Consider the following 115,343-nt stretch of genomic DNA (forward strand, 5'->3'; position numbering starts at 1 on the left):
GAATATGCTTTAATGCTATAGTTACTGGTGAATCTGCTTCAAATGGTAACTTACCAGTCACCATTTCATATAAAACAACACCAAATGAGTATAAGTCAGTTCTTACATCTATAAAACTTCCTCTTGCTTGCTCTGGCGAGAAATAATGTGCTGATCCCATTATTGTAGTAGTATTAGTTAGTGTTGCTGAAGATGCTGATTTTGCTATACCAAAATCAGTAACCTTTATTACACCTTCTTCTGTAACAAGTACATTTTGTGGTTTTACATCTCTATGAATAATATTGTTCTTATGTGCACATTCTAATGCTTTAGCAATCTGAGTACCTATTGTTATGGCTGTCTCATAATTTAACTTTCCAAATTGCTTTATTACATCTTTTAAGGTTTTTCCCTTTACATACTCCATAACAATATAATTTAGATCATCTTGAGTTCCAACATCTAATACATTCACTATATTATTATCTGATAAGGCAGCAATTGCCGTTGCCTCTCTTTTAAACTTAGTAACTATCTCTTCATTATCTGATAATTCTTTTTTTAGAATTTTAACGGCTACATATCTATTAAGCTTATTACATCTAGCTTTATAGACTATTGACATTCCGCCTTCGCCTATCTTCTCTTGTATTTCGTATCTATTACCTAATACTTCTCCTATCATCCTACATCTCTCCTCCAAACAACAATACTGTTACATTATCTCTGCCACCCTTATATTTTGCAAGATTTACAAGTCTAAGACATGCATCAACAAGATTTTTTTCTTCATTTATTACTGATACAATCTCCTCATTTGTCACTTCATTAGTCAGACCATCAGAACATAACATATACATATCGTACTCAGATTTATCTAAGCTAAATATATCTACTATAACCTCTTGCGCTGTTCCAACAGCCCTAGTAATTATATTCTTCTTTGGATGATTGGCTGCCTCTTGTTCTGAAATTGTACCTAAATCAACTAATTCTTGTACTAAAGAATGATCCTTTGTTATTTTTATAATTGAATCTCCTTTAATACCAAAGCAAGAACTATCTCCAACATTAGCTACCTTTACCTTGTCTTTGATTTTTAGACAAGCAGCAACTGTTGTCCCCATTCCATTTAGATTGTCATTTTGAATTGAGTGTTTATATATATCTTCATTAACTTTTTCAATCGCTTTTTTTAATATCTGATCTTCATTTTCTAAATAAAAATTATTCGAGATGTATTCCACCACGCCTTCAGCTGCCATTTTACTAGCCACTTCTCCTGCATTATGTCCACCCATTCCATCTGCTACAACATAAATACTAAAATCCTCTGTCTCTAGATAATGTATAAAATCTTCATTAAGACTTCTAACCATACCTATGTCACTTATTGAACCAACCATCTACTCTCTCCCCCTTTGTTTTGGGCGTTATCTACTCAGTTTTAGATAACTTTATGTAACTTCTTCTAAGCTGTCCACAGGCAGCATTTATATCGCTTCCCATTTCTCTTCTTACCGTTACTTCTATCCCTGAATTCTTCAATATCTTTTCAAAGGTTTCAATAGTCTTTTCGGATGACCTCTTAAAGGAATTCTCTTTCACTTCATTTACTGGTATTAAATTTACGTGACATAGTAATCCTTTTAGTAATTTGCCTAGTGCTTTTGCATCTTCGGCAGAGTCATTAACATCCTTTACTAATGAATATTCAAAGGTAATTCTTCTTTTTGTTTTCTCTATATAATAGTCACAAGAATCTAGGATTTCCTTTATAGTATATTTATTTGCTATTGGCATTATTTCTCTTCTTTTTTCATCACTGAAGGCATGAAGTGAAATTGCAAGAGTTATGCTTAATTCCCTATCTGCTAAATCATAAATATTTGGAACTATGCCACATGTTGATAATGTTATATGTCTTTGACCAATATTCAATCCATAATCAGCGTTAATCACTTCTAAGAACTTCAGAACATTCTCATAATTATCTAGCGGTTCTCCACTTCCCATTAAAACAACATTAGAAATTCTCTCACCAATAAGTTTTTGTGCAACTAGAACTTGTGATAATATTTCACCAGCTGTAAGATTTCTTACTCTCCCATCAATAGTTGATGCACAGAACTTGCATCCCATTCTACAACCTACTTGGGTAGAGATACATATAGAATTACCGTGTTTATATTTCATAATAACAGTCTCTATTAGATTGCCATCTCTAAAGGCTACCAATAGCTTCTTAGTACCATCTATTTTAGATTCATACTCCTCTTCTACCTCTGGTATTCCTATATAAAAATTCTCTTTTAATTTATCCTTTAGATTTTGAGGGATATTTTTCATCCTATCAAAATCCCATACTTCTTTATAAATCCAAGAAATAACTTGCTTAGCTCTAAAGCTACTTTCGTCATTCTCCTTCATCCATGATGATAATTCATCTAGTGTATAATCTAATAAGTTATTCATTTTCACTCCTAATTCTTCTTAAGTTTAGCAACGAAGAATCCATCCATATACTCATTAGGTAAAATTGTTAACATTCCTGAATTGTCATATTTAAGATTATCGCCTTTTCCTACAAATACTTTTTCAAGCTTTGCATCTTTATATTTACTTAAGAACCATTCTATATTTTCTTCATTCTCTTCCTTATTTAAAGTACATGTTGAGTAAATCATTACTCCATCCTTCTTTAAATATTCCCAAGCGTTCTTCATTATTTCTCTTTGTACTCCCACGATTTCTTTTAAATCGCTTCTCTTTTTATTCCATTTAATTTCAGGTTTCTTCCTTATTATTCCAATACCTGAACAAGGTACATCTAATAATATTCTATCTGCTGAAGAAACTAAGTCTACGTTCAATTTAGTAGCATCCATTTCAGCAAGTTTAATATTGGTAATACCTAATCTATCACTGTTTTCTTTTACAAGCTCAAGCTTTTGAGGATGTAAATCAAAGGCTAATATCTCTCCAGTATTTTCTAATAATTCTCCAATATGAGTTGTTTTGCCTCCCGGAGCACTACATAAATCTAATACCTTTTGCCCTTCTTCAAGGTCTAATAATGGTGCTACAAGCATAGCACTTTCATCTTGCACAGTTATTTTCCCTTCAATAAATGCCTGGTTTTTTTCTATTCCTCTTCCACCTAGTATAGATATTGCCTCTGGACATACATATCCATCTTCAACCTTGTATCCAGCTTCTTCAAGTTCCTCAAATACATCTTCATAATTACCTTTTAAGTTATTAACTCTAACTGTAACTTTAGGTGTATTATTTAAACCTGATAAGATCCTTAAAGCTTCTTTTTCACCATATTGCTTTATAAACATTCTGACCATCCATGGTTCGAATGATAATTCATATGCAATTTCATCTATCTTATTTCTAAAATCTATTTCAATAGAACCTTCTTTTTTAAGATAGTTTCTTAAAATTCCATTTACTAGTTTAGAATCTTTTTCTGAAATTTCTTTTGCAAGCTCTACTGCTTCATTACAAGCTGCATATGAAGGTACCTTGTCTAAGAATCTCATTTGATATATCGCCACTCTTAGTATTGTTAAAATCTTCTTATCCATCATTGACATATCTCTCACAAATGATGATATTATCATGTCTAATGTTTTAAGTCTTCTTAAGGTACCGTAAACTAATTCTGTAGCTAATGATTTATCTTTATCTGAAAGCTCAGAATTATTTAATTCATTAGAAAGAATTATATTTGAATACGCTCCTTCATTAATTATTCTATCAAGTACATCTACTGCAATGTTTCTACTATTCATATTCTACCTCTTTAATCATTTCTTCTGCTTATAGCTAGTAATCTTATTAATTGTGAAATTGCCATTAAAGCTGCTGCTACATATGTCATAGCTGCTGCATCAAGGACTTTACCTGCTCCTTTTACTTCATCTCCATAAAGAATCCCTCTACTCTCAAGTATTGCTAACGCTCTATTTGATGCATTAAACTCAACTGGCAATGTTATAAGTTGGAAAATAACTGCTGCCGAAAATAAAATTATTCCAATTGTTACTAATGGTTTAAATGAAAATACTATACCCATGAAAAATAATATCCACGATATATTAGAACTCACATTTACTACAGGAACAATTTGATTTCTTACAACTAGTGGCTTATAGGCTTGTTGGTGTTGTATTGCATGCCCAACTTCATGAGCTGCTATACCTGCTGAAGCAATTGTTGCTCCAGAGTACACATCAGGTGATAATCTTAAAACTCTGCTTCTAGGATCATAATGATCTCCAAGCTTTGTATTTACCATTTCAATTGATACATCATAAAGACCTGCTTCATTTAGCATCATTCTTGCTACCTGTTCACCAGTGTATCCATTCATAGTTCTAACTCTACTGTATTTATTATAAGCTGAGCTTACTTTTGACTGAGCCCAAAAACTTATAATTACAGCTGGAATTAGGAATAAGAATGTTGGATCAAAATAATATGATGGATAAAACATAGTAATCACTCCTATCCTAATATTTCATTTTCCTCAATCTTGTGTCCATTAATATATTGCTCTACTGTTAGTGGCTTCCCATTTGGGAACTGTATTTTTTTAATCAGTAATACTTCATCACTACATGAAACTCTAATTCCCTCTTTGCTTACGCCTATTATTTTGCCTGGTTCCTTATTTGATTTCTCTTTAAGGACCTTAGATTCATATATTTTCATTTGTTGCCCTATATAATTAGTATAAGCAATAGGCCATGGATTTAAACCTCTTATAAGGTTATGAATACTGCTAGCAGTATCATCCCAATTAATTAGAGCTATCTTTTTATCTAACATCTTTGCATAGCAAGTCTCATCACTTTGCCTCTTAGGCTCTATCTCACCTTTAGATACTCCCTCAATTGTATCTACTAACAAATTAGCTCCTCTATCTTTTAGAATATCATATAATTCACCTGAAGTCATTTCTTCTGGTATCTCTACTTCATCCTTAAGTAGCATATCCCCTGTATCTAAGCCAACATCCATTAACATTGTGGTATTTCCTGATTTCTTTTCCCCGTTTATTACAGCCCATTGTATTGGTGCTGCACCTCTATACATAGGCAATAATGAGCCATGAAGATTTATACATCCATACTTTGGAATATCTAGGACTTCTTTCGTTAATATTTGCCCAAATGCTACCACAATAATAAAGTCAGGTTTCATTTCCTTTAAAGCCTCTATCATTTCCTTATCATCTTTTAATTTTAAAGGTTGATAAACTGGTATATTATGCTCCATAGCAATTTCCTTAACAGGAGAGTAGATAACTTTCTTACCACGGCCCTTTGGTCTATCGGGTTGCGTAAAAACAGCTTGCACATTATATTTTTCTATTATCTTCTTTAATGATGGAACTGCAAAATCAGGGGTTCCCATAAAGACTATATTCATCAGTATTCCTCCTATTTACTTCTTAAGATGGTCTATAAATAAAACACCTTCTAAATGGTCATTTTCATGACATATCGCTCTAGCTAAAAGTTCTTCCCCTTCAAGAATAAACTCTTCACCTTTTTCATTCATTGCTCTAACCTTGACATAATTAGGTCTTTCAACTTCCTCTGTTTCACCTGGTACACTTAGGCAACCTTCATCACCTATTTGCGAACCTCTAACTTCTAGTATTTCTGGATTTATAAATACTCTTGGACCTTCTCCATCATATACATCTATAACGAATATTCTCTTTAATATACCAACTTGTGGAGCAGCTAAGCCAACACCATCTGCATCATACATAGTATCTATCATATCATCTATCAATGTTAGTAGCCTATCGTCTATTCTATCGACCTTCCTACATTTCTTTCTTAAAATATCATCGCCGTTAACTCTTATATTTCTAATTGCCATAACGTCATCCTCCTATGTCATATTATTAGGGTTAATATCAATACTTACCCTTATTTCATTATATACACTCTTATTTAATTCATAAAGTATATCTTTAATTTTTTTCCTTAAATCTTCTTTAATTTTTCCTTTAATTAGAATTTGCCATCTATAATTCTCCTTAATTTTTGTAATAATGCAAGGTACTGGTCCTAATATTTCAAGATTTTCATTCTCTAATAGTTTTCTTAACTCTACAGAAAGTGTATTCATGAAGAATTTTAGTTTATTTTCATCCTTGCTTAATCCATTAATTAAAAGAATTGTACTAAAGGGTGGATAATTCATTGATTTTCTAACTTTTATTTCCTCATTATATAATTCATCGTAATTATTCTCTAATGCATATTTTATAGTAGGGCTATGAGGTGTATATGTCTGTAAAACTACTTTTCCTTTTTTTTCTCCTCTTCCTGCCCTACCTGACACTTGTGTTATAATCTGATAGGTCCGTTCACTAGACCTAAAATCTGGTATATTCAAAGATATGTCTGCTGCTAGAATTCCTACTAAGGTAACATTTTTAAAATCTAATCCTTTAGAAACCATTTGAGTTCCTATTAATATATCTCCCTCACCATTTTTAAAAGAATTATATATCTTTTCATGGGAATCCTTATTTCTTGTAGTATCAACATCCATTCTTAATACTCTTGCTTTAGGAAAATACTTTTTAACCTCTTGCTCAACTCTTTCAGTACCAGCCCCAAAATATTTAACATATTTACTTCCACACTTTGGACATAATTTTTGTTCCTTTTGAGCTCTTCCACAATAATGGCAAACTAAATACCCATTTTTATGATAAGTTAAAGAGATATCACACTCTTTACATTTGAATACATATCCACAACTTCTACAGGATACAAAGGTGGAAAAACCTCTTCGATTTAAAAAAAGTATACTTTGCTCTCCTTTTTTTAAATTTGCTTCTAGTTCATCTGAAAGCCTTCTACTTAGTAGTGAGAGATTCCTAGCTTTTAACTCTTCTCTCATATCTACAATCTCCATATCAGGTAAAGGTCTATTACTAACTCTATTCTTAATCTCTACCAATTCTAAATCACCATTTAATGCTTCATAATAGGTTTCTACTGAAGGGGTAGCTGATCCAAAAACATATTTGCATCCTTTAATTTCACTTAAAAATTTTGCAACTTCCTTAGTCTGGTACTTTGGATTTTGTTCAGATTTGTAAGTATTTTCATGCTCTTCATCTACAATTATTAATCCTAAGTCTTTAAGTGGTAAAAATATAGCACTTCTAGCTCCAACTACAAGCCTAGCTTCTCCCCTTTTTATTCTAAACCACTCATCAAATCTTTCACCTTGTGATAACTTGCTATGAAAGAGAGCGACATTACTTCCAAAACGTCCTTTGAATCTCTCTATCATTTGAGGAGTTAATGCTATTTCTGGTACTAACATTATTGCTGATTTTCCACTATTAAGGGCTTCCCTTACTAAATTCATATATACTTCAGTCTTACCTGAACCAGTAACACCTTTAAGTAGAAATCCTTTGTTATCTGAGTAATTTATTTCATTAAATGCATTTATTTGTTCTTCGTTTAATATATTGATTCCTTCATCCTCATAAATTCTAGTATTATACCTATATACAACTTTATCCTCTACTGATAAAAAACCTTCCTCTATAAGCTTATTTATGCTATATGTAGAAAATGAATATACCTTTGTTAATTCACTCTTAGTAAACTTGCCATTATTTTCTTTTATAAAGTCCATTAATTTAATATAATTGTCTTTATCACTTAACTTACCAGTAAGATCCTTAAGGAATATTATCACCATCTTCTTCTTACTTCTAAGTCCACTCATAAGTCCAACTGGAATTATTGTTCTTATAGCATCTATATATTTACATAAATATTTATCTCTAAGAAAAGTAATTAACTTTAAATCATCCCTTGTTAAAATTGGCTCCTCATCAAGTATTTCTGATATTGATTTTATTCGCTTTATATCATCTATTCCTTCACACTTTAGTCCAAGTACAAATCCCTCAACTGGCTTATTCCTGCTTCCAAATGGTACCTTAACTCTATGCCCTACTTCTATAATCTCACTTTGTTCTTCTTTAACTTTATAAGTGAAGGGTCTATCAATTTCTATTGCATCACTATTTATAACTACCTCTGCATACAAGTCTAGCACAATCCTTCACCCTTTCTAAAAAAATACATCTATATGAGAAAAAGCGCATTTTAGCGCTTTCCCCCTATAATGTCAAATAAATTTCTTGCTACTTCTTTCTTACTCATCTTCTCTAAAGAAATTTCTTCTCCAGACTTAGTTACTATTGTTACTCTATTGTCATTTGATGCAAATCCTATATCTTTAGAACTTATATCATTAGCAACTATATAGTCTAAATTCTTTCTTTTAAGTTTACCTTTTGCATTTTCTAGGATATTCTGACTTTCTGCCGCAAATCCAACTAGAATTTGATTTTCCTTTTTTTGACCCAAAGTCATAAGTATATCACTATCCCTAGTTAGTTTAATTTCTAATTCTCCATCTCCCTTTTTTATCTTTTGGGAGCTATACTCTTTAGCCTTATAATCAGCCACTGCTGCAGCCTTTATTACTATATCTGAATTATCGTAATGATCTAGCACAGCCCTATACATTTCTTCATTAGTAATAATATCAATTACTTCCACTCCATAAGGCTTCTTTTCATTAGTTGGTCCGGATACTAATACTACTTCAGCTCCTCTATCACGAGCTTCTCTAGCTATTTCATACCCCATTTTTCCCGTTGAATTATTTGTAAGAAATCTCACTGGATCTATTTCTGCTCTTGTAGGCCCTGCTGTTACTAATACTTTCTTACCAATTAAATCTTTCCTATCGTAAAGCTCTGACATAACTTTTTCTACAATTTTTTCTGGTGTCTCAAGTTTTCCTTTTCCCTCATCACCACAAGCTAATCTTCCACTAGCTGGTTCAATAAACTGATATCCTAGGTCCTTAAGTTTTTCAATATTTCTTTGAACAATTGGATTTGTATACATATTAGTATTCATAGCAGGCGCAAAAATAACCTTAGCTCTTGTAGCCATAATTGTTGTAGATAGCATATCGTCAGCTATACCATTTGCTACCTTGCCAATGATATTTGCTGTAGCAGGTGCCACTAAAAACACATCAGCTCTCTTTGCCAAACTTATATGTTGTATTTCCCAAGCTTTCGGCTCTTCAAACATATCTGTTGTAACAATATTTTGACTTATTGATTGAAAGGTTATAGGTGCTACAAATTCTGTAGCCGATTTAGTCATTATAACCCTAACATCAACCTCATTCTTCCTCAAAGAACTTACAACGTCTAATGCTTTATAAACAGATATACCACCTGTTACACCTAATACAACACATTTCTTATTATCCATGTCTATTTGTTTATTTCCTTTACTCTTTCATAAGTCACTAGACCTTCATTTACTTCATTTATAGCTACTGTTAATGGCTTCTTTGTATCTACATATACTAATCCTTCTGACCCGTCTATAATTTGTCTTGCTCTCTTTGATGTCACTATAACTAGTGAATATCTATCCTCAACCTTTTGTAATAAATCTACTACTGATGGATTAATCATATTGTTATTCATTAATTAAGCCCTCCTTAAAATCTAAAATTGTATGTCTTATTCTGTCTACTCTGCATTTTTCAGCAGCCAATATATTTTCTATTTTTCTAACTGCTTCTGATACTGTATCATTTACAACACCATAATTATATTTTGAAATATAGTTTATCTCTTGATATGCAGAATTAAATCTTCTCATTAGTGATTCTGGTGTTTCACTTCCTCTATTTATAATTCTTTGCTTTAGCTCTTCCATTGATGGTGGAAGAATAAATATGAAAACACCCTCTTCACAATTCTCTTTTACTTTTAATGCACCTTGAATGTCTATTTCTAAAATTACATTTTTTCCACACTCAAGCATTTCTTCAACACTTGATTTTGGAGTCCCATAATAGTTTCCATATACTTCGGCCCATTCAAGAAAATCATCTTCCTCTACTTTTTTTATGAATTCTTCCTTAGTTAAAAAGTAATAGTTAACACCATGAACTTCACCTTTTCTTGGTTCTCTAGTAGTTGCTGAGACTGAAAGAAATAGGTCGTCATGCTTTTCTAAAAGTTCTTTACATATAGTACCTTTACCAGCACCAGATGGTCCAGATATAACTATTAAAACTCCTCTATTTGCCATTAATCTTCTACCTCATCCTCTACATCTTCTTTAGTAGATAATCTATGTGCAACAGTTTCTGGCTGAACAGCTGAAAGAATAACATGATCTGAGTCTGTGATTATTACTGCTCTTGTTCTTCTTCCATAAGTAGCATCAATAAGCATACCTCTATCTCTAGCTTCTTGAATTATTCTCTTTATCGGCGCTGATTCTGGACTTACTATTGCAACTAGTCTGTTAGCTGAAACTATATTACCAAAACCAATGTTTATTAACTTAATTCCCATAATCTCTCCTCCTACTTATTCAATATTCTGAACTTGTTCTCTTATTTTTTCTATTAAGTTCTTTATGTTAATGACAGTATTTGTCATATCCATATCATTTGCCTTTGATCCAATGGTATTTGTTTCACGATTCATCTCTTGAACTATAAAATCAAGCTTTCTTCCAATTGGTTCATCTAGATTTAATGTCTTTCTCATTTGACTTACATGACTATAAAGTCTTGTAATCTCTTCATCTACTGAAGCCTTATCTGCAAAAACAGCAACTTCAACAGCTACTCTTTCTTCATCAAATGAAACTCCTTTAGCTAGCTCAGCTATCCTATCTTCCAATTTTTTCTTATATTGTTTTGGTACATCAATAGCTAATTGTTCAATTTCTTTAACATTTGCTTCAATTTCACTTAACTTTATAAGTATGTCTTCTTTAAGTTTTTCACCTTCACTTATCCTCATATCAACCATCATATCTAAAGCTGATTCAAAAAGCGGTTTAATTTCTAACAATATTTCTTCTAAATTTTCTTCTTCAGCTTCAAGAGTTAATACCTCTGGGAATTTAGCTATTCTACATGCCGTTATATCATCTGTAACTCCTAAGTTATCAACTAACTCTTTTAGACATTTATAATAACTTGCTGCTAACTTCATATTAAGCTTTGGTACAGTATTTTCATTATCATAACTTTTATAATTAATGAAAACATCCACTTTACCTCTGTTTAATCTCTTATTGATTATTTTTCTTACTTCCTCTTCTAAGGCTATCATAAACTTTGGCATTCTAATATTTATATCTAAATACCTATTATTTACGCTTTTCATCTCTATGGAAAATAAATGTCCTTTATCTTCTCCGCTTTGGGATCTACCAAAGCTTGTCATGCTCCTAACCATCCATACCTCACTTCCCTCTCCCTTACTTATAAAACCTATAATAGACTATCTAAAAAACTCAGTCAATAGTTTGTTAACAAAATGTTAACATTTAATATTTGTTAATTTTAGTTTCTATATAAAAATAAAGGACTACATCAATTTTTTATTGATATAGTCCTTTATTATTTCGAATATTTACTGACTAAATAAAGAATAATTTAAATACAAATATTATAGATAACACTATCATTACAATTGAAATCTTCTTTTTTTCTCCCTTTGCAAAGAAAATATTATATAGTAAGTTGATAGCAACATAAGCTAAAACTCCTATAGTTAATCCATCACCTATACTGTATGCCATTGGCATCATAGCAATAGTTAAGAATGCTGGTACTCCTTCTGTAACATCATCAAAGTCAATATTCTTAACTGCACCCAGCATTAAGTATCCAACATATATAAGTGCTGGTGCTGTGGCACATGAAGGAATAGCTATAAATATTGGTGAGAAGAACATGGCTATTATAAATAATATACCAGTTGTAACTGAAGTCCATCCAGTTCTACCACCAGCTGCAACACCAGTTGAACTTTCAACATATGTTGTTACCGTTGATACACCAAGGCAAGATCCTAAAGTTGTACCAACTGCGTCTACCATTAAAGCTTTACCAACATTAGGTACGTTACCTTCCTTGTCAAGCATTCCTGATCTAGAACAAACTCCAACTAATGTTCCTATTGTATCAAAGAAGTCAACAAATAAGAATGTAAATACTATCGTTATAAATTTCCACATAGTATCTGGATTAAACATATATTCAAAATCAATTTTACCTGCTATTGGTGCGATACTTTCAAATTTAAATATGCCATCTGGTAAGTAAATTCCTAAAGTTGCTGCATATTCAGGATCAAAAGCAGCATATGCCCATGCAATTAAAGTTGAGGCTAATATACCAAATAAAATTGCTCCTTTAACTCCCTTTTTATCAAGAACAGCTATAATTAATAACCCTACTAAAGCAATTAATACAGTTGGTGAAGTGAAATCACCTAAAGCTACTGTCGTATCTGGATTTTGTACTGCTATCTTAGCACCTAAAACTCCAATAAATGCTATAAATAATCCAATACCAGCTGTAACTGCATATTTCATATTCATTGGAATAGCTTTTACTACGGCTTCACGTACTTTAAATAAAGATAAAAGAATAAATATAATACCTTCAACGAAAACTGCTGATAATGCTACTTCCCATGAAATACCTTGTCCAATAACAACTGAAAATGCAAAATATGCATTTAAACCCATACCAGATGCTAATGCAAATGGTAAGTTAGCGAAAACACCCATTAAAATTGTAGTAATACCAGCTGCTAAACAAGTTGCTGTAACTAAAGCACCTGCTGGCATTCCTGTAGCACTTAAAATATTAGGATTAACCGCTACTATGTACGCCATAGTTAAAAATGTAGTGATACCTGCTATGATTTCCTTCTTAAAATCTACCTTTTCATTTGAAAGGATATCTAGAAATCTTCCTTTTTGTTTTCCTTCTTGCATCTTTTGTCCCCCTTAATAATTAAATGAAGGTCTTTGTGAGTTATTACTTAAGCAATAACTCACAAAGACCTTCTAAAAGTTAATAATATACAATCAGTCTTACCCATAGTCAGATATTTACGGTATCTGGTAGAAACTGCGACCCTTATTGCCACTATTATATGAGTTATTGGCTACGAATATTATTATATATAAATTATGAATTTATGTCAATAGATACGTATGAAATATTGATTTATTTTATGAATATTCGATAATATTATTCATTAACTATTCATTATTATACATCCCATCTTCAATAAATTCTCTTATAAATTTCATATCATTAGAATAACTAATAGCAACCATTAATTTTATCCTTGCTTTCTGTCCCTGCATTGTATCTCCAAATATCACACCCATATTTCTTATATCCTTACCACCACCAATATATCCATAAGAGTCAAATACTCTTCCTTCAAAACACCTTGATACAATAATAACAGGAATATTCTTATCTACTGCTCTCTTCACTCCTTCCACCATTAATGGCGGAATATTTCCTCTTCCTAGTGCTTCAATAACTATTCCTCTATATTCCTTTGATATTGCAAAATCCACAAAATCAGAATTCATACCTGCAGCACATTTTATTAAAGCTACATCACCTTTTAATTCATCTATTTCTAAATGCTTTCTTTTAGGACATTTTCTATAAAATATAACCTTGTTATTATCTACTATGCCGATAGGTCCAAAATTAGGTGTTCTAAATGCATTAAGAGCCATTGAGTTTCCCTTTGTAACTTCTCTAGCACTATTTAATTCACCATTAAAACATACAAGAACCCCTCTCCCTTTTGCTTCATCTGATATTGCAGTACATATTGATGTGGCAAGATTAAAAGGCCCATCATAACCAAGCTCAGAACTACTTCTCATTGCTCCAGTAATTACTATAGGCTTTTCAGTATTTAGTGTTAAATCTAACATGTATGCAGTCTCCTCTAACGTATCTGTACCATGTGTAATTACTACACCATCAATGTCATCTCTATTTATTATTTTTTTAACCAATAAAGAAAGTTCAAACATTATTTCTGGTGTCATATGTGGTGAAGGTAAGCTTGAAAAATTATAACTTACTATTTCTGCATACCCTTCTATGCCTGTAACCATTGACATTATCTCCTCACCAGTTAATGACGGCACAGCTGCCTTTATTCTTTCATCTACTTTCATTGATATTGTTCCACCATTAAATATTACCGCTACTTTTTTCATTTGTTTTCCTCCATATAAATTTATTCTATATTCTTCGTACTTTTTCTATAAATATCCTATAAAGAAAAAACTCTTGGTATATACCAAAAGTCTATATATTTATATATTAAAGTTTTTGGCAGGTCGGCGTATCCTGCATCTCTTTTACTGATTTACAGCGTATGAGGAGCCTTTGCTCACCTCAAAAACCATCAACACTCTATATTATAATTCCCTAGCCTTAATCTTTCAATAAATAATAATTATTTCCTATTAATTTTCTCTTCGTAAATTATCAATCTACCATTAAATAACCTGCTATTAATTTTACTTTTTGTTATTGGATATAGAGTAGCAACATAAATATACTCTTCCTCTAAATCAACTTCCAATCCTAAAAGTAACATATTATCAATTTTTTTCACAAACTCTATAGCTCCCAGCTTTCCTCTCCTTCTATCTATTCCAATATAATCTGGATATTCAATTATGTCTTCTATAACTTTTAATAAATTTTCTTTTACCTTTTTTGTGAGTTGTTTGCCATGGTGCTTCTTAATATGATTAATCACACCTGGTGAGGCATATACATAACCATCAAATTCAAATCCCAACCGTTCTGCTACAGAAGTATTTATTTGCCCAACTTTTCTATAAGCTTTGTAATAACCCTTCATACCGCCATCACCATGCCTTTTATTCCATTATATTACGCCACTTTAAATACTACTACTACTATATTATATTCAATTATATAATTTATAGATAATATTTCTCAGGAAATATTTTACATTGCATTCTCTCTTTTTAATAATTATTTACTATTTACCATTATAAATATAGTGATAGAATATACTTATAAAACTTTTATGATTGGGGATAGAAAAATGGATAATAACAAAGAAATAAATTGGGAAGAACTTGGATTTGATTACATCAAAACTGACTATCGTTACATATCTACATGGAAAGATGGACATTGGGATGAAGGAATCCTATCAGAAGATAATATGCTTAAAATTAGCGAAGCCTCTACATCACTGCATTATGGTCAACAATGTTTTGAAGGCTTGAAGGCTTATAGGACCAAAGATGGTAGTATTCAATTATTTAGAGTTGATAAAAACGCTTCAAGGATGAATGATTCCTGTAGAAAACTCTTAATGCCTGAAATACCAGAAGATAAATTTATTAATGCTTGCATGCAAGTTGTAAAAGCAAATGAAAGATTTGTACCACCCTATGGTACTGGAGGAACTCTATACATAAGACCATTTATGATAGGTGTAGGTAATAATATTGGAGTCAAACCTGCTCCTGAATATATATTCTGTGTTTTTTGCGTTCCAGTAGGACCATACTTTAAAGGTGGATTAACTCCTGTTAACTTTATGATTTCTGATTTTGATCGTGCTGCACCTTTTGGAACAGGCCAACAAAAAGTCGGTGGAAATTATGCTGCTTCTATGCAACCTCATCTAATAGCCTCCGAAAAGGGATTTGCTGATTGTATTTATTTAGATCCTGCAACACACACTAAAATTGAAGAAGTAGGTGCTGCTAACTTCTTTGGTATCACTCATGATAATAAATTTTTGACTCCTATTTCGCCATCAATTCTTCCAAGTATAACGAAGTACTCTCTTTTAGAGCTTGCTAAAGATTACTTAAATCTTGAAGTTGTTGAAGGTGATGTCTTCATAGATAAACTTGATATATTTAAAGAAGCCGGAGCTTGCGGTACAGCTGCTGTAATAACTCCAATTGGTGGTATAGAATACAAAAATAAATTACATGTTTTCTATAGCGAAACTGAAGTTGGCCCACTAACTAAAAAGTTATATGATACTTTAGTTGGTATCCAATTTGGGGATATTAAAGGTCCAGATGGTTGGATTAGCAAAGTAAAGTAATTTAAAAAGACTCATAGAATTTCTATGAGTCCTTTTAAGTTTTCTATAAGATAATACAAATCAAACCGCCATTACCTTCATTAATTATTTTTTGAAGGGTTCTCTGAATCTTAACCTGCACATCTTCTGGCATTTTATATAATTTATTTTGAAGTCCTTCCTTTACCAATACCTCAAGTGACTTACCAAACATATTACTTTGCCATAAACTTGTAGGATCAGTCTCAAACTGTTCAAGTAGTGCTTTTACTAATTCTTCTGATTCTTTCTCTGATCCCATAATAGGACTAATTTCAGTCTTTATATCTGCCTTAATTAAATGTAATGAAGGAGCACTAGCCTTTAACTTAACTCCAAACTTATTGCCTTGTTTAACTATTTCAGGCTCTTCAAATTTCATTTCTGTAAGTTGAGGTGCTACAAGACCATAACCAGTCTCTTTTACCTCTTCTAGTGCATCTTTTACTTTATCATATTCCTTCCTTGCATAATTCAATTCTTTAATCAAGGATAATAAATCACTCTCTGATGCTACATCTAAATCGCAAATTTCACTTAAAACCTTATAGAATACTCCATCCTCAGGTTTCATTAATATTCTACCTGTACCTATTCCTAGGTCCATTTCGACTAAAAGAGAAGTTCCTAAGTACTCATTATTCTTCATATTATCTATGGAGATTTTAATATCTTTTACTTTTGATATGTCCTTGCTCATATCCTTAATTATGTTGAAGAAGTCCCTTTTAAGCCAATGATTAGGCTCAAGTTTTTCTAGCCATTCCGGCATATCTATATTTATTTCTTTTACTGGAAATTCTTTAAGTACATGTCTAAATATATCCTCAATATCATCCTCGTTCATATTATATACATCTAGAATTTGAACTGTAACCCTATACTTTTCTTCCATCTCCTTCTTCAATGCCTTTGTTTCAGGAGCATTTGGTTTTGAACTATTAAGTACAACAATAAAAGGTTTATCTATAGACTGAAGCTCATTAATAACTCTTTCCTCAGCCTCTACATACTCATCCCTATCAATTCCTGTAATAGTTCCATCAGTAGCTATTACTAAACCAATTGTTGAATGGTCTGTAATTACCTTCCTTGTTCCTATTTCTGCTGCATCTTCAAATGGTATCTCATAATCATACCAAGGAGTATGAACCATTTTTGCTTCTTCGCCATCAAGATATCCTAATGCGCCTTTCACGATATATCCAACACAGTCTACCATACGGACTTTAAACTTTATTTCATCATCAAGACTTATCTCAACAGCTTCATTCGGTACAAACTTAGGTTCAGTTGTATGAATACTTTTACCTGATCCACTTTGAGGCAGCTCATCCTTAGCTCTTTCTTTTTTATAATTATTATCAATCTTTGGTATAACCATTAAGTCCATAAACTTCTTTATAAATGTTGACTTACCTGTTCTTACAGGGCCTACCACTCCGACGTATATGTCCCCTTGGGTTCTTTCAGCTATATCTCTGTATATATTGAAGCTGTCCAAGTTATGACCTCCTAAATTATTTTTAACAGTATATATATATTCACTACTCATTAAAGATATACTACTTTTTTTACTACTCTTTAATTTCTATACTGTTCTCTATATATAGTATGTTTTACATCTGAAAAAATGTATATTATAAAATAAATCTAATATTTTCCTTTTCTGTAGCAAATATATATTCTATATGATAGAATTATAATAAGATATCATTTACATCGATTAATTTTATAAAGAGGGATGATTATGGAGAAGAAGGATATTATCAAATCACTTATTAGATTTTTTACTATTGCAAGTAGTCCTTGCTTAGTTTTCGACACACACAATAATGAAGGCATGCAAAAGCTATCATTAAAAGTATTAATGAAAGAAGTACAAGCACCTTTAAATATTAGCTTTATTTCACCTTCAGATGAATTCTTTAATGAAATTTTCCCTAATTTAAAAGACAATGTAAAAACTGGTGTTAAATATACACTAGGTACACATAAGATATCTTTTTATAAATTGGAGAAAACAATCCTTAAGAAACCACCTGAAGGAAGTGAAGTCCTTTTCTTCTATCCTTGCGACGATATGAAAGAAAAGGATATTATTAAAATGACAGATAATTGTAAAACTCTTAAAAAAGTTATTTTTATTGGAAAAAGTATTCCTGCTCCTTATAAAGGCTTACGAAAGTATAACCCTATATTCATTTCACTTAAGCCATCTGATGAAACTGCTTATTATGAATCTATGAAGCAAAAATTATTTGACATAAAATAAAAAAACACGGAATACCGTGTTTTTTAACTTTACCATACTTCACTTTTTTTATCTCTCTCCATAAGTTCAGTAACAGCTTTCTTCGGATCCTTACCAAGAAAAAGCACTTTGTACAAAACATCTGTAATGGGCATAGATACACCTATCTTCTCTTTTAGTTCATAAAAGGCTTTGCAAGCTTTTACTCCCTCAACAACCATTCCTATTTCACTAATAGCTTCCTCTGTGGTTCTCCCTTTTCCAATTAAAATTCCAGCTCTTCTATTTCTAGAATGCATAGATGTACAAGTAACAATTAAATCACCCATACCAGTTAAACCATAAAAGGTTTCTGCTTTACCGCCAAGAGCTATTCCAACTCTTGATATTTCCTTCATACCTCTAGTCATAATTGCTGCTTTTGTGTTATCACCATACCCAATACCATCAGCAACTCCTGCAGCTAAGGCAATTATATTCTTAACTGCTCCACCAATTTCAACTCCAACAATATCATCATTAGTATATACTCTTAAACTAGATGTCATAAATAAATCTTGAACCTTCTTAGCACAATTCATATCTTTAGAAGTTACTACTAAAGTTGTTGGTAATTCTACTGCTACTTCTTCTGCATGACTAGGACCTGAAATAACAACCACAGGATTAGATAACTCTTCTTCTATTACAACTGACAATCGTTCGTCAGTACCTTCTTCAATTCCTTTTGCAATAGATATTATAATTGTATCCTTACCTATTTTTTCTTTTATCTTTTTTGCCATATCCCTTATTATATGAGATGGAACAGCTATAACCACATATTCTACTGAGTCTACAGCATCATCGATGCTCAAACAAGCCTTAATATTATCTGGAATAACCAAGTCCTTGATATACTTACTATTTCTTCTATTATTATTAATGTCATTTACAACATTCTTATCTCTGTTATATATAGTAATATCATTTCCCTTCTTAGCTAAAAGCACAGCCAAGGCTGTACCAAAGCTACCTCCTCCAATAAAGGCTATTTTACTCATTACTTATCCTTCCTCTCCCTATATTCTATCTCAATACCAGTACCCTTAAAATCAAAACTATCTCTTAGTTGATTTTCTAAATATCTCTCATAAGAGAAATGTCTTGCCTGTTGATCATTTACGAAGAATACGAACTTAGGTGGCTTAGTAGCAACCTGTGTCGCATAATATATCTTTAATCTCTTTAGTGCAATAACAGGTGGTTCTTTCATTAATATAGCTTTACTTATTACATCATTTAATATTCCTGTTGATACTCTCTTATTGTAATTATCATAGCATTTTTTCGCTACTTCTAATACCTTATGAACTCTTTGACCAGTTAATGCTGATATAAATAAATACTCTGCATATGATAAGAATTTTAGATTTTGCTGAAGATCCTTTTTAAAGTTCTCCATTGTCTTACCATCTTTATCAATAAGATCCCATTTGTTAACAATAACCATAATAGCTTTTCTCATCTCATGAGCATGACCTATTATTTTTTCATCTTGCTCTGTTATACCTTCAGTAGCATCTATCATTAAAATACATACATCTGCTCTTTCAATAGCAGCAAGTGTTCTAATAACACTATATCTTTCTATCTCTTCTTTAACTTTACTCTTTCTTCTAAGACCAGCTGTATCAATAAGGGTAAATCTTCCTAAATCAGTTTCTAAATGACTATCTATAGCATCCCTTGTAGTACCTGGTACGTTTGAAACTATAACTCTCTCTTCCCCTAATAACTTATTTATTAAAGAAGACTTTCCTACATTCGGCTTACCTAACATTGCTATCTTTATGTTATCCTCATCCTCATCCTCAGCATCCATTCTGTCAAAATGCTCTACTACTCTATCTAACATATCACCAAGGGCTAACCCTTGAGTTGCTGATATTGTAATTGGATCTCCTATACCTAAGTTGTAGAATTCCCATGCATTATCTTCTTCTTTTAAAGAATCAACCTTATTTACTACTAATACAACAGGTTTCTTACTCTTTCTTAACATATTTGCAACTTCTTCATCTGCTGGTGTTACCCCTTCTTTACCATCAACGATAAATACTATAACATCAGCTGTTTCTATTGCTATATTTGCTTGTCTTCTCATCTGTTTTACTATAATATCATCTCTTTCAGGCTCTATTCCTCCTGTATCTATCATAGTAAAATTATAGTTTAACCATTCTGCTTCTGCATATACTCTATCTCTAGTTACCCCCGGAGTATCTTGTACTATGGATATTCTTTTTCCTGCTAATCTATTAAACAATGTTGATTTACCTACATTAGGTCTCCCAACCATTGCAACTATTGGTTTTCCCATTATTATTCTTCCTCCCTGTTATAAGTATTTATTAATGATATTAAATCTTCCCCTGTATAATCACACACTATCACTTTTACATCTAATTCTCTTTCAATATCTTCGATTGTCAAGTCATCTAACATTATACTTTCTTGTGGTGCTAGTTCATAGCCTCTTCTAAACATATTATCAGCCATTATAAGGTATGGTGTTCTTATCTTTCCCTTTAATTGTTCGATAATATCAGTACCTGTTAGTAATCCATTAACAGTTATTGTTTCACCAAAGAAATTATTTATTATTTTAAATACATCTATTTGTATATTAGGATTCTTATTAACTATATTATCCGCTGCCCTTTTAATTTCATTAAAAGCTAAAGTACCAGTAACCATAGTATAGCTACCCTTAGACTTTAAATCTAGATTCATTAACTCTCTCTCAATTGTATTTCTAAAGCATCTAGTAACACCTACACCGTCTTCTATTTGTTGGAACTCTGCATAGAACTCTTCAGAAGGAATTTCTTCTTCCGCAACAATATAGAATTCATCTGATAATCTTACAAATGGTTCATTAACTTCTTTGTAAAATTTCACTTGTAGTTCATTTATCATATCTATTGTCTTTTTAGAACTTTCTTTATCAAAAATATTTAACTTTTCTAATCCCTCTCTAAACTTAGTTATACCAATTGGAACTATAGCAACATTATTTACATAAGGGTATAATGGATATAAATCATTTATTGTTTTTATAAGCTCTTCTCCATCATTTATACCCGGTATACAAACAATTTGCGCATGCATTTTAATCCCTGCATTGGCAAGCTTAGTCATCCTTTCTAAAATGTTCCCAGAAAATCTATTCTTAAGCATTTTCACTCTAAGTTCTGGATTAGTTGTGTGTACTGAAATATTTATAGGACTTATTTTATATCTAATTATCCTATCAATATCTTCATCCTTCATATTAGTTAATGTTACAAAATTGCCTTGCAAAAATGATAACCTTGAATCATCATCTTTAAAATACAAGGTATTTCTCATTCCCTTTGGTAGTTGATCTATAAAGCAAAATACGCACTTATTACTGCAACTCTTAGCTTTATCCATAATACCGCCACCAAATTCGATACCTAACTCTTCTCCATAGTCTTTTTCTATTTCTATATCCCATAATTCGCCATTCACTTTTTCAATTTGAACCACGATTTCTTCATCTGCTGCAAGGAATCTATAATCTATTATATCATCAATTATATTATCGTTTATTGAAATTAACACATCGTTAACTTCTATTCCTACCTCTTCTGCGATGCTACCGGGAAGCACTTCTTTTATTACATTTTTCATACTTTCACTTCCTATTCCGCAAGTTTTCTATCATATGCTATATTACATTAATAATAAATCTAAGTCAATTATATTGGCATATTAATGGAAGATTTAACGAAATATCTACTAAACACTCCAACTAAATTGATAATATTTACATAAAGAAGGCAAAATAGCCTTTAACTACTTTGCCTTTTAAAAATTATTTTTCTTTAAACTGATTTAGCTTTTCAACTAAATTTTCATTTAATTCAACTATTTCAACTGATAATTCATCTACTGAATTTGTTACTGCTAATTGTTCTTCAGTATATGATGTGATTTCCTCAGTAGAAGCAGAAGTTTCCTCTATACCTGCTGCTAAACTTTGCATGGAGTTAGATATATTTGTTTTCTTTTCAACCATAGTATTATTTAATTCACTTGCGTTTCTTACTAATTCATTCAAGGATATAACTCCTTCAAATATATCAACAAAGGATTTTTCTGTTTCCTTAACATTGTCATCTTGACTAGTTATTACCCCTGTTACAGTCTCAATACTATCTACTGTATCTTTAATCTTATTTTGCATTCCTGAAATTATTCTCTGTATATTTGAAGTAGCATTTTGTGATTGTTCTGCTAGTTTTCTAATTTCATCTGCAACAACTGCAAAGCCTCTACCATTTTCACCTACTCTTGCCGCTTCAATAGCTGCATTTAATGCAAGTAAATTGGTTTGTTCTGATATCTCATTTATTAATGTAATTATATTTTCTATTTCTTTAGAACTTTGACTTACGTTGTTAACACTATTATTAATCTCTTGTGTAGCCTCCATAGTATTTTTAGATCCTACTACAAGGTTATTTACTGTACTTAAGCCAAGTTTTGATAACTCCTCTAATTTACCACATGAGGATTTCATTGATAATAACGAACTTGATACATTCTCAATTGCGTTTGATAAATCTTCTGTCTCATGCACAACTAAATCTGTATCTCTTGCTTGTTCATTTGATACTGCCGCTATCTGCTGCATTGTTGATGAAATTTGATTAGAGGAATTCTTTAATTCTTCAAAAGATTTATTAAGCTCCTCATTTTTTTCTGTTAATGATTCCATTGCACCCTTTGTATCAGATATTATTTCTGAGAAATCATCTAACATTTTATTGTAGGATTTTGCTATTTGTGAAAGTTCATCTGAACTTTCATCAACTTCAACCTTACTCATTAAGTCTCCACTTCCTGCACCTTCCATTGCCTTTATTAATCTTCTAAGCCTTTCTACTATTCTATTAATTACTATGCATACAGCTATAACACTAATAACAAGTATTATCACAGCAATTATTATTTGTATTATTGTTATTTTTTGACTTACATTTTTATGTTCATTTTCATTAATAAGACTTATCATCTTCCAATCAGTTCTTGGGACATCGTCAGCCTTATAATAATATGTACTACCATTAATCTTTATTTTTCCTTCTAAAGGTCCTTTAGTCTTTGAAATTGATATAACCTCATTATTATCATACTTTGAGTGAACCCTACTCATATCAGCTTTATCTGATAATACTGTACCATCACTAGTTAATAATAATGAATATCCAGTTTTACTAAACTCTCTTTCCGAAAAATATGTTGATATATCACTAAAGTTAATGTTCATTCCAATAACACCAACTGGAGTATCACCATTTTTTACAGTTTTATAAATAGATAATGCTATATTACCTGATAGCTTGTCCTCATATGGTCCAACCCATAAGGTATCAACTTTTAGAGCCTTTTCATACACATCATCAGGTATTACGCCTGATAATCCCTTACTTGAATAATCAATTGCTGGAGTACTTAAATTAATATCTCCAGATCTAAATACTGTACTCATTATTACATCAGTAGCACCTTTTAAGCCATCAAGTATCCTGCTACTACTAGTAAACTCATTTTCCTGCACTCCGGCTTGGAATATTCCTGTTTTACTCATGGTATCCATCCTATACTCTATTCCCCAGAAATATTCATCTAATGAAGTTAGAGCTGCATTAAATCCATTATTAAGATCAGTTTTTATTACTGTATTGCCAAAATCATCAATGTTCTTTATTCCTACAAAACTAATAGCAAGTTGGCCTATGATTATTAATGGTATCAATAAACATAGAACTTTCGTTCGTAAAGATTTCATACTATTTGTCACTATAGATTTTCTTTCTTTTACATTTTTCATCTTAAAGTCACTCCTCTATTCTGATTGCCAATTTAACACAATAAAAATGTAATAATTGTATTTTTGTTAACTTTATTTTAACATATTTTTTTCAATTTTTTAATTTAATCTTTGTTTTTAATTCAAATTTTTTAACTTTATTGAATTTCGTATTTTTGAGTATAAAAAAACAACCTCATATTTTATGAAAAGTTGTCTTCTTAAACATTTTATTCATTTAAATCTACATAGGTTCCCTTTTGCGAAAATATAGTCCACTCACATATATTAGTAACATGATCTCCAATTCTCTCTAAGTATTTACTAACAAAAAGTAATTGTGCACTTTTATTGGTTTTACTCTCATCTAATTTAATAGTTTTAAGAATATTGTTAAATATTGTTTTATATAATTCATCTATTTCATCATCCATCTTACAAATTTCATAGGCCTTATCTATATCCCTATTAACATATGCATCAATAGATAAATCTATCATTTTCCTAACCTTTTCCTCCATGTCCCAAAGAGGGAGAGATTCATCTGAAAAAGTTCCTGAGTTACCATTAATTTTTTTTGTTATCTTACATATATCTACTGCATGATCAGCCATTCTTTCTAAATCTGTAACAATTTTTGACCCTGTAAAAACATTTCGTAGATCCTTTGCCAAAGGCTGCTCTGTTGCTATAAACTTAATGCATTCTTCTTCAATCACCTTTTGTAAATTATCTACCTTATCGTCATCCCTAATTATATCATCAGCAGCTTTAATATCATGATTCTTCAAAGCCAGCATACTCCCATAAATTTGTTTCTCTACTAAACTTGCCATTAGTAACAACTGACGATTAATTTCTTTAATTCTTAGTTTTTGTGATGTTCTTGTCATTATACCACCTCACCTAAATTTTTACCCAAATCTTCCTGTTATATAATCCTCTGTTCTTTTATCACGAGGTTTATAGAAAATATCCTCTGTCTTTCCAAATTCAATAACTTCACCATTTAAAAAGAAAGCTGTTTTATCTGCAATTCTCCCGGCCTGCTGCATATTATGAGTTACAATAATAACAGTATATTTCTTTTTCAATTCATCCATCAACTCTTCTACCTTACTCGTAGAAATTGGATCTAAAGCCGAAGTTGGTTCATCCATTAATATTACCTCAGGAGAAACAGCTAAAGTTCTTGCAATACATAATCTTTGTTGTTGTCCACCTGATAATCCTAAAGCACTCTTTTTAAGCCTATCTTTAGTTTCATCCCACAAAGCAGCACCTTTTAAACTTCTCTCTACTATTTCATCTAATCTCTTTTTATCTTTAATTCCATGAATCTTAGGACCATATGCGATATTATCATATATAGACATTGGGAATGGGTTGGCCTTTTGGAATACCATCCCAACCCTTTTTCTTAAGGCTATTTCGTCATAATCTGCATATATATTTTTACCTTCGAATAAAACATCACCTGTTACTTTAACAGATTCTATCAGATCATTCATTCTATTAATTGTCCGTAAAAAAGTTGACTTACCACAACCTGATGGTCCAATTAATGCTGTAACCTCATTTTCATTTATGCTTAAATTTATATTCTTCAAAGCATGATTTACCCCATAATATAAGTTTAAATCTTTTGTTTCTATAATAGCCATATAATATACCTCCTACTTACCACTATAAGACTTCAATAATCTGTTTCCTAATAATCTTGCTACTAAATTAAATAATAAAACTGCAATTATAAGTACTGCTGCCGTTCCGTTTGCTATTGCCGCTGCGTCTGGAACAATCCCCTCAGAGTTCAACTTCCATATGTGAACTGCTAATGTTTCTGCTGGTCTAAATAGTGAAAAAGCTGACTGATTTCCAGTAATACTAATATTATTAAAGTTTAAACTTCCTGAGCTTAATCCAGCTGTATAAAGGAATGCTGCTGCTTCTCCAAAAATCCTTCCAGATGCCAATATAATTCCAGTTAGGATCTCACCCATTGCTGTTGGCAAAGTTAATTTAGCTATAGTTTGCCACTTACTGGCTCCTAGCCCCAGCGAAGCTTCCTTAACTCTTTTACTAGCTATTTTTATAGCATTTTCTGATATTCTTGTCATTGAGGGTATATTTAGTATACTAACAGATAATGCACCTGCTAATATTGAATATCCCCAACCTGCCATATTTACAAATACAAGCAATCCAAACATTCCGATTACTATAGAAGGTAATGATGACATAGTCTCAAGGGAAAGTCTTATGAATCTTAATAAAGGACCCTCTTTAGCATACTCTGCTAAGTAAATTCCTGCACCAATTCCAATGGGTACAGTAATAACTAATGACACTATAAGCATATAAAAGGAGTTAAATAATTGTGGTCCTATACCGCCGCCAGCTGATGTTACCTTAGGTGTTCCAAATAGAAAGCTCGGCTTTAACATTACTATTCCCTGATATAGAATATATGCTATGAAAGCTCCCAAAAGGAATACCACAAAGAAACTCATTATGTAAATTATTGTAGTTGCAATTTTATCAGCTCTTTTTGCATTCACTAAATTTCACTCCTTTTTTCTATCCTTCTAATTAATAATATGAATAGGAAGGAAATTATCAATAATATAAGTGCCATACTCCATAAAGCATCATTCCATGGAGTTCCTCCAACTGTATTTGCCATGTCCATTGTAAGAATACTTGTTAAGGTTGCAGTGGATGATAAAAATCCATCAGGTATCTTAACAGCATTCCCTATAACCATTTGCACTGCCAATGCTTCTCCAAAAGCTCTTGCAATTCCTAACACCACTCCTGTTAATATTCCACTTTTAGCTCCTGGTATAATAACATTTTTTATAGTTTGCCACCTAGTTGCTCCTAGCCCATATGATGCTTCGATGTGTTCTCTTGGAATACTTTTGATAGCATCTATTGATAATGTAGCTATAGTTGGAAGTATCATAAGGGACAGAACAAGAATTCCTGCTAAAAGTGAGAATCCCATCCCCCCTACATTATTTTTAATAAAAGGAACTAATACAGATACCCCAACCCAACCATATACAACAGATGGTATTCCAACTAATATTTCTAAGGCCGGTTTTATTAACTTGTTCCCTAATCCCTTTGATATTACATTTACAAACACTCCTAGTGCTATAGCAACAGGTGCACTTAAGACTACTGCACCCATTGATATAAATGTTGATCCTAATATGAAAGCCAAAGCTCCAAAGGAGGCTGGTGTTTCACTTGGTTTCCAGTTGTTGGTGAATAAAAATTCAACTAGATTGAAATTACCCTTTACAAAGGTTTGTATTCCCTTCTGAGCAATGAATAGGATGATAGATACAGTGACTACTATAATTAGTAATCCACATAAATTCGCAAATGCCTTCCCTATATATTCATTTAATAACCTCTCTTTAAAACTTCTTTTTTCCATATTAATTCATCATTCCTTAACTTTATTTATTTTACTTTCATATCACTTCCAGATATAAAACCAAGTTTTTCTACTGTTTCTTTGTTATCATCACTCATTATATAATCAATAAACATCTTTGATAGTCCAGTTGCATCACCTTTAGTGTACATATGACCCCATGACCAGAATGGATATTTACCAGTAGTTACATTTTCTTTTTCAGGAGAAATACCGTCTATAGAAATTGTACTTAGCTTTTCCTTTGCTTCATCTGAACTCATATACGAAAGAGCAATGTAGCTTATAGCGCCATCATTTTGCTTCATAGCTGTTAATACAGCGCCATTTGAATCTTGTGTTGCACCTAATGAATCATTCTCTAAAGATTTATCTCCATCTAACAATGTTTTTACAAAAGTAGCTCTTGTTCCTGAAGATGCTGGTCTATGAATTAAGAATATCTCCTTATCAGGTCCGCCAACTTCTTTCCAATTTTTTATCTTTCCTGAGAATATGTCTTTGATTTGTTGCTTAGTTAAGTTACTAACTCCAAGTTTTTTATCAACTACTACTCCAAATCCTTGTGCTACAACTTGATGATCAACTAATTCCTTAGCTTTATCCTCATCTAGTTTTTCATTAGCAAATATATCTGAATTACCTATATTAACTCCACCTTCTAATACTTGAGTAAGACCTGTACCAGATCCTCCTGCTTGAGCATTTATCTCGTAGCCTGAATTCTTAGCTTTAAATCCTTCTATTGATGTTTCCATTAAAGGTAGTAATGCTGACGATCCACTTATAGATATTGATTTTTCTGTTGTTGAATCATCATTATTCCCTCCACATCCTACTAATGCTCCCCCAATCACAGTAACTAGTAAAGCACTAACTATAAATTTTAAATTTCTTTTTTTCATAATTAAATCTCCCCTCCAAAATAATTTGTTTACTAGGATTTATCTTATACTTATATATTAGTTTCTATAAGTTAACCTATTATTATACCTTTGTTAATTAATATTAGGTAAATGTTAAATACATTTAACATTTCTTTGAGAATATTCTATTTCCTCATACTAATTTGCATAAAAAAAATAAGAAGTACATACTCTGTTGTACTTCTTATTCCTTCTATTATATATGTTTAATTTTTACAGAAAAGACCGTGCCTTCTCCAAGCTTACTTTTAACATCTATTTCACCATTAAATGTCTTAACAATATGCTTAACAATTGCTAACCCTAATCCAGTTCCACCGCTTTTTCTTGCTTTATCTACCCTATAGAATCTTTCAAATATTCTAGGAATATCTTCCTTTGGTATTCCTATACCATTATCTTCTATCTTTAAATAATAATATTCACCTTCAATATAGCTTACTATTCTAACATAGGAACCTGGATTTGAATACTTGACCCCATTTTCCACTAAATTTAATACTAATTGTAAAAACCTATCTTTATCCCCGTACAATAAGTCATCATTTCTCTGATCAAGTATCAATGAAATATTCTTAGATTCAGCAAATCTTTTCACCATACTCATTACATCATCTATAACTGCATTTGGTAAAAACTCATCTTCATCACCTAATATATCACTTTCTATTTTTGATAAAACTAATATATCATTAATTAATCTACTAAGCCTCTCAGATTCTTTATTAATTATATCTAGGAACTTTTTCCTTGTCTCTTCATCTTCAACATACTTTAATGTTTCTGCAAAACCTTTTATTGATGTTAGTGGTGTTTTAAGTTCATGAGATACATTAGCAACAAACTGACTCCTCATATTTTCTAATCTTTTTATATCAGATATATCTTGAACTGCTATAACCTTACCTATCCTTTCAAGACCATCAATTATAGAAGCTTTCTTTATTCTAAGCTCTCTCTCAACTGGATGCAGCAATTTAATCTCTTTTTCAACATCATCTTCTTCATTTAAAAAATTATTTATATCATAATCCTTAATATAGTCTGAAATATTCTCACCAGTTATATCTCTTCTAATACCAAATATTCTTTTTGCATATGGATTTATTGTAATAACCTTGTCTTCTCCATTAACTGCAATAACGCCACTTTCCATACTTCTTAAAATAGATTCCAATCTATTCTGTTTGTCTAACACTTCCCTTATCTTTCCTTGAAGCTGATCTGCCATATTATTAAAAGTACGTCCTAATGAACCAATCTCATCATTAGTTGATGTTTTAACTCTAATGTGTAAATCTCCCTTCGATATCCTAGTAGTTACATTTTCTAAATCCTTTAAAGGTTCAATTATTGTCCTAACCAGCTTTAATGATAGAGATATTGAAAAAATAATTACTACAAACATAATTCCTATGCAATACTTTATATTGTCTACATTAAAAAACTTAATTGTCTCAAAGGGTATTGATGATCTTAAAATATTTCCATCATCAAGTTTAATAGCATAATAAACTAATTTCTCATTTGTTGTCTTACTTATTCTAGTTGAATAACCTTCACCATTTTTTATGGCGTCTTGGATTTCAGGTCTCCCTAAATGATTGTCTAAATCATCTCCTATACTATCATAAATAACATGTCCATCACTTGCTATTACTGTACACCTTACATTAACATTATTTATTTTATAGTTCTTAATTACCTTTTCGTTATTATAATCTAATTGAAGTATATAATTGTTAAAATTTTTTAGGGAATCCTTAATTTTGTTCATCTCTTGAATATTTGATAGGGCCACAAAAAATGAAGTTACTATGGTTAATGCAAAAATCACAGTAATTATTACTGATGTTAAAATTTTTTTCTTCATTTTATTTCCCTGGGTTAAATCTATACCCGACCCCTCTTATAGTTTCAATAAACTTAGGATTCTTGTCATCCTCTTCTATCTTCTTTCTCAGATACCTTATATGAACATCTACTGTTCTTGTTTCTCCAATGTATTCATAGCCCCATACCTTATCTAATAAGGTTTCTCTTTGAAGTATTTTACCTTTATTCCTTATAAGGATCTCAAGAAGCTCAAATTCTTTTAACGTAATATCAATTTTCTCGCCATTAATAATTACTTCATGCCTCTCAAAGTCCACTTTCAGTATACCACTTTCATAGCTTTCTCCCTCAGTCTCATCATTACCTGAGCTTCTTCTAAGTACAGCCTTAACTCGTGCTAAAAGCTCTCTTATAGAGAAAGGCTTTGTCATATAATCATCTGCTCCTAATTCTAATCCAAGTACCTTATCTAATTCTTCTCCCTTTGCAGTAAGCATAATTATTGCAGCTTTTGAAGTATCCTTGTTTCTTTTAATTTCTTTACAAACATCAAAACCATCCATGCCAGGTAACATTAAATCTAATAATACCAAATCTGGCTTTATTTCTTTTGCTACTTTCAAAGCATCAAGTCCATTATTAGCTGTAAATATTCTATATCCTACATTTCCTAAGTTAAATTTTAGCAACTCAATAATATGTTCTTCATCATCAACTATTAATACTTTTTCATCAGCCATTGCCACTCCCCCTACTTTAGGATTACAAATGAAAATAATCTTCCATATGATCCTTCTGATTTTCTATATGAATGTAACTTAATATCTTCAGAACAATATGTGCATAATGACAGTGAATTAATATTATCATCTTTAATTCCTACCTCTTTAAGATTATCAATTATGCATTCTTCCATACTCAAGTTCCTTCCATTAAATAGTATGTTTTCATCTATATTTTTCTCATTAATAAATTTACTTTTCAACTCTTCTGAAACCTCATAGCAACACTGCCTTATATGACCTCCAATATAAGCTTTGATATCAGATGATTGACTTCCATAAACATTTTGCATCTTTTCAATAGTCTTTTTAGTTATGGAATTAAAAGTACCTTTCCATCCACTATGAATTGCAGCAGCTACACCCTTAGCTTCATCTACTAAAATCACTGGAACACAATCAGCTGTAAATACACCAATTGCAATATTTTTAATATTAGTAATTAAAGAATCTCCTTCTTCTTCTATGAATTCTTCCCTATTATCTCCTTTAAAGATCAGTACTCTATCTGAGTGAACTTGCCTTAAATATATAATATCCTCTACATTAAACTCTTCTTTAATACTCTCAATAGTTCTAATACCATCCTCTGTATGCCTATTAAAATTCCTTCCTTTTTCTGCAGTCGAGAAAACTAATTTTTCATTTTCCCCATCAATTACAAGGTAATCTTTATATTTACTTAATGAACCAACATTTAGTTTATTCATAGTACCTCCTTAGAATCTATCTAGATTTATTTTAACATTATATAATATTATTATCTATTTTCATACAATTAATTAACCAAAGTTTAACTTACATTTATAAAAAAAAGAATCAGAAATCAAAGACTTCTAACTCTAAATACTCCCTAAAATATTAACTTTGATGTGTCATTAAGTTCTTAATTTCCTTCATAAAAGTATTGATATCTTTAAATTGTCTATAGACTGAGGCAAACCTAACATAAGAGACTTCATCTACATCTTTTAATCTATCCATTATCATCTCGCCTATATATTCACTCTGTACCTCTGTCAACATCCTGTTTGAAATTGTTTTTTCTATATCGTCAGCTATATCTTCGATTTGCCTTCTAGAAATAGGTCTTTTTTGGCAAGCAATAATTAATCCATTAATTATTTTTTCTTTATTAAATGTCTCTCTTGTGGAGTCTCTTTTAACAACTAAAATCGGAATATCTTCAATCTTTTCATAAGTTGTATACCTTTTGCTGCATCTTAAGCATTCTCTTCTTCTTCTTATTGTTGTATTATCATCTGTAGATCTTGAATCTACAACTTTACTTTCTTCATAGGAACAAAAAGGACATCTCACAATACCATCCACCTTTCGTCTTTCGCTCTGTATTTTCTTATAAGCTTATTATACATACTTATATATGTTTTATCTAGTGCTATCCATAAATATTATCACTACTTGTCCCCTCAAAATCAACTAGTAATACATCCATCCCCACTTTAATAATATTTTCCCAAGGCACTTCAATATCCTCTGTTTTAGAAAACCACCCTTTAGCTTCTCCAGGAATAATTATAGATAAAATCTTATGCTCTTCGCAATCTATTTTAATATCCTTTATAAATCCTATCTTGGTACCAGAATTAACCTCTATAACTTCCATTGTTCTCATAGCATTTATTGAATGTAAATTTTCTTCCATAATCCTCACTCCTTTTCTTCTTACTAATTATATGCATTATGTAGCTAAATATAACTTCTATAAAGTAATTAATAGACGTTAGGAAACCCTAACGTCTATTTTATACATGCTTTCGCATATGCTTTAATGCAGTTTTTTCCAATCTCGAAACCTGAGCTTGTGATATACCTATCTCCTCTGCAACTTCCATCTGCGTTCTCCCATTAAAGAATCTAAGATTAAGTATAAGCTTTTCCCTATCACTTAGTTTTTTCATAGCTTCTTTTATTGAAATGTTTTCAAGCCAACTTTCATCTGTATTTTTGCTATCACTAACTTGATCCATAACAAAAATTGCATCTCCACCATCATGATATATGGGCTCATATAATGATACTGGATCCTGTATTGCATCTAATGCAAACACTACATCTTCTCTTGGTATGTTTAACTCTTTAGATATTTGTGAAATTGTTGGCTCCTTATTATTTTCTTTAACTAATCTATCACGAACAACTAAAGCTTTATATGCAATATCTCTTAATGACCTACTTACCCTAATAGAATTATTATCCCGTAAGTATCTTCTAATTTCTCCTATTATCATTGGTACTGCATATGTAGAGAATTTCACATTTTGACCTAAATCAAAATTATCTATTGCCTTCATAAGCCCAATACAGCCTACTTGAAATAAATCATCAACATTTTCTCCTCTATTATTAAACCTCTGTATAACACTTAAAACCAATCTTAAATTTCCTTTAATAAAAGTTTCCCTAGCAGTATCATCCCCTTCTTGCATCTGAATAAGTAATGCCCTCTTCTCCTTTTCCTTTAATACGGGGAGTTTTGAAGTATTTACTCCACATATTTCAACTTTATTAATGATCACTATCATCAACCCCTTCGGAAGTAATTACGACTGCATTAAACATTATCTCCGCTAGAGGAAACTTTTATACTAAAGACAAACTATATCATTCTACTTATTTCTTTTTTTAGTCTATTAATTATCTTTTTCTCAAGTCTTGAAATATATGATTGTGATATCCCAAGCATGTCGGCTACTTCTTTCTGGGTTTTCTCCCTTGTTCCATTAAGCCCAAATCTAAGCTTTACAATTTCTTTTTCTCTTTCATTTAAATTCTTAAGTGCCATAAATAAAAGTTGCTTATCTACTTCATCTTCTATAAGATTGTATACTGTATCGTTTTCTGTCCCTAATATATCTGATAATAGTAGTTCATTTCCATCCCAATCTATATTTAGTGGTTCATAAAAGGAAATTTCAGCTTTTATTTTACTATTTCTTCTAAGATACATTAAGATTTCATTTTCTATACACCTTGAAGCGTATGTAGCAAGCTTAATCTTCTTCTCTGGATTAAATGTATTTACAGCTTTTATTAACCCTATGGTGCCTACAGAAATTAAATCTTCTATATTCACGCCAGTATTCTCAAACTTTCTTGCAATATATACTACTAATCTTAAATTTCTTTCAATTAATATACTTCTTATTTTTTCATCACCATTTAGTAAATTTCCAACCAATGCTTCTTCTTCCTCTTTTGTTAATGGTGGTGGTAATGCATCATTACCCCCTACATAGTGAAGTTTCCTAGTTAAAAACTTAAACCTCTGTACTATTCTGTTTAAAATAAGATCTAATTTAATCATAATATCCTCCTCTATATAACTCCTCTTGATAACAAAGCATTATATTCTTTATCCCTACTTAACACCTCACTACATGGGCAAATTATAGCATCTACTTCCTGCCACTCTTCACCTTCTCTTCGGATACGAACCATGTCACATTTAAAACCTTTTAATTTACCTGAATATCCTATAGCGCTATATGGTATATAGTAAGTTTCATCTTCTTTGTAATCAGTAACAAAATTTTCTTCCACAAGAATACAGGGGATATTAGTTATCGGTTCTCTTAATTCATTTCCTGTATCTAAAAAACCTCTAATAATATACTTTATATTATCTATTGATACTTCTATATCATAGATAAAATTTGTAATCAATGCCCTTTCTCTAAAGTAACTTATAACTCTTTCACATATTACGTATAAAATCATTATTGCTATTACTAAATACTTTAATGAATATTTAATAATAGTCACCCCACCACTAAATGTATAGGAATTTTGCCATAGAGAGAATCCAAAACATAATCCGCTTAAAGTTAAGGAGCTTAATATATATACGCCTGTACCCTTTAATAGCATATGAATTTTATAACTCCTTAAAGATATAAATATCATAAAAAAGGCTACAGTTAGCTGAAAAGGTAGTAATGTAAATGCTCTTAAATTTGGAAAAACCATTACCACTGTATATAAGGCCCCAACTAATGCCGATATAATTCTTTTCCTCGTGCATACTTTAACCCTCATTACTTGAAATGTTATTGAAAGTAAAAATATATCTACTATAAAATTCTCTATTATAAGTATATCCAAATATATTTCCATACTAATTACTCCCCTCCCTTCATATCAATTATAATCCTAGACAAGACTAAAATTTTGTCACTTTAACTTACTAATAGAACTTTTTTTAAAGTTCATTTTTTACATTAATGAACAAAATAATCTAATATTAAAGTAAATATAACCTCTAAAGATTTTAATAAAAAAAGCTTAGTCAATTTCTTGACTAAGCTCATATTAACTACTTATATATTTATTTTTTAGTTCTTCTTAAAAATACTGGAATATCTAAATCATCTTCATCAGTATATCTTCTTGATGTTACTTCCTCTTTTTCAGCTTCAACTGTTACAGCTGCTTCCTTTACAGTTTGAGTTACAGCTGGTTGTTGCTTAACTTCAACTTTCTTTTCTTCAACAGAAGAAATACTATGTTCTGCTTCAAATCCTGTAGCTATTACAGTTATTCTGATCTCATCATTTAAAGTCTCATCAATTACTGCTCCAAAGATTATATTAGCATCTGGATCTGCTGATTCTCTTACTACATCAGCTGCTTCATATACTTCTAAAGCTCCTAAGTCTGCACCACCTGTAAAGTTTAATATAACTCCAGTAGCTCCTTCAATTGATGTTTCTAACAGTGGCGATGCTATCGCTTGTCTAACTGCATCAGACGCTCTGCTATCACCTTTTCCATATCCAACTCCCATGTGAGCTAATCCTTTATCAAGCATAACAGCCTTTATATCAGCAAAGTCGGCATTAACTACACCAGGAATTGTAATAAGATCTGATATAGCCTGAACCCCTTGTCTTAACACATCATCAGCTAACTTAAATGAATCAAGAAGGGTCGTCTTCTTATCAGCCATTCTTAATAATCTTTCATTTGGAATTATTACTAAAGTATCAACTTTCTCTTTTAGGCTTGCAATACCCATTTCGGCATGTCTCATTCTTCTCTTTCCTTCAAATGGGAAAGGTTTAGTAACAACACCTACTGTTAGTATATCAAGTGATTTAGCTACTTCAGCAACCACTGGTGCAGCACCTGTTCCAGTACCTCCACCCATTCCTGCCGTAATGAATACCATATTAGCACCCTTAATAGCAGCAGTTATCTCTTCCCTGCTTTCTTCTGCAGCTTTTTGACCTATTTCAGGATTTGCTCCTGCACCAAGACCTTTAGTAAGTTTTTCACCAATTTGTATTTTTTGATTTGCATGTGAAAGCATTAATGCTTGCTTATCTGTATTTATAGCAATAAACTCAACATTCTTTAAACCTTCAACTATCATTCTATTAACGGCATTACTTCCTCCGCCACCACAACCTATAACTTTTATATTAGTTAATTCTTGCATATCTACTTCAAAATCTAACAAAATAATTCCTCCCTTTAGAAAATATCCTCTAGAAAACTTCTAAACTTTCCAAGTATTCCTTCTCGTTCTTTTTTCTCGTTTAATATTTCTCTAACTACTTCGTTTTCAATCTTTTTTTCTATTTCAACTTCTGTTGAATCTTCATATACTAATTTTAACCTATCATATACTTCCTTAACAATAGCTAAAGAAGTTACATTGGCCGGATTTTGCATCCCTAAGTAATCTTTTGTAACTACTGTAGTTTTTTTATGGATCTGCTCCCTCGCTACACTGCTTACATTTTCAAAGTATGCTATACCATCGCCATATATAATTATACTACAAATTCCATCAAAAAAGGAAGTGTTTTTTAACTCAATATTTACATATTTTAATAGTTCCTCTATCCTTGCCTTTGCAACTTCATAAAATAAAGTTCTTGATACCTTTGTTGTTCCAACGTCAATTATATCTTCATCTGCATTTTCATTAAACAAAGTCTCATAGTTACTACTATATATAGTTTTTAGCTTTTCTGCTTCCCCCATTGAAAATTTACCACATATTGATAAATCTTTAGTTATATTATTACCGCCAATTGGTAGTGAGTATATGTACTTAATTATACCATTCCTAAATATAGCAATGTCTGAAGTTCCTCCACCAATATCAACAAGAGCTTTTATCCCCATTGCACTTTTTCCATTAAGAAATATTTCCTTACCAGTTATTATGTTAACTATAAATCCTTTAAGATTATATCCACATCCACTTATGACCTCTCTAAATTTATCTAATTCCTTTGTCGGACCCAGTATTACTGTTAAATTTAAAGTTAATGTATTTCCCTTCCAGCCAATAATACTTTCATTAATCACCTTTTCATCCAAGGAATAAAAATTTATTAGTATATCAACAATTTCTTCCCCATCAGCTATAGTAACATTCCTACGTCCTCTTTCAATAGCTCTTCTAATATCTTTTGCTCTTACTTTACCTTCAGTCAGATTAATATTTGCTGATATTTCTGTAATCCGTAGATTCCTTGAAGATATTCCAGCATATATATCTGTAATTTTCTCATTAGTACTTGTCTCAAGCTTTGTGATTACAGATTTAAGTGATTCCATACACTTAATCTTATCTTTTACCAATCCTTTTTCCATTCCTTTTTCCGTAGCATAAGCAGTTCCAAGAATATCTATATCCTCATCACCACATCTACCTAAGGAAGCAGAAATCTTTTTGCTACCAAAGTCAATTGATGCCACTAAAACTTCTTCCATTTATTCTGTCTTCCCTCCTCTGCAGTAAACTATATTATTCTTATTCAACACAATCATAGAATTTCCTTTTTTAATTTTAATTTTAAAGTAAATTTCTCTAATGTATATTGTACCAACAATATATTTTTTTGGAATTAATAAAAGAGGGAAGTACTTACTTCCCTCACAAATTTTTATACAGATTAATAATAATCTTATAACATCATTATTCTCTTAATTGTTTCTCTATCCACTGCATAAGTTAATGCTGTTTCTTTCGTAATAATACCTCTTTTAAATAAATCTGATAAGGCCATATCCATAGTCTTCATTCCATATTTGGTTCCTGTTTGGATTGATGATTCAATTTGATGTGTCTTACCTTCTCTAACTAAGTTCTGAATACCTGGTGTAATAGTCATTATTTCAAGCGCTGCAACTCTACCGCTTCCATCAGCAGTTTGTACTAATTGCTGTGATATAATCCCTTGTAGTACTGCTGCCAGCTGTATTCTTATTTGCTGTTGTTGATGTGGTGGAAATACATCTATAATTCTGTCTATTGTTTTTGCTGCTCCAATGGTATGCAATGTTGAAAATACTAAATGACCTGTTTCTGCTGCTGTAATAGCTATAGAAATAGTTTCAAGATCTCTCATTTCCCCTACAAGAATAACATCTGGATCTTCTCTAAGTATTGCTCTTAATGCGTTCTGATAGCTTTTACTATCTTTTCCGATTTCTCTTTGATTTATAATACACTTATTATGTTTGTGTAAATATTCTATCGGATCCTCTAATGTTATAATATGAGCTTGTCTTGTTGAATTAATTTCATTAATCATAGCTGCAAGTGTTGTAGATTTACCACTACCTGTAGGACCAGTTACTAATACTAAACCTCTTTGCTTTTGAATTAAATCTTTTAATATTCTAGGATGTTTCAATTCATCTAAGGTCGGTACTTTTAAAGTAATAACTCTAAGTGCTATTGCGTCACTATTTCTTTGTTTAAATACATTAACTCTGAATCTACCCGTTCCTAGCACAGAATAAGATGTATCTAACTCCCCAACCTGTGCATATCTTTCAAATTTTTCCCCTAATATTTCTTTTGCAAATCCCTCAATATCTTGTGGGAATAATTTATCTGGACCCAAAGGAATCAATCTTCCATTAACTCTTACTGTAGGTGGAATTCCAACTGTCAAGTGTAAATCTGATGCTTGTAATTCTAAAGTTTTTATCAATAAGTCATTTAATACATACATTACTTTACCTCCATCTTAACTATACATAAAAACATTTATTTATTCATTAAGATATATTCTATAGAAAAAGCTAAATCCCTCTATTATTTAGAAGAATTTAGCAATTTTTTCTTAATTTTTTGAGAATAATGATTTTTGTAATTTCTTTAGTGCTTTTTTCTCTATTCTAGATACATATGAACGCGATATACATAATGATGATGCAATTTCTCTTTGAGTTCTACATCTTCCATCTTCCAAACCATATCTCATGATTAGTATATCACATTCCCTTTTACTTAGGATTTCATACATTTTATTATATAGTGCTCTTATTTGAAGGTTACTTTCAACCTTATCAATAACAGAATCTTTTTCACTACTTAATACATCTATTAAACATATTTCATTTCCTTCTTTATCTACCCCTATAGGATCCTGTAGATAAACCTCACTTTTTTGCTTTTTATTATTTCTAAAAAGCATAAGTATTTCATTTTCTATACACCTTGAGGCGTATGTTGCTAATCTAGTTCCTTTTCCTGAATCGAAGGAATCTATAGCTTTGATTAAACCTACTGTTCCTATAGATATTAATTCATCTACATCCTTATTCGGAAATGAATATTTTTTAACTATATGTGCAACCAACCGAAGATTCCTTTCTATAAGTACACTTTTTGCTCCTTTATCTCCATCTTTTAACTTCTTTAAATATAACTCTTCTTCCTTTTCATCTAAAGGCATAGGAAAGGTATTATTGCCTGTAATATATCCTGTTAAAAATAGGGAGTTAGATATAAGTTCTAAGAAATTTGTTAATAAAAACACCTTACTCCTCCTTGTCGTGCTTATTAATATAATATTCACTACAAGAGGATATATTGCCTATTTATTTTAATATTTAATTGTCACTTTTAATATCTAAATTACCCTCAATATTAATACTAATATATTATTTGATCTTCCCTAAATATTCTATTTTGAAATTAAATATTTTATAACCTCTGCAAAAATAGGTGCTGCTGTATTTCCTCCACCTAAATCCTCTCCATTTACTCCTTTTCCTTCTATATCAGGTACAAATACAGTCATTGTATACATCTTTCCATTTAATTTGAAGTAACCTGAAAACCATCCATGAGTATTACCTACACCGCTAGTAGCTGACCCTGTCTTTCCACCTAACTCTACCCCCGCTACATTTGCCTTAATACCAGTACCTTCTTTAACAACTTTTTGCATTGATTGCTTTAGTAGTTTAGATGTTGTTTGACTATATATTTTATTACCCTCCGTGTTGAAACTCTTTATTATATTATCATCTTTATCTAATATATCCTCAACAATATATGGCTTTACATACTTCCCATCATTTATTATTGCATTAGTTGCCCCAAGAATTTGTATTGGAGAAACCGTTAAGCACTGTCCTATTGATATGTTATTCATCCCATCACTTTCTTTAGGTTTAATACCCATACTCTCATTCCTGCCATCACCTTGAATATTTAGTACCCTATTAAAAAGACCTGTTTTTTCTGCATAATCCATTACCTCATTATATCCTACTTCATTTCCAATCTTTGCAAATATATCGTTGCAAGACTTTTCCAAAGCTTTTTCAACAGTTAATCTACCATGAATCTGATCCTTGCATATATTGCCAGTACATGTAAATGAATCCCCAAGAGTAATAACCCCTTTATCAAGTGCTGTAGCTAATGTAATTAGCTTGAATACTGATCCTGGTTCATATCCACTTCCTTCAATAGCAAGATTAATATTTGCAGCACTTTCATCCTTTTGAACCATTGCTCTTATCTTTCCTGTATCAGACTCCATAATCGTTACTCCAATATTACTCAAGTTCTTGAATTCATCTTTAGCTAATACCAACCTAATCTTTTCCTCTATATCCTTATTTATAGTTAATTTAATATTTTTATTTTCTTTTGAAACCTCAGTTTCACTCTTACCGTAGACTGCTTTACTATCAAGGTAAAAATTTTTTCTTGGAATATCATTGTCTTTTAGAAACTCATTTAAATCAGCCTCTAAAGAGTTCCCAATTTTTTCATCTTCCTTTTTTATATTAGATAAAAATGTACTTACTGACCATGCTTTTTTTCTATCTACTTCATCATAAGCATAAGTATATATTCCTTTAACATTGTTTAATTTATTAATTTTATTATAAGTTTCCTCTGATACATCGTAGTAAACTTTCCCTTCTGACTTCATAATATCAGTATAGTTAAAGTCTGGATTTTCTCCTTTCATAATAAAATCAAGTGCCATAATGTTCTCTAAAGTCTCTTCGTAATTATTTAAACTAAATGGCTTTTTATCAATTACAAGATAATACTTTTTATTATATTTCATCAAATCTTTACCTTCAGTATCCAATATCATATATCTTGAATCACTTATTTTTTCTGATTGATGGTTTTGATATTGGCTTGTCACATTTTCTGTTGGATAAACTTGAAGAAAGAATAGTCTTACCGATAGCAGCATAAATATCACAATAAATACTACTAATACACTACTTACTCTTTTATTATTTTTCTCAATAAAAATAATAAACACCTCCCTCTGTCTTAGATTCTCGACAGAGAAAAGGCGTTTTATTCAAATTATTTTAATATATCTTTCATCTTAGATACTAATATATCTATTGCAACTTTATTATGTCCACCTTCTGGAATAATAATATCCGCAAATCTTTTTGTTGGTTCAGTAAACTGGAAGTGCATAGGTCTTACAACCGATAAATATTGTTCTATAACAGATTGTACTGTCCTTCCTCTCTCTTCCATATCTCTTAACAATCTTCTAATAATTCTAACATCAGCATCAGTATCAACATATACTTTAATATCAAGTAAATCTCTTATTCTCTCATCTTCAAGAACTAAAATACCTTCAACAATAATTATTTCTTTTGGTTCAACTTTGACTGTCTCTTTAGCTCTATTATGAACTGTAAAATCATATATTGGCTTTTCAATAGAATTTCCCTTAACCAATTCCTTTAAATGTTCTACTAATAATGTATTGTCAAAAGCTTTAGGATGATCATAATTAGTTTTAATTCTTTCTTCCATTGTAAGGTAACTTTGATCCTTATAATAGGCATCTTGTTGCATCATTGCAATTTGATTTCCTCCAAAGGTCTCATATATTTCCTTAGCGATTGTACTCTTTCCTGATCCTGTTCCACCTGTTATCCCAATAAGTATTGGTTTTATCATTTGTATTCCTCCTCGTTACCTCTAAAGTGTTAAAACTTTATTACCTTTAATTAACATATCATTTTCTTTTAAAGGAGTATCGACTTTTGCACTAAACATCATCATTGCTCTATTTGCTACATTCGTTTCTACACCCTTATCTAAATCAAACATATTATCTAATTGTACCTTGAAGTTTGGAGTATGTGCTCTTAGTACTTCAACCTCATCTCCTTGGAATACTCTGTTCTTTTGAAGAATTGTTGCAGTTTTAGTTTTTTCATCATAGGATTTTACTACCCCTACGATGTCATAATCTCTAATATAAGAAGATTCATCATAATTTTGCTCTCCAGTTTTACCATAGTAAAATCCTGTATGGTAGTTTCTATGACTAATTCTTGTTAATGTATGCATCCACTCTTCTTTAAACTCATAACCTTCTGGATTCGCCATATATGAGTCAATAGCTTCTCTATATGCTTTTACTACTGAAGCAACGTAGAACTCACTTTTCATTCTTCCCTCTATTTTAAATGAATAAATTCCACTCTTCATTAAATCTGGTATATGTTTTATCATGCATAAATCTTTTGAATTCATTATATAAGTACCATTATCATCTTCTATTACTGGATAATATTCATTCGGTCTTGTCTCTTCTACTAAAAAGTACTTATATCTACAAGCATTTGAACAAATTCCTTTGTTAGCATCTCTACCTAACATATAGTTAGATATTAAACATCTACCTGAATATGCTACACACATAGATCCATGTATAAATGCTTCTAACTCACAATCTGCAGGTAAATTTGATCTTATTGTTTTTATTTCATTAAAAGTAAGTTCCCTTGCTAGTACTATTCTTTGGCAACCTTGCTCATACCAGAATTTTGCAGCTTTCCAATTAGTTATATTGGCTTGAGTACTTAAATGAATTTCTAGATCAGGTGCTACTTCCTTTGCTGTCACAACTATTGAAGGATCTGCAACTATTATTGCATCTATCCCTAAATTATTAAGACCAATAATATAATCCTCTACTCCCGTTAAGTCATGATTCCTTGGAAAAACATTCATTGTTACATATAACTTTGCTCCTCTATCATGACAATACTTCACACCTTCCGCAATTTCCTCATTGGTGAAATTATCTGAAAATGCTCTAAGGTTAAGTCTACCTCCACCTATATAAACAGCGTCAGCACCAAAGTCTACAGCTATCTTTAGCTTTTCTAGACTACCTGCTGGTGCTAAAATTTCTGGTTTCATCATATTAATTACCTCCTCTTAGTCACTGCAATTCCATCCCCCATAGGTATTACAGAAGTTATTAAATTTTCATCATTTGATACCAATTCCAAATAAGTTTTCATTCTTTTTACAATAGTAATCTTTCTTCTTTTAACTAATTCTTTTGAGGCTACCATTCCCCTAAAAAGTACATTATCTGCTACAATAACCCCATCATCTTTTAATAACCTTAAACAATGTGGTAAAAAATGGTTGTAATGTCCTTTCCCAGCATCCATAAAAATTAAATCAAAGGGTTCTTCTAGTTTTTCTAATATTTCAAGACAGTCCCCTTCCTCAATTTTAATTTTATCCGCAAGGTTAAATTTCTCTAAATTTATTTTTGCAAGCTCTATCATTCTACTATCTCTTTCAATTGTTATTATATCAGGATTTGTACCTGCTGCTTCATACATTAAAATTGATGAAAATCCAATTGCTGTTCCAAGTTCCAATATTCTCAAAGGTCTCTTCATACTAACCATAAATTCAAGGAATTTACCTGCTTCTTTTTGCACTATTGGAACTCCGTTTTCCCTTGCAAATTCTTCAATTTCTTTAAGAGTACCTTCTCTTTCTGGTATTAATCCCCTAATGTACTCCTCCATATAGTCATATGTTATACCACTCATGTTATCCTCCTAAAGGTTTAAAGCCCCTGTTCTTTTTTTACTTTCTCATGTTCTTCTCCTGTAACTGAGAAATGATGTTTGCCACCTTGATTATTTAATAAAACAAAATATAAATAATCTGTTTTCTCAGGATTTACTGCTGCAATAATAGATTCCTTGCCAGAATTTGCAATAGGCCCCACTGGTAAACCTGAATTCTTGTAGGTATTGTAAGGAGAATCAATCTCAAGATGTCTATTTCTTAAATCTACAATATGCTCTCCCCATGCATAATTAATTGTTGAGCAAAACTCTAATTTCATTCCTTTTTCTAATCTATTTTCTATAACTGAAGAAACAGTTCTTCTCTCTTCATCAAGCTGTGCTTCTTCTTCAATCAATGAAGCTATAGTAATGATTCTCTCAATATCATCTTCCTTAATCTCTTTTCCAGTTTCTTTAGATATCTCTTCAATAATTTTATTAAACTCCTCATTCATAGTTTTTATAACTTGTTTAGGTTCAACATCTTTATTGAAATAATATGTGTCTGGATATAAATAGCCTTCTAGATTGTATTTCTTCATAGAATTATTCTTAACATAACTAGGAATTTCATACTCTTTTATAGCACTTATAAATTCCTCTTTAGAAAATAATCCATTTTCCTCAAGTACTTCTGCAATTTCATCAATATTAAAGCCTTCAGGTATTGTTACAGCTACTTGATTTTTCGTCAAATCCTCTGTTTGAAGTGTCTTTATTAACTCATTTAAAGTTATGTCTCCATTAATATCATATGTACCTGGAATTATTGTAGTATCCCTCTTTTGTAATTTAAGGTTAACTTTAATTAGAGTTTTACTTCGTAATATGCCTTCACTTTCTAATCTATCTAAAAGACTATTGAAAGCTTCGCCATCCTCAACTTCAATTGATATATTCTCACCATTTACTTTCAAAGGCTTGTTTATACTAAAATAATAGCTTAATAATAACCCTCCACATGCAAAGATTAGAATAATCGTTATAGCTAAAACTAATCTCTTTATTTTGAATTTCCTCATAAAATCCCCCTATATAGAAAAGTAAATAGCCTAGTATAGGCTATTTACTTTTATTATAATACTTTTTTCGGGTTTTAAAAAGACTACTTTTTATTTCTGCTTATAAGTCTTCTTCTCTCATTGCTATCAAGTACAGTTTTTCTCATTCTTATACTTAATGGAGTTACTTCTACTAGTTCATCATTGTTAATAAATTCTAGAGAATTTTCTAAAGACATAACAACTGGTGGCACTAGTTTAACTGCATCATCAGCTCCTGATGATCTTGTATTTGTAAGTTTCTTACCTTTACATACATTTATATCTATGTCTTCGGCTCTACCACAAACACCAACTACCATTCCTTGATATACTGGAACTCCTGCTCCTATAAATAATTGACCCTTGTCTTGTGCATTAAATAATCCATAAGCAATAGCCTCACCTGATTCAAATGATACTATTGAACCTCTACTTCTTGTTGGAATCTCACCCTTATATGGACCATAGCTATCAAATACGTGATTCATTATCCCGTTACCTTTTGTATCAGTCATGAATTCATTTCTAAATCCAATTAATCCTCTAGCTGGTACTATGAACTCAAGTCTTGAATAACCATTAACTGCTGAAGTCATGTTTACCATTTCTGCTTTTCTTGGTCCAAGCTTCTCCATAACAGGTCCCATAAATTCTTCTGGAACATCGATTGTTAAGTATTCCATCGGTTCAAGCTTCTTTCCATTTTCTTCTTTAAATATAACATTTGCCTTTGATACTTGGAATTCATATCCTTCTCTTCTCATTGTTTCAATAAGAATTGATAAATGTAATTCTCCCCTACCTGAAACCTCAAAGCAATCTGGAGTAATTTCTTTTACTCTTAAGCTTACGTTAGTTTCTAACTCCTGCATTAATCTATCTCTTAAATGTCTTGAAGTTATAAATTCTCCTTCTTGACCTGCAAGAGGTGAATCATTAACCATAAAGTTCATACTTAATGTTGGTTCATCTATGTGAACAAATGGTAATGCTTCTGGATTTTCTGAATCTGCAATAGTTTCACCAATATTGGCATCAGTCACACCACTTATTGCTACTATATCACCGAAAAATGCCTCTTCTGTTTCTACTCTCTTTAACCCATCATATGTGAATAAATTTGTTACTTTGTAATTCTTTGTAGACCCATCAATACTTACTAGAGCTACTGATTGATTCTTTCTTACTTTTCCTCTATGAATCTTACCAATTGCAATCTTACCAACAAAAGCATTAGTATCTAATGTTGAAACTAGCATTTGGAATGGAGCATCTAAATAACCTTCTGGTTCTTGTACATGCTTTATTATTGTTTCAAATAGAGGTTGCATATCATCATTTGTATCATCTACATTATATCTTGCAAAACCATTTCTAGCTGAAGCGTAAATAATAGGGAAGTCTAATTGTTCATCTTCTGCACCTAACTCAACGAATAAGTCAAATACTTCATCAATTACATCTTCTGGTCTTGCATCAGGTTTATCAATTTTGTTTATAACAACAATTGGTTTTAGCCCTAGTTCTAAAGCCTTCTTTAAAACGAATTTAGTTTGTGGCATTGGTCCCTCATATGAATCAACTACTAGTAAAACTGAGTCAACCATCTTAAGTACACGTTCTACTTCTCCACCGAAATCAGCATGTCCTGGAGTATCTATTATATTAATTTTTACTCCGTTATGCATTACAGCAGTATTCTTTGAAAGAATTGTAATTCCTCTTTCCTTTTCTAAGTCATTTGAGTCCATTACTCTTTCTTGAACTTTTTCATTTGATCTAAAAATATTACTTTGTCTTAATAATGCGTCTACCATTGTAGTTTTACCATGATCAACGTGGGCTATTATTGCAATATTTCTGATATCTTCTCTTTTATTTAATTCCATGCTATTCCTCCAGCTTTCTTTGGTTTCCTTTATGTAAACCTATAAATGTTTTTTTCAAAAAGAAAATTGGATACATTTGTACCCAATTTCTGTGCCATTTTTTATTTTAATATTTTAATAAGAAAAAGTCAATACCTTATATTTCCATTATTATTGGTAATATCATCGGTTTTCTCTTTGTCTTTTCATATAAGAATTCTCTTAATTCATCTCTCATATTTGATTTCAATGTTGCCCAGTCAGTAATATTTTTTTCTTCACAATCTCTAAGCACTGATTTTACCATTTCTCTAGCCTCATCCATTAATCCCTCAGATTCTCTTACATAAACGAATCCTCTTGATATAATATCTGGACCTGCTATTACTGAACCACTTTCTCTTTCTATTGTTACTACAACAGTTAAAATCCCATCTTGAGAAAGATGTTTTCTATCTCTTAATACTATATGACCAACATCTCCTACTCCTAGACCATCTACAAATACCTGTCCTGATGGAACTATACCACTCTTCTTAATATAATTCCTAGTGACCTCAATTACATCCCCATTTTCAGCAAGAACATAGTTCCTTTCAGGTAATCCTAGATTACACGCTAATTCTGCATGTTGTTTTAAATGTCTATACTCTCCATGAACAGGAATAAAGAATCTTGGTTTTACTAACATCTGCATAAGTTTTAATTCTTCTTGACAAGCATGCCCTGATACATGTACTTCTGCAAGAGATTCGTATATAACCTCTGCACCTTTTTTAAATAATTGATTAACAACCCTTGAAACAGTTTTTTCATTCCCAGGAATTGGTGATGCTGAAATGATTACAGTATCACCTTCAACTATATTTATTTTACGATGTTCAGATGCTGCCATTCTTGCTAATGCTGACATTGGTTCACCTTGACTGCCAGTTGTAATTAGTACGATTTGACTTTCTTGGAACTTTGAAATCTGATCAATTGAAATTAATGTTTCATCTTTAGTTTCTAAATAACCTAGTTCCATTGCTACTTGAAGAATATTTTCCATACTTCTTCCTGAAACAGCCACTTTTCTTCCATGGGCCTCTGCTGCATCAATTATTTGTTGGATTCTATGAATATTTGATGCAAATGTTGCAACTATAATTCTTCCAGATGCCTTTGCAAATAATCTCATGAAACTATCTCCAACAACTCTTTCAGACATTGTATATCCAGGTCTCTCCACATTAGTAGAGTCAGCAAGCATTACCAAAACACCCTTTTTCCCTAATTCTGCAAGCCTTGCAAAATCAGTTAATTCTCCATCAATAGGAGTATAATCAATTTTAAAATCTCCTGTATGAAGTACTACTCCTAAAGGTGTATGGATAGCAATGGCTACTGAATCTGCTATTGAATGATTAGTCTTTATAAATTCAACAGAAACTGTATTTAACTTTATAATATCCCTTGGTTTAACCCTTACCAAAGTTGTTGATCCTAGTAATCCGTGTTCTCTAAGTTTGGTCTCAACTATTCCTAATGTTAACTTAGTACCATATACAGGAACGTTTAATTGCCTTAATACATAGGGTAAGGCTCCTATATGGTCCTCATGTCCGTGAGTTAAAAATATACCTCTAACTTTTTCTTGGTTTTTTATTAGGTATGAGATATCGGGTATTACAACATCTATTCCAAACATATCTTCGTCTGGGAATCTAAGTCCACAATCAATAACAACTATGTCATCCTTAAACTCTATAGCTGTAAGGTTCTTGCCGATTTCACTCAAACCTCCAAGAGGTATAATTTTAACCTTTGCTCTTTCTGTTCTCATTTTTCCCCTCCTTCTTTATTTTATATATAAATAAAGGTTTCTACCATAAATAAAATAGTCCTTTTATTCATTATTTTTCTTTTGACACTCACTGCATACGCCATAGAACTTTAAAGCATGGTCTAGTATTTTAAACCCATATTCTGTTTCTATACCTTCTTCAAGTTCCTCTAATAAATCATCTTGCACTTCAATTACACTATTACAATTGTTACAAACAAGATGATGATGTCTATGCGTTTCATCACTATGAACTAACTCGTACCTACTACAACCATCATTTAGGTGTAGTCTACTAACCACTCCAATATCCTCCAACAGCAAAATAGTTCTATAAACGGTTGCAAGCCCTATTTCAGGACAATTCTTTTTAACCTCATCATATATTTCTTCTGCTGTTAAATGCTTACCTTCGCTCTCTATTATAGTATCTACAATTGCTCTTCTTTGAGGTGTAAGTTTATACCCCTTGCTTTTTAAATCCTCCTTAAGAACATTGAAGTCTATATTGACCTCTCTACCCACTAACAACACCCTCTTTCTTAATTAAATTTTCCTTATTTTTTTGTTATTCTTCTATATCTTCTTGCATTAATAGCTCGTAAGTTTCAGCTACTAAGTCAAATTCTTGATCATTATCTATAGTAACATAGTTTTCTGTTCCATCTTCCTCTTTGATGTATTTTAATACATATGCTTCATCTGCATCTACATTAGCAGGAGTAACTACAACATATTCTTGATTTAAATCTTCAATTTTAAAGAAAGTAATTACTCTCATTTTTTCTTCTTTACCTTCTTCATTTAATAAATATATAAACTCTAATTCTTTAACCATTTATATCTCTCCTTTTTATTATCCTAATTTATTAATATAGTTTCTGTCAATAATAATTTTCAATTGGGAATGTATTTACTTCAAATTAGATAATCTATCCAAGTAACCTTGAAGTATATAGGTTGCTGCGATCTTATCAACTATCTTTTTTCTCTTTCCTCTTGATAAATCAGCCTCAAGCATTGCTCTATGTGCAGCTACCGTTGTTAATCTTTCATCCCAGAATTCAACTTTAATATCAATCGACTCTTTTACTAACTCTGTGAATTCCATTATTTTTTCGCCAGCAAATCCAATAGATCCATTCATATTCTTTGGCAAACCAATAACAATAGTTTCTACTTCATATTCATCACAAATTTTCTTTACAGCCTCAATATCATCAACTTTTTTACTTCTACGAATTGTTGTTATACCTTGAGCAGTAAATCCTAAAGGGTCTGAAATTGCAACTCCTATTGTCTTTTGCCCTACATCTAAACCTAATATTCTCATTATTTAACTCCTGAACCTAAATATATTATTAAAGGTGCCCGTATAAAACGGGCACCTTCTATTTAATCTCTAAATAAGATTTTATTACTTCCTCAAGAATTTCGTCTCTCTCAAGTTTTCTTACTAAAGCTCTTGCTCCGTTATGATTTGTAATGTAAGTAGGGTCTCCAGATATTAAATATCCAACAAGTTGATTTATAGGGTTATATCCTTTTTTTTGTAAAGAATCATATACCTCTGTTAAAATCGCTTTTGTTAATGCCTCTTTATTTTTTGATACATCAAACTGCATTGTATGTTCCATATTATTACTCATAATTCACGCTGCGCTATATTGCAGCTCACCCCCCTTACATATTGTTAAGGAATCTGAACATCACCTTTAGTATAACCACTCAAAGTATTTTTATTCATACCTAATTATAACCTAATTCCTATTAAAAGTACACTATTTTACTAAAGATTCAACTATTCCATATACCTTTTCTATTGCTTCGTCAATTTTATCTGGATTCTTTCCGCCGGCTTGTGCCATATCTGGTCTACCACCGCCCCCTCCTCCAACAATTGAAGCGACTTCCTTAATTATCTTTCCACAATGTACTCCTGAATTTAATATGTCCTTAGTTGCCATAGCCACTAAGTTAACTTTTCCACCTACATTACTAACAAGAACTACTACTCCACTACCAATCTTATTTCTCATTTTATCAGCTAAGTCTCTTAATGCATTTCCATCAACATCTGCAAGTGCATAAGCTACTACTTTTATACCACTTACATCTTTAACTGACTTTAAGATTTCATCCTCTGCACCACTGGTTAATTTACTCTTAAGTTCAGCTATTTCCTTTTCTTTTTCTTTAATCTCTAATCCTTGTGATGCTATTCTATTTAAAATATCTTTATCATTACATTTAAGAGCCTGACATGCATCATTTAATAATCTTTGCTTCTCTTCTACATATTTAATTGCATTAAATCCTGTTACAGCCTCCATTCTTCTAATACCAGCTGCAACACCTGATTCAGCAATAATTTTAAATAAACCTATTTCTCCTGAATTGGTTACATGTGTTCCACCACATAATTCTTTAGCAAAGTCTCCAACTGATACTACCCTTACCTTTTCTCCATATTTATCATCAAATAAGGCCATTGCACCGCTTTCTTTTGCTTCTTCTAAAGTCATTAAATCAGTATCAACTTCATAAACATCCATGATTTTTTCATTTACTAAAGCTTCTACTTTATCTATTTCCTCCCTTGTTAATCCTTGGAAATGAGTAAAGTCAAATCTTAATCTTTCATCATCTACATATGAACCAGCTTGATGTATATGGTCCCCTACTACTTCCTTTAATGCTTCTTGAACCATATGAGTTGCTGTATGATTCTTACAAATATTATTTCTTCTTGCTTTATCGACTTGTAAAGTAACCTTATCACCAGTCTTAACTGTTCCTTCAATCACCTTAACATAATGGATTGTCTTACCACCCACATTGTTCTTTGTATCGAAAACAACTACCTTAAAATTATCTCCAAAGATTTCTCCCTTATCTCCTGTTTGACCACCCATTTCAGCATAAAAGGGTGTCTTATCAGTTAAGATAAATCCTTTTTCTCCTGGATTTAGCACTTCTCTAAATTCTTTATCATCTGCTAATACTAATATTTCCCCTTCAACTTTTAACGTAGTATATCCTACAAACTCACTTTCTATTGATGAGTCTATCTTATTTATTGGAAGTTCATCACTTCCCATATACGATGATTCTCCCCTAGCATTTCTTGCCCTAGTTCTTTGATCATTCATTTCTTTTTCAAAGGCTTCTCTATCAACTTTTAATCCCTTCTCTTCACAGATTTCCTCTGTTAATTCGTAAGGGAATCCAAATGTATCATAAAGTTTAAATGCTTTTTCACCTTCTAAAGTATCTTTATTTGCCTTTGTAAGCTCATCAATATAACTTAAAAGAATATTCATACCTGAATCTATTGTTTCATTAAATCTTTCTTCTTCTAAGGAAATTATCTTCTTGATATATGATAAATTCTCTTTTAATTCTTCATATGATGCACCATAATTATCAACAACAGAATCAACAATTTCAGTTAAGAATAATCCCTTAATTCCAAGTAATCTTCCATGTCTAGCTGCTCTTCTTAGAAGTCTTCTTAGAACATAACCTCTTCCTTCATTACTTGGAGCAACTCCATCTGATATTAACATTGTAACACTTTTAACATGATCAGTTATTATTCTTAAAGAAATATCTTTAGTCGAATCTTCTCCATATTTTACATTTGAAAGCTCACATACCTTATTTAAAATACTTCTTACAGTGTCTATCTCAAATATGTTATTAACCCCTTGCATAATTGTTGCAATTCTCTCAAGACCCATTCCTGTATCTATATTAGGATTATCAAGCTTATTATAATTACCTTCTTCATCCTTATCAAATTGTGTAAATACAAGATTCCAGAACTCTACAACTCTATCTTCATCTGCAGCCTTTAAGAAATCATCTACATTTGTAATAACTCCTTCACCTCTATCAAAGTGAATTTCTGTACATGGGCCACATGGTCCAACACCTATTTCCCAGAAGTTATCATCCTTGCCCAATCTAAATATTCTACTTGGATCAACATCTGTCTTACTCTTCCAAATTTCAAAAGCTTCATCATCTTCAAGATATATTGTTACATATAACTTTTCTTTTGGTATTTGTAAAACTTCCGTAATGAACTCCCAAGCCCATGGAATTATTTCTTCTTTAAAATAATCCCCAAATGAGAAGTTACCTAACATTTCAAAGAATGTACCATGTCTTGATGTCTTTCCCACGTTTTCAATATCACCTGTTCTAATACACTTTTGACAAGTTGTAACTCTTTTTCTTGGTGGTTCTTGTAGTCCTGTAAAATATGGCTTAAGTGGTGCCATTCCAGCATTTATTAATAATAAACTCTTATCATTCTTTGGAACAAGAGGAAAACTCTTCATTCTTAAATGTTCTTTTCCTTCGAAGAACTTCAAAAATTCTTCTCTTAAATCGTTTGTACCTATTTGTTTCATCTAATTCTACCTCCACATTTACTTTCTTTTTTGTAAAAATATAAAAAAAGCCCTCATCCCTATATAAAAGGGACGAAAGGCTAAACTTCCGCGGTACCACCCTAATTATGCATAAATGCATCACTTAGTTGAGTATAGCTCCAAGGTAGCTTCGAAATATTTTCTAAAAAGTTTTCACCAACCACTTTCTCTCTAAATAGAAAAATTAAATCTACTAATCCTTATCATCGCTTAATATTTAATTTCACTAAAATTATATTTTAAGATATGTATTATGTCAATACCTCCTAAAATCAAAATAAATAATAATTAATATCTTCATATATAACCTTAATTACTACAGCTATAGGAATTACTAATATCATCCCTATAAATCCGCCAAATTTTTCACCTATCAATAAAAGAATTATTATTAGTAGTGGATGTATATTGGTACTATCCCCTGTTACTTTAGGTGATAATATATTCCCCTCAATCTGTTGAATTAAAAATATAGCTATACCCGTCCAGATCCCTTTTGTAGGAGAATCTAACATTGCAATAAGAATTACCGGTACTCCCCCAAGCAATGGTCCAAAGTAAGGTATAATATTAAATATACCATTAAGTAATGATAACCATAATGGAAACTTCACACCTAATAGTATTAAAATAATGAACGTCAAAACTGCAATAATAATAGATAAAACCACTTGACTAATTATATATCTACCTAATAGCTTATCTATATCCTTCACAATTTTTTTTACTATATTTCTTTTTTCTAATGGTACTATAAGATATACTTTACCACTTATCCACGAGCTATCTGCTAAGAAATAATATGTTATAACTGGTATTATTGCTAGAGATAATATGTTCTCGCTAATGGAAATAACATTATCAACTATCCCTTCAGATAAACTCATTAATAAAATTGATATCTTTTCCTTTCCTTGCTCGTATATAAACCTTACGAAAGTTGAATTTGAGATTTTGGAATTATTAGCAAATCCCTCAACATATTCATATAAATTTTCAATAGTTGGTCCTAAATTATTTAGTTCTTTAAACATATTTGGAAGCAACATAAATAAGGATATAATTGATAAAATGATAATCACTAGAATTAATACTATAGATGCTGTCCTGTCACTCAGCCGCTCTTTACCTTTTATTATATTTTTTATAGGTCGCAATATATATGCCACAAAAAAGGATATTAGTATTATATTTATTACTTCTTTAAAGGTATCCTGAAACAGATATAGTACTAGGATAATAACTACCCCTAAACAAATCAAAAACTTAATAAATATATCCTTATTCTTTTTAAGAATATTCATGATTCTTCATTTCATGAGGTATGTTTTTTACAATTATCCCTGTTTCACCAAGATAAAGTATATAATTCTCACCTAAAATTGACCTATTAATTAATATTACCTCTTTTCCTCTAATCATTTTTTCTATAATTCCTGAACTTACTATGAGCCCTTTTATTTGATAGTTCTCTTCATCTATTAATATATCTTCTACTACACCTCTTGTATTGCCAAGCTTATCTATTACTTCTAATCCCATCACCTCAGAAAGCTTTAACCCCTCACCTTCAATTAGTGACTCCACAATTATATCCTCATCAATATTAATTATAGCTTCTATGCATACATAACTTTTCTTAGATAATAGAGCATAGTTTGCAACCTTAATCCCTTTAACCTCTCCTTTATAAAAATCTATATATATATCTTTAACTATCCCTAGTTTTTTCCCCCTTGAATCATAAACTCCTTTTAAATAAAAGTCTTTACTCCTGTACATAAAAATACCTCCTAAGTAAGTTAAAAATAGTTTACCCATCATAATATTTTTTAATTCTCTTTCTACTAAAATTTTCATTTATTCTCATTTTTTATTGCTTATATTTTTTCTATAAAAATATATATTTTAAGTTTAAATGTGCTTACTTTTGTCACGAAATATATTCTCTTCACTTTTATGTACAAGTACTTCCCCCTATAAATCTTATATTATATTTATTTCATTAAAAACTCTCTTAGTTTATTATCATAATCTCTTCTTAGCCCATTATAAAAGGAACACCACTTATGATGTCCCTTTAAAACTAACAAAGTTTTTGTTCAAATATACCTTCTAGATTAAGCTTACCTATCCTCTTTTTTATATCTTTTAAATCCATAGTGTATAAACCTAATTCCTTCATTCTCTTAAAATATCCTGCACCAGCAAATGTATACCTCTCTCGTCTTCCTTCCCTAGTCTTAGACTTCTCAGTTTCATAAGAAATAATATCACCTATTGAAATTGAAGTAGGTAAAATTAGTAACGGCATACCTAATCCTAATCTAACAGCATTATGCCCCGCTAATGTCCCTGTACAAATAGCTTCAGTATGTCCTACAAAAAGTCCAGCTTTTTCACCAGCACAAAATAAATTATCTACCCCTGTTACTTTCATATCACTAGTTCTTGGTGCTACTGATAAGTACCTCATAGAATTTCCTTTACTTCCTGCATAAGGATCAACATACTTCGCATGTTCTAAGCCTGGAATCTTTCTAAGTTTTTCTAATGGATAATATGTTGTCATAAGCTTTGCATGACCAGTATCAAGAAGAACAACATTTTCCGCAAATTCTTTTAACGCATACTGCTGACACACTTTAGTATCAAGTTTTCCGTAGTTAACATCTTCTGCTGGCACTTTAAGTACAAGAACACCAACTTTATCTAAAGTTTCCCTTACCTCATCTGATAGACTTTCTTTCGCAAGCTTACATGAACCTGACATTGCCCCCAAAGCATCTTCTGCCCTCTCTCCCTGAATATCCGACACACCACATCGCTCACTCATACTAATTCTTGGTCCAAATGCTGGGCACCTTAATATACACATTGAACATCCGTTTCCATATCTTAAGCAATTACCCATAGGTCCAGTAGTTCCTGTTGTTTCAATAAATATATCCCCCTCCATGTAACTATCATCGGCTAAATATATTCCCTTTATTGAATGTCCATCAAATTCTACATCCCTAACTCTACTTTCCATATGAAGATTAATTCCTATTGATATTAAATAATCCTTAACTTCACCTTCTATCCTATTTACATCATACAAAGTTGCATGCTTGTGTCCAGGAAAATCTATATCCTTATGCCTGGAGCATTTATCAGCTATCTTAATCAAGTCTCCTCCACCTAAAGCTATTAACTCTTCCGAAGCAGTATACCTTCCATTATTCCTCATTATGCCTCCAACATTTCCAAGGCCAAGAAGCAAATCAGTTTTTTCAAAAATGTGTACTTCAGCCCCTGCCTTTCTAGCACTGATAGCTGCTGCTGAACCAGCCCATCCACCACCAACAATGATAACCTTCATATAAATCTCCTCCCCTCAAAAATACTTCTTGGATCTGACTGCAACTTACAGAACCTCTTAACTCTATGGCCTGAAAATCTTGCAGTACATGCACCACATACCCCTTCTCCACAACACATCTTAAAATTATTGCAGCAGGATAATAAAATATCACTTCTTCCTATCTCATCCAAATATTCAACAACACTATAAGTTAAAATATCAGCTCCTGCTAGATGAATAAAGCTTATGTTTTTATCTTTAATTGACTGACTAATAATAAACCTTCCTTCTTCTGAAAGTTTACCCTTATCAAGCAAGTTAGTTTCTGCAGTAGACACATCAAATTTATCTACGTATTCCTTTGAAAAATCCTCTTTAAATGGTGCTTTATCAACATAAACGTCAACCTCATTTTTATTTATCGCAAGCTTTCTTATAACAGGCATCATTGGTGCCATTCCTATTCCTCTTGCAAGAACAACACAATTGTTCTCTATCTGCTTCCCTATATTATCAAGTCCAAATACTCCATTCCAATATGGTCCTCTAATCACTATATTTTGACCATTCTTTATTTCTTTTAACCTCTTTGTCTTAACCCCTCTAACCTCAATAACAACCGTAATTATATTGTTTTCAATATCAGATTCCATTATTGATATTGGAATATCAAAGAAGTAATTTTCATCTGTTCTTATGAAAATATAGCTTCCTGGTTTAACTAGATCTAGTGCCAATTTATGAGGAGATTCAAATTTAATAATCATTAACTCTTCTTCCAAAAGTTCTGCCTTCACAACCTTACAATTATAAGTTTTTCTTCCTTCCTTTGCTCTCATACCATTGTTATAAAACTCTTGGTATACGCAAACCCCCTTCCAATTTACACAATCACAAAAGCACTCACCATGTAACTGAGAGCATATTATACATTCACCTGCCTCAGCTAACTTACAAGGACAATACTCCGTGCCACAATCAATACAGTCCATTTTCTCCTTAATCATCAAGCACTCCTTTTTAGAAAATTACTCCTTATATTATGGTATTTTCATACTTATAAAATGTTACACCCTTTATATTAACTATTTCTAATTACTCTTTATTTCTCACAATGTTTCTTTTTTTTATTAATAGTACTATAATACTAATAAACATTATTATAAGGAGAGATTACAAATGAAACTAAATAGAAATGATAGTTGCTGGTGTGGAAGCAATAAGAAATATAAAAAGTGTCATTACGAATTTGATGAGAAGATTTTATCTTATCAGCATAAAGGATGCTTGGTACCACCTAGAAGCATCATTAAAAATGAAGAACAAATTCGTGGAATTAGAGAAAGTGCTAAAATTAATACTGCAGTTCTAGATTTAGTGGCCCAAAATATAAAGGCCGGTATGACTACAGAGGAAATTGATATTATGGTACATGATTTTACAGTTTCTCAAGGCGCAATTCCTGCCCCCCTTAATTTTGAAGGGTTCCCAAAGAGCGTATGTACTTCAATAAATGATGAAGTATGTCATGGAATTCCTAGCAAAGATGTAGTTCTTGAAGAGGGGGATATCATAAATGTTGATGTATCTACAATTTACAATGGATATTACTCTGATGCCTCAAGAATGTTTATGATAGGAAATGTACATGAGGATTTACAAAAATTAGTTAAAGTATCGAAGGAATGTGTTGATAAAGGTTTAGCTGCTGCAAAACCTTGGGGATTCTTAGGGGATATAGCTGAAGCTGTTCAAACACACGCTGAAAATAATGGCTATTCTGTAGTTAGAGAATTTGGTGGTCATGGTGTAGGTATAGCATTCCATGAGGAGCCATTTGTAGCTCATGTAGGAAAAAAAGGCACTGATATGTTATTAGTGCCAGGAATGATATTTACTATTGAGCCTATGATCAATATGGGGAAAAAAGAAATTTTTATAGATTCAGATAATGATTGGACTGTACTAACTGAAGATGGGTATCCTTCTTCTCAATGGGAATATACCGTTCTAATCACAGAAGATGGTGCTGAAGTATTGACTTATTAGAAGTCATCAAAAAAGGATGTATTATTACATATTAATAATACATCCTTTTTTATTTACAACTAATATCCTGTAACTTCCTCATTATTAATAATCTTAACTATAGAACTCGTTCCAAGTCTACTTGCTCCAATTTTAATAAATTGTTCAGCAGTTTCTAAATCTCTAACTCCCCCTGCCGCTTTAATCTTTACATTTGGTCCAATATTCTTTGCGAATAGCTCTAAATCCTCTTTAGTAGCACCTGCTGTACCAAATCCTGTTGAAGTTTTAATAAAGTCTGCTCCTGCTTTTGTTACAATTTCACACATCTTAACCTTTTCATCTTCCGTTAAGAAACATGTTTCTATAATTACTTTAAGAACCTTTTCTCCACAAGCTTCTTTAATTTTTTTAATTTCTTCTTCTATAGTGTTAAATTTTTTTTCTTTAACATCTCCTAAATTGATAACCATATCTATTTCATCAGCACCATTATCTATTGCATCCTTTGTTTCAAATACCTTAGTTGCAGTTGTCATATATCCATTAGGAAAACCTATGACTGTACATAATACTAATCTATCTCCCACATATTCTTTTGCTCTTTTTATAAAAGATGGCGGTATACAAACTGAAGCTACTTTATACTTTATTCCTTCATCACAAATTCCTTTTATCTCGCTCCAAGTTGCAGTCTGAGATAATAAAGTATGATCAACTGTACCTAATATCTTTTTCTTATCCATTTCTATCTCCTTTTATATATAAGATTTAACAACAGATTAACAAATTATTTAATTATGTGCAATCCATATATTTGATATTAATTAAACTTTATACAACTTACAACTTTCAACCCCTTTCTAGATATATCAATAGATATTAAAGTTGTCTTTAGCCAATTCTTTCATATTCTTGCTTTGAAAAGCTACTGTTTCTTGAATATGATTAAAAATCTTCTCTGTTTGATTCCACCTATCGGTGCAATTCAATACAACTATAATAATATCTTTTCCATTGTAGTTAACAGATGAAACCAAACATTTTCCTGCTTGACCTGTATATCCTGTTTTTACTCCATTTGCTCCTGGAATCTTCCATAATATTTTATTTATATTATTATAATCTCTCGTAAAATTATAAATTTCTTTCCTTATCTCCTTTGTTCCTACAACTTCACGGAACATATCATACTCCATCCCCTTAGCAGTTAATATAGCTAAGTCATATGCAGATGAGTAATGTTCCTGGCTATCTAATCCATGTGGTGTCTCAAAATGTGAATCTAATAAACCTAAACTTGTTGCATAGTGATTCATTATTTCTGAAAAGCCTTCTATTGATCCTCCAATTCCCTCTGCTAAAGTTATTGCTGCATCATTACCTGATCTATACATTAAACCATATAAAAGTTCCTTAATTGCTATTTCTTCACCAACTCTATAGCCAACCTTTGATCCTCTAATTGACGCAGCATTTTTACTGACAGTTAATTTCTCTTCTAGATTACCTCTTTCTATTGTAATTAAGGCAGTTAAAATTTTAGTGGTACTAGCCATAGGAACAAGTTCATAACCATTCTGTTCAAATAATACCTCGCCAGAGCTCCTATCTAAAGCTATGGCATTTCTAGCATTAACTCTTAATTTCCCTCCTGTTGCCGCAACAGTGGGTACTACATTTATGTTGATACATAAAATAATTGTTATGCTTAATATTAATAGATTTTTAATTTTATACTTCATAAAAACCACCCTCTAATTCTCTTCGTTAAGTGTAGTTTGTCTTTTTTGTTATAAAATAAACATTAATATTAAAAAAAATATTAGTTTATTTTGGATTAAATAGGCAATAATAAAAATGTTATGCTTATGGAGGAATATTATGAAACTTTTTTTATTTATACTCTTTCTCTTACTTTTTATACCTATTCCACTTAAAATTAGTATTTACTACTCTAAAGAAAATTATTACATAAAACTATTTAATCTTAAGTTATTAAAAAAAGGTACTCATAATGAGAATGAGGACTATTTGGATAAATCATCTAATCTAAAAAAGCAAAAAAATTCTATTAAAAAAAAGAAATTTGATAAATCATTTTTCAAAACTATAACACCTAAAATCATTTTAAAAGCCTTAGATAAAAATAAATTTAAACCTCTTTTGTTTTTAAAAGGTTCCTTTAGCTATTCATTAAATGATGCTGCATATACAGCAATATTATATGGTTTATTATCTTCTTTATTTCCCTTACTTTTAAGAGTTATTCGTATATTATTCAAGACATCAAAGTTCAAACTTCCTATTAAACCCTTGTTCAAAAATGAGCTACTAGTAAAATTTGAGATGAAAAGTATAATTTTCTTTTCTTTAGTGCAAATTATATATATGATATTTTTAATATTAAAAGAAACTATAATTGAAAAGGAGGCGAAACCCTTAAAGGGTGAAATATGACAAATGAACATCCAGTAGAAACTTTAATGAAAAGTACGATGGAAAATTTAAGAGATATGGTAGATGTTAACACTGTAATAGGTGACGCAGTAGAAACAAGAGATGGAAGCTATATAATTCCTATATCAAGAGTAACTTTTGGATTTGCTTCAGGAGGTAGTGAATTTGGAGAATCAAACAATAATACCGATTCCTCTCCCCAATATCCATTTGGAGGTGGTTCTGGAGCTGGAGTTTCAGTAAAACCTGTTGCTTTCTTAGTTGTTAGAGATGATGCTGTTAGGCTTCTTCCTGTAGAACAAGATACTACATACGATAGAATTGTCGATACAGTACCTCAAGTAATTGATATGGTAAAAAATTTATTTAAGAAATCAGATAATTCATCTTGTTCCAATAGGAAAAATACAGAAAATATCATGACAGATGAATTTGATTCAACAGATTGTTCATGTCACTTAGATAAATAATAAAAAATGATATTTGGCGGTACTATCGCCAAATATCACCCTATTTTTACTCATATAAAATTATGTTCCCTAAACTTCAGTCATATTAGGTGTAAACTCATCTTCTTCATCAATTGCAAACAAATCTAAAGAAGGTAGTTCCTTTAAATCTTGTAATCCAAATTGTCTTAAAAATTCCTCTGTAGTTCCGTAAAGTATTGGTCTTCCTGGTACCTCAAGTCTTCCAACTTCCCTAATAAGCTCTTTTTCTATTAATTTCTGCAGTGCACTATCAGATTTAACCCCTCTTATTTCGTCTATATCGATTCTTGTTATAGGTTGTTTATATGCAACAATTGCCAAACTCTCTAAAGAGGCTTGAGATAAGGACTGTCTTTTATTTTTCTTTAGTAACTTCTGTACATAATCACTATGCTGGGCCTTAGTTACAAGCTGATAACCACCATTTACTAATATTAGTTTTATTCCTCGGCTCTCCGACTCATAGTCAGAAATCATTTCATTCAGTACACCCTCCAAATATTTAGGGGTTGCCTCTAAATTTATTGCTAATTCTCTAAGTGTTAATGGTTCACCACTTACAAAAAGCATCCCCTCTATTACAGCCTTTTGAACTCCTTTTTTTGATATCTCCTCAAATTCAAATTGACCTGTTTCAAACTTATTCATCCTCTTCCCTCCTCTCAATCATTATATCTCCAAAACTTGAATTTTGATAAACCTTCACCACTCTTTGTTTTATCATTTCTAATAATGCCAAGAAGGTTACAACGCACTCAATTTTACATTCACATTCTGTCATTAGCTCTGAGAATTCTGTTACTCTCTTCTCTTTTATTTTTTCTACTAAATATTTATATTTATCCTCTATTCTATACTTGTCCACATATATTTTTTTCTGAATTACATTAGACTTATTTTGCTTATTCATATATACTTCTAATAAATTATTGTAAATATGATATAAGTCTAATAGGGTAACATTCTTTAATAATTCTTCATTATCTAATGGAGTCTTAATTTCCTCAATAACTTCAGGTTTCTTAGTGAAGATGTTTCCAGAATTAATATATCTTTCCCTAAAAAAGTTAGTTGACTCCTTTATCTTTTTATAAATAATAAGTTTCTCAAGTAATTTCTTTTCAATATCTTCTTCGTCTTCCTCATCTTCCTTTTTGTTCTTAGGAAGTAATGTCTTTGACTTTATCTCTATAAGGGTTGCTGCAACTACAATAAACTCGGATGTTATTTCTAAGTCCATTTCCTTCATCTTATCTAAATAGTTTAAATATTGGTTTGTTACCTTATATATCTCTACATTATAAATATCCATTTTATTTTTTCTTATTAAATGTAATAGTAAGTCAAAGGGACCTTCAAAATCCGCCACCCTAATATTAGGTAATTCCATTAATTATCACACCTCTACCCTTTAATAGTTACATTTTCACATACCATACTATAATAACAAGTTTATAAGCTTAAAACAAGCCTTATCCAAACCTAAGTTCTCACTTTAGCTTAAGATATGTATAATATAAAGAAGCCCACTTCTATATACAGTGGACTTCTTTAATATGCTTAACTCCTATTAAGGATATCTATAATATTTTAGTTAAATATATTCTTTATATTATACTTAATACTATCAAATAATCCGCCCTTTTCAATATCTCTATCTGAGTAAATTTCAACTTCTCCTACCTTTTCTTCACCTAGGTAAACTTCACACTTACCTACTATATCTCCAGCCTTATATTCTTTTCTTAAATCATCCATTACTAACTTTTTAACCAATTCACCATTTGTTCCTTTAAGTAATACTATTTCAAGATCCTCCTTAGCTTTAGCCATAAAGAACCTATCAGTTTGTTTACCCATAAATATTTGTTCTACATCCTCATCCTTTGATAATAATTTCTTACCTTCATATTTTGAGAATCCCATGTTCATTAATATTCCTGCATCTCTATTTCTAATCTTATAAGTTGGTGCCCCCATAATAACAGTTAGCATTCTAACACCGTTTCTCTTTGCTGTAGCTGATATACAATACTTAGCTTCATTTGTAAAGCCTGTTTTTAGTCCATCGCACCCTTCAAAGAAACGAACTAACTTATTATGGTTGACTAACTCTATTGGTGATTTTCTTCCTTCTGAGATTGTCTCCATATAAATCCCTGAATACTTTAAAATAGTTGGGTGTTTTAATAATTCTTGAGACATTATTGCTATATCCCTTGCTGTTGATAAATGTCCATCGGCTGGTAGTCCATTGCAATTTTTGAAAGTTGTATTCTTCATGCCAAGTTCCTGTGCCCTCTTATTCATAAGATTAACAAAGTCTGGTTCAGTACCTCCAATATATTCTGCAATTGCTACTGCCGCATCATTACCAGATGCTATTGCCACACCTTTTATTAATTCTTCTAATGTTCTAACTTCTCCTGTATCTAGTAACATTGTACTTCCACCCATTTTTTTTGCATTTTCACTACATGTAACCTTATCTTCTAGCTTTGCTTTTCCACTATCAACAGCTTCCATTGCTAAAAGCATTGTCATTACTTTAGTTACAGATGCTGGAGCAAACTTTTCATCCACATTCTTTTCGTAAATTATCTTTCCTGATATTGGTTCCATTAGTAAAGCTGATTTGGCTTCAATATTATTTGCACTTCCTTGCTCTTCACCTGCATATACTGTTACTCCAAATGGTAGTAGTAAAAAAGTACATATAAATAATAATGTTAAAGATAGGATTTTTCTATATTTTGTATTCATTTATCTGCCTCCCTTCAAATATTATTATTTCCACTTAATAAAAAATTATCACATCTTGTCGATTTTATATAAAATTCCTTTGATTATTAACTTAGACCTTTTATGTGCATATTAAACTATAAAGTTTATCATAAAAAATCCGCTGTATAGACAGCGGATTTAATATTATTAAAATTAAATTATTCACTTTTTCAATTGTTTTTAACTTCTTAATTTAGATAATTTTTACTTAACAACATCATATATCAATGGAATTTCTTCTTCATAGCTTTCTGAAATTATTATTTGTTTAATTATTTTACTACAAGCTATTTCTCCTTTAGCTTTATCATTTGCATACACTTCTGCTAAAACTTCACCTGTTTCAACTTTTTCGCCTCTTTTTTTAGATAACACAATACCAACTGATAAATCAATAGTACTTTCCTTAGTAGCTCTTCCTGCTCCAAGCTCCATAGCTATTATTCCTAATGACTCTGCATGTATTTTAGATATTACACCTGACTTTTCAGCTTTAACTTTAATTATATACTTAGCCTTAGGAAACAATTCTGTATTATCAATATATTCCGAATTTCCACCCTGAGCATCAACAAACTCCTTAAGTTTTTCTAGAGCCTTGCCATTCTTTATATTTTCTAATAATAAACTCTTTCCTTCATCAAAGTTACTAACCTTCTTTGCTAAGATTAACATATAACTTCCAAGCGTTAATGCTAAATCTAGTAGATCTTTTGGCCCCTGTCCTTTCAATGTGTTTATGGCTTCAATAATCTCTAGGGAATTTCCTATAGCATATCCTAAAGGCTGATCCATATCCGAAATAACAGCAATAGTATTTCTTCCAACACTATTACCTATACTAACCATTTCTTCTGCTAAGGCTTTTGCATCCTTCGGTGTTTTCATAAATGCACCTTCTCCTACTTTTACATCCAGTACTATTCCATCTGCCCCAGAAGCAATTTTCTTACTCATTATACTTGATGCAATTAGTGACATGTTATCAACTGTAGTAGTTACATCTCTTAATGCATATATTTTTTTATCAGCAGGAGCTAAATTACCTGTTTGGGATACTAAAGCTATTCCTATTTTATTTACATTCTCAATAAACTCATCTTCTGATAATTCTACTGAAAATCCTTTAAATGCCTCAAGCTTATCAATGGTTCCACCAGTATGCCCAAGTCCTCTTCCAGACATCTTAGCTACTGGAACTCCACAAGCAGCAACCATTGGTGCAAGTAAAATTGTTGTCGTATCACCAACTCCACCAGTGGAATGTTTATCTACCTTTATGCCATTAATTTTATCTAATTTTAATTTTTCTCCAGAGTTAACCATAGACATTGTAAGATCAGCTGTCTCTCTCTTATTCATTTTATTAAAGAAAATTGCCATTAAAAGTGCTGATGCCTGGTAATCTGGAATCTCACCTTTAGTAAACCCCTGTACGAAATAGTCTATTTCCTCAGTAGTAAGCTCATAGCCATTTCTCTTCTTTAAAATAACATCGTACATCCTCATAACAATTCCTCCTATGCCTTGAGAATTTGATTAATAAATTCTTCGCCTTTTAAGTCATTCTTTATCTCCAAGTATTCTAAAATGCTCTTTCCGATATCAGCAAAGGAATCCCTTGTTCCTATTTCTACGCCACACTTGATTTTCTTTCCGTACACAAGTATTGGAATGTATTCCCTAGAGTGATCTGTACTTTCTGTTGTTGGATCACATCCATGGTCTGCTGTAATAATTAAAATATCCTCATCTCTAAGCTTCGAATATATTTCTTTAAGTCTGTTATCAAATTCTTCTATAGCTCTACCATATCCCTCTGGATCATTTCTATGACCATATAACATGTCAAAATCGACTAAATTAGTAAATATAATCCCCTCATCAATTGAATCCATATACTCTAAGGTTTTATCAACTCCATCCATATTATTTTTTATATGAACAGCATCAGTTACTCCTTTTTTATTATATATATCTTCAATCTTACCAACTGCAGCAACTTTTAATCCATTTTCTTTAATATATTCTAACATGGTTTTATCAAATGGATCTAATGCATAATCCCTTCTATTAGATGTCCTTGTAAAACTCCCTATATCACCTTGAAAAGGTCTTGCAATAACTCTACCTACTATATTATCTCCAACTAGCATTTTCCTCGCTTCCTCGCACATTCTATAAAGCTCATCAATGCTTATAACCTCTTCATGTGCTGCGATTTGGAAAACACTATCTGCAGATGTATATATTATTGGATATCCAGTTTCAACATGCTCTTTGCCTAACTCTTTAATTATTTCTGTTCCTGATGCCACCTTATTACCAAGAATACCTTTTACTCCAGTCCTTCTTTTAAACTCTTCAAGTATATCCTCTGAAAAACCATTTGGATAAGTGTTCAATGGTTTATCCAAAATTACTCCACCTATTTCCCAATGGCCTGTAACAGTGTCTTTTCCTATAGATTTTTCTGCTGATTTACCATAGGCACCTATTACTACTTCTTCATTTCCTAACTCATTTACACCATCTATATTTCCAAAACCTAATTTTTTTAAATTGGGGATTTTTAACCCCCCACAAGCTTTGTAAATATGATCTAGTGTATGACTTCCTTTATCACCATAATCACCAGCATCAGGCATCTCTCCAACACCTAAACTATCTAAAACAATAAGTACTACTCTCTTCATATGTAAATACTCCTTTCATCACATCTATATCTTTTGTAAAAAAATTTTTTTTATTATGCTCTTGGGTGTGAATTTCTATATATTAAATTTATTTTATCACTATTTATTATTTCATAATAGGTATCCATGTAGGTTAAAACTTGATTTCCAAGTAATTTTTGCACAGCTCTAACATTAGCACCATTTTGAAGCATATGAACTGCAAATGAATGTCTAAAAGTATTTAAATTAACATCCTTATCAATTCCTGCCTTATGGGAATATTCTTTTACTATTCTCCAAATACCTTGTCTAGTTAATTTATGTCCATTTAGATTAACAAAAAGCGTATCTACTCCAGTTTCAGCAACTTGATCTCTTATGGCAAGATATTCTTCTATAGCTCTACAGGCACTTCTTCCTATAGGAATTAATCTTTCATAATGCTTATTATCAGTACATTTTACAAAGGATAAGTCTAAATTAATATCACATACATCCAATGATATAAGTTCTGAAACCTTCATACCAGTTGCATACATTAACTCTAATAAAGCATTATCCCTTACGCCTTTAGGCCCGTCCTTATCTATAGATCTAATTATTTTATCTACTTCATCTATAGTTAAAATTTGTGGTAACTTCTTTGTATTTCTACTACTTTTATATGTTATCTTAGGTACATCATTTACTAAAGATTTACTCTTTAAATACCCATAAAAACTCCTAAGACTTATAACTATTCTATTAATAGAACGCTCAGATTTTCCTTGGTTTAAGAGATGCTGTATATATGCCATAATCGCAACATTATCAGAGCTATATAAGTTCATTTGCTTTTTATCTAGGAACTTAGTATACAGATTAACATCAGTTACATATGCATAAACTGTGTTCTCACTTTTGTCATTTTGTAACAAATAATTCTTATAATTATTTAGAATTTCAATCATTGCTCTCTCCTACACCATTATTTATATTATATATTCGACAAATTTGCTCTTTTCCCTTCTTCTATTTATCTTAGGTTCCCTCACTTTTTAAATATAAAACTTTGTAACCACAAATTTAATTAGATTAGGACATAAATATGTTTCGATAATAATTCCTACAACAAATATTCCCACTAAAACTAAGAGATAATTCCCTATAGCTCTTCTATTAAATGTTGTAGGCAAAGACCTGCTAGAAAATTTCTCCTTAAATTTATTTGTTGAAAGTGCTAAGGATAATACGCTTAGTGCAATAAAGCATGGTACATATATTAGATTTTGAGGAATTGTTGAAACTAATGCTAGTCCAATACCTTTTCCCTCGAAAGTTGTAAGTAAGAATGCAAATGTGTATCCTAAACTAAAACCTTTTACTAAATCTAATATTAGTATTATAGGAGATCCAAAGAAGGTAAAACCTAATAGAAAAATCGGAACTATTATGAAAATATTCTTTTTTATAATGTCAAATAACAATGTTCCATAGTCTATAGGCCTGTCTCCTACTCCATTTACAAAAGTCGTAAAATAACTTGCAAGATCCTTTTTATCTGCTTCGTTCATATACTTTACCGTATAAACTCCTATAACAATTCCTACACAAAATAATAATAGAACAAACAAATAGTAAAGCTTATTTTCCCTAAAAGTTTCATTAATTTTTTCTATTATACTATTCATCTCTTACTCCTCCTAAAGTTACTCTACAATATACTATGATAATTCTATTTACTTTATGCATAAGACTTAACCTAAAATATGTAAATATAAAAAGAAACTAGACAGTTTAATTACTATCTAGCTTTATATATTAATTTAAATGTACATAATAGATGATATTGTTTTAGCATCTATTATCTTGCCCTCTTTAATCATATTCTTAATATCTTTAATTTTATATGGTATGGCTTCAATAAATTCATCCTCATCTCCACCTTTAATACCTTCATAAAGGTCCCTTGCTTCATAAATATGGATTTGTTCATCAGTAAATCCAGCACCTGTAGCTATTGTTCCAAGATATTTCATTTGTCTTGCTTTGTACCCTGTTTCTTCTTCTAGCTCCCTGTGTGCACATATAATATGCTCTTCACCACATTCAATCTTGCCTGCTGGTATTTCTAATAATGTTCTATTTAATGCTACTCTAAATTGCTCAACTATTAAAATAGTTTCTTCATCTAAAAATGCTAAAATCGCTACAGCTCCAGGATGACGTACTATATCTCTATTACTTTTATTCCCATCAGGTAATTCTACATTTAATTTTTCAACTACTAAAAAGTCCCCCTTAAAAACTTCCCTTTTCTCTAATATCTTCTCTGTAAAATCCATTTTACCTCCTACTATATAAACTAATATTTAGTTTATATAATTTAAAATTTTTTATAATAATATAAATTCAATTATGTAAGTTTTTTTGCACCTTGTAAATACTTAAATTTTATACATATAAAAACTATCTAAACGTATTTTTTAATCTCATCTTATCTTCTATACTTGTAAAAAATTTTGAATTAGTTGATTATTTTTCCAACATACAAGTTCATAAATCCTGTAAATTAACTACCTCATACTCTACAGTTTAACCTATTTCTTAACCCACTCTAACAGTTGTGCCTCTACAAAAAAATATTTATTTGGTACAATAATATAATAGCCCATTAAAAAGTCAAATGATAGTAGTTTTGTTTTAAATTTACCTTCTTACTTACTTTTAGTTACATATTAGACCCTACTCTAACCTAAAGGACATATTACTAAATATATCATTCCATAAGGAATAAACGCCTTCCTTCAAAGAATTAAAAAAAGAATAAGGTTTCAGCTTTCATTTATTAAGAGCACTTATCTGACAAACCGATAGTGTAAAATAGTCGTTGTAAACTTCAGTAAATGTTATGATAGCTTATTAACATAGAAATAAAATAAGACATCTAATAATCAATTGTCAAATCAAATGATTATTAAATGTCTTTATTTTTAAAAATGTATTCATTACTATTTTATGTCTACATCCTATCCTCTTTCAATTTCTTCTTTTGTAATTAAATTCTGATATTAGCTTACTTTATTTTTTAATCTTAACTTATCAGCTATAATTGCAATAAATTCACTATTGGTAGGTTTCCCCTTTCCATTATCTACTGTGTACCCAAATAGCCTATTAATTGCTTCTATTTGTCCTCTACCCCAAGCAACTTCAATTGCATGTCTTATTGCTCTTTCTACCCTAGAAGCTGTTGTGTTATACTTTTTAGCTATTGATGGATATAATTCTTTAGTAACAGCTGAAAGTAATTCCATGTCATTTACAACCATTGTAATTGCTTCCCTTAAGTACATATATCCTTTAATATGAGCTGGTACCCCAATCTCATGAATAATACTTGTTATTTCTGTTTCAAGATCTATTGGACCTCTGCTTGTAGCAGCTGCTTCTCTTTCAACTAATGGAACTTGAGAGATTCTTCTCCCCAAGTCTTGAGAGTCATAACTTGTAAACATTTCTCTTATTCTCTTTGTGAAAACATCCATATCAAATGGCTTCACAACATAATATTCTGCACCTAGTGTTATTGCCTTTTGAGTTATTTTATCTTGTCCAACAGCTGATAATACAATAACTTTAGGCATTTTTTCCAAATTAATTCCATGAAGCTTTTCTAAAACTCCTAAGCCATCTAGATGTGGCATAATTATATCTAAAACCACTAAATCTGGTTGCTTTTGCTGAATTAATTCTAAAGCTTCTCTACCATCTTTTGCAATTCCTGTTACTACAATATCCTTTTGATTTAAAAGATAATCATTTAAGATACTACAAAACTCCTTATTATCGTCCGCAATTAATACCGATATTTTTGAATCTTCCATGTTTTTCTCCCCTTTATCCATTTTTTACCACAGTAATATTTATTCGACTTTTTTTATAAAATCCCTCTAAACTTTATAAATTTTATATTTTCCCATTTGATATAAGAATATCCACTAATTATCTATTCGACAAATGAAATATAAAATCCTCTTTCTTTATAGATTTCTTAAGTTGAAAGCTAAAGTTCACATAATATTTAAATATTTATTACATCGATATTTACTAATTCTTATATATTTCTATAAGAATTAAGTCTCCCTTCCACTATTTGTAAATTATACACTATTATTATCTCTTAGTAAATACTTTTAAGAATTTAATTTCACATTTTTACAATAATTGTAACTTAATACAAATAAAACCTTCTTTTTAATAATAAAATATATTAAAAAAGGTGATAATTATAAAAATATAATTATCACCTTCCATTTATTTTATTATTTCTGCATCTTCTAGCATCCAATCTATGTAGATACCATATCCTACATCCGGCTTGTTAATTAATACATGTGTAACAGCACCAACTAGTTTGCCATTTTGTAATATAGGACTTCCACTCATCCCTTGGACTATGCCTCCAGTTTTATCTAACAATTCTTTATCAGTTACCTTTATCAACATACTCTTAGGACCTGGTTGATCTTGCTGCAGTAGTTTCATTATTTCTATTTCGTACTCTTTAGGTCCATTTTCGTCAATAGTTGTAATGATACTTGCTTTACCTACTTTTATTTCTTCTCTAAATGCTACTTTAACTTTTCCCTTTCTTAATCCATTGTTTATATTTTTTGTTCCTTCTCCAAATATTCCACATTGAGTATTTTTATTAATTTTCCCTATAGGTTTATCATCCTCCACAAATATTCCTTTAAGTTCTCCTGGAGAACCTTTCTCGCCCTTTCTCACGCTTATTATCGATGATTGTAATAACTCTCCTTCTTTTATTGTGAAGGCTTTATTAGTATCACCATCTGTAACTGGATGCCCTAATGCTGCAAATTTACCAGTCTTTTCATCATAAAAAGTCATGGTCCCTACACCTGCTGTAGAATCTCTTACCCAAAGACCTAATTTATAATCTTCTCCTTCCTCTTTTATTAGTTTAACATCCCGATTAATTACTTTGTCATCTCTAATCAATTCTACTTTAATACTATCCGTAGTTGATTTTTTTACTAACATAATTAAATCCTTAGAACTTTCTACTTTTTCTCCGTTTATCTTTACGATTAAATCTCCAAGCTCTATGCCTGATTTTTCCGCTGGACTTCCTACTTTTTCATTGTTTATATTAATTTCTGAATGACCTACAACTAATGCACCTTTAGAAGATAATCTAACTCCAATTGCATTACCTCCTGGTATTACTTCTACCTCCTTAACCTTGTGAATTAACACTGATTTTATTGGAATTACACCAAGTAAATTAATTTTTAGTTTTTCATTATTGTACTCAACATTTGTAAAAGGTCCTACATCAGGAATAACTGACATAGCCTCAATTTCATTTTGAGTATACAAATGATCCGGTACATTTCTTAGCATCACATATGTTGCTAAAGCCAGAATCAAGATTGGAGTAATAATTAAGCTTATTCCTTTTAATATTGTTTTCATCATTTTCTCTCCTCCTTTGCTTCTGTTTTTAAGTTGCCCATTGGACATTCCTTATATGCTGTAGTAAGTTTTCTATTAAAGACAAAAATTTTTAATAAAAAAAAATAAAACCACATATGCTTTGTGGTTTTATTTTTTCCAAAATCCTATTACTTATGTATTTTACAGGACTTTTATTTCCTCTTTCTTATTTTCTGCAAAAGTTAACATTTCCTTTACATTCTTTAATGTTGCTTCAGTTACCTCTGTTCCACCCATCATGGAAGCAACCTGATTTATTTTTTCATCTGTCTGCAACAACTTAATTCTAGTGAATGTTTTTTCATCAACTACCTCTTTTGATACAAAATAATGATGATCTGATAATATTGCAATCTGTGGTAAATGTGTAATACATAAAACTTGATGTCCAAGTGATACTTGATACATCTTTTCACCTACTCTTTGACCAACTGCACCACTAATACCAGTGTCTATTTCATCAAAAATTAATGTAGCTATATCGTCCTTATCTGCAAAAACACATTTTAAAGCTAACATTATTCTTGATAATTCTCCACCTGATAGAACTCGCTCAAGTGGTTTCAATGGTTCTCCTGGATTTGTAGAAATCATAAAACTTACTGAATCGAATCCTCTTTCATTATAGTCATCAACAAATTCTATCTCAATCTTCATACGTGATTTATCTAATCCAACATATGAAAGTTCTTTTAGTATTTGATTTTCTAATGAGTAACTATATTTATTTCTTATAGAATTTAGTACTATTCCAACTTCTTTCATTTCATCAAGCAACTTTTTTTCTCTTTGGTTTAATTCCCTTAAAATCTCCTCTGCATTTACAAGATCATCATACTTACTTTTAAGGGCCTTATAGTATTCAAGAACTTCTTCAATAGTTGCTCCGTACTTTTTTTTATAAGTATTTATTTCATATATTCTTTCATTTATTTTAGCTAATCTATCCTCATCATATACTATTTCATCACCAAAATCTCTGACATCTCTCGTAACCTCTTCTAAAGTAAAATAAGCACCTTCTAGAAGCTCTCTTCGCTCTTTTATAGGATCTAGATGTCTCTCTATTGAAGATATTTCACTTATAACTTTTGAAAGTGATTCCAGAATTGAATTCCCATCATCCCTTGCACTTAGAAGTCCATAGCTTATTTTTAATGAACTAGTAATTTTCTCAGCATTTGCTAAAACTTCAAATTCCTCTTTAAGCTCTTCCTCTTCTCCAATTTTTAATTTTGCTTTTTCGATATCATCTATTTGAAACTTTGTATAATCTATTAACTTTTCTCTATCTTCACTACCTTTAATCTTAGATATTCTTTCCCTTAAAGCGTAAAGCTCATCCTTCAACTTTATGAATTTATTCATTGGCTCATCTAATTCTTCCCCAATAAAATTATCTAGGTATAAAATATGGCTACTTTTTTGCAATAAACTTTGATTTTGATGTTGTCCATGAATATCTAATATTTTTTCTCTAATTTTTTTAAGTTGAGTAACTATTAAACTTTTGCCATTTATTTTAATAATACTTTTACCACTTAATAAGGTTTCTCTAGATATTATTAGCATATCTTCATATTCTATGCCGAAGCTATTCAAAATACTGTCTACTTTAGTATTATTTATTGAAAATATTGCTTCAACATATGTTCGATCCTGACCTGTTCTAATAAGGTCCTTAGAAAATTTCCCACCTAATACATAATCTATTGCATCTATAAGTATTGATTTACCTGCACCAGTTTCTCCTGATAAAATATTGAATCCTTCACTAAATTCAACTGTTATCTCTTCAATTAAAGCAAAATTTTTGATATTTAATTGAATTAACATTCTACCCCACCTTTACACCTTTAGGAAATTAAATTTCTTATTTTTATTACTAATTCTTCTGCTCCTTCTAAACTACGAAGCATTATAAAAATTGTATTTTCGCCTGCTATTGTTCCAGCAATATCACTAAATGCAAATCCATCTATAGCTTCTGCTACTGGTGCTGCACCTGCTGCAACTGTTTTAACAACAACCATCTTATCTATATTTTCTACTGAAACAGTCAAACTAGATAATACATTAGTTAACTTATCTGATATATTATTTTCTTCAGCCTTAGGTGCAGCATATCTATATCTGCCATTATGACTCTGCATCTTTATAAGTTTTAAATTTTTAATATCTCTCGATACTGTGGCTTGCGTAACATCAAATCCTGCACCCTTTAATGCATCTGCAAGCTCTTCTTGTGTTTCTATATCTTTCTGACCTATTATTTCTAGAATTTTAGTATGTCTTTTCGACTTCAAAGTTCCTCACCATCTCATTCTTTAGAATTATTTAAAATTTTTGTCCTTAAAACCTTAAAATAGTCATAATCTTTAAATAACAGTACCTCTGCATGTTTATTAGCCCTACCTATCTTAATATTGGCTCTCTGTTCTACCTTTGTAGCTTTCTGTCCATCAACTGTTAAGTATATCTCTTCTTCACCATTTTCAGGTATAATTTCAATTATACTATCACCGCTTAAAACCATAGTCTGCATACTTTTAGTATGAGGGCATATTGGTGTTAATATTATTAAATCTAAATTCGGATATATAAAAGGACCTCCTGCTGAAAATGAATATGCAGTAGAGCCTGTTGGAGTTGCTACTATCAATCCATCTCCCTTAAAGGTTGAGTAAAGTTTACCATCTACAAATATTTGAAACTTTACCATCCTTGAAAGTGTTCCTCTTGCTACTACAATATCATTTAATGCATTTTCAACTTTATCAGTTTCTTCTGCACCTAATTGACAGTGTAACATCATTCTTCTGTCTATGGTATACTCGCCATTTTTTAATTTATATATTGCTTCGTCAATTTCTGAAACTTCCGTACTTGATAAAAATCCAAGATTCCCTGCATTAATCCCAAATATGGGTATAGCATTTTTTTTACTTATCTCACGAGCTACATTAAGAAGGGTACCATCTCCCCCTAATACTACAAGTAAATCTAGTTGTTCTTTAAAAACTTGCTTTTCTGTATCAAAGGAACTAAATACTACTATTTCATCTAAATCAAAGTTATCATTAAATTTTTTCTTAACCATATTTAATATCTTATTATTCTTATCCTTAGTAGGATTTATTGCTATACCTATTCTTCTCATAGCCCCTCCTGTGAGTTAAATTTCAGTATGTGATTCTTCTACTATCTTCTCTACATCCTCACGAACAAAATTACTCTTCCTATTAATATCCTTAGTAAAGTAAACTAAATACTCTCTATTACCTTCTGGACCTTTTATCGGTGAATAACTTACCCCAAGAACATTTAACTGATTTTCTATTAAATAATCAACAATTCCGTATACTACTTCCTTATGTACTTCAATATCTCTTACAACACCTTTTTTACCAACCTTTTCTCTTCCTGCTTCAAACTGTGGCTTTATTAATGCTACAACCTCTCCATTATCTTTTAAAAGATTTTTTGTTGCTGGCATAATCTTTTTAAGTGATATAAAAGATACATCAATTGATGCAAAATCTAGTAACTCCCCTATATCTTCTGGAGTTACATACCTTATATTTGTTCTTTCCATACATACTACTCTTTCATCAGTTCTAAGTTTCCAAGCAAATTGTCCATATCCAACATCTACTGAAAATACTTTCCTTGCACCATTTTGCAACATACAATCTGTAAAACCACCTGTTGATGCACCAATATCCATACATACCTTTCCTTCTAATACTATAGGAAATGTCTTCATAGCTTTTTCAAGCTTTAATCCACCCCTACTTACATAAGGTATAGCGTGTCCTTTGTACTCTATATTAGCTGTAACAGATACCTTTTCTCCAGCTTTATCAATTCTTTGCCCTTCTACAAAGATTTGTCCGGCCATTATACTTGCCTTCGCCTTCTCTCTAGATGTAATAATTCCCTTTTCAACTAGTAGTATATCTAGTCTTTCTTTCTTCTCTGACATAATTTACTCCTTTTATTTGTTTAGCCTAAGAACTGCAGCTACTATTCCATCTTCATCTAATCCATTTTCTCTATAAATGATATCTACATTCCCCTGATGTACAAACTTATCTTTATATGCTAACATTTCAACCTTGCCACTAAAATTATATTGATTTAGTGATGCAAGTATCATCGATCCTAATCCACCTTTAGCTACGTTATCTTCGACTGTGATAATATTTATATTTTCACCTGCTAATTTTTTTAGTAACTCTTCATCTAGAGGTTTTATAAATGTTGCATTTATTATAATTGGATTTATCCCTTTAGATTCTAATATTTTTTTAGCTTTCATGGCAAACTGTACCATCTTACCTGTTGCAATTATTGCAGTTTTCTCTCCATTATTCAGTACTTCCCACTTGCCTTCTATTACGTCAGTAATTTTCTCCATTCCTTCTATATCATCTCCACCACGTGGATATCTTATTGCTACTGGCTTTCCTTTATTTATTGCCCACCTTAGTAAAGGCTCAATATCACTTAGACACTTTGGAGCAACAATACTCATATTTGGCATCATTGATAAATATGATATATCCATTATCCCTTGATGAGTTTCACCATCATCTCCAACTACACCTGCTCTATCTATACAAAAAACTACTGGTAAGTTCTGAATACATACATCATGTAATACTTGATCATATGCCCTTTGTAAAAATGTAGAATATACTGCAAAAACAGGTTTCAACCCTGTACAAGCCATCCCGGCTGCTAATGTTACTGCATGCTGTTCAGCTATTCCTACATCAAATAAACGCTTTGGAAATTCATTTGCAAAGCACCTAAGTCCAGTTCCATCAGGCATTGCTGCTGTAATTGCCACTACATCTTTATCTTCTTTTGCAATCTTTATTAGCGCTTCTCCAAATGTTTTAGAATAGCTGTTCTTTGGAGAAATATAAGGTTCTCCACTTTCTAAATCAAAGGGAGACACTCCATGATACTTTGAAGGACTCTTTTCCGCAAGCTCATACCCTTTACCCTTTTGTGTAATTGTATGAATTAATACAGGACCTTTTATATCCTTTGCTTTAGAAAACACTTCATTCATTCCTTGAATATCGTGTCCATCTATTGGTCCTAAATACTTTATTCCCATGTCCTCAAACAACATTGATGGGACAACTAATTGCTTGATACTATCCTTTATCTTTGATAAAGAATTCACTACTGATTTACCTATATTTGAAGTACTAAGTGTACTATTGATGTCTGTTTTAAGTTTATTATATCCTGGTTCCATTCGTAATTTATTTAAATAACTCGATATACCTCCTACATTAGGAGCTATTGACATTTGATTATCATTTAGAATTATTATCATATCTGTTTTGTTGTAACCAACATCATTAAGTGCTTCATAGGCCATACCACCTGTTAATGCGCCATCACCTATTATTGCAACAACCTTAAAGTTATCGCCTTTTATATCTCTTGCTCTTGCCATTCCAAGAGCTGCTGAAATTGATGTACTACTATGACCCGTATCAAAGGCATCATATTTACTTTCATTTCTCTTAGGGAATCCACTCATTCCATCCTTTTGTCTTAACTTATTAAATTGATCTTTCCTACCTGTTAAAATTTTGTGTACATAGCTTTGGTGACCTACATCCCAAATTAATTTATCTTTTTGTATATCAAAACTTTTAAATAGACTTAATGTTAAGTCTACTACACCTAAGTTAGAGGCTAAATGTCCTCCAGTTTTCGATACACTATCTATAAGAAACTCTCGTATTTCTTCTCCTAATGATTCCAGCTCTCTATTATTTAAGCATTTTATATCTTCAGGAAACTTCATACTATCTAAAAATCTTGTCATAATCTCATTTCCTTTATCTTAGTATTCTCTATCTAAAAGGCTGTATGTTAATTCTTTTAGATATGTATCATTAACAGTTAGTTTACTAAGTAATTCAATACTCTCATCTGTTAACAGTTTACATTTTTCTTTACATTTTTCTAATCCATACATTGTAATAAAGTTAAACTTATTTTTATACCCATCTTTATTTGTATTTTTTCCCAACTTTTCAACTGAACCTATTATATCAAGTATATCATCCTTAATTTGAAATGCTAATCCAAGTTTTATACCAAATAAGTTTAATTTTTCTATATCTGACTCTGGAGCCCCTCCAAGTATTGCACCAGCAACTATTGAACTTCTTATAAGCTCTCCAGTTTTCTTAAGATGCATATATTCAAGCTCTTCTTCAGAAACTACTTCTTTTTTTTCACTTAATATATCAACAACTTGACCACCAATCATTCCATTGGCACCTGCTGCTTCTGCAATCTCTTTTGAAGCTCTAAGTGCCTCCACTCCATTTTCTAATGAAAATTTAATCATTAAACTCATAGCTTCATTTAATAGAGTGTCTCCAGCAAGTATAGCTATATTTTCTCCGAAAACCTTATGATTTGTTGGTTTTCCTCTTCTTAAATCATCATTATCCATTGCTGGCAAATCATCATGTATTAAAGAATAAGTGTGAATCATCTCTATAGCTGAAGCCATAGGAATTACCTTACTATAATCACCTTTATATAGATTATATGTTAATAACAATAATATAGGTCTTATTCTCTTACCACCTATATTTAGGCTATAACTAGATGCCTCATATATAAGCTTATTGTATGAACCTTTGTTTTTAAAGTAGCTATCTAAATAACTTTCAATTTCTTGCTTAAGCTCATCTATCTTCATTATCATCTTCAAACTCCACTTCTTTATCTTCTTTTACTATAGATATTTTACCTTCTAGTGTATTTAAAGTTTTATATAATTTATTTACTAATTTAACGCCATCTTCATAAGCTTTCATTGATTCATCAAGATTTAGATCTTGTTCCTCTAAAAGATTTAAAACCCCTTGAAGCTTACTAAGCATTTCTTCATAACTCTCCTTCTTAGCCATAAGCCCTCCTATTCCATAGGTATAAATTTCCCCTTAACACTTCCATCTTTAACAGTAATCTTTATTTGATTCTCTTTTTTCACTTTCTCAACGGTATTTATAATTCCATTTTCATCCTCTATTATAGCATACCCTTTTAAAAGTAGGTTAGTGGGATTATGTGCCACCAATAGTTTATTTAATCCTATCAATTTTTCCTTCTCTAACTTTATTCTATTTACTATATTTGAATTTAATCTATCTTTTAACTTATCAACTCTAAGATAACTATTTACTATTTTTGTCATTGGTGAATTTAATCTTAATATCCTATCTAAAGATTCTATATTTAATCTTTCAGATACTAATCTATTTTTTATTGCCTTATACATCCACTCTTCAGCATTTTTAATACTTTCATATATATCATCCTCTAAGGGTACAGCTATTTCTGCTGCTTGTGATGGTGTAGCTGCACGCATATCACTTACTAAATCAGATATGGTAAAATCAACTTCATGACCTACAGCTGATATTATAGGTATTTTTGACTTATAAATAGATATAGCCAAATCCTCTTCATTAAAGTTCCAAAGTTCTTCTATAGAACCTCCACCCCTACCTATTATAATCACATCAACTGACTTACTCTTATTAAAATACTGTATCCCTCTAATTACATCTTTATATGCACCTTCACCTTGAACTTGAGCTGGATATAATATAATATCTACAAGTTTATTTCTACGTCTTGCTACATTTATTATATCTCTTACAGCTGCTCCTGTTTCTGATGTAACAACCCCTATTCTCTTAGGCATTTTAGGTATTGGTTTCTTTATACCATCATCAAAGTATCCCTCTTTGCCAAGTTTTTCTTTTAGTCTCTCAAACTTTATATAAAGCTGTCCTAATCCTTCTTGCTCAATTTCATCACAATAAAGTTGTATACTACCATTAGCTGGATATATTGATACTCTACCCTTTATTATAACTCCCATCCCTTCTTCAAGTTGAAAGTCTAAAAACTGAGCTCTTCCTTTAAACATAACACAATTTATTTTGCCACTCTCATCCTTTAAAGAAAAATATATATGCCCGCTAGAATGGTATTTCAAATTAGAAATCTCTCCTTTTACAGAGAGATTGTTAAGTATAAAGTCATTATCAATTATTCTCTTTAAATAATTTGTTACCTCGCTTACAGACAATGTTTTAATCTTCATTATTCTTCAACGCCTCACAAGCATTTTTAATAAGTAGCGTAGTTGTAAGTGCTCCTACCCCACCTGGCACAGGTGTTACATAAGAGGCTTTATCTATTACATTATCAAAGTCTACATCCCCAGTTATCTTACCTTCAAATGATGATGTTCCAACATCGATTACAATAGCTCCATTTTTAATATAACTTTCATCTAAAAATCTTGGCTTACCAATAGCTACAACTAATATATCTGCTCTTTTACAAACTTCCTTTAAGTCTTTAGTACGTGAGTGGCATATTGTAACAGTTGCATTTTTATTTAAAAGTAATTGTGCAACTGGCTTTCCAACTATATTACTTCTACCTAGCACAACGGCCTCTTTACCTTCAATATCTATGTTTAAACTCTCTAACAAAGTAATAACAGAATTAGGTGTGCATGGTAAGAATCCTTCTTCACCCATATAAAGCATCCCTTGAGATTCTATTGTTAAACAATCAATATCCTTATTTGGTGAAATAACCTTAACAACATTTTTTTCATTTATATGTTTAGGTAAAGGTAACTGAAGTATAATTCCATTAACCTCATTATCTTTATTCAACTCTTCTATTACAGATATTAATTCTGACTCTGTTATGGATTTATTCAAAATAACTTTTTTAAATAATAGCCCTAAAGATGTAGCCACCTTTTCTTGATTCTTCATATAGTAAATTGAACCACCGTCATCGCCTACTAATATAGATGCAATTTGTGGTATGCTTTTACCCTCTTCTAATCTACTATTTACAAAGGCCTTTACTTCTTCTTTTATCCCTAAGGCTACATCTCTTCCATTTATTATTTGCCCCATTTCATGACCTCCTAAATTTCCTTAAGAACTTTGTCTAACACTCCATTAATAAAAGAAACACTCTTTTCATCTGAATATATCTTCGCAAGTTCTAGTGCTTCATTTAATGCAACCTTGTCTGGAACTTCTTCAAGAAACTTCATTTCATATACACCCATTCTTAGAATTGTTAGGTTTATCTTTGATATTCTATCTAATTTCCAATTCTGAAGATTTGATTCAATAATAGAATCTATATCTTTTCTCTTCTCATCTACCCCGTCCAATACTTCTTTTATGTAATCTAAATCTAATTCCTTTATATTTCCTTCAAAATTATCTGCAAATGTTTCTACTACCTCACTTGGAGTATCCTTGCTTATTTCCATTCCAAATAATAATTCCATTGCTTTTTCTCTTGATTTTTTTCTACTCATTGCTTCCTCCAAAAATTAAAATTAATTTTTACTTAGCATATATATAAATTAAGTCCACTAACTTTATTATAGACCTTCTAAAAATATAATAAACAGCTTTTTCTATTTTATCACATGCTACCTTTCCTTTCCACAAAAAAACTAATAAAGTTAGATAGCTAAAAAATCCCTCTGCCAAAGCAGAGGGATTTGATTACTTTTCAGTTTCTACTGTCTCTTCAGTTTTTGGTAAATATATGTTTTGAACATAAACATCAACACCATTTACAATAAGACCAGTCATAGCTTCAACAGTCTTTTTAACATTTTCCTGTACTTGAGCAACAACATCCATTATTCTAACACCATATTCAACTGAAAGTGCTAATTCAATTGTAGCTCTATCCTCTTCAAGAGTTACCTTAACAGATTTACCTGATGACTTTTTACTTTTAAATATTTGTGATAAGTTATTTGAAACTCCATGTTGGAATTCCATAACTCCAGTTATCTCTTCTGCTGCAATACCAGCAATAACGCTTACAACTTCGTCGGATATCTTTACAACTCCAACATTTTCTTCTTTGTTGAAATCTTCCATTCTGTTCGCCTCCTAAGTTTTGAGTACAAAACTATTTAATCTTAAGCTAATTATATCAAATACAATTTTATATTACAATGTCTTTATTTTTTAACCTCTATGGATACATCCTTAATATTTGAAGCATCTTGAACTATCTGTTGAATGATTGCTCCTTCCTTTTCACTCAATCCATTTGGAGCTTTTACTATTATGTTAGCTTTGCTCTGATCATTAGTAATCTCACATAATGCATCATCATATCCCTTATTTTTTATGTTTAATTCAATTTTGCTTTGTTGCCCTTGTATTTTTGTTATTTTAGTTAGTTCTGCACTTGCATCAACCTTCTGTGCATCTGTTGCATTTTTATTTTCCACGATATTTTTTAGATTTTGAACTATCTTTGCATCAGTGTGTTCTCTTTCACTTCTTGAATCAATGAAGAAATCCTTTTGGCTTATTGTTTCTGTATCCTGTTCCTCATCCTTATTCTTATTTTCATCTGACAGTACTTGACTTAAGTCACCTGGATCATTAAGCCCTCCCTCATTTAATTTAGCTGCAAGTAATGCAGTACATACTATAAGAGCTAATAATGTAAAGATAATCCCAAATTGTTTTTTAGTCATTTTCTTTCTCCTCCCATCTATTTTCTATAAAATTATATGCTACTATTTCATTGGATATACATTTACTTTGTCAGCAGAAAGATTATATAAATTTGATACGGCCTTTTCAATATCAGCCCTAACTTTACTAACTTCTGCCCCCTCCGCTGCTATAAATACCCCTATTACCTTAGGTTTATTAACTTGCGTTATAAATGGTTCATTGCTACTACCATCACTTGTCATAACTACTGTTGTCCCACCATTATTCTGTTTATTTATTCTTTTTCCACCTCCTTTATCTGTTTCCTCCGTTGTTGTTGTTTGAGTATTAGAATCAGTAGCAGGTACCTTTACCTCTCCACTTTCACATGTTATCAGCACGTCAACCTCTCCTACCCCTTGTATCTTTTTTAGTATTCTTGTTAATTCAATTTTCTGAGATTCTTCATATTTACTTGCTTCTGTAGTAACCTCTTTCTTCTCCTCCGTAACAGTGGTCTTAGTTAGCTCTTTACTTTTTCCACCAATAAGATTTGGCATAAAAATATTTATTGCAAGTAAAATAAAAACTAATACTAATACAATAGAAATTAAATTTGCCATCTTCTTATCAGAAAATAATTTCGCTAACTCTTTTTTTATTTTCTCTTTATCCATATTCCCTCCCTCTCTACATGTAATAGATAGATATTTTTTCTTTATCAATACCTAGTTCTTCACTTAAAAAATTCTTTATATCTTTCTGTGTTTCATCCTCTTCTTCTACCTGTTCTTCTCCTATTTCAATCTTTTGTATCTCTTTTATATCCCTTTTCTTTACTCCAACCTTTAAAGCAATTACCTCAAACTCTGGATTCTCAAAGTCCACCTTGCAATTAATGTTGCTAACAAAATCCATATTTTTAAATTTATTAGTTAATAAATTAATACAATCTTTATTGAATTTTTCTTTGAATGTTTTTTCTTTTACTTTTTCTTCTCTATCACTTTTATCAGCCTCTTTTGCATCATTTGTTATTTCTTTTTCAAATTTATCTATGGTTTCTATTAATACCCCTTCGCCATTATTAAAAAAATTTATTATTGGTGTTAAAAGAACTGCAACTAAAATTAGTCCTAAAACAAACTTTAAGTATTTCTTCATACTATTATCTGGTCCTACAAGTTCTACGGCTGTTATGAAAATTAATGTCGTTACAAGAGTTATGACAAAGTTTTTTATAAGTTCCACAATTTATCCTCCTACTATAAACTTACCAGCAGATGCCATAATTGCTAATAGCACAAAAAACATAAGACTAACACTTAACACACAAGACATTAATAAAACCATTGAATCTCCCGCCGCTGCTATTGATGCTGTTATTCTTTTATCACTTATTGGTTCTATCAATGCTGCAGATAACTTATAAATAAATGTCATAAGCACAAGTTTTACTATAGGATACAAAATAATTAATATGATTACCATAAGGCCGATACCACTTATAGCATTCTTAATTATTAAAGAGTAGCCTGCTACTGATGTTATTGCATCTGAAAATGCTTTTCCTACAATCGGAACAAAGTTATCCACTGCAAATTTAGTTGTTTTAAGAGCAACTGCATCTATAGTTGTAGAAGTTATACCTCTAATAGTTAATAATGCTATGAATGTAGTAATTATTATTCCTTGTAGCCAGATAGTCCACTGTCTTACCATCTTACACAAATTCCCTATTTTATGTTCTTCAGATAAGTTATTTGCAAATTGCAAAACAAAGCTGATTAATATAAGCGGTATTATTATTGTTGTATATATTTTCGGTATTATAATAACTGCAGCCATTACTATTGGATCAATAGTTGATGCTTGTACAAATCCTCCAGCAAGACTTATCATAGTTACTAATATAGGTAGAATTGCTGACATAAAATTTGATACCCCATAAATTACATCTTTTGCTACCGATATCGATATTAAGAAACTCTTTGATAGAATCATAATTAGCACAGCATAACATGCATAAAATGCAATTTGCGAAATTCCCTTACTTTCAAAGGCATCCTGAATATTTTTCAGAAAGGAACATAGTATTGAGATTACTATCATTGAAATAGCCAGCTTAACAACTCCCCCAACTTCTTTAAAAAGAAGACTTATAACAGCTTTTCCAATTTCTGATACAGATATATTTCCTTTTCCATCCTTTATATAACTCTTTACATACTCTACTGGATCTAGTTCATTAATAAGTTCAACATCTAACTTCATATTATTTATATAGTTATATAGACCTTCTAAGTCCTTATTTACTTCATCATCTAATATCTGTGTTTCATTGTTATTCTCTTCAACTGAAACAGTACTCCCCTCTTTTCCCTCTATTGCATACACATTAATAATAGGACTAGCGAGAATAATTAAACCTATTACTAATAAAATCATTAGTCTTTTATATATCTTCATATCTAACACCTACAAAATTTGTAATATTGAATCTAAAACAGCCATTAGTATGGGGATTGCTAATACTAAAATAAAGATCTTTCCTGAAAACTCCACTTTAGATGCTAAACTACCAGCCCCAGCATCTTTGCATATCTCACTTGCAAATGAAGCCAAATAAGATATTGCAAGGATCTTCAGTACTATCCCCAGGTAAACTACATCTATACCAGCTCTTTCAGATATTGTCTTTAAAAAAGTGATTATTTGTCCCAATTCACTTAAGCAAAATATAAAAACCATCACACCTGCTGCTAGCATTACTAAAACTGCCAAATCTGATCTTTTGTCCTTAAATAATAAGTATAAAAACAAAGCAATTAAAACGAATGAAATAACCTTAACTATTAACATATCTTCACCTAAAACATAAACATAGTCTTAACCGAATTAAATAAATCATTAATCATGGATATTATCATAATTAGAATAATTACGATTCCCGCTATATTTGTAATTGCCGCTACTTCGCTTTTACCACTGCTTGTTAATACCTTATCTAAAATAACCAAAATAATCCCTGCCCCACCTATCTTAAAAAGTATACTTATATCTAGCATCTTATTCCTCCCACTATAATAAAAATATTGATATCATTGCTCCTAAACATATTCCAAGATATCTATATAATTTTGTATTTTTTTTAGATATATCCAAAGCTTCATCTATATTCAACTTTAGATTTTCTAAAGCTAGTTTAAATATTTTTTCTTGTCCATACACTCCTGTTTCTCCAAGGGATTTTAAAAAATCTCCTAAAACACTCTTATCTTCCTTATATAAATAAAAGTCCTCTTCATATTCTTGATATTTCTCTTTAAATGCTAAATATACATTTGAATCTATGCCTTTTGTTAGCTTAATTGAGACATCTATTAAAAGCTTATTAAATGGCTCTACTATCTTAGCTCCTACATCATTTAATGCTTCTGGTAGGGGTGTATTATTAAAAACCACTTCATTTTGTAATAATGTCAAGGCCTTATAGGATTCTCTAAGATCTATATGTCTCTTTCTAAACCTTTCTCCATACATATAGCCTAATATGGAACAAGTACAAAATATCAAAAGAATTAATATAATCTTAAGCATTTTTTCTCTCCTCCTTTCGGAATAGAATAAACACCCTCAATTGTTCCTACACCATTTTTATTACTTAATACAACTATGCGTTCTAATATGTTATTAACAAATAGTTCATCAAATACTTGCCTTTTAACTAAATCCTCCGTATCTGCTCCATGAATTGTAGCAATTATATTTACCCCAGAATTAAACGCCATTGATAAGGCCTCTATATCCTTCAATGTACCTATCTCATCACATATTATTACTTCTGGTGAAAGACTCCTTATAGCCATTATCATCCCTTCACTCTTTAAGCAATTATCAAGTACGTCACTTCTTATCCCTACATTCATCTGTGGTACCCCTAAATAACTTGCAGCTATCTCACTTCTCTCATCTATAATAGAAACTTTCTTTCCTCTTTCAGAAATACTTCTTGCTATATCCCTTAAAATTGTTGTCTTTCCACACTTAGGTGGGGATATTATCAAAGTATTATATACCCTATTTTTTTCATATACATGCTGCATAATTTCTTTTGAGCAACCTAGTATTTCTCGGCTTATTCGAATATTTAAAGATGATATATTTCTAATTGTTTTTAGCTTTCCATTTTCCATGACACATTCCCCTGCCAAACCCACCCTATGACCACCTTTAATGGTTATGAACCCTTGTTTAATTTCTTCTTCATAAGCATATAATGAATAATTAGAAATTCTCTGAAGTATATATTTTACATCTTCTTTTGTTGATATAAAACTAGCTACAACCTCACCTTTTGCAACTGTAAGTATCACAGGCTTCTCAGCTCTTATTCTTATCTCCTGTAATGTCTTATCCCTAATATAGTCTTCTAAATAATCTACCATCTTTGGTGGAAAAATTTTTAAATAACTTTCATCCAACACATCACCACTTCCTCCTCTATCGTTTAGTCCTATTTAATTTCTATTTACTAACTCAAAGAATTATTACATTTACTAAAAAAAAATATGTAAATTAATTTTTTCTCATTATTTAATCAGTAAGTATTTTTAATAATTAAATTTTTAGGATAAAAAAAAGAAGCCCTTAGGCTTCTTTTCAAAAACTATATTATACTTTCTCCACAGTATGGACATGGGATCTCTTTATTTTCTTTAATGGTAGATGCTTCTATATAAATTGGTTTGCCACACTTAGAACAGCTAACTTCCCTATACTCTTCTTCCATTTCATCTAATTCTTCTAATGATACCTCTTCGAAAAGTTCTTCTTGAATATCTGAAATATCATCATCTAAATAATTAAGATTTTCTGCTAATGCAGCTTCATTTACCAATATCTCCTCGACCTTCCTTGATAGTTCATCTAATACTGAAGATATATTTGTAAATATCTCTTTATATTTCCCATCATTAACATTTTCAATACTTGTGTTTAATTTATCAATTGTATGTTTAAGTTCTTTCATCTAAACACTTCCTTGTATCTATTAAAAATTGCTAAGCTCTCCGAACTTAGCAATTCAAAAACTATATTAAACTCTTTCCATGTAGTCGCCAGTTCTAGTGTCTATTCTTATAACGTCACCTTCATTAACAAACATAGGAACGTTAACAATTGCTCCTGTTTCAACAGTTGCAGGCTTTAATGAGTTTGTAGCTGTATTTCCTTTAACCCCTGGTTCACAATGAGTTATTTGTAACTCTACAAAGTTTGGAGCTTCTACTGAGAAGGCATCACCTTTGTAGAACTTTATTATTGCAAACATGTTTTCTTTTAAATACTTTATTGCTTCTTCTACTTTTTCATGATTTAGTGGGATTTGTTCAAATGTTTCTTGATCCATGAAGTAATATAATTCTCCATCTGAATAAAGATATTGCATTTCTTTTCTTTCAATTACAGCTTCTTGGAACTTAGCTGTAGGATTGAAAGTTGTATCTGTAACTCCACCTGAGATAACGTTTCTTAGCTTAGTTCTAACGAAAGCCGCACCTTTACCTGGTTTAACGTGTAGGAAGTCTATTACTGTATAAACTTGTCCTTCGTGCTCAAAAGTCGTACCTTTTCTTAAATCTCCTGCTGATATCATATAAATATCCCTCCAAAATGTATAAGTTTCATATTAATTACCCTCGAATAAACAAGGAGTTTTTATTATTTAACGTAGTTGTTAAATCCACAACAATGTTATTTTATCAGAAGAAATAAATAAATGCAATTATTTTACTTACTTTATCCTAAAATTCACCTTTTGTTGAATAATTCAATGTAATTACACTTTTTACATTTTCTTCATTGAATTCAAGGCTATAATCTTTTATCAAAAAATTATCTAAATCTTTAATTTTATTTATAAACTCTTCTTTATTTCCTTCAACACTTATCCTTATTAAATATGCATCATTATCCATTATAATATTCATAAATTCTATATCTTTTTTCTTATTTATTTCTGCCATTACCTTACCTATTGTTACTTCATCTTCTCTTTCTTTAAAAACTTCAATACTTTCATACTCATTCTTAACCTGCTTATCCTCCCTAAAAACAATATATACTTCACAAGAAATTATAAGTAAAAGTATTATTGTGTAGATTTTCACCTTCATATATCTACTCCTTCATAACTTCAATCTTATATTTATCTTCACCTAAATATTCAATCGTATTAATTGAAAAACCCTCTTTTTCGCATATTTCTTCCAGTATTTTTTTATCTCTAACTATAACTTTTCCACCTTTTTCCGAAAAGCTACCACTTACGCCTTTAGATGGAATTTCTATCCATTTAAATACCTCTTCCTTAGAAATATAACTTTCACCTGCATTTACTAATTTTTTACCTACTTCTTCTTTTTTATTTATTCCTAGTTCTTTTATCCCTATTGGCAATAATATAAGTGCAATGATACTAAGTAATACTAAACCACGTCTATCTCCTCTGTTAGTCTCATTCACCTTCATCTCTACAAATGAACTAGGTAAAAAATCTTTCTTTATATAAGGCTTTATCATTAATAATACCTCCAAAGTCTAATTCTTTCACATTTTTTATGTTAATGTCACCTATCCTGCTATCAAAATATAATGGTTCCTCGCCTTTAAATTCTTTTATCCTAACTAAAAAATACTCCAAATTTCTTTCTACAAAAGATCCATTAAAGATACCATCCTTAACAGAAATAAAATAATAGCTGTCCTTATAACTAAAAATACTTCCCCAACTTTTATCTTTTATTTTTCTTTTAATTTTCTTTAACATTTCTAATTGAATTGGTATAATTTTAACTTTTCTTATATTTTCACAAAGCTTAGATACCTTTCTCCCCCCTTTTATAGCGTATATACTAAGTTCCTTCCTCTTCCTATTCATAGTATAATGAAAAAGATAATCTTCATCTAATCCAAAAGCCTCCTCAATGATTCTATTTATATCTTTTGAATCAATTTTGTTTTTTTTATCAAATATATATTTCTTTATATATAGATCCTCATCTAGTAGGTACATTACCCTATTTCTTACAGATTTTTTTTCCTTAATAAAATCCTTTATTTCATAATTTAACCCTTTATATATTAACTTGTTATACTTTAGTAAAATTACCTTACTTCTCAAGTTTAACTCCTCCTATACCACATATCTTCTTCCAGTAGGTAACAAAAACCATTTATTATTTCTTTTCTCATATCTTAATGAAATTTCTTTCCTCAATCCTCTACTATCAATTAATATAAATCTATCTATTTCTTTATCGTAAATTAATACTACATTTGATTTTATTACTGTTGCTTCATTGCTAATTAATATTTTTTCAATATCAATTGTTTTATTATTTACATATAAATTTACTTCTGAGAGAATTTCCTCAGTATCCCTATCAATACTATATAAATCACTATACTTTACTCCCAAATTATTACGTAATATATTATTGTATAAAATTCTATAAGAGCAAATGGAAACAAGAACTACTACCATAAGTATAAATAGCATATTAAGCATTGAGTATCCTCTTCTCTTTCTCGCTATATGCATTTTATGAATCGCTCTTCCCCCCTCATTATTACTAAATAGATAATCCTTCCTTTTTTTATTATCTGACTTCCTTTAACTCCCCTTAAAATAACATTCGATACCTTGCTATTAATTGGACTTGAAGCATCATAATAGTCAGCCACTAAATTATCTCCATTTATCCAAACTTTTGTGCTTTCCCAAGCATCTCCAGCATTATCTTTAAAGAAAACTATTTTATTATTTTCATAATATATATCTGTAACTTCTGAATTGTTCATAGAATCTACTAATTGAAAACCTTCCTCAACAACATTTATTTCCATACTATTTTTAATATCTTTTATATAGCTACTTCTTACTTGAAAAAGTAATTTTATCCCCAATGTAACAATAATTAAAGAAGTAGCCATATATACTATGCATTCAATTAACGTATATCCTGATTTTTTTCTATACTTCATCCATCCAAGGTGATTTTATAATCCCTTGTTCCAACACCTCACCTTTATACTTAATTTTTACTACTAGTTCTATAAATCCTTTACTTTTTTCTGAACCTATAATCTCTATAAAATTATCATCCTCAGTACTTAAGGGTATATCAAATAGATTTCTTTTTGTAAGTTCAACCAATGTGCCCTCGTTATATATAAGCTTTCTCCTGTCATCTAAAAGAGAACTTTTTACTTCTATAAAACTATTGTTATACTTTAACTCACTACAGATAGCCTTTAGACTTTCTTTCATAGTAAGTTTATTCTGCCTATTATTAATTGATTTTTTTATGCTTAACCCAAAAGTTAAGGCTATTCCACCTGCAATAAAAAGAATAAATATTGCCACTAAAACCTCAATAAGTATGCTACCCTTACTTTTTTTCATATATCATATCCCACCCCCAAATAGTAATAAGATTTACTGAAACTCTTATTGTTAATCTATACTCATTCCCTCTAAGATCCATTAACTTTACTGTGTCTGATTGCATATTGCCATCTTTGTTTATCTTTATACTTTTATATAATGATGAGTCATCTTTATTGTCCTTAACTATTTCAATTACCTTTGGCAATACAACCTCTTTAATATTCTCTCCAGCACGAACTTTGAAGCCAACAGTTAAAGTACCTTCTTTTTCTTCTAAGTAAAATATCCCTTCTTTTTTATTATTTCTACAGTATAGTTCCCCATAACTTAATGTATCTTCAATCTCATAAAGGGCATAGTTTATCTGATTATCATTATTAATATTTTTATATAAGCCATATCCACCAATACCAATGGAAAAAAGTATAGCTAAAATTGACATTACAGCTATTAATTCAACTAAAGTATATCCTTTTTTCTTCATAATTAATGTACTCCTCCATACATCATGTCAAACATTGGTATTACAAATATAAAAATAAAGATGAATACTACCACTGCCATTGTAATAATTAAAATTGGTTGTATTAAAGTTATTATTCTATTAATTTTTTCAGTTGTTCCTTTTTCTAGTCGCTCTTCTAATTTATTAAATGTCATGGCTACTGAGCCACTAACCTCACCTAATCTAATCATTGATAGGCTATAATTTGATATAAATTTGTTGTTTCCAAGGGAGTTACTCATTTCAATCCCCCTTATTACATCATTATTAATTTGTGCTAATTCATTTTTCACAAATAATATATCTGATGACTCCAGGCAAAAGGCCAATCCTTTTACTATAGGCACACCACTATTAATAATTACTGATAATATTAAAATAAAAATATATTCATAAATATCTCTAATTACCCTTATTCTTAATATTATTTTAGATTTTTTTACTTTTTTTATTAAAATACTTAATATTATTGAAGGAATAATCATCCCCCAAGATAATGTAAATATGAGACTTGCTAGAGGTTCTTCTATAAAAGCCTTCTTTAATAAATATATAAACTCAATACTTCCTGGTATTTTCCCTCCAAATGAACTAAATGCCTCGTAGAAGCTTGGAATAAGTACAAAGGTTAAAAATATTCCTAAACTTATTATTGATATAATTAAAAATAATGGATATATTAAAGCATTAACTACTTCTTTCTTAACCCTTCCTAGTTTTCCATAATACTTACTTAAACTTATTAATACTTTTGTAAGTTCTCCATTATTTTCTCCTACACTTATTATCCCTATAAAAAAATCTGGATATAGCTTAGGATATAATTTAAACCCATCCTCAAGGCTTCCCCCCTTAAGAATAGTATCTCTCAAACCTCTTATACTTAACTTGTACTCTTTAGATAATGGTAACTCAGACAATAAATCAAGAGCTAATGAAATCTCTATTCCATCCTCATAAAGGACTCCTAAGTTTTCTGCTATTAATGCTAATTCTTTATAACTACTCTTCAAATAATTCTTCCCCTTCTATAAATCCTAAGTAATCTTCATAATCTATTTTACCTTCTAGTAGTAGCCTGTTTACCCCCTCTAGCATCTGCTTATTTGACAGTAAATCCTCGTTTTCATATATATTTCTCAGCTTTTCTCTGATAAATTTATCTATATAATTTACTGATGCAACTAAGGTTCTTCCAGTATAACCAGTTCCATTACAGATAATACATCCCTTTTTTCTATAGACCCCTATCAAACTACCATTCAAATCTATTTCACCACTTTTTTCTTTACATCGATCACATATCAGTCTAATTAACCTCTGTGAAATTATCCCTCCTAATGCATCTCTAATTAAATAATCTTTTACTCCCATTTCTTCTAGCCTTAGATATACTTCCCTTGCTGATTTAGTATGTATAGTTGAATATACTTTATGTCCTGTTATTGAAGCTCTAACAGCCATCTTAGCTGTTTCCTCATCTCTTATCTCTCCAATCATTATCACATCTGGATCTTGTCTTAAAATACTACGTAATCCTCTTGCAAAAGTAATTCCTATCTTTTGATTTAGATTAATTTGATTAATACCATCCATTTTTATTTCTATTGGATCTTCTAAGGTTGTAATATTAATCTCATCCCTTTTTATCATATTTAGAATTGTATACATGGTAGTAGACTTACCACTACCAGTTGGTCCATTACATATAATTAGGCCACTACTTAATTTAATTATTTTTTCTAATGTTCTTAATTGCTCAGCTGTGAAGTTTAATTCTCTAATATCTGATAAAAATTTTTCCTCGTAGAGTATTCTTAATACTAGTTTCTCACCTCCAACAACTGGTATAGTTGATAATCTACAGTTATATTCAACCTCACCATCCATCATGAATATTTTTCCATCCTGAGGCCTACGTTTTTCTGTTATATCCAAATTCGCTCCTACCTTTAGCCTAGAGGTTATTTGTGAATATTCCTCAAGCATTAATTTTCTAACTAAGATTAATGCTCCATTTATTCTAAATCTTATATTTAATGCCCCATCTACTAATTCATAATGTATATCACTAGCCTTACTTTCAATTGCTTCTTTAAATATCTTTTGTTCTATATTCTTATAGTCGTAATCCAAAACTACATTAATTAAATTCATTATTTCATCTTTGCCATGCTTTAGAAACTTAATTCTTTTTCCAAATAAAAAAGTTAAAAATTCCTTTCCTCTTTCAGAATCATCACTAGTAGCAATATATGCCGTATCTTCTTTTTCATATAATGGAATCACTTCATATTCTTTAGCTTGATTTATAGGTACTTTTCTAGCAGTATTTAGATCTATTTCTTCTATTAGCCTTTTTCCACTCATTGTCCACCTCCCTATACAAACCATTGCCCAATATCTAGGATGATATACTTAAAAGTAAAAAAAATATCAATAAAGCATTCACTTTATTGATATTTAACAACTTATCTTATTGATCTATTTATAAAAGTAAAGTCCTTCCCTTCCTCAGACACCCTTCCTACACTTCCATCTTTAGAACATTTATATACCCTTGATTTATCTAACTCTTTATCTGCCCCAATAAATAATATATTCCCTTCTTCATCAATGCTTAGACCTTTTTCACTATTAATTGATTGAGGATAATCATATGTTATTCTAGTTGCAGTATTATTTTTTAATTTAAAGATAGCATATCCACTATTTATTTTCTTACCTAAGACATAATATTCATCACCACTTTTAAGTATATCTGATATTTCGACTATATCCTCATTTATTATACTTACTTCCTTGCTATTTTTATCTATTACTTTTAACGACTTCTTATCATCAATGGTTTCTTGTAGAAATACCGCTCCATCTTCGGTACTTTTTATAAACTGTATTAATCCACCTTTCAGTTCATAAATTAATTCTTCTTTGCCATTTTCTAAGTTATATATGTAAACCCCGTAAATTCCATCATCACTAGTTCCATAATAAATTAATGTCTTATCATCTAACCAATCCATATCCCTCCATGAGAATATCACTTTAGGCCTAAAATTAACTTCTTTACCATCTTCTAATGATCGAACTTTTGCAATAAATATATCATCACTGTCCTTGGTAAAATATGATACATACTCACCTTTTGGTGATAAGTTTAATTTTATATCATTCTGCCCAACACCTTCTAACATGACATTTTTTCCATTATAAAATCCAACATATTTCCCATCTTCCTCTGAGATATAATTACCACTTTCATAATCATATATCCCTACGATATCCTCCCCTTCAATCTTATTATACTTTCCACTCTGAAAGTTATAATTGCTGTATATCCCCTTTTGATTCTCTGTAATAGATCCCCTATTTAGTTTTACCCCTTCAACTTTATCTATATTGATTTTATTTTCCCCACAGGAAACTAAAATTAAAGAACAAAATAATACGCCTAGTGCTCCAATTTTTTTAATATTACTTAATCCCATTCCTTCTCCCTCATACTTTAAAATAATGTTATATTTACAATAAACACCACCCATAGTCTTTTTATTTGCTATATTACAATAGATATAATAATATATTATAAATAAATATCTAGTTACTATTTAACTTAATTAAATATTTAAAAAAAATTTGTACTTTTTTATAATACTCTCTATATCTATCGATTACAATAGCCTATTATCTCTATAAATAAATATTTATATATCATATTATATATACTTCTTCATAAAGTTATTATTTCCTCCCATTTATCATAGCAAATATGAATAAAATCACTATTATACCATCTATTAACTTATTAGATTCTCCTAAAAACTTAACTAACCTTTTAATTAATGATATACTATGTTTATCACAGTGAAAGGATGAATATTATGGCACTAGATGGAATATTTCTTTATAGTTTATTAGGTAGTTTAAAACCAACCCTAATAGACTCAAAAATTGATAAAATCAATCAACCTGAAAAGGATGAAATAATTATAACTTTAAGAAAAGAGAGGAAGAATCATAAATTACTTATATCAGCCTCATCTAAATTTCCTCGATTACACTTTACTGATGCTGTTAAAGAAAATCCATTGAAAGCACCTATGTTTTTAATGGTACTTAGAAAATATTTAATAGGGGGACGTATAATTGATGTCTATCAAAAAGATAGTGATAGGATAGTTATCTTTAAAATTGAGGCTTCGGATGAGATGGGATTTAATAGTTCTTACTCACTAATAATTGAAATAATGGGTAGACATTCAAATATCACACTTATCAGAGATAGAGATAATAAAATTATGGAATCAATTAAGCACATAACACCAGATATAAATAGCTATCGTGTTTTATATCCAGGTGTTAATTATGTATATCCTCCAGAATCTAATAAGTTAAATCCATTTAAAATGAGTATAGATGACTTTTCAAGTTTTGTAGATGAAAATGATGTAAATTTTGATGAAAAATTTTTCTCTAAAACTTTAACTGGAATTGCAAAACCTTTATCAATAGATCTTTATACTAAAGCAAAAAACTTAAATATATCATTAACAAATAAGTCTGAATTATATAGCTTTATAAAAGATTTTATAGCAGGCCTTGATAGGAATAATAAATTTTTAATATACACAAATGAAAATGGTTTATATGTAGACTTCTATTCACAACCACTTTCTTATAATGACCAAATTAATAATTCTATTGAGTTTGAATCACCTTCAATTTTATTAGATAATTTCTTTATGATAAAAGATAAGCAAGAAAGACTATCTAATAGATCAACTGATCTGCAAAAGCTTATTAATACAAATATTGAGCGCTGTAATAAGAAAAATAAAATTCTTAATGAAAATCTAAAAGAAAGTGCTGAGAAAGATTTAATTAAAATCAAAGGGGATTTACTCACTTCTTATATTTATACTTTAAAGCAAGGAGACGACAAAGTAAAACTATTAAACTTTTATAGTGAAAAGGAAGAATATATTACTATCAATCTTGATAAACACAAATCTCCTTCTGAAAATATTCAAAAGTATTACAAAAAATATAATAAGCTTAAGAAGTCTGAGGAATGGGCTATTGAACAACTTGCAAAAAATGAAGCTGAATTGGAATATTTAAATTCAGTCTTAACAAATATAATAAACGTTGAATCTTATGATGAAATTGAGCAAATTAAAAGAGAGCTTATGGAAACTGGATATATCAAATTTAAGAATACTAATAAAGGTAATAAAAAAGTTAAAGAAAGCAAACCACTTCATTTTGTTTCTTCTAGTGGTTTTGATATATACGTTGGAAAAAATAACCTACAAAATGATTATTTAAGCCTTAAATTTGCTCATAGAAATGATATTTGGTTACACACTAAAAATATCCCTGGTTCTCATGTAATAATTAAAGGCCTTAATATTGATGATCAAAGTCTTGAGGAAGCTGCAATTATTGCTGCTTACTATAGTAAAGGTAAAAATAACTCAAAGGTACCTGTAGATTATACTGAAGTACGAAATCTTAAGAAACCAAATGGGGCAAAGCCAGGAATGGTAATTTACTATACAAATAAAACAATTTACGCTGATCCAAAAGAGTACGATAAACTAAATATAAGAAAAGTTTAATTCTTTAACCCTTCTCTTATAAATTAAAATCCCAATATACATACAGCATAATGTTATATGTATATTGGGATTTTCTATTTTATCTATGACTTTCTAATTAATTCTTGGATAACTGTATCTCCTTGACCTTTTATTAATGGATTATCTAAGTATTGATAGTAATAACATCTAAGCTTACCATTGTAAAGCTTTCTATTTTTAGTAGATTTTATTCCAAAAGGCTTTTCGAATTCTTCATATGAAGTTAAAATGTTAAATTCCCAGTCTTTGAAATCTCTTTTATAGTCTCCAAATACTTTATATAGTTTTTCAACTTCAGACTTTTCACTTAATCTTTCTCCATAAGGTGGATTTGTTATAATAAACCCATATCTTTTTCTATGAGAAAATTCCTTAAAGTCTCTTTTATGAAACTCTATATACTCACTTACGCCAGCTTTTATTGCATTATTTTGAGCTGTTCTAAGAACCCATGTATCTATATCATAGCCTAAAAGTTTTATTTCTTTCTTCTTTATAGCTCTTTTTGCACCTTCTCTTACTTGATTAAATATATAATCAGGTATGGTTGGCCATTCTTCACATGCAAAAGTCCTATTTAATCCTGGAGCAATATTTTGCATTATCATTGCTGCTTCTATCAGTATAGTTCCAGATCCACAGAAAGGGTCTACAAGTTCATATGTATCCTGCCACCTTGATAGGTATACCATTGCAGCGGCTAATGTTTCTTTTAAGGGAGCTGCCCCAGAGTGTTCCCTATAGCCTCTCTTATGTAACCCTGAACCAGAAGTATCTATTGTTAAGGTTACCTTATCCTTTAAAATAGCTACTTCAATTCTATATACAGGTCCATTCTCTTCGAACTGTTTTATTCCATAAGCTTCACTCATGCTAGTTATAACTGCTTTTTTAACTATTGATTGGCAGTCTGGAACACTATGAAGTGTTGATTTAACAGATTTTCCTACAACGTGCATTACTCCATTCCTAGGGATTATTTTACTCCAATCTACTTTTTTAGTTCCTTGGAATAACTCCTCAAAGGTTCTTGCTTCAAATTCAGCCATTTTTATTAATACTCTGTCTGCAGTTCTAAGATGAATATTAGCAATTGCTATATCCATCTCATCACCAGTAAAGAATACTTTACTAGTTTCTGTCTTTACATCCTCATAACCTAAAGTCTTTAGTTCCTTTGCCGTTATCCCTTCAAGACCAAATGTAGTTGTTGCTATTAAATTATATTCCATATCTTTTCTCCTTCAGAGTGGTTTTAATCCTCGTATATTTTAACTGAATCCTCATTATCTATTTCAACAATATGAACTGCAATCTTTTCGTCCTTTGATGTTGGTATATTTTTCCCTACATAATCTGCTCTAACTGGTAATTCTTTATGACCTCTATCAATAAGTACAGCCAATTGAATAGCTTTAGGTCTTCCCCTATCTATTACAGCATCTATAGCCGCTCTAACCGTTCTGCATGTGTATAAAACATCATCAACAAGTACAACTTTTTTATTTTCAACATCTACACCAAGATCAATATTTTTTACCTTTGGTGTTTCTGCTGAATGTGTTAAGTCATCCCTATAAAATGTTATGTCTACTGATCCAACTGGAACATTTACACCCTCTATTTTCAATATCTCATTAGCTATCCTTTGTGCTAAAGGGTATCCTCTTCTCTTTATACCTACTAACACTATATCTTCTACCCCTTTATTTCTTTCAATAATCTCATGGGATATTCTAATCAAGCTTCGTTTTACAGCCTTATCATCTAGTAAATTAGCTTTTAATTTCATTATTTATCTTCCTCCTACATAACCTCTTTTCGTAATCTTTCTAAAAGATTCTCGAAATATTTTGGCAAATCAGAAGAGAACTCCATGAATTCTCTACTCTTCGGATGAATAAATCCTAAGATCTTAGCATGAAGCATTTGTCCTTCTAATTTATATTTTTGCTTCTTAAATCCATATAGTGGATCACCAATAAGTGGATGACCAATTGAAGCCATATGTACTCTTATCTGATGGGTCCTACCAGTTTCTAACCTACACTTAACTAATGTAGTTTCCTTATATCTCTCTAAAACCTCATAATGCGTTACAGCACGCCTTCCATCTGGAACTACTCCAATTTTCAGTCTGTCTTTTTTATTTCTACCAAGTGGCTTATCTATTGTTCCTTTATCTTCCTTTATTCTACCCTCTACTAAGGCATAATACTCTCTCTTCATAGAATGATCTCTAAGTTGATCAGATAAAAAATTATGTGATTCATCGTTTTTTGCAACAACTAAAATTCCTGTAGTATCCTTATCTATCCTATGTACAATACCTGGTCTAACAATCCCGTTAATACTTGATAAGTCAGTACAATGATATAATAAAGCATTTACTAGAGTTCCAGTGTAGTTACCTGGTGCAGGATGTACTACCATTCCTTGAGGTTTATTTATAACTATAATGTCTGAATCCTCATAAACTATGTCCAATGGAATATTTTCTGATTCTACCTTCAGTAAAATAGGCTCAGGTAATAAAACCTTAATTTCATCATGATATCTTAATTTATAGTTACTTTTTATAATTTTATCATTAACTGTTATATTTCCTTTTTCAATTAACCCTTGTAAGTATGATCTTGATTTATCTACAAAAAGCTGAGATAAATATTTATCTATTCTCTCTCCTTCAAAATCCTCTTCGACTGTATATATAGTTTCTTCCATTATGTTAAACACCTCTATATTCTATTCTTTAACATTATAATATAACTGTCTTAACAAGGTCAACACCAGGTAAATACCTCCCTATATTATCCTATAAAATTTCTTGTACAATATAAAAAGAAGATCCCTGGTTTTACACAGCAATCTTCTTTTTAAAATCAAAAAATTATTCCTCGTCTCTTGTTGCAAAGAAACTTTTAATTTCATCAATTTCATCATTAATTACATCATCTTCAATTGTTTTAAATGCTTCTTCACTAAAATCTATTTCTCTTTCAACTGCAATTTCTTCAACTGGAGTTGCTATACTATAATTCTTATTTAAATCTTTTTCTAAATCGTCAAATGTATCTAATTGAGTATTTATAAAGTTTCTAAATTTATTTCTAAACTTTATAAATTCTTGCTTAACTCTATCAAATTCATCATTGATTTGGATGACATCATTATGTGCTTTATCCACAATTCTTTGGGCAGTTTCATTAGCAGTCTTAATTATTAGTTCTGCTTCTTTTTCAGAAGTAGACTTTGCTTGATCTGCCGCATTTTGAGCTAATAGTAATGTATTTTGAATAGTACTTTCAATTTTTGCATAATGTTCTATTTTCTCTGTTGCTACATTAATTTTTTCTTTAAGTTTTGAATTTTCCTTATAAAGTTCTTCATAGTTCTCTACTACTTCCTCTAAGAAATCATCAACCTCTTCTGGGTTATATCCTCTTAACCCTCTTTTAAACTCTTTATTATTAATATCCATTGGTGTAAGTTTCATATGTTTCACCTCTACTATGTATATTTTTTTATCACCACTTTAAATTTACCACTTTTACTACTGCCTACTATATCACCTAAAATAAATTTACCTAGGCCCCTTATTGTGATTCGTTCTCCTTTTACCACTTCTTTACTCTTATCCTTTATTCTATTATAATCGATTAACACCTTTCCTTCTTCAATAATAGCTTGAGATTTCCCTCTTGAGAGTTTTGTCAACTTTGCTACTATAGAATCCACTCTTAAAGATTGAACAAGTATTATCTCCTCTTTAAATTCAGGATTAGGTGGAATAAATCCCTCTTCTACAGTGGTAACACTACATGGAGACCTTCCTATTGATGTTAGATTATTTATTATAAAGTCTTCAATTTCTTCACATATTGGTAAATAGCATATATTATCCTTAATTAGCAAATCACCAATTTTATTGCGGTTAATTCCTAATGATAATATAGCTCCTAAATAATCTCTATGGGTTGGAGAACTAAATTTTGAGTTGTTTTCAATTTTAATTACCTTTATGGGGAATTCTGCATCATATAAATTATTAAATGATATCATCCGTCTTTCCGCCTCTTTAAAGAATCCATATGTTTCTACCTTAAACTCCTTGGTTCCTAATGTGCTTTGAAAGAATTTCCACACATTAGGAGAATAGAAGTTGTTCCCAAAAATAGGAATATCTCTTTCGAAAGATAAAGTATATTTTTCATACAGATTTAAAACATCCGCCTTATCATCTTCTCCAAAATTATTAAGTATTCTTTTTTTATCCATAATTAAAATACTATGTATATAATCCTTTTTAATATTTGAAGTGCTACTATAGCTAAGATTGGCGAAAAATCTATTGCTACATCTCCAAAAAATTGATTCTGTAATCTTCTAAATGGTTCTAATATTGGATTAGTTATTATCCTTAGTAAATTCATTATTTCATTTCCTCTACCTTGTACAAACCATGAGAGTAAACACTCCACTAATATAATTAACTCTAATCCAAAAATTACAGATGATAAAATATAAAATACAACTCCCATTTAAATTTACTCCTACTTTGTCCAGCTAAATAACGCTTTTGAACTCAACTCATTTTTTAACTCATTAGTTACTTCTACATTTGAAGGTGAAAGGATATATACTCCCTTTTCAATCTCTTGAAGTTCTCCACCTAATGCATAACATGAACCGCTTATAAAATCTAATAACCTTTGTGCTATTCTATTCTCTAAAGCTGCTGTATTAACAACTACTATTTTTCTGCTCTTTAATGCATCACTTATTTCAGTAGCCTCTTCATATGCTAAAGGCTTTGTTATTGTAACCTTAGCTGAAGATGAACTATGAATATTAACAACTTTATTATTTCTTTTATTTTGAATTACTGGTTCTATTGATTCTTCTAAATCATCCTCAACATTTTCTACATCATCAAAATCATCATATTCATCATATTCGTCCTCATATTCCCCGATTCCTAAAAATGATTTAACTTTTGTCATCATATTACTCATTGTTTACTCCCCCTGTACTATAATTTCTTTTACCGAAGATTCCTTCACCAATTCTTATTAGATTAGATCCCTCTTCTATAGCTATCTTATAATCATGAGTCATCCCCATTGATAAGATTTCCATACTTATATTCTTGAAGCTTTTATGTTTAAGGCCATCAAAAGTTTCTTTTGTTTCTTTGAAATACCTTCTATTGCTCTCCTCATCACCTTTAGGAATTATGGCCATAATCCCCTTAACTTTAACATACTTACAGTTCTCTACTTCATTTATAACTTCACTAAGCTCCTCAATAAAGAAACCGCTCTTGCTTTCCTCTTTTCCAATGTTGATTTGAATTAGAACATTTGCAATTAGGTTTTTTTTCTCAAATTCTTTTTCTATTTGATTAAGTAGCTTTATACTTGATAGAGAATGAATTAAATAAACCTTTCCAACTAAGTACTTAACTTTATTAGTTTGAAGCATTCCTATTTGATGCCATCTAACATCCTTATGAAACTCTTCTTCTTTTCTAATCAATTCCTGTACTTTATTTTCACCAAAGTCTCTAATTCCTAGTTTGTATGCTTCTTCCATCTCTTCAATAGACTTAGTCTTTGAAACAGCTAATAGCTTAACTCCATTTGGTATTTCTTCTTTTATTGTTTCTATATTGTAACCTATACTCATAGCAGCTTCCCTCCTTAGAGTAACTAACCCTCTTCATTATACTTATTCTGCAAAAAAGTTAAATCTCCTTCATAATTTGAATTAAATTTAACTTTTATTAATGGTATTTTTACCTACTATTCTAATTTTCTTCCATAAAGCTCATATTACGGATATTAGCTGATGGCATCTTTATTTCTTCTTTTTTCTCTATTTCCAAGAATAATCCTCTAGTTCTTAATCTTCTTAGATGGCTACCATCCCTTGTTAAAACTTCCTCTAAACTATCCGGATCACCAATAATATATATAGAAAATGGAGCATTAACCTGGTCACCATCTTCAAATCCTAAGTATGCAGCTTTACAAATTACAGCTGTTAAAGGAGATACCCTATGATTATTTACAGCTATTGCTTCTGCTCCAGCAACCCTTATTTCATTAAATAATAGTGCCATGTCGCTATCATGAAGTATCTTACTCATAGAATCATAATAACTATCTTCAGCTCCATTATAAGTTCCATCAGTAAGTTTAATAACTAATCCTGGTCCCTTTACCTCATTTAAACCTGTCAACATTCCATAATCAGCCAGTTGCCTGATCATATCTTCAACAATTTTATCCTGCTTTTTATCCTCATATGAATAATTATTTATTTTACTTGATATTGAAGCATTACCTTCTCTTAAACTACTAATTTGTTTCAATAGTTTTTGTTTTTCTTCTATGATATTTTGATATTCCCTAGCATTTAATTGAGTAGACGGTTGGATTTCATTAAAATTAAAGTTTATGGTAATTAAAAATCCTAATATAATAGTTCCAATTAATACAGCTATTTTAGTACTATTATTTTTCATCTAATCACCTCATTGCTTACTTTTAAATTTTTCTATTAATAGCCTTCTTATAATAGCAAAATTATCAAATATTCTGCCTCCAAAAACAATAACCGCTGCTATGTATATTGGAATCCCAAGTTTATCTCCTAAATATGCTAATCCTGCTGCTAATACAGCATTTCCAAAAAAACCTGATATAAATATATCTGTCTTGAAGTTCTGGGAAAGATTTGCTCTTACTGCTCCAAAAACCGAATCTAAGCATGCCAATATGGCTACTGACATATAGGGAGAAATTTTTTCTGGAATATTTACCTCAAATACTATACCAAGAATAATTCCAATTAAAAGTCCTATTACTGCAATCATTTTTTACCCCCTTATTATTTTACTGGCCTTATATAATTATTTTTAATTGTTTGACTTGTTTTTTCAATTAATATTTCATCACTTTCTACTATCTCAACATTATAATTACCTAATAATTTATAATCCAATGCACCTGGCCATGTTAATCCAACCTTTAATGTTGTTTTATCCCCAATTGCCTCAAATACAATTTTTTCCTCCGGGTTGATTTTCTCTGTTGGACCTACCCATACGTATGATCCAGAATTTTTAATACCTGTTTGAGCTGTTATTCTGTAATCATTAATGGAAACAGCTTCTGCTTTCCCAAACCAAAGTATATTAGCTATGTGTACCAATTCATCTTCACCAAGATTTCTGGTTGTATCATTATTAGGTGTTCCAAATACCGATGGCTTTGGTGTAATTGTTACTATCAATCCCTTACCTTTTACATCAGCAGTACCTAATTGCATTCTTGCTGCCTCTAATTGTGTTGTAATCTCTTTGCTTACATCACCACTATTAGCTGCAGAGTCTTCAAATTTTTTCAAGTTCTCTGTTAAATCTGTATTTGCATTTAATAACTCTTCTTTTTCTTTTTTTAAGCTTTCAATTTCACTTACCATTTCTGTGCTGTTGTAATTATTATCTCCGGCATTTGTTTTAGCTAACACCTTAAATTGGTATGCTAATAAAAAACCTAGAATCCCACATACTATTGCTACAAATAATTGCGATATTAATTTCTTCACTTCTTACCTCCCCTTACTTAAAATCAGGTGTTCCATTAAAACTTGTATCAATATATTCAGTAACTAATCCTGATTTATAAGTATTTATTGCATTACTCATCTTCCCTCTAACATTTTCATCACTACCTAGCTTTATTTCAACATCCCCTAAATACACCTTTATTTTTGAAAGATCCTTTACATCAATAGCCTCTATAGAAAATTCTTCATTTTTACTTTCAATTACTTCTTCTTGCTTATAGAATTCTTCCAATAAATTTTGTAACCTTACATTATCACTTATTTTTTCTCCAAGATTCACATTATCCATCACTAAGCCTCTAATCTCAATTAGCTTCTTATCCTCTATTGATTCAAGTCTTTCTAATAATACTAATTCACTACTAATAATATTATAACTTGACCCATCCTTAATATAATATAGTCCTTTTTTTTCCGAAACTTCAATAACTAATGTTTTAGGAAGCTTTCTTTTTATTTCAATAGATTTAACATATGGGTTTCCTTTTACACTTTTCTTAATATCATTCTTGTTAATTCCAAAAATATTCTTACCTATTAAATCTTTTGTTTGGCTTATTATATAATCTTCTGTTAATAAAACTTCGCCAGTACACTTTATATCTTTTATCTTAAAGGTATCTGTTTTTGTTACAAAGATTACTCCACATATTATTAAAAATATACTTAATATAATTTGCCTCTTTATTAATCTTTTTCTTTTTGCTCTTCTTATATACATATTATCAGACTTTGCCATAATCATCCCTATTCCATACTTTTTATTTGTTAACATAATATACCCATATTATCAACTTCTATCATACCACTTTATAGTCTTTAATTCATTAAAAAAATATTACATTTTTATTCATATTAGCATTAATTCTAAAAGCCATTCTTACAAATATTTTATAATACATTGTATTTTCTAAAATTATAATATAGGAAAAAGCCACTGTATTTCACAGTGACTTCCTATCATTTTTCTAATAAAATATTTTCAATACCGCTTTCTTTTTGTCGGGAGATATTTAAGAGTATTCCCATTGCGGCCATTGTAATTGCTAGAGAGGTGCCTCCATAACTTATAAAGGGTAGAGGCACACCTGTTACTGGCATAGAACCTGTAACAACTGCTATATTAATAATAGCTTGAACTGCTATTACTGAAGTTATACCTAGTGCTAGTAGAGTTCCATATGTGTCCCTAGCTTCCATAGATACTTTAACACCTCTCCAAATCAATATAAGAAATAAAGCTATTATTACTGCACATCCTATTAAACCTAATTCCTCACCAATTATTGAAAAAATAAAATCATTATGAGGTTCCGGCATATACAATGTCTTCTGCCTTGATTGACCAAGTCCTAATCCAGTTATCCCACCAGCCCCTAATGCATAAAAGGATTGTATTAACTGATACCCATCTCCAGCTGCATCCTTCCAGGGATTGATAAAATTTAACATTCTGGCTCTTCTATAGTCCTCTCCTAATGCAAAAACTAAAGCCGCAGAAACTAATACCGGGGCTACATATAGAAATAAGTGTTTTAACCTTCCACCTGCTGAAAATAGAACTATAAATGTTACTATCATTATAAGGGCAGCTATACTTAAATTCTTTTGCATCAAAACTAACCCAGCATAAAATCCTGAAACTCCAATATATGGAACAATACCTGTGCGAAAATTTTTAATGCCATCTCCTTTAGCAGATATACTCATAGCTAGAAAGAATACTATAACATATTTAGCAAGCTCAGATGGTTGAAATGTTCCAAAGGGTCCTAATGGTATCCACCTTTGAGCACCATTTATCGGTGTAAATAATCGTACTACTAATAGTAATGGAATCGTAACTACCATTAGGGGAACTGTGTACTTTTTAATTTTATGATAGTCAAAGCTCATAAAAAAGAACATCGCTATCATCCCTAGAACACTTGCAGCTAGTTGTTTCTTTAAATAGGCTGTACTATCATTACCATCATGAAACATGGCATAATATGAACTTGCCGAATATACCATTACTATACCTATTGCTAAAAGCACTATTACAGCATAAAATACACCGTAATCTATACTCCCCATCTTCCTCCTTCTTTTCTTACTTTTTGCCATATACAAATCCTCCATTTTAAATTACTAAAGAGAAACAAAACCTATCACACACAAAATTAATGTGATTAATGAAAATACTGTTACTATCTTTACTTCAGACCATCCAATATGTTCAAAATGATGATGAAGCGGAGCCATCTTAAATACTCTCTTACCAGTTAACTTAAATGATGTTACCTGAATAACTACAGATAAAACTTCTATTACATATATTCCACCTACTATTATTACCAATAATGGTGTTTTTAATACTAACACTATTGATGCTAATGCTCCACCAAGTGCAAGGGAACCAGTATCCCCCATAAATACCTTAGCAGGATATGCATTGAATTTTAAGAACCCTAGTAAACCACCAGTAAGGGCTATTGCAAAAACAGATACACTATAATATCCCATCTTATAGGCTAGTATACTAAAGAAAGTTAATACTAAAACTGTAACTGATGAAGCTAGACCATCCAATCCATCCGTTAAGTTCACTGCATTAGTAACTGCTGCAAAATAAAACATTACAAATGGTATAAATAGCCACCCTAATGTTAGTTTCATAGTTGTAAATGGAAGTGCTATAGTTGTTCCAAATGTAAAGTATCCATAAATAGCAATGCCTGCAGAGAATAATAATTGCAATGCAAACTTCTGTCCTGATGTAAGACCTTCATTATCTTTATGGATAATTTTTAATATGTCATCTAAGAATCCTATTAATCCGAATGCTAGCATACCATATAATACTATCATCCCTTCATCATTTAATTTGTATCTCATTAAAATCATTACAAGTGTTACAGAAATAATAAAAATCAGACCACCTATAGTTGGTGTTCCAGCTTTTTTAAGGTGACTCTGTGGTCCTTCCTTACGTATATTTTGACCAAACTTCAATTTATGAAGTATAGGTATTATAATTGGTCCTAATATTAATGAAAAAACTATTCCTAATAAAAGTGCTACTAAAATTGTGCTATTAAAAAATCCGTTAAATATTTGCTCCATAATTTACTGCCTTTTCTTTGGCAGTTCACCTCCTTCGTTAAACCTTAATATTTTCTAATTCTTTTACTATCTCTTCAAATTTGATGCCTCTTGAAGCTTTAACTAAAATAACATCACCCTTATTAATAATATTATTTAAATCACATATTATTTCTTCTTTAGCATCATATATTTTTATATTTCTTTTATCAAAACCTATTTTGTAACTCTCTTTAAAATCTCCAGTTGTAATTAATATATCTGCTTTTTCTTTTGCATATGCTCCTACTTCTCTATGTGCCCTCTCTGCTTCATCACCAAGTTCATTCATAGTTCCAAGTATTGCAATCTTTCTATTACCTTTATAATTACTTAAAACATCTAATGCTGCCTCCATGGATGCCGGACTAGCATTGTAACAATCATTTATAATTGTGAAGTTATCTTTTTCAATAAATTCTAGCCTCATTGATGTAGCTTCTATATTTTTTAAACCCTTTACCATTTCATCATATGTAACCCCTAATACTCTACATGCTGCAACCCCTAAAAGGGCATTTAATACATTATGGGCTCCAACCATAGGTAACTTAAATACATACTCATCTTGTCCATCCTCTATAGTAAATGAAGTACTCTTTTCTGAAAGTATAATATTATTAGCTACGTAATCAAAACCTTCATTATATCCAGTTTTTATTATTTTATAAGAGTTACTTTCTACCTTTGGTAAATATTCATCTTCTCCATTCACAATAAGTACATTCTCTGAATTGAAAAAATCTGTTATCTCAAGTTTGGCTTTTAAAATATTCTCTCTTGTCTTTAAATTCTCTATGTGTGATAGCCCTATATTTGTTATAAGTGCAATATCAGGCTTAGAACACTCTGCAAGTGTATGTATCTCACCTAAATCACTCATTCCAAGTTCTAACACAGCTATATCTACTGATGAATCTAGTTCAAGTATCATCAATGGCAAACCAATATGGTTATTAAAGTTTCCTTTTGTCTTAAATACCTTGAACTTTTCACTTAAAAAGGCTGCTACTAAATCCTTAGTTGATGTTTTGCCAGTTGATCCAGTTACACCTATAATCTTAATTCCTAACTTTTCTCTATAATACTTCGCTAAAGATAATAATGCATCGTAACAATTTTCAACTTTAATGATTGTACCCCTAACTTCTTCTAGATCAACTAATTCTTCATCTACTATTGCTATTGATGCACCCTTTTCTAAAGCGCTCTTAACATATTTATTGCCATTAAAATTTTCGCCATTTAAAGCTAGAAAAATATTATCTTTTTCTATTTTCCTTGTATCTGTGCAAATCTTATTAAAAGTTTTTTTCTCACTATTAAGAATAACTTTACCGCTAATAGCCTCCACTAGCTCTTCAAATTTCAATTCCAAGTAAATCACCTCTTGTTATACATTTAATCCCAATAATATGTGGAATACTGCTTATACAATATTCCACACAATAAATTATAATATTAATGCCATCTTTATATTCTTATTTTAGTTCATTTAATATTTCATCTACAACTTCTCTTTCATCAAAATGTATTTTTCCTGTATTTAATATTTGATAGGTTTCATGACCCTTACCTGCAATTACAATTACATCTCCAGCTTCTGCTAGTTCAATAGACCTTTTAATTGCTTCTTTTCTATTTTCAATAACCTCATAGTTATCAGTATCAATCCCTGCTACAACATCTTTAATTATACTCATAGGTGCTTCTGTTCTTGGATTATCTGATGTAACTATTGCAATATCAGATAATTCCGCTCCTATTTTACCCATTTGAGGCCTCTTTACCTTATCTCTATCTCCGCCACATCCAAATACTGAAATTAGCCTATTTTTAGTAAAGCCCTTTGCTGTTTTTAAAATATTATCTAGCCCATCTGGTGTATGTGCATAATCAACAATTATAGTATAAGGTAAGTTATACTTTCTCCCTACCATTTCACATCTTCCATCAACAACTGCTTCTTCTATACCCTTTTTAATACTCTCTAAAGATATTCCAAGGTTATATGTTGCTGCAATTGCACCTAAGGAATTGTAAATATTAAATTCACCCGGAAGACCTACTATAAATTCTTCCTCATTATCTATCTTTAGCTTAAATCCAATATGCTTAATTTCACATTTTTCATCATAAGCTCTAAAATCACTTTCTTCTTTAATTGAGTAAGTAACAAAGTTATTTTTCCCTTCACCTTGAAGATCTTCTACTAATTTCTTACCATAATTATCGTCAACATTTACCACACTTATACAGCTTCTTTGGAAGAGCTTATACTTTGCCTTGTAATAATTCTCAAAGGTTTTATGGAAATCTAAATGATCTCTTGTAAGGTTTGTAAAAATCCCCGCTTCAAACTCAACACCATAAACTCTATCTAATTCAAGAGAGTGTGATGAAACTTCCATAACACAGTATTCACAACCCTTGTTAACCATATCTGCAAATAATTGTTGTAACTCAAGTGATTCAGGTGTTGTTCTTTCTGTATCTATCTTTTCTTTTCCAATATAATTAGCAATTGTTCCTATTAAACCAACCTTATGTCCTTCAGCTTCTAGTATAGCCTTAATCATAAAAGCTGTTGTAGTTTTTCCGTTAGTTCCTGTAACACCTATTATTTTCATTTTCTTACTTGGATTATTATAAAGATTACATGAAATTTGCGCTAATGCTTCCCTAGTATTCTTCACCTTTATAATTGTTATATTTTTATCTTCACATAAAACCTCATCTTGGCATATTAATGTAGTAGCTCCATTTTCTAATGCTGCTTTTACATATTTATGTCCATCTACTTGAAATCCCTTAACACAAACAAACAAATGGTTAAGACCTACTTTTCTACTGTCATAACTTACTCCATCTACTGTTTTTTCAATAGTTCCTTGTTTTACTTCATAATCTAATTCTTTAAGTAATTCTTTTAGAATCATGTTATCACCTCTAGCTATTAATATTCTCTTAAATTCTTAACTATTATTAATCCATATATTTTGAACTTAATTCTAGTTTTACTGACGTTCCCTTATTTATTAACTCACCTGGAGGAATACTTTGATTATCTATCATTCCAGTTCCCTCAGAAGTGAACTTCAATCCTAATCCCTTTAATAATGTAGTTGCTGACTCTAAAGAATAACCTCTTACATCAGGCATAATTACACTATCAATATTTTCTCCTTGGCCTTCAGTATATAATGTTATTTTAGAACCCTCTTTAACAGTATAACCAGGATAAGGTTTTATAGACTTAACTGTATTACCATTTCCTTCTATAACCCCTTCTAAATGAACTTCCTTTAATGCTTTCTTTGCCTCTTCAACACTTTTACCTCTAATCTCTGGAATAACAACATCCCTTACAATTGAGCTTGCATTCTCTGTAGCAAACTTACTCTCCATATAATTAAATATATCTGTAAATAGTAACTTAGCATAAGGCGCTGCTACTTGACCTGCATAATATCCTTCATTACTTGGCTCATCTACAGTTATCATAACTGTAACCTTTGGATCATCAACTGGTGCCATTCCTACAAATGATGAAATATATTTTCCATCTGCATAAACTCCGTTAATTACTTTTTGTGCTGTTCCTGTTTTACCACCAATATGATAACCTTCAATGAAGGTCGCATTACCTGATCCCTCTGTAACAACTCTTTCTAAGCTTTTTCTAAGTTCAGCTGTTTTTTCTGATGTAGCTACATTGGTTGTAGTAGGCTTAAAGTTATCATCAACTACCCTTGTACCATTTTCATCCTTATGTGATACTTCTTTCATTACATGTGGTTGTATTAATGTGCCACCGTTTGCTACTGCATTAAATGCTGCCATATATTGCACTGTATTAACAGTATTAGTTTGTCCAAATGCTATAGTTGCTAAATCTGTTTCTGTAATTGTTTCTGTCTTCTTAATTATACCCCTAGCCTCACCAGGTAAATCTACTCCACTTAATTTACCAAATCCAAATTTATCTATATATTCATTTAACTTTTCTTTTCCAATCATTGCTCCTAATTCAGTAAATGCAACGTTACATGAATTTTTTATAATTTCCTCGAAGGTTTGACTTCCATGCCCACCTGCTTTCCAACATTTAATTTTCCTTCCACCTATTACAGTAGATCCACCACATTGGAAAGTGTGACCATCAGGAACTGTATTCTCTTCCATAGCAGCTATAGATGTAACTACTTTGAAGATTGATCCTGGCTCAAAGGTATCACTTACAATTCTATTTCTCCACATACTTTGTAGCTTTTGGTAATCATTATCTCCTGTGAAACTCTCAATTCCTTCATATGGTTGATTTGGATCAAAGTCCGGTTTATTTACCATTGCTAGAACTTCTCCAGTCTTTGGATCCATTACTGTTACCGATACTGCATGGGCCTTTTGATCATTTAATGCTTGCTTTGCTACTCTTTCTGCAAAGGATTGTATTCTTTCATCTATAGTTAATGTAATATCTTTACCGTCAACTGGTGGTGTAAACTGTGATATTGTGTACGGTAAATCACCACTTTGACGATCTAACTCAGCAATTTTCATTCCAGGTACTCCGGATAAAACGCTATTATATTTTAACTCTATTCCTGTTAACCCCTGATTATCAGTATTTGTACTACCAAGTACATGGGCCAAAAATGATCCATTAGGATAATATCTTTTAGTATCTGGAGATACTATAATTCCCGATACTTTAAGGGCCTTAACTTTATCTGCAGCATCCTTCTCTATTCTTCTAATTAAGGTTGCAGATCCTGCTGGTGCACCACTTTTAAGGGTTGTATCAAGTTTTTTTTGTACATCCTCTTTTTCCATACCAACTGCATCTGCTATCAATGGTGCCAAATCACTTGTTTTTGTGATTGCCTTACCATCTTTTTCATTATTCTTCAAATATGTTCTTATTGAGTTCAAATCAAAGTCAACTCTATACACATTTGCTGACACTGCAAGTTCTACACCGTTTCTATCTAATATTCTTCCTCTTCTAGCATCTATCTTTACTTCACTTGTCCACTGATCTTCAGCCATAGCGGCATATTCGCCTCTTTTTACAATCATTATGTAGGATAATCTTAATGTTAATACAAAGAATAATGTTGTAATCCCTATCAAAGCAACACTTATTCTTTTTTTCATTAGCGCCCTATCTCTGAAAACATTCTTTTTCAATCTAACTCCTCCATCTACTATTGTTTCTAAAAGCACTTAGGATGCACATATTAATCAAGTGCATCCATTAATTTCGAAAATAAACTTTTTTCTTCTTTATTTCCTTTTGTTGACTCAGTTTCTAATTCTGCAAAGTAGTTCTCGGATAAATCTATTTGTACAACATTTTCTTTTGTAACAACTGCCATACCTAATTTTTCTTCTGCATTAGTCCTTATATTTTCTAAAGAAGCAACCTTTAATAGCTCAACTCTCAAAGCTTCATTTTCATCATTAACCGTTTTTATATCAGCGTTAATTTTCTTTACCTCTTTTTGCATAGTATAAACTTTTGCATCTCTTGAGATAGTAGTAACACCAAGTATGAAAATTAATAAGGCTATTTGAAGAATTCCTTTTCTTTTTTTATTTTGATCTTCTCTAAGCCTTTTGTTTCTGTCTTTTTTGGAACGTTTAAGCTCTTCGTATTTTCTTCTATCAGACTCATTACTTCTTCTCTGCGGTTTTGCAGCCGTATTCCCCTTAATATAATCATAATCTTTTACTACCATCTTATTCACATCCCCGTCTATTTATAACCTTATCTATATTCTCTCTATCACTCTAAGTTTTGCACTTCTACTTCTTGGGTTTTCTTCAACCTCTTCCTTACTTGGATCAATAGCTTTCCTACTTATAATCTTTACCAATGGTGTCTTCCCACAGACACATATAGGAAACTCTCTTGGACAAGTACATGGATTAGCTAACTCTCTAAATTTAAGTTTTACTATCCTATCCTCTAAAGAATGGAATGTTATTATAGCCATTCTTCCACCCTTATTTAATCTTTTCACTCCATCTTCAATTGCTTTATTAAGAATTTGTAGTTCCCCATTAACTTCAATTCTTATGGCTTGGAATGTTCTTTTAGCTGGATGTGGTCCCTCACGTCTTGCCTTTGCTGGTATAGCTGCCTTAATTATTTCAACAAGCTCAAATGTTGTTTCTATTGGTTTATTAGCTCTTCTATCCACAATAAATTGTGCTACTCTTTTCGCAAACTTCTCTTCACCATAATCTCTTATTATTCTATATAAATCCTCTACGGAGTAGCTATTTACAACTTCGTAGGCAGAGAATTCATTATCCCTGTTCATTCTCATATCTAAAGGGGCATCTTTCATATAACTAAATCCTCTTTCCCCTTCATCTAATTGGTATGATGATACTCCTAAATCCATAAGAATACCATCTACCTTTGGTATATCTAACTCCTCTAAAATATTTTCAATATTATGGAAGTTATTATGTACAAACTTTACATTCTCATATTCCTTAAGCCTGTCTCCTGCTGCTCTTAAAGCATCCTTATCTTGATCAATCCCTATTAAAAGGCCT

Annotated in this window: 122 protein-coding genes, 1 riboswitch and 1 other annotated feature (2 of these 124 only partly in view); of the genes, 6 read left to right on the plus strand and 116 right to left on the minus strand. The window is 30.8% G+C overall.

The window, feature by feature from the left end:
- The 16 genes from pknB to ACSYT2_RS08605 all read right to left on the minus strand — a co-directional run.
- Window positions 1-667, minus strand: partial view of a Stk1 family PASTA domain-containing Ser/Thr kinase gene (pknB, locus tag ACSYT2_RS08530; RefSeq protein WP_438384536.1) — the beginning only. Its footprint begins 1,310 nt before the window's first position; the window shows 667 of its 1,977 coding nt (coding positions 1-667); the start codon lies at window positions 665-667; its stop codon lies off the left edge, out of view.
- Window position 668: 1 nt separating this feature from the next.
- Window positions 669-1,388 carry a Stp1/IreP family PP2C-type Ser/Thr phosphatase gene (locus ACSYT2_RS08535; protein ID WP_430854804.1) on the minus strand — a complete coding sequence of 240 codons (720 nt, stop codon included), beginning with the start codon at window positions 1,386-1,388 and terminating at the stop codon, window positions 669-671.
- A gap of 31 nt (window positions 1,389-1,419) precedes the next feature.
- Entirely contained in the window at window positions 1,420-2,457 is a 1,038-nt protein-coding gene (gene rlmN, locus ACSYT2_RS08540; RefSeq protein ID WP_430854805.1) for a dual-specificity RNA methyltransferase RlmN, read from the minus strand.
- 8 nt (window positions 2,458-2,465) lie between these two features.
- A complete protein-coding gene (rsmB, locus tag ACSYT2_RS08545) occupies window positions 2,466-3,785 on the minus strand; it encodes a 16S rRNA (cytosine(967)-C(5))-methyltransferase RsmB (RefSeq protein WP_430854806.1) in 1,320 nt (439 codons plus the stop codon).
- 11 nt (window positions 3,786-3,796) lie between these two features.
- Complete coding sequence (locus ACSYT2_RS08550) at window positions 3,797-4,489, minus strand: zinc metallopeptidase (RefSeq protein ID WP_430854807.1); 693 nt, start codon at window positions 4,487-4,489, stop codon at window positions 3,797-3,799.
- A gap of 11 nt (window positions 4,490-4,500) precedes the next feature.
- Window positions 4,501-5,427: a methionyl-tRNA formyltransferase gene (gene fmt, locus ACSYT2_RS08555; RefSeq protein WP_430854808.1), complete on the minus strand. Its 927-nt coding sequence runs from the start codon at window positions 5,425-5,427 to the stop codon at window positions 4,501-4,503.
- 15 nt (window positions 5,428-5,442) lie between these two features.
- The gene (gene def, locus ACSYT2_RS08560) at window positions 5,443-5,889 is read right to left on the minus strand and encodes a peptide deformylase (RefSeq protein WP_430854809.1); all 447 of its coding nucleotides are present in this window, start codon (window positions 5,887-5,889) and stop codon (window positions 5,443-5,445) included.
- 12 nt (window positions 5,890-5,901) lie between these two features.
- Window positions 5,902-8,097: a primosomal protein N' gene (priA, locus tag ACSYT2_RS08565; protein ID WP_438385009.1), complete on the minus strand. Its 2,196-nt coding sequence runs from the start codon at window positions 8,095-8,097 to the stop codon at window positions 5,902-5,904.
- A 59-nt stretch (window positions 8,098-8,156) separates the two neighbouring features.
- Window positions 8,157-9,347, minus strand: a complete 1,191-nt coding sequence (coaBC, locus tag ACSYT2_RS08570) for a bifunctional phosphopantothenoylcysteine decarboxylase/phosphopantothenate--cysteine ligase CoaBC (RefSeq protein WP_438384537.1) — start codon at window positions 9,345-9,347, stop codon at window positions 8,157-8,159.
- Between the two features lie 2 nt (window positions 9,348-9,349).
- A complete protein-coding gene (gene rpoZ, locus ACSYT2_RS08575) occupies window positions 9,350-9,568 on the minus strand; it encodes a DNA-directed RNA polymerase subunit omega (protein WP_430854811.1) in 219 nt (72 codons plus the stop codon).
- Entirely contained in the window at window positions 9,561-10,181 is a 621-nt protein-coding gene (gmk, locus tag ACSYT2_RS08580) for a guanylate kinase (protein ID WP_430854812.1), read from the minus strand. Before gmk ends, rpoZ begins: the two co-directional genes overlap by 8 nt.
- The gene (gene remA, locus ACSYT2_RS08585; RefSeq protein WP_430854813.1) at window positions 10,181-10,450 is read right to left on the minus strand and encodes an extracellular matrix/biofilm regulator RemA; all 270 of its coding nucleotides are present in this window, start codon (window positions 10,448-10,450) and stop codon (window positions 10,181-10,183) included. Before remA ends, gmk begins: the two co-directional genes overlap by 1 nt.
- 15 nt (window positions 10,451-10,465) lie before the next feature.
- Entirely contained in the window at window positions 10,466-11,347 is an 882-nt protein-coding gene (locus tag ACSYT2_RS08590) for a YicC/YloC family endoribonuclease (protein ID WP_430854814.1), read from the minus strand.
- Window positions 11,348-11,531: 184 nt separating this feature from the next.
- Window positions 11,532-12,899: an NCS2 family permease gene (locus ACSYT2_RS08595; protein WP_430854815.1), complete on the minus strand. Its 1,368-nt coding sequence runs from the start codon at window positions 12,897-12,899 to the stop codon at window positions 11,532-11,534.
- Window positions 12,900-12,985: 86 nt separating this feature from the next.
- A riboswitch (purine riboswitch) is annotated at window positions 12,986-13,084 on the minus strand.
- A gap of 85 nt (window positions 13,085-13,169) precedes the next feature.
- Window positions 13,170-14,162, minus strand: coding sequence for an asparaginase (locus ACSYT2_RS08600; protein WP_430854816.1), 993 nt, complete (start codon window positions 14,160-14,162; stop codon window positions 13,170-13,172).
- A 242-nt stretch (window positions 14,163-14,404) separates the two neighbouring features.
- Window positions 14,405-14,818 (minus strand): PBECR3 domain-containing polyvalent protein, encoded by a 414-nt coding sequence (locus ACSYT2_RS08605; protein WP_430854817.1) that lies wholly within the window; start codon window positions 14,816-14,818, stop codon window positions 14,405-14,407.
- Window positions 14,819-15,028: 210 nt separating this feature from the next.
- On the opposite strand from ACSYT2_RS08605, the gene ACSYT2_RS08610 reads away from it, so the two are divergent.
- Entirely contained in the window at window positions 15,029-16,054 is a 1,026-nt protein-coding gene (locus tag ACSYT2_RS08610) for a branched-chain amino acid aminotransferase (protein ID WP_430854818.1), read from the plus strand.
- A gap of 43 nt (window positions 16,055-16,097) precedes the next feature.
- Here ACSYT2_RS08610 and spoIVA read toward each other — a convergent pair whose 3' ends face one another.
- Window positions 16,098-17,576: a stage IV sporulation protein A gene (spoIVA, locus tag ACSYT2_RS08615; RefSeq protein WP_430854819.1), complete on the minus strand. Its 1,479-nt coding sequence runs from the start codon at window positions 17,574-17,576 to the stop codon at window positions 16,098-16,100.
- Between the two features lie 246 nt (window positions 17,577-17,822).
- On the opposite strand from spoIVA, the gene ACSYT2_RS08620 reads away from it, so the two are divergent.
- Window positions 17,823-18,347 carry a hypothetical protein gene (locus ACSYT2_RS08620; protein WP_430854820.1) on the plus strand — a complete coding sequence of 175 codons (525 nt, stop codon included), beginning with the start codon at window positions 17,823-17,825 and terminating at the stop codon, window positions 18,345-18,347.
- Window positions 18,348-18,376: 29 nt separating this feature from the next.
- Here ACSYT2_RS08620 and ACSYT2_RS08625 read toward each other — a convergent pair whose 3' ends face one another.
- The 37 genes from ACSYT2_RS08625 to ACSYT2_RS08805 form a co-directional block, all read right to left on the minus strand.
- Window positions 18,377-19,369, minus strand: a complete 993-nt coding sequence (locus tag ACSYT2_RS08625; RefSeq protein WP_430854821.1) for an NAD(P)H-dependent glycerol-3-phosphate dehydrogenase — start codon at window positions 19,367-19,369, stop codon at window positions 18,377-18,379.
- Window positions 19,369-20,688 carry a ribosome biogenesis GTPase Der gene (gene der / locus ACSYT2_RS08630; protein WP_430854822.1) on the minus strand — a complete coding sequence of 440 codons (1,320 nt, stop codon included), beginning with the start codon at window positions 20,686-20,688 and terminating at the stop codon, window positions 19,369-19,371. Before der ends, ACSYT2_RS08625 begins: the two co-directional genes overlap by 1 nt.
- 2 nt (window positions 20,689-20,690) lie before the next feature.
- A complete protein-coding gene (locus tag ACSYT2_RS08635) occupies window positions 20,691-22,025 on the minus strand; it encodes a DUF512 domain-containing protein (protein ID WP_438384538.1) in 1,335 nt (444 codons plus the stop codon).
- 184 nt (window positions 22,026-22,209) lie between these two features.
- On the minus strand, window positions 22,210-24,231 hold the full coding sequence (locus tag ACSYT2_RS08640; RefSeq protein WP_438384539.1) for a methyl-accepting chemotaxis protein: 2,022 nt from the start codon (window positions 24,229-24,231) through the stop codon (window positions 22,210-22,212).
- Between the two features lie 209 nt (window positions 24,232-24,440).
- Window positions 24,441-25,103: a phosphate signaling complex protein PhoU gene (phoU, locus tag ACSYT2_RS08645; protein ID WP_430854825.1), complete on the minus strand. Its 663-nt coding sequence runs from the start codon at window positions 25,101-25,103 to the stop codon at window positions 24,441-24,443.
- Window positions 25,104-25,124: 21 nt separating this feature from the next.
- The gene (gene pstB, locus ACSYT2_RS08650; RefSeq protein ID WP_430854826.1) at window positions 25,125-25,874 is read right to left on the minus strand and encodes a phosphate ABC transporter ATP-binding protein PstB; all 750 of its coding nucleotides are present in this window, start codon (window positions 25,872-25,874) and stop codon (window positions 25,125-25,127) included.
- A 12-nt stretch (window positions 25,875-25,886) separates the two neighbouring features.
- Window positions 25,887-26,771, minus strand: coding sequence for a phosphate ABC transporter permease PstA (gene pstA / locus ACSYT2_RS08655; protein ID WP_430854827.1), 885 nt, complete (start codon window positions 26,769-26,771; stop codon window positions 25,887-25,889).
- Complete coding sequence (pstC, locus tag ACSYT2_RS08660; RefSeq protein ID WP_430854828.1) at window positions 26,771-27,661, minus strand: phosphate ABC transporter permease subunit PstC; 891 nt, start codon at window positions 27,659-27,661, stop codon at window positions 26,771-26,773. Before pstC ends, pstA begins: the two co-directional genes overlap by 1 nt.
- 26 nt (window positions 27,662-27,687) lie before the next feature.
- Entirely contained in the window at window positions 27,688-28,566 is an 879-nt protein-coding gene (locus ACSYT2_RS08665) for a phosphate ABC transporter substrate-binding protein (protein ID WP_430854829.1), read from the minus strand.
- 217 nt (window positions 28,567-28,783) lie between these two features.
- Window positions 28,784-30,460, minus strand: a complete 1,677-nt coding sequence (locus ACSYT2_RS08670) for a HAMP domain-containing sensor histidine kinase (protein ID WP_430854830.1) — start codon at window positions 30,458-30,460, stop codon at window positions 28,784-28,786.
- 1 nt (window position 30,461) lies between these two features.
- On the minus strand, window positions 30,462-31,163 hold the full coding sequence (locus tag ACSYT2_RS08675; RefSeq protein ID WP_430854831.1) for a winged helix-turn-helix domain-containing protein: 702 nt from the start codon (window positions 31,161-31,163) through the stop codon (window positions 30,462-30,464).
- Between the two features lie 11 nt (window positions 31,164-31,174).
- Window positions 31,175-31,915, minus strand: a complete 741-nt coding sequence (pgeF, locus tag ACSYT2_RS08680) for a peptidoglycan editing factor PgeF (RefSeq protein WP_430854832.1) — start codon at window positions 31,913-31,915, stop codon at window positions 31,175-31,177.
- A 151-nt stretch (window positions 31,916-32,066) separates the two neighbouring features.
- Window positions 32,067-32,525, minus strand: a complete 459-nt coding sequence (gene nrdR, locus ACSYT2_RS08685; RefSeq protein WP_430854833.1) for a transcriptional regulator NrdR — start codon at window positions 32,523-32,525, stop codon at window positions 32,067-32,069.
- 79 nt (window positions 32,526-32,604) lie between these two features.
- Window positions 32,605-32,871, minus strand: coding sequence for a YlmC/YmxH family sporulation protein (locus tag ACSYT2_RS08690; RefSeq protein WP_430854834.1), 267 nt, complete (start codon window positions 32,869-32,871; stop codon window positions 32,605-32,607).
- Window positions 32,872-32,971: 100 nt separating this feature from the next.
- Window positions 32,972-33,745 carry an RNA polymerase sporulation sigma factor SigG gene (gene sigG, locus ACSYT2_RS08695; RefSeq protein WP_430854835.1) on the minus strand — a complete coding sequence of 258 codons (774 nt, stop codon included), beginning with the start codon at window positions 33,743-33,745 and terminating at the stop codon, window positions 32,972-32,974.
- 80 nt (window positions 33,746-33,825) lie between these two features.
- On the minus strand, window positions 33,826-34,533 hold the full coding sequence (gene sigE, locus ACSYT2_RS08700; RefSeq protein WP_430854836.1) for an RNA polymerase sporulation sigma factor SigE: 708 nt from the start codon (window positions 34,531-34,533) through the stop codon (window positions 33,826-33,828).
- Between the two features lie 11 nt (window positions 34,534-34,544).
- Entirely contained in the window at window positions 34,545-35,342 is a 798-nt protein-coding gene (locus ACSYT2_RS08705) for a sigma-E processing peptidase SpoIIGA (RefSeq protein WP_430854837.1), read from the minus strand.
- A gap of 211 nt (window positions 35,343-35,553) precedes the next feature.
- The gene (gene ftsZ / locus ACSYT2_RS08710) at window positions 35,554-36,687 is read right to left on the minus strand and encodes a cell division protein FtsZ (RefSeq protein ID WP_430854838.1); all 1,134 of its coding nucleotides are present in this window, start codon (window positions 36,685-36,687) and stop codon (window positions 35,554-35,556) included.
- 14 nt (window positions 36,688-36,701) lie between these two features.
- Entirely contained in the window at window positions 36,702-37,955 is a 1,254-nt protein-coding gene (locus tag ACSYT2_RS08715) for a cell division FtsA domain-containing protein (protein WP_438384540.1), read from the minus strand.
- Window positions 37,956-38,149: 194 nt separating this feature from the next.
- Window positions 38,150-39,205 (minus strand): type IV pilus twitching motility protein PilT, encoded by a 1,056-nt coding sequence (locus ACSYT2_RS08720; protein WP_430854840.1) that lies wholly within the window; start codon window positions 39,203-39,205, stop codon window positions 38,150-38,152.
- A gap of 111 nt (window positions 39,206-39,316) precedes the next feature.
- Complete coding sequence (sigK, locus tag ACSYT2_RS08725; protein WP_430854841.1) at window positions 39,317-40,015, minus strand: RNA polymerase sporulation sigma factor SigK; 699 nt, start codon at window positions 40,013-40,015, stop codon at window positions 39,317-39,319.
- 147 nt (window positions 40,016-40,162) lie between these two features.
- Window positions 40,163-41,704, minus strand: coding sequence for a penicillin-binding transpeptidase domain-containing protein (locus tag ACSYT2_RS08730; RefSeq protein ID WP_438385010.1), 1,542 nt, complete (start codon window positions 41,702-41,704; stop codon window positions 40,163-40,165).
- A 119-nt stretch (window positions 41,705-41,823) separates the two neighbouring features.
- Complete coding sequence (udk, locus tag ACSYT2_RS08735) at window positions 41,824-42,441, minus strand: uridine kinase (protein WP_430854843.1); 618 nt, start codon at window positions 42,439-42,441, stop codon at window positions 41,824-41,826.
- 21 nt (window positions 42,442-42,462) lie between these two features.
- Complete coding sequence (locus tag ACSYT2_RS08740; RefSeq protein WP_430854844.1) at window positions 42,463-43,698, minus strand: peptidase U32 family protein; 1,236 nt, start codon at window positions 43,696-43,698, stop codon at window positions 42,463-42,465.
- A gap of 5 nt (window positions 43,699-43,703) precedes the next feature.
- Window positions 43,704-44,348 (minus strand): O-methyltransferase, encoded by a 645-nt coding sequence (locus ACSYT2_RS08745; protein WP_430854845.1) that lies wholly within the window; start codon window positions 44,346-44,348, stop codon window positions 43,704-43,706.
- A gap of 17 nt (window positions 44,349-44,365) precedes the next feature.
- On the minus strand, window positions 44,366-45,394 hold the full coding sequence (gene mltG, locus ACSYT2_RS08750) for an endolytic transglycosylase MltG (protein ID WP_430854846.1): 1,029 nt from the start codon (window positions 45,392-45,394) through the stop codon (window positions 44,366-44,368).
- A gap of 83 nt (window positions 45,395-45,477) precedes the next feature.
- Complete coding sequence (gene typA / locus ACSYT2_RS08755) at window positions 45,478-47,304, minus strand: translational GTPase TypA (RefSeq protein ID WP_430854847.1); 1,827 nt, start codon at window positions 47,302-47,304, stop codon at window positions 45,478-45,480.
- A 136-nt stretch (window positions 47,305-47,440) separates the two neighbouring features.
- Window positions 47,441-49,108 (minus strand): ribonuclease J, encoded by a 1,668-nt coding sequence (locus tag ACSYT2_RS08760; protein WP_430854848.1) that lies wholly within the window; start codon window positions 49,106-49,108, stop codon window positions 47,441-47,443.
- A 63-nt stretch (window positions 49,109-49,171) separates the two neighbouring features.
- Window positions 49,172-49,633 carry a Fur family transcriptional regulator gene (locus tag ACSYT2_RS08765; protein ID WP_430854849.1) on the minus strand — a complete coding sequence of 154 codons (462 nt, stop codon included), beginning with the start codon at window positions 49,631-49,633 and terminating at the stop codon, window positions 49,172-49,174.
- Window positions 49,634-49,676: 43 nt separating this feature from the next.
- On the minus strand, window positions 49,677-49,946 hold the full coding sequence (locus ACSYT2_RS08770; RefSeq protein WP_430854850.1) for a DUF1292 domain-containing protein: 270 nt from the start codon (window positions 49,944-49,946) through the stop codon (window positions 49,677-49,679).
- A 75-nt stretch (window positions 49,947-50,021) separates the two neighbouring features.
- Window positions 50,022-50,441 (minus strand): Holliday junction resolvase RuvX, encoded by a 420-nt coding sequence (ruvX, locus tag ACSYT2_RS08775; RefSeq protein WP_430854851.1) that lies wholly within the window; start codon window positions 50,439-50,441, stop codon window positions 50,022-50,024.
- Between the two features lie 58 nt (window positions 50,442-50,499).
- Entirely contained in the window at window positions 50,500-50,757 is a 258-nt protein-coding gene (locus ACSYT2_RS08780; RefSeq protein WP_430854852.1) for an IreB family regulatory phosphoprotein, read from the minus strand.
- Between the two features lie 132 nt (window positions 50,758-50,889).
- Window positions 50,890-53,529 (minus strand): alanine--tRNA ligase, encoded by a 2,640-nt coding sequence (gene alaS, locus ACSYT2_RS08785; protein WP_438384541.1) that lies wholly within the window; start codon window positions 53,527-53,529, stop codon window positions 50,890-50,892.
- Window positions 53,530-53,594: 65 nt separating this feature from the next.
- Window positions 53,595-53,766, minus strand: a binding site (T-box leader).
- Between the two features lie 56 nt (window positions 53,767-53,822).
- A complete protein-coding gene (locus tag ACSYT2_RS08790) occupies window positions 53,823-54,854 on the minus strand; it encodes an AI-2E family transporter (RefSeq protein WP_430854854.1) in 1,032 nt (343 codons plus the stop codon).
- Window positions 54,841-55,332, minus strand: a complete 492-nt coding sequence (locus ACSYT2_RS08795) for a PRC-barrel domain-containing protein (RefSeq protein ID WP_430854855.1) — start codon at window positions 55,330-55,332, stop codon at window positions 54,841-54,843. The genes ACSYT2_RS08790 and ACSYT2_RS08795 overlap by 14 nt, the downstream gene beginning before the upstream one ends.
- Before the next feature lie 304 nt (window positions 55,333-55,636).
- A complete protein-coding gene (locus tag ACSYT2_RS08800) occupies window positions 55,637-56,914 on the minus strand; it encodes an FAD-dependent oxidoreductase (protein ID WP_430854856.1) in 1,278 nt (425 codons plus the stop codon).
- Window positions 56,911-57,903: a sulfide/dihydroorotate dehydrogenase-like FAD/NAD-binding protein gene (locus ACSYT2_RS08805; RefSeq protein WP_430854857.1), complete on the minus strand. Its 993-nt coding sequence runs from the start codon at window positions 57,901-57,903 to the stop codon at window positions 56,911-56,913. The genes ACSYT2_RS08800 and ACSYT2_RS08805 overlap by 4 nt, the downstream gene beginning before the upstream one ends.
- Before the next feature lie 172 nt (window positions 57,904-58,075).
- On the opposite strand from ACSYT2_RS08805, the gene ACSYT2_RS08810 reads away from it, so the two are divergent.
- Complete coding sequence (locus ACSYT2_RS08810; RefSeq protein ID WP_430854858.1) at window positions 58,076-58,945, plus strand: methionyl aminopeptidase; 870 nt, start codon at window positions 58,076-58,078, stop codon at window positions 58,943-58,945.
- A 59-nt stretch (window positions 58,946-59,004) separates the two neighbouring features.
- On the opposite strand, the gene deoC is transcribed toward ACSYT2_RS08810, so the two are convergent.
- Together deoC and ACSYT2_RS08820 are read right to left on the minus strand one after the other, a co-directional pair.
- Window positions 59,005-59,670, minus strand: a complete 666-nt coding sequence (deoC, locus tag ACSYT2_RS08815) for a deoxyribose-phosphate aldolase (protein ID WP_430854859.1) — start codon at window positions 59,668-59,670, stop codon at window positions 59,005-59,007.
- A 126-nt stretch (window positions 59,671-59,796) separates the two neighbouring features.
- The gene (locus ACSYT2_RS08820; protein WP_430854860.1) at window positions 59,797-60,669 is read right to left on the minus strand and encodes a D-alanyl-D-alanine carboxypeptidase family protein; all 873 of its coding nucleotides are present in this window, start codon (window positions 60,667-60,669) and stop codon (window positions 59,797-59,799) included.
- Between the two features lie 139 nt (window positions 60,670-60,808).
- Between ACSYT2_RS08820 and ACSYT2_RS08825 the strand changes: the two genes are divergently transcribed.
- The gene (locus tag ACSYT2_RS08825; RefSeq protein WP_430854861.1) at window positions 60,809-61,384 is read left to right on the plus strand and encodes a DUF2953 domain-containing protein; all 576 of its coding nucleotides are present in this window, start codon (window positions 60,809-60,811) and stop codon (window positions 61,382-61,384) included.
- Window positions 61,381-61,854 carry a GerW family sporulation protein gene (gene ytfJ / locus ACSYT2_RS08830; protein WP_430854862.1) on the plus strand — a complete coding sequence of 158 codons (474 nt, stop codon included), beginning with the start codon at window positions 61,381-61,383 and terminating at the stop codon, window positions 61,852-61,854. The genes ACSYT2_RS08825 and ytfJ overlap by 4 nt, the downstream gene beginning before the upstream one ends.
- A gap of 69 nt (window positions 61,855-61,923) precedes the next feature.
- Here ytfJ and scpB read toward each other — a convergent pair whose 3' ends face one another.
- From scpB to ACSYT2_RS09035, 41 genes are all read right to left on the minus strand, one after another.
- Window positions 61,924-62,523: an SMC-Scp complex subunit ScpB gene (gene scpB, locus ACSYT2_RS08835; RefSeq protein ID WP_438384542.1), complete on the minus strand. Its 600-nt coding sequence runs from the start codon at window positions 62,521-62,523 to the stop codon at window positions 61,924-61,926.
- Window positions 62,516-63,265 carry a segregation/condensation protein A gene (locus tag ACSYT2_RS08840; protein ID WP_430854864.1) on the minus strand — a complete coding sequence of 250 codons (750 nt, stop codon included), beginning with the start codon at window positions 63,263-63,265 and terminating at the stop codon, window positions 62,516-62,518. The genes scpB and ACSYT2_RS08840 overlap by 8 nt, the downstream gene beginning before the upstream one ends.
- Before the next feature lie 200 nt (window positions 63,266-63,465).
- Window positions 63,466-64,638: a D-alanyl-D-alanine carboxypeptidase family protein gene (locus ACSYT2_RS08845; RefSeq protein WP_430854865.1), complete on the minus strand. Its 1,173-nt coding sequence runs from the start codon at window positions 64,636-64,638 to the stop codon at window positions 63,466-63,468.
- A gap of 225 nt (window positions 64,639-64,863) precedes the next feature.
- Window positions 64,864-66,168: a pyrimidine-nucleoside phosphorylase gene (locus ACSYT2_RS08850; RefSeq protein ID WP_430854866.1), complete on the minus strand. Its 1,305-nt coding sequence runs from the start codon at window positions 66,166-66,168 to the stop codon at window positions 64,864-64,866.
- Window positions 66,169-66,179: 11 nt separating this feature from the next.
- Window positions 66,180-67,355, minus strand: a complete 1,176-nt coding sequence (locus tag ACSYT2_RS08855; protein ID WP_430854867.1) for a phosphopentomutase — start codon at window positions 67,353-67,355, stop codon at window positions 66,180-66,182.
- Between the two features lie 53 nt (window positions 67,356-67,408).
- Window positions 67,409-68,287, minus strand: coding sequence for a tyrosine-type recombinase/integrase (locus ACSYT2_RS08860; RefSeq protein WP_430854868.1), 879 nt, complete (start codon window positions 68,285-68,287; stop codon window positions 67,409-67,411).
- Window positions 68,288-68,374: 87 nt separating this feature from the next.
- The gene (gene spoIIM, locus ACSYT2_RS08865; protein ID WP_430854869.1) at window positions 68,375-69,007 is read right to left on the minus strand and encodes a stage II sporulation protein M; all 633 of its coding nucleotides are present in this window, start codon (window positions 69,005-69,007) and stop codon (window positions 68,375-68,377) included.
- A 135-nt stretch (window positions 69,008-69,142) separates the two neighbouring features.
- Window positions 69,143-69,661, minus strand: a complete 519-nt coding sequence (locus ACSYT2_RS08870; protein ID WP_430854870.1) for an NUDIX domain-containing protein — start codon at window positions 69,659-69,661, stop codon at window positions 69,143-69,145.
- Window positions 69,662-70,387: 726 nt separating this feature from the next.
- Complete coding sequence (gene spo0A, locus ACSYT2_RS08875; RefSeq protein ID WP_430854871.1) at window positions 70,388-71,203, minus strand: sporulation transcription factor Spo0A; 816 nt, start codon at window positions 71,201-71,203, stop codon at window positions 70,388-70,390.
- Window positions 71,204-71,633: 430 nt separating this feature from the next.
- Entirely contained in the window at window positions 71,634-72,824 is a 1,191-nt protein-coding gene (spoIVB, locus tag ACSYT2_RS08880; protein ID WP_438384543.1) for a SpoIVB peptidase, read from the minus strand.
- 159 nt (window positions 72,825-72,983) lie between these two features.
- Window positions 72,984-74,678 (minus strand): DNA repair protein RecN, encoded by a 1,695-nt coding sequence (gene recN / locus ACSYT2_RS08885; RefSeq protein WP_430854873.1) that lies wholly within the window; start codon window positions 74,676-74,678, stop codon window positions 72,984-72,986.
- 20 nt (window positions 74,679-74,698) lie between these two features.
- Complete coding sequence (locus ACSYT2_RS08890; RefSeq protein ID WP_430854875.1) at window positions 74,699-75,148, minus strand: arginine repressor; 450 nt, start codon at window positions 75,146-75,148, stop codon at window positions 74,699-74,701.
- Between the two features lie 14 nt (window positions 75,149-75,162).
- Window positions 75,163-76,002, minus strand: coding sequence for an NAD(+)/NADH kinase (locus ACSYT2_RS08895; protein ID WP_430854876.1), 840 nt, complete (start codon window positions 76,000-76,002; stop codon window positions 75,163-75,165).
- A gap of 15 nt (window positions 76,003-76,017) precedes the next feature.
- Entirely contained in the window at window positions 76,018-76,827 is an 810-nt protein-coding gene (locus tag ACSYT2_RS08900; RefSeq protein ID WP_430854877.1) for a TlyA family RNA methyltransferase, read from the minus strand.
- Between the two features lie 12 nt (window positions 76,828-76,839).
- Window positions 76,840-78,699, minus strand: a complete 1,860-nt coding sequence (dxs, locus tag ACSYT2_RS08905; RefSeq protein WP_430854878.1) for a 1-deoxy-D-xylulose-5-phosphate synthase — start codon at window positions 78,697-78,699, stop codon at window positions 76,840-76,842.
- An 18-nt stretch (window positions 78,700-78,717) separates the two neighbouring features.
- Window positions 78,718-79,590: a polyprenyl synthetase family protein gene (locus tag ACSYT2_RS08910; RefSeq protein ID WP_430855753.1), complete on the minus strand. Its 873-nt coding sequence runs from the start codon at window positions 79,588-79,590 to the stop codon at window positions 78,718-78,720.
- Complete coding sequence (gene xseB, locus ACSYT2_RS08915) at window positions 79,577-79,801, minus strand: exodeoxyribonuclease VII small subunit (RefSeq protein WP_430854879.1); 225 nt, start codon at window positions 79,799-79,801, stop codon at window positions 79,577-79,579. Before xseB ends, ACSYT2_RS08910 begins: the two co-directional genes overlap by 14 nt.
- Window positions 79,802-79,809: 8 nt before the next feature.
- Complete coding sequence (gene xseA / locus ACSYT2_RS08920) at window positions 79,810-81,006, minus strand: exodeoxyribonuclease VII large subunit (protein WP_438384544.1); 1,197 nt, start codon at window positions 81,004-81,006, stop codon at window positions 79,810-79,812.
- On the minus strand, window positions 80,996-81,844 hold the full coding sequence (locus ACSYT2_RS08925; protein WP_430854881.1) for a bifunctional methylenetetrahydrofolate dehydrogenase/methenyltetrahydrofolate cyclohydrolase: 849 nt from the start codon (window positions 81,842-81,844) through the stop codon (window positions 80,996-80,998). The genes xseA and ACSYT2_RS08925 overlap by 11 nt, the downstream gene beginning before the upstream one ends.
- A gap of 11 nt (window positions 81,845-81,855) precedes the next feature.
- Window positions 81,856-82,260 (minus strand): transcription antitermination factor NusB, encoded by a 405-nt coding sequence (gene nusB, locus ACSYT2_RS08930; protein ID WP_430854882.1) that lies wholly within the window; start codon window positions 82,258-82,260, stop codon window positions 81,856-81,858.
- Between the two features lie 193 nt (window positions 82,261-82,453).
- The gene (locus ACSYT2_RS08935; protein WP_430854883.1) at window positions 82,454-82,840 is read right to left on the minus strand and encodes an Asp23/Gls24 family envelope stress response protein; all 387 of its coding nucleotides are present in this window, start codon (window positions 82,838-82,840) and stop codon (window positions 82,454-82,456) included.
- A gap of 83 nt (window positions 82,841-82,923) precedes the next feature.
- Window positions 82,924-83,451, minus strand: coding sequence for a SpoIIIAH-like family protein (locus ACSYT2_RS08940; RefSeq protein ID WP_430854884.1), 528 nt, complete (start codon window positions 83,449-83,451; stop codon window positions 82,924-82,926).
- Window positions 83,452-83,493: 42 nt separating this feature from the next.
- Entirely contained in the window at window positions 83,494-84,090 is a 597-nt protein-coding gene (gene spoIIIAG, locus ACSYT2_RS08945) for a stage III sporulation protein AG (RefSeq protein WP_438384545.1), read from the minus strand.
- A gap of 13 nt (window positions 84,091-84,103) precedes the next feature.
- The gene (gene spoIIIAF / locus ACSYT2_RS08950) at window positions 84,104-84,664 is read right to left on the minus strand and encodes a stage III sporulation protein AF (RefSeq protein ID WP_430854886.1); all 561 of its coding nucleotides are present in this window, start codon (window positions 84,662-84,664) and stop codon (window positions 84,104-84,106) included.
- 3 nt (window positions 84,665-84,667) lie between these two features.
- Window positions 84,668-85,882: a stage III sporulation protein AE gene (gene spoIIIAE, locus ACSYT2_RS08955; protein ID WP_430854888.1), complete on the minus strand. Its 1,215-nt coding sequence runs from the start codon at window positions 85,880-85,882 to the stop codon at window positions 84,668-84,670.
- A 9-nt stretch (window positions 85,883-85,891) separates the two neighbouring features.
- Window positions 85,892-86,275 carry a stage III sporulation protein AD gene (gene spoIIIAD / locus ACSYT2_RS08960; RefSeq protein ID WP_430854889.1) on the minus strand — a complete coding sequence of 128 codons (384 nt, stop codon included), beginning with the start codon at window positions 86,273-86,275 and terminating at the stop codon, window positions 85,892-85,894.
- 8 nt (window positions 86,276-86,283) lie between these two features.
- Window positions 86,284-86,481 carry a stage III sporulation protein AC gene (gene spoIIIAC, locus ACSYT2_RS08965; protein WP_430854890.1) on the minus strand — a complete coding sequence of 66 codons (198 nt, stop codon included), beginning with the start codon at window positions 86,479-86,481 and terminating at the stop codon, window positions 86,284-86,286.
- A gap of 13 nt (window positions 86,482-86,494) precedes the next feature.
- Window positions 86,495-87,013 (minus strand): stage III sporulation protein SpoIIIAB, encoded by a 519-nt coding sequence (spoIIIAB, locus tag ACSYT2_RS08970; RefSeq protein WP_438384546.1) that lies wholly within the window; start codon window positions 87,011-87,013, stop codon window positions 86,495-86,497.
- Window positions 86,995-87,861, minus strand: a complete 867-nt coding sequence (gene spoIIIAA / locus ACSYT2_RS08975) for a stage III sporulation protein AA (RefSeq protein WP_430855754.1) — start codon at window positions 87,859-87,861, stop codon at window positions 86,995-86,997. The genes spoIIIAB and spoIIIAA overlap by 19 nt, the downstream gene beginning before the upstream one ends.
- A 221-nt stretch (window positions 87,862-88,082) precedes the next feature.
- Window positions 88,083-88,445 (minus strand): CD1247 N-terminal domain-containing protein, encoded by a 363-nt coding sequence (locus ACSYT2_RS08980; protein WP_438384547.1) that lies wholly within the window; start codon window positions 88,443-88,445, stop codon window positions 88,083-88,085.
- A 66-nt stretch (window positions 88,446-88,511) separates the two neighbouring features.
- Entirely contained in the window at window positions 88,512-89,069 is a 558-nt protein-coding gene (efp, locus tag ACSYT2_RS08985) for an elongation factor P (protein ID WP_430854893.1), read from the minus strand.
- Window positions 89,070-89,217: 148 nt separating this feature from the next.
- A complete protein-coding gene (locus ACSYT2_RS08990; protein ID WP_430854894.1) occupies window positions 89,218-89,589 on the minus strand; it encodes a hypothetical protein in 372 nt (123 codons plus the stop codon).
- 4 nt (window positions 89,590-89,593) lie between these two features.
- Window positions 89,594-89,995, minus strand: a complete 402-nt coding sequence (locus tag ACSYT2_RS08995) for a hypothetical protein (protein WP_438384548.1) — start codon at window positions 89,993-89,995, stop codon at window positions 89,594-89,596.
- Window positions 89,958-90,596: a hypothetical protein gene (locus ACSYT2_RS09000; protein WP_430854896.1), complete on the minus strand. Its 639-nt coding sequence runs from the start codon at window positions 90,594-90,596 to the stop codon at window positions 89,958-89,960. The genes ACSYT2_RS08995 and ACSYT2_RS09000 overlap by 38 nt, the downstream gene beginning before the upstream one ends.
- 12 nt (window positions 90,597-90,608) lie before the next feature.
- Window positions 90,609-91,016: a hypothetical protein gene (locus ACSYT2_RS09005; RefSeq protein WP_438384549.1), complete on the minus strand. Its 408-nt coding sequence runs from the start codon at window positions 91,014-91,016 to the stop codon at window positions 90,609-90,611.
- Window positions 91,007-91,459, minus strand: a complete 453-nt coding sequence (locus ACSYT2_RS09010; protein WP_430854898.1) for a hypothetical protein — start codon at window positions 91,457-91,459, stop codon at window positions 91,007-91,009. The genes ACSYT2_RS09005 and ACSYT2_RS09010 overlap by 10 nt, the downstream gene beginning before the upstream one ends.
- The gene (locus ACSYT2_RS09015; protein ID WP_430854899.1) at window positions 91,449-91,880 is read right to left on the minus strand and encodes a type IV pilus modification PilV family protein; all 432 of its coding nucleotides are present in this window, start codon (window positions 91,878-91,880) and stop codon (window positions 91,449-91,451) included. Before ACSYT2_RS09015 ends, ACSYT2_RS09010 begins: the two co-directional genes overlap by 11 nt.
- Window positions 91,867-92,349 (minus strand): type II secretion system protein, encoded by a 483-nt coding sequence (locus tag ACSYT2_RS09020; RefSeq protein WP_438384550.1) that lies wholly within the window; start codon window positions 92,347-92,349, stop codon window positions 91,867-91,869. The genes ACSYT2_RS09015 and ACSYT2_RS09020 overlap by 14 nt, the downstream gene beginning before the upstream one ends.
- 2 nt (window positions 92,350-92,351) lie before the next feature.
- Window positions 92,352-93,383: a type II secretion system F family protein gene (locus tag ACSYT2_RS09025; protein ID WP_438384551.1), complete on the minus strand. Its 1,032-nt coding sequence runs from the start codon at window positions 93,381-93,383 to the stop codon at window positions 92,352-92,354.
- Window positions 93,373-94,740, minus strand: coding sequence for a GspE/PulE family protein (locus tag ACSYT2_RS09030; protein WP_438384552.1), 1,368 nt, complete (start codon window positions 94,738-94,740; stop codon window positions 93,373-93,375). The genes ACSYT2_RS09025 and ACSYT2_RS09030 overlap by 11 nt, the downstream gene beginning before the upstream one ends.
- 101 nt (window positions 94,741-94,841) lie before the next feature.
- Window positions 94,842-95,858 (minus strand): hypothetical protein, encoded by a 1,017-nt coding sequence (locus ACSYT2_RS09035; protein ID WP_430854903.1) that lies wholly within the window; start codon window positions 95,856-95,858, stop codon window positions 94,842-94,844.
- 393 nt (window positions 95,859-96,251) lie between these two features.
- Between ACSYT2_RS09035 and ACSYT2_RS09040 the strand changes: the two genes are divergently transcribed.
- Window positions 96,252-97,991, plus strand: coding sequence for an Rqc2 family fibronectin-binding protein (locus ACSYT2_RS09040; RefSeq protein ID WP_438384553.1), 1,740 nt, complete (start codon window positions 96,252-96,254; stop codon window positions 97,989-97,991).
- An 83-nt stretch (window positions 97,992-98,074) separates the two neighbouring features.
- On the opposite strand, the gene ACSYT2_RS09045 is transcribed toward ACSYT2_RS09040, so the two are convergent.
- The 19 genes from ACSYT2_RS09045 to rsmH form a co-directional block, all read right to left on the minus strand.
- A complete protein-coding gene (locus tag ACSYT2_RS09045; protein ID WP_430854905.1) occupies window positions 98,075-99,244 on the minus strand; it encodes a THUMP domain-containing class I SAM-dependent RNA methyltransferase in 1,170 nt (389 codons plus the stop codon).
- Window positions 99,245-99,267: 23 nt separating this feature from the next.
- Window positions 99,268-99,804, minus strand: a complete 537-nt coding sequence (gene pyrR, locus ACSYT2_RS09050) for a bifunctional pyr operon transcriptional regulator/uracil phosphoribosyltransferase PyrR (RefSeq protein WP_430854906.1) — start codon at window positions 99,802-99,804, stop codon at window positions 99,268-99,270.
- A gap of 14 nt (window positions 99,805-99,818) precedes the next feature.
- Window positions 99,819-100,736, minus strand: coding sequence for an RluA family pseudouridine synthase (locus tag ACSYT2_RS09055; RefSeq protein WP_430854907.1), 918 nt, complete (start codon window positions 100,734-100,736; stop codon window positions 99,819-99,821).
- 166 nt (window positions 100,737-100,902) lie between these two features.
- Window positions 100,903-101,508, minus strand: coding sequence for a DivIVA domain-containing protein (locus ACSYT2_RS09060; RefSeq protein WP_438385011.1), 606 nt, complete (start codon window positions 101,506-101,508; stop codon window positions 100,903-100,905).
- A gap of 14 nt (window positions 101,509-101,522) precedes the next feature.
- On the minus strand, window positions 101,523-102,290 hold the full coding sequence (locus ACSYT2_RS09065) for a YlmH family RNA-binding protein (protein WP_438384554.1): 768 nt from the start codon (window positions 102,288-102,290) through the stop codon (window positions 101,523-101,525).
- 2 nt (window positions 102,291-102,292) lie between these two features.
- On the minus strand, window positions 102,293-102,553 hold the full coding sequence (locus tag ACSYT2_RS09070; RefSeq protein WP_430854910.1) for a YggT family protein: 261 nt from the start codon (window positions 102,551-102,553) through the stop codon (window positions 102,293-102,295).
- Between the two features lie 12 nt (window positions 102,554-102,565).
- Entirely contained in the window at window positions 102,566-103,027 is a 462-nt protein-coding gene (locus ACSYT2_RS09075; RefSeq protein ID WP_430854911.1) for a cell division protein SepF, read from the minus strand.
- Window positions 103,020-103,700: a YggS family pyridoxal phosphate-dependent enzyme gene (locus ACSYT2_RS09080; protein WP_430854912.1), complete on the minus strand. Its 681-nt coding sequence runs from the start codon at window positions 103,698-103,700 to the stop codon at window positions 103,020-103,022. The genes ACSYT2_RS09075 and ACSYT2_RS09080 overlap by 8 nt, the downstream gene beginning before the upstream one ends.
- Before the next feature lie 121 nt (window positions 103,701-103,821).
- Window positions 103,822-104,541: a DUF881 domain-containing protein gene (locus tag ACSYT2_RS09085; protein WP_438384555.1), complete on the minus strand. Its 720-nt coding sequence runs from the start codon at window positions 104,539-104,541 to the stop codon at window positions 103,822-103,824.
- Between the two features lie 9 nt (window positions 104,542-104,550).
- On the minus strand, window positions 104,551-104,892 hold the full coding sequence (locus ACSYT2_RS09090; RefSeq protein WP_430854914.1) for a small basic family protein: 342 nt from the start codon (window positions 104,890-104,892) through the stop codon (window positions 104,551-104,553).
- Between the two features lie 14 nt (window positions 104,893-104,906).
- Window positions 104,907-105,626, minus strand: a complete 720-nt coding sequence (locus ACSYT2_RS09095) for a DUF881 domain-containing protein (protein ID WP_430854915.1) — start codon at window positions 105,624-105,626, stop codon at window positions 104,907-104,909.
- A 13-nt stretch (window positions 105,627-105,639) separates the two neighbouring features.
- Complete coding sequence (locus tag ACSYT2_RS09100) at window positions 105,640-106,422, minus strand: cell division protein FtsQ/DivIB (RefSeq protein WP_438384556.1); 783 nt, start codon at window positions 106,420-106,422, stop codon at window positions 105,640-105,642.
- A 185-nt stretch (window positions 106,423-106,607) separates the two neighbouring features.
- Window positions 106,608-107,753: a stage V sporulation protein E gene (spoVE, locus tag ACSYT2_RS09105; RefSeq protein WP_438384557.1), complete on the minus strand. Its 1,146-nt coding sequence runs from the start codon at window positions 107,751-107,753 to the stop codon at window positions 106,608-106,610.
- A 24-nt stretch (window positions 107,754-107,777) separates the two neighbouring features.
- Window positions 107,778-108,752 (minus strand): phospho-N-acetylmuramoyl-pentapeptide-transferase, encoded by a 975-nt coding sequence (gene mraY / locus ACSYT2_RS09110; protein ID WP_438384558.1) that lies wholly within the window; start codon window positions 108,750-108,752, stop codon window positions 107,778-107,780.
- Window positions 108,753-108,789: 37 nt separating this feature from the next.
- On the minus strand, window positions 108,790-110,148 hold the full coding sequence (locus tag ACSYT2_RS09115) for a UDP-N-acetylmuramoyl-tripeptide--D-alanyl-D-alanine ligase (RefSeq protein ID WP_438384559.1): 1,359 nt from the start codon (window positions 110,146-110,148) through the stop codon (window positions 108,790-108,792).
- A gap of 103 nt (window positions 110,149-110,251) precedes the next feature.
- On the minus strand, window positions 110,252-111,709 hold the full coding sequence (locus ACSYT2_RS09120; protein ID WP_438384560.1) for a UDP-N-acetylmuramoyl-L-alanyl-D-glutamate--2,6-diaminopimelate ligase: 1,458 nt from the start codon (window positions 111,707-111,709) through the stop codon (window positions 110,252-110,254).
- Window positions 111,710-111,755: 46 nt separating this feature from the next.
- Window positions 111,756-113,963 carry a stage V sporulation protein D gene (locus ACSYT2_RS09125; RefSeq protein WP_438384561.1) on the minus strand — a complete coding sequence of 736 codons (2,208 nt, stop codon included), beginning with the start codon at window positions 113,961-113,963 and terminating at the stop codon, window positions 111,756-111,758.
- A 50-nt stretch (window positions 113,964-114,013) separates the two neighbouring features.
- Complete coding sequence (locus ACSYT2_RS09130) at window positions 114,014-114,514, minus strand: cell division protein FtsL (RefSeq protein ID WP_438384562.1); 501 nt, start codon at window positions 114,512-114,514, stop codon at window positions 114,014-114,016.
- Between the two features lie 33 nt (window positions 114,515-114,547).
- A protein-coding gene (gene rsmH, locus ACSYT2_RS09135) for a 16S rRNA (cytosine(1402)-N(4))-methyltransferase RsmH (RefSeq protein WP_438384563.1) crosses the window boundary here: on the minus strand, window positions 114,548-115,343 show its 3' portion. It continues 137 nt past the right edge of the window; only the last 796 of its 933 coding nucleotides appear in the window; the start codon falls outside the window, past its right edge — the gene reads right to left on this strand; its stop codon occupies window positions 114,548-114,550.

The organism is Clostridium zhoujianii (assembly GCF_051590805.1).
Taxonomy (GTDB): Bacteria; Bacillota; Clostridia; order Clostridiales; family Clostridiaceae; genus Clostridium.

What these genes read in the sequence shown, in the direction of transcription:
- coaBC (WP_438384537.1), bottom strand. Translation starts at nt 9,347, where the DNA reads ATGGATAATAAGAAATGTGTTGTATTAGGTGTAACAGGTGGTATATCT.
- ACSYT2_RS08605 (WP_430854817.1), bottom strand. Translation starts at nt 14,818, where the DNA reads ATGAAGGGTTATTACAAAGCTTATAGAAAAGTTGGGCAAATAAATACT.
- ACSYT2_RS08845 (WP_430854865.1), bottom strand. Translation starts at nt 64,638, where the DNA reads ATGAATACAAAATATAGAAAAATCCTATCTTTAACATTATTATTTATA.
- ACSYT2_RS08935 (WP_430854883.1), bottom strand. Translation starts at nt 82,840, where the DNA reads ATGGAAGATTTCAACAAAGAAGAAAATGTTGGAGTTGTAAAGATATCC.
- ACSYT2_RS08740 (WP_430854844.1), bottom strand. Translation starts at nt 43,698, where the DNA reads ATGATGAAACCAGAAATTTTAGCACCAGCAGGTAGTCTAGAAAAGCTA.
- xseB (WP_430854879.1), bottom strand. Translation starts at nt 79,801, where the DNA reads ATGGCTAAGAAGGAGAGTTATGAAGAAATGCTTAGTAAGCTTCAAGGG.
- ACSYT2_RS08635 (WP_438384538.1), bottom strand. Translation starts at nt 22,025, where the DNA reads ATGAAAAATGTAATAAAAGAAGTGCTTCCCGGTAGCATCGCAGAAGAG.
- der (WP_430854822.1), bottom strand. Translation starts at nt 20,688, where the DNA reads ATGGGAAAACCAATAGTTGCAATGGTTGGGAGACCTAATGTAGGTAAA.
- ACSYT2_RS09015 (WP_430854899.1), bottom strand. Translation starts at nt 91,880, where the DNA reads ATGAAAAAAAGTAAGGGTAGCATACTTATTGAGGTTTTAGTGGCAATA.
- spo0A (WP_430854871.1), bottom strand. Translation starts at nt 71,203, where the DNA reads ATGGAAGATTCAAAAATATCGGTATTAATTGCGGACGATAATAAGGAG.
- ACSYT2_RS09070 (WP_430854910.1), bottom strand. Translation starts at nt 102,553, where the DNA reads ATGGGAGTTGTATTTTATATTTTATCATCTGTAATTTTTGGATTAGAG.
- ACSYT2_RS08825 (WP_430854861.1), top strand. Translation starts at nt 60,809, where the DNA reads ATGAAACTTTTTTTATTTATACTCTTTCTCTTACTTTTTATACCTATT.
- ACSYT2_RS08995 (WP_438384548.1), bottom strand. Translation starts at nt 89,995, where the DNA reads ATGATAAAGCCTTATATAAAGAAAGATTTTTTACCTAGTTCATTTGTA.
- ACSYT2_RS08855 (WP_430854867.1), bottom strand. Translation starts at nt 67,355, where the DNA reads ATGAAGAGAGTAGTACTTATTGTTTTAGATAGTTTAGGTGTTGGAGAG.
- ACSYT2_RS08940 (WP_430854884.1), bottom strand. Translation starts at nt 83,451, where the DNA reads ATGACTAAAAAACAATTTGGGATTATCTTTACATTATTAGCTCTTATA.
- ACSYT2_RS08715 (WP_438384540.1), bottom strand. Translation starts at nt 37,955, where the DNA reads ATGGAAGAAGTTTTAGTGGCATCAATTGACTTTGGTAGCAAAAAGATT.
- ACSYT2_RS08745 (WP_430854845.1), bottom strand. Translation starts at nt 44,348, where the DNA reads ATGAGTGGTATAACATATGACTATATGGAGGAGTACATTAGGGGATTA.
- rlmN (WP_430854805.1), bottom strand. Translation starts at nt 2,457, where the DNA reads ATGAATAACTTATTAGATTATACACTAGATGAATTATCATCATGGATG.
- ACSYT2_RS08820 (WP_430854860.1), bottom strand. Translation starts at nt 60,669, where the DNA reads ATGAAGTATAAAATTAAAAATCTATTAATATTAAGCATAACAATTATT.
- ACSYT2_RS08870 (WP_430854870.1), bottom strand. Translation starts at nt 69,661, where the DNA reads ATGGATTTTACAGAGAAGATATTAGAGAAAAGGGAAGTTTTTAAGGGG.
- ACSYT2_RS08705 (WP_430854837.1), bottom strand. Translation starts at nt 35,342, where the DNA reads ATGGAAATATATTTGGATATACTTATAATAGAGAATTTTATAGTAGAT.
- ACSYT2_RS09005 (WP_438384549.1), bottom strand. Translation starts at nt 91,016, where the DNA reads ATGCATATAGCGAGAAAGAGAAGAGGATACTCAATGCTTAATATGCTA.
- ACSYT2_RS08810 (WP_430854858.1), top strand. Translation starts at nt 58,076, where the DNA reads ATGAAACTAAATAGAAATGATAGTTGCTGGTGTGGAAGCAATAAGAAA.
- ACSYT2_RS09080 (WP_430854912.1), bottom strand. Translation starts at nt 103,700, where the DNA reads ATGAGTATAGGTTACAATATAGAAACAATAAAAGAAGAAATACCAAAT.
- ACSYT2_RS08980 (WP_438384547.1), bottom strand. Translation starts at nt 88,445, where the DNA reads ATGAAAGAACTTAAACATACAATTGATAAATTAAACACAAGTATTGAA.
- ACSYT2_RS09030 (WP_438384552.1), bottom strand. Translation starts at nt 94,740, where the DNA reads ATGAGTGGAAAAAGGCTAATAGAAGAAATAGATCTAAATACTGCTAGA.
- dxs (WP_430854878.1), bottom strand. Translation starts at nt 78,699, where the DNA reads ATGACAAGATTTTTAGATAGTATGAAGTTTCCTGAAGATATAAAATGC.
- ACSYT2_RS08910 (WP_430855753.1), bottom strand. Translation starts at nt 79,590, where the DNA reads ATGAAGATAGATGAGCTTAAGCAAGAAATTGAAAGTTATTTAGATAGC.
- ACSYT2_RS08900 (WP_430854877.1), bottom strand. Translation starts at nt 76,827, where the DNA reads ATGTCAGAGAAGAAAGAAAGACTAGATATACTACTAGTTGAAAAGGGA.
- ACSYT2_RS08640 (WP_438384539.1), bottom strand. Translation starts at nt 24,231, where the DNA reads ATGAAAAATGTAAAAGAAAGAAAATCTATAGTGACAAATAGTATGAAA.
- ACSYT2_RS08770 (WP_430854850.1), bottom strand. Translation starts at nt 49,946, where the DNA reads ATGGTTAAAGAATTAGAGTTTATATATTTATTAAATGAAGAAGGTAAA.
- ACSYT2_RS08665 (WP_430854829.1), bottom strand. Translation starts at nt 28,566, where the DNA reads ATGAAAAAAAGAAATTTAAAATTTATAGTTAGTGCTTTACTAGTTACT.
- ACSYT2_RS09075 (WP_430854911.1), bottom strand. Translation starts at nt 103,027, where the DNA reads ATGAGTAATATGATGACAAAAGTTAAATCATTTTTAGGAATCGGGGAA.
- ACSYT2_RS08535 (WP_430854804.1), bottom strand. Translation starts at nt 1,388, where the DNA reads ATGGTTGGTTCAATAAGTGACATAGGTATGGTTAGAAGTCTTAATGAA.
- ACSYT2_RS09055 (WP_430854907.1), bottom strand. Translation starts at nt 100,736, where the DNA reads ATGGAAGAAACTATATATACAGTCGAAGAGGATTTTGAAGGAGAGAGA.
- def (WP_430854809.1), bottom strand. Translation starts at nt 5,889, where the DNA reads ATGGCAATTAGAAATATAAGAGTTAACGGCGATGATATTTTAAGAAAG.
- ACSYT2_RS08610 (WP_430854818.1), top strand. Translation starts at nt 15,029, where the DNA reads ATGGATAATAACAAAGAAATAAATTGGGAAGAACTTGGATTTGATTAC.
- deoC (WP_430854859.1), bottom strand. Translation starts at nt 59,670, where the DNA reads ATGGATAAGAAAAAGATATTAGGTACAGTTGATCATACTTTATTATCT.
- spoVE (WP_438384557.1), bottom strand. Translation starts at nt 107,753, where the DNA reads ATGGCAAAAAGTAAGAAAAGAAGGAGGAAGATGGGGAGTATAGATTAC.
- ACSYT2_RS08990 (WP_430854894.1), bottom strand. Translation starts at nt 89,589, where the DNA reads ATGAAGGTGAAAATCTACACAATAATACTTTTACTTATAATTTCTTGT.
- phoU (WP_430854825.1), bottom strand. Translation starts at nt 25,103, where the DNA reads ATGACAAGAACATCACAAAAACTAAGAATTAAAGAAATTAATCGTCAG.
- udk (WP_430854843.1), bottom strand. Translation starts at nt 42,441, where the DNA reads ATGATAAAACCAATACTTATTGGGATAACAGGTGGAACAGGATCAGGA.
- spoIIIAE (WP_430854888.1), bottom strand. Translation starts at nt 85,882, where the DNA reads ATGAAGATATATAAAAGACTAATGATTTTATTAGTAATAGGTTTAATT.
- spoIIIAD (WP_430854889.1), bottom strand. Translation starts at nt 86,275, where the DNA reads ATGTTAATAGTTAAGGTTATTTCATTCGTTTTAATTGCTTTGTTTTTA.
- spoIIM (WP_430854869.1), bottom strand. Translation starts at nt 69,007, where the DNA reads ATGAATAGTATAATAGAAAAAATTAATGAAACTTTTAGGGAAAATAAG.
- ruvX (WP_430854851.1), bottom strand. Translation starts at nt 50,441, where the DNA reads ATGAGAATATTAGGTTTAGATGTAGGGCAAAAGACAATAGGAGTTGCA.
- ACSYT2_RS08590 (WP_430854814.1), bottom strand. Translation starts at nt 11,347, where the DNA reads ATGGTTAGGAGCATGACAAGCTTTGGTAGATCCCAAAGCGGAGAAGAT.
- rsmB (WP_430854806.1), bottom strand. Translation starts at nt 3,785, where the DNA reads ATGAATAGTAGAAACATTGCAGTAGATGTACTTGATAGAATAATTAAT.
- spoIIIAC (WP_430854890.1), bottom strand. Translation starts at nt 86,481, where the DNA reads ATGCTAGATATAAGTATACTTTTTAAGATAGGTGGGGCAGGGATTATT.
- xseA (WP_438384544.1), bottom strand. Translation starts at nt 81,006, where the DNA reads ATGAAGATTAAAACATTGTCTGTAAGCGAGGTAACAAATTATTTAAAG.
- ACSYT2_RS08780 (WP_430854852.1), bottom strand. Translation starts at nt 50,757, where the DNA reads ATGAGTAATAATATGGAACATACAATGCAGTTTGATGTATCAAAAAAT.
- ACSYT2_RS08620 (WP_430854820.1), top strand. Translation starts at nt 17,823, where the DNA reads ATGGAGAAGAAGGATATTATCAAATCACTTATTAGATTTTTTACTATT.
- ACSYT2_RS08795 (WP_430854855.1), bottom strand. Translation starts at nt 55,332, where the DNA reads ATGTACAGGAGTAAAGACTTTTATTTAAAAGGAGTTTATGATTCAAGG.
- efp (WP_430854893.1), bottom strand. Translation starts at nt 89,069, where the DNA reads ATGATATCAGCAGGAGATTTAAGAAAAGGTACGACTTTTGAGCACGAA.
- remA (WP_430854813.1), bottom strand. Translation starts at nt 10,450, where the DNA reads ATGGGAATTAAGTTAATAAACATTGGTTTTGGTAATATAGTTTCAGCT.
- ACSYT2_RS08760 (WP_430854848.1), bottom strand. Translation starts at nt 49,108, where the DNA reads ATGAGAACAGAAAGAGCAAAGGTTAAAATTATACCTCTTGGAGGTTTG.
- ACSYT2_RS09090 (WP_430854914.1), bottom strand. Translation starts at nt 104,892, where the DNA reads ATGATTGCAGTAATAGGACTTTTAATTGGAATTATTCTTGGTATAGTA.
- ACSYT2_RS08625 (WP_430854821.1), bottom strand. Translation starts at nt 19,369, where the DNA reads ATGAGTAAAATAGCCTTTATTGGAGGAGGTAGCTTTGGTACAGCCTTG.
- ACSYT2_RS09130 (WP_438384562.1), bottom strand. Translation starts at nt 114,514, where the DNA reads ATGGTAGTAAAAGATTATGATTATATTAAGGGGAATACGGCTGCAAAA.
- ACSYT2_RS08860 (WP_430854868.1), bottom strand. Translation starts at nt 68,287, where the DNA reads ATGATTGAAATTCTAAATAATTATAAGAATTATTTGTTACAAAATGAC.
- ACSYT2_RS08850 (WP_430854866.1), bottom strand. Translation starts at nt 66,168, where the DNA reads ATGAGGATGTACGATGTTATTTTAAAGAAGAGAAATGGCTATGAGCTT.
- spoIVB (WP_438384543.1), bottom strand. Translation starts at nt 72,824, where the DNA reads ATGATGAAAACAATATTAAAAGGAATAAGCTTAATTATTACTCCAATC.
- ACSYT2_RS08720 (WP_430854840.1), bottom strand. Translation starts at nt 39,205, where the DNA reads ATGTATGTATTAAATGACTTATTGATAAAAACTTTAGAATTACAAGCA.
- mltG (WP_430854846.1), bottom strand. Translation starts at nt 45,394, where the DNA reads ATGAGGAAATTCAAAATAAAGAGATTAGTTTTAGCTATAACGATTATT.
- pstB (WP_430854826.1), bottom strand. Translation starts at nt 25,874, where the DNA reads ATGGCTATTATAGAAACAAAAGATTTAAACTTATATTATGGGGTAAAT.
- ACSYT2_RS09020 (WP_438384550.1), bottom strand. Translation starts at nt 92,349, where the DNA reads ATGAAGAAAAAAGGATATACTTTAGTTGAATTAATAGCTGTAATGTCA.
- gmk (WP_430854812.1), bottom strand. Translation starts at nt 10,181, where the DNA reads ATGGCAAATAGAGGAGTTTTAATAGTTATATCTGGACCATCTGGTGCT.
- ACSYT2_RS08800 (WP_430854856.1), bottom strand. Translation starts at nt 56,914, where the DNA reads ATGAAGGTTATCATTGTTGGTGGTGGATGGGCTGGTTCAGCAGCAGCT.
- ACSYT2_RS08895 (WP_430854876.1), bottom strand. Translation starts at nt 76,002, where the DNA reads ATGAGAAGAATAGGTATAGCAATAAATCCTACTAAGGATAAGAATAAT.
- ACSYT2_RS09045 (WP_430854905.1), bottom strand. Translation starts at nt 99,244, where the DNA reads ATGGAATATAATTTAATAGCAACAACTACATTTGGTCTTGAAGGGATA.
- ACSYT2_RS09060 (WP_438385011.1), bottom strand. Translation starts at nt 101,508, where the DNA reads ATGAAACTTACACCAATGGATATTAATAATAAAGAGTTTAAAAGAGGG.
- ACSYT2_RS09035 (WP_430854903.1), bottom strand. Translation starts at nt 95,858, where the DNA reads ATGGGATTAAGTAATATTAAAAAAATTGGAGCACTAGGCGTATTATTT.
- ACSYT2_RS09085 (WP_438384555.1), bottom strand. Translation starts at nt 104,541, where the DNA reads ATGAAAAATAATAGTACTAAAATAGCTGTATTAATTGGAACTATTATA.
- ACSYT2_RS08805 (WP_430854857.1), bottom strand. Translation starts at nt 57,903, where the DNA reads ATGATTAAGGAGAAAATGGACTGTATTGATTGTGGCACGGAGTATTGT.
- pyrR (WP_430854906.1), bottom strand. Translation starts at nt 99,804, where the DNA reads ATGAAATTAAAAGCTAATTTACTAGATGATAAGGCTGTAAAACGAAGC.
- ACSYT2_RS08550 (WP_430854807.1), bottom strand. Translation starts at nt 4,489, where the DNA reads ATGTTTTATCCATCATATTATTTTGATCCAACATTCTTATTCCTAATT.
- pstC (WP_430854828.1), bottom strand. Translation starts at nt 27,661, where the DNA reads ATGGAAAAAAGAAGTTTTAAAGAGAGGTTATTAAATGAATATATAGGG.
- spoIIIAB (WP_438384546.1), bottom strand. Translation starts at nt 87,013, where the DNA reads ATGCTTAAGATTATATTAATTCTTTTGATATTTTGTACTTGTTCCATA.
- ACSYT2_RS08840 (WP_430854864.1), bottom strand. Translation starts at nt 63,265, where the DNA reads ATGGAATTACCTAATATTAGGGTGGCGGATTTTGAAGGTCCCTTTGAC.
- rpoZ (WP_430854811.1), bottom strand. Translation starts at nt 9,568, where the DNA reads ATGAATAACAATATGATTAATCCATCAGTAGTAGATTTATTACAAAAG.
- fmt (WP_430854808.1), bottom strand. Translation starts at nt 5,427, where the DNA reads ATGAATATAGTCTTTATGGGAACCCCTGATTTTGCAGTTCCATCATTA.
- sigE (WP_430854836.1), bottom strand. Translation starts at nt 34,533, where the DNA reads ATGATTAAATTAGATCTTATTTTAAACAGAATAGTACAGAGGTTTAAG.
- mraY (WP_438384558.1), bottom strand. Translation starts at nt 108,752, where the DNA reads ATGGAGCAAATATTTAACGGATTTTTTAATAGCACAATTTTAGTAGCA.
- ACSYT2_RS08670 (WP_430854830.1), bottom strand. Translation starts at nt 30,460, where the DNA reads ATGAAGAAAAAAATTTTAACATCAGTAATAATTACTGTGATTTTTGCA.
- nusB (WP_430854882.1), bottom strand. Translation starts at nt 82,260, where the DNA reads ATGAGTAGAAAAAAATCAAGAGAAAAAGCAATGGAATTATTATTTGGA.
- ACSYT2_RS09120 (WP_438384560.1), bottom strand. Translation starts at nt 111,709, where the DNA reads ATGATTCTAAAAGAATTACTTAAAGAATTAGATTATGAAGTAAAACAA.
- spoIIIAG (WP_438384545.1), bottom strand. Translation starts at nt 84,090, where the DNA reads ATGGATAAAGAGAAAATAAAAAAAGAGTTAGCGAAATTATTTTCTGAT.
- ACSYT2_RS08730 (WP_438385010.1), bottom strand. Translation starts at nt 41,704, where the DNA reads ATGCTGCTATCGGTAAGACTATTCTTTCTTCAAGTTTATCCAACAGAA.
- ACSYT2_RS08690 (WP_430854834.1), bottom strand. Translation starts at nt 32,871, where the DNA reads ATGGAAGAAAATTTACATTCAATAAATGCTATGAGAACAATGGAAGTT.
- spoIIIAA (WP_430855754.1), bottom strand. Translation starts at nt 87,861, where the DNA reads ATGGTAGATTATTTAGAAGACTATATTAGGGATAAGACATTACAGGAG.
- pgeF (WP_430854832.1), bottom strand. Translation starts at nt 31,915, where the DNA reads ATGAATAAACTAAATGTTGGTTCATTAAGTAAATATAAAGATTACCTT.
- ACSYT2_RS09100 (WP_438384556.1), bottom strand. Translation starts at nt 106,422, where the DNA reads ATGTTAACAAATAAAAAGTATGGAATAGGGATGATTATGGCAAAGTCT.
- ACSYT2_RS09010 (WP_430854898.1), bottom strand. Translation starts at nt 91,459, where the DNA reads ATGAAGTATAGAAAAAAATCAGGATATACGTTAATTGAATGCATAGTA.
- recN (WP_430854873.1), bottom strand. Translation starts at nt 74,678, where the DNA reads ATGTTAATTCAATTAAATATCAAAAATTTTGCTTTAATTGAAGAGATA.
- typA (WP_430854847.1), bottom strand. Translation starts at nt 47,304, where the DNA reads ATGGAATTAAATAAAAGAGAAGATATCAGAAATATTGCAATAATAGCC.
- scpB (WP_438384542.1), bottom strand. Translation starts at nt 62,523, where the DNA reads ATGAATAAGTTTGAAACAGGTCAATTTGAATTTGAGGAGATATCAAAA.
- ACSYT2_RS08675 (WP_430854831.1), bottom strand. Translation starts at nt 31,163, where the DNA reads ATGGCTGATGAAAAAGTATTAATAGTTGATGATGAAGAACATATTATT.
- ACSYT2_RS09040 (WP_438384553.1), top strand. Translation starts at nt 96,252, where the DNA reads ATGGCACTAGATGGAATATTTCTTTATAGTTTATTAGGTAGTTTAAAA.
- ytfJ (WP_430854862.1), top strand. Translation starts at nt 61,381, where the DNA reads ATGACAAATGAACATCCAGTAGAAACTTTAATGAAAAGTACGATGGAA.
- alaS (WP_438384541.1), bottom strand. Translation starts at nt 53,529, where the DNA reads ATGAAACAAATAGGTACAAACGATTTAAGAGAAGAATTTTTGAAGTTC.
- ACSYT2_RS08595 (WP_430854815.1), bottom strand. Translation starts at nt 12,899, where the DNA reads ATGCAAGAAGGAAAACAAAAAGGAAGATTTCTAGATATCCTTTCAAAT.
- ACSYT2_RS08790 (WP_430854854.1), bottom strand. Translation starts at nt 54,854, where the DNA reads ATGAATATTCTTAAAAAGAATAAGGATATATTTATTAAGTTTTTGATT.
- ACSYT2_RS09065 (WP_438384554.1), bottom strand. Translation starts at nt 102,290, where the DNA reads ATGGATAAAAAAAGAATACTTAATAATTTTGGAGAAGATGATAAGGCG.
- ACSYT2_RS08925 (WP_430854881.1), bottom strand. Translation starts at nt 81,844, where the DNA reads ATGGGGCAAATAATAAATGGAAGAGATGTAGCCTTAGGGATAAAAGAA.
- ACSYT2_RS08600 (WP_430854816.1), bottom strand. Translation starts at nt 14,162, where the DNA reads ATGAAAAAAGTAGCGGTAATATTTAATGGTGGAACAATATCAATGAAA.